Annotated in this window: 113 protein-coding genes and 10 tRNA genes (2 of these 123 cut by a window edge); 68 read left to right on the forward strand and 55 right to left on the reverse strand. The window is 33.2% G+C overall.

Annotated elements, in window-relative coordinates:
• The 26 genes from B3C18_RS10705 to B3C18_RS10830 all read left to right on the forward strand — a co-directional run.
• Nucleotides 1-601, forward strand: partial view of a suppressor of fused domain protein gene (locus tag B3C18_RS10705; protein ID WP_291146495.1) — the 3' portion only. It extends 47 nt beyond the left edge of the window; the window shows 601 of its 648 coding nt (coding positions 48-648); the start codon falls outside the window, past its left edge; its stop codon occupies nt 599-601.
• 110 nt (nt 602-711) lie between these two features.
• Nucleotides 712-1614 (forward strand): arginase family protein, encoded by a 903-nt coding sequence (locus B3C18_RS10710; protein ID WP_291146497.1) that lies wholly within the window; start codon nt 712-714, stop codon nt 1612-1614.
• 102 nt (nt 1615-1716) lie between these two features.
• Nucleotides 1717-2091, forward strand: coding sequence for a YdeI/OmpD-associated family protein (locus B3C18_RS10715; RefSeq protein ID WP_073484907.1), 375 nt, complete (start codon nt 1717-1719; stop codon nt 2089-2091).
• Nucleotides 2092-2274: 183 nt separating this feature from the next.
• Nucleotides 2275-2706 (forward strand): GNAT family N-acetyltransferase, encoded by a 432-nt coding sequence (locus tag B3C18_RS10720; protein ID WP_053471723.1) that lies wholly within the window; start codon nt 2275-2277, stop codon nt 2704-2706.
• Between the two features lie 11 nt (nt 2707-2717).
• Entirely contained in the window at nt 2718-3107 is a 390-nt protein-coding gene (locus tag B3C18_RS10725; protein ID WP_291146500.1) for a DUF1801 domain-containing protein, read from the forward strand.
• A 79-nt stretch (nt 3108-3186) separates the two neighbouring features.
• Nucleotides 3187-3600 carry a hypothetical protein gene (locus B3C18_RS10730; protein WP_291146502.1) on the forward strand — a complete coding sequence of 138 codons (414 nt, stop codon included), beginning with the start codon at nt 3187-3189 and terminating at the stop codon, nt 3598-3600.
• A 169-nt stretch (nt 3601-3769) separates the two neighbouring features.
• Complete coding sequence (locus B3C18_RS10735) at nt 3770-4309, forward strand: hypothetical protein (RefSeq protein ID WP_291146504.1); 540 nt, start codon at nt 3770-3772, stop codon at nt 4307-4309.
• Nucleotides 4310-4312: 3 nt separating this feature from the next.
• Nucleotides 4313-4519, forward strand: a complete 207-nt coding sequence (locus B3C18_RS10740) for a helix-turn-helix domain-containing protein (protein WP_053471727.1) — start codon at nt 4313-4315, stop codon at nt 4517-4519.
• A gap of 85 nt (nt 4520-4604) precedes the next feature.
• The gene (locus tag B3C18_RS10745) at nt 4605-5201 is read left to right on the forward strand and encodes an NAD(P)H-dependent oxidoreductase (protein ID WP_291146507.1); all 597 of its coding nucleotides are present in this window, start codon (nt 4605-4607) and stop codon (nt 5199-5201) included.
• 36 nt (nt 5202-5237) lie between these two features.
• On the forward strand, nt 5238-5576 hold the full coding sequence (locus tag B3C18_RS10750) for a nuclear transport factor 2 family protein (RefSeq protein ID WP_291146509.1): 339 nt from the start codon (nt 5238-5240) through the stop codon (nt 5574-5576).
• 36 nt (nt 5577-5612) lie between these two features.
• Nucleotides 5613-6464: a DUF4261 domain-containing protein gene (locus tag B3C18_RS10755; RefSeq protein WP_291146511.1), complete on the forward strand. Its 852-nt coding sequence runs from the start codon at nt 5613-5615 to the stop codon at nt 6462-6464.
• A gap of 98 nt (nt 6465-6562) precedes the next feature.
• Nucleotides 6563-7048, forward strand: a complete 486-nt coding sequence (locus tag B3C18_RS10760) for an SRPBCC family protein (protein ID WP_291146513.1) — start codon at nt 6563-6565, stop codon at nt 7046-7048.
• A gap of 305 nt (nt 7049-7353) precedes the next feature.
• Nucleotides 7354-8250, forward strand: coding sequence for an NAD(P)H-binding protein (locus tag B3C18_RS10765; RefSeq protein ID WP_291146515.1), 897 nt, complete (start codon nt 7354-7356; stop codon nt 8248-8250).
• Nucleotides 8251-8262: 12 nt separating this feature from the next.
• Complete coding sequence (locus B3C18_RS10770; protein ID WP_291146517.1) at nt 8263-9177, forward strand: helix-turn-helix domain-containing protein; 915 nt, start codon at nt 8263-8265, stop codon at nt 9175-9177.
• A gap of 58 nt (nt 9178-9235) precedes the next feature.
• Nucleotides 9236-9652 (forward strand): hypothetical protein, encoded by a 417-nt coding sequence (locus B3C18_RS10775; protein ID WP_291146519.1) that lies wholly within the window; start codon nt 9236-9238, stop codon nt 9650-9652.
• On the forward strand, nt 9652-10314 hold the full coding sequence (locus B3C18_RS10780; RefSeq protein WP_291146521.1) for a hypothetical protein: 663 nt from the start codon (nt 9652-9654) through the stop codon (nt 10312-10314). The genes B3C18_RS10775 and B3C18_RS10780 overlap by 1 nt, the downstream gene beginning before the upstream one ends.
• Before the next feature lie 7 nt (nt 10315-10321).
• Entirely contained in the window at nt 10322-10537 is a 216-nt protein-coding gene (locus tag B3C18_RS10785; RefSeq protein ID WP_291146523.1) for an ArsR family transcriptional regulator, read from the forward strand.
• Nucleotides 10538-10549: 12 nt separating this feature from the next.
• Entirely contained in the window at nt 10550-11230 is a 681-nt protein-coding gene (locus B3C18_RS10790; protein ID WP_291146525.1) for an aspartate/glutamate racemase family protein, read from the forward strand.
• A gap of 82 nt (nt 11231-11312) precedes the next feature.
• Nucleotides 11313-11681: a nuclear transport factor 2 family protein gene (locus B3C18_RS10795; protein WP_291146528.1), complete on the forward strand. Its 369-nt coding sequence runs from the start codon at nt 11313-11315 to the stop codon at nt 11679-11681.
• Nucleotides 11682-11770: 89 nt separating this feature from the next.
• Nucleotides 11771-12820 (forward strand): serine hydrolase domain-containing protein, encoded by a 1050-nt coding sequence (locus B3C18_RS10800; protein ID WP_291146530.1) that lies wholly within the window; start codon nt 11771-11773, stop codon nt 12818-12820.
• Nucleotides 12821-12826: 6 nt separating this feature from the next.
• Entirely contained in the window at nt 12827-13249 is a 423-nt protein-coding gene (locus B3C18_RS10805; RefSeq protein ID WP_291146532.1) for a DUF1801 domain-containing protein, read from the forward strand.
• Between the two features lie 2 nt (nt 13250-13251).
• Nucleotides 13252-14355, forward strand: coding sequence for an MBL fold metallo-hydrolase (locus tag B3C18_RS10810; protein ID WP_291146534.1), 1104 nt, complete (start codon nt 13252-13254; stop codon nt 14353-14355).
• Between the two features lie 167 nt (nt 14356-14522).
• Nucleotides 14523-15050: a GNAT family N-acetyltransferase gene (locus B3C18_RS10815; protein ID WP_291146536.1), complete on the forward strand. Its 528-nt coding sequence runs from the start codon at nt 14523-14525 to the stop codon at nt 15048-15050.
• A 24-nt stretch (nt 15051-15074) separates the two neighbouring features.
• Complete coding sequence (locus tag B3C18_RS10820) at nt 15075-16199, forward strand: lactonase family protein (protein WP_291146538.1); 1125 nt, start codon at nt 15075-15077, stop codon at nt 16197-16199.
• Between the two features lie 244 nt (nt 16200-16443).
• Nucleotides 16444-16971: a GNAT family N-acetyltransferase gene (locus B3C18_RS10825; protein WP_291146540.1), complete on the forward strand. Its 528-nt coding sequence runs from the start codon at nt 16444-16446 to the stop codon at nt 16969-16971.
• Nucleotides 16972-17037: 66 nt separating this feature from the next.
• Nucleotides 17038-17619, forward strand: a complete 582-nt coding sequence (locus B3C18_RS10830; RefSeq protein ID WP_291146542.1) for a TIGR00730 family Rossman fold protein — start codon at nt 17038-17040, stop codon at nt 17617-17619.
• Between the two features lie 17 nt (nt 17620-17636).
• Here the strand turns inward: B3C18_RS10830 and B3C18_RS10835 are convergent, their stop codons facing one another.
• Nucleotides 17637-18473: a helix-turn-helix domain-containing protein gene (locus B3C18_RS10835; RefSeq protein WP_291146544.1), complete on the reverse strand. Its 837-nt coding sequence runs from the start codon at nt 18471-18473 to the stop codon at nt 17637-17639.
• Between the two features lie 84 nt (nt 18474-18557).
• Here B3C18_RS10835 and B3C18_RS10840 point away from each other — a divergent pair, with 84 nt between their 5' ends.
• From B3C18_RS10840 to B3C18_RS10865, 6 genes are all read left to right on the forward strand, one after another.
• Nucleotides 18558-18950 carry a DoxX family membrane protein gene (locus tag B3C18_RS10840; RefSeq protein ID WP_291146546.1) on the forward strand — a complete coding sequence of 131 codons (393 nt, stop codon included), beginning with the start codon at nt 18558-18560 and terminating at the stop codon, nt 18948-18950.
• A 5-nt stretch (nt 18951-18955) separates the two neighbouring features.
• Nucleotides 18956-19906, forward strand: coding sequence for a polysaccharide deacetylase family protein (locus B3C18_RS10845; RefSeq protein WP_291146548.1), 951 nt, complete (start codon nt 18956-18958; stop codon nt 19904-19906).
• 166 nt (nt 19907-20072) lie between these two features.
• Nucleotides 20073-20750 (forward strand): porin family protein, encoded by a 678-nt coding sequence (locus B3C18_RS10850; RefSeq protein WP_291146550.1) that lies wholly within the window; start codon nt 20073-20075, stop codon nt 20748-20750.
• 107 nt (nt 20751-20857) lie between these two features.
• The gene (locus B3C18_RS10855; protein ID WP_291146552.1) at nt 20858-21325 is read left to right on the forward strand and encodes an SRPBCC family protein; all 468 of its coding nucleotides are present in this window, start codon (nt 20858-20860) and stop codon (nt 21323-21325) included.
• 87 nt (nt 21326-21412) lie between these two features.
• Complete coding sequence (locus B3C18_RS10860) at nt 21413-21781, forward strand: iron chaperone (RefSeq protein WP_073484868.1); 369 nt, start codon at nt 21413-21415, stop codon at nt 21779-21781.
• Nucleotides 21782-21786: 5 nt separating this feature from the next.
• A complete protein-coding gene (locus B3C18_RS10865; RefSeq protein ID WP_291146555.1) occupies nt 21787-22470 on the forward strand; it encodes a mutarotase in 684 nt (227 codons plus the stop codon).
• 92 nt (nt 22471-22562) lie between these two features.
• Here B3C18_RS10865 and B3C18_RS10870 read toward each other — a convergent pair whose 3' ends face one another.
• The 4 genes from B3C18_RS10870 to B3C18_RS10885 are packed head-to-tail and all read right to left on the reverse strand — an operon-like array spanning nt 22563 to nt 26469.
• Nucleotides 22563-22925 (reverse strand): VOC family protein, encoded by a 363-nt coding sequence (locus tag B3C18_RS10870; protein ID WP_291147007.1) that lies wholly within the window; start codon nt 22923-22925, stop codon nt 22563-22565.
• Nucleotides 22926-22943: 18 nt separating this feature from the next.
• Entirely contained in the window at nt 22944-23510 is a 567-nt protein-coding gene (locus tag B3C18_RS10875; RefSeq protein WP_291146557.1) for a hypothetical protein, read from the reverse strand.
• A 43-nt stretch (nt 23511-23553) separates the two neighbouring features.
• Entirely contained in the window at nt 23554-24297 is a 744-nt protein-coding gene (locus tag B3C18_RS10880; protein WP_291146559.1) for a DUF2625 domain-containing protein, read from the reverse strand.
• 24 nt (nt 24298-24321) lie between these two features.
• On the reverse strand, nt 24322-26469 hold the full coding sequence (locus B3C18_RS10885; RefSeq protein WP_291146561.1) for a cation:proton antiporter: 2148 nt from the start codon (nt 26467-26469) through the stop codon (nt 24322-24324).
• Between the two features lie 319 nt (nt 26470-26788).
• On the opposite strand from B3C18_RS10885, the gene B3C18_RS10890 reads away from it, so the two are divergent.
• The 8 genes from B3C18_RS10890 to ypfJ all read left to right on the forward strand — a co-directional run bounded on the left by B3C18_RS10890 (nt 26789) and on the right by ypfJ (nt 37725).
• Nucleotides 26789-28216, forward strand: coding sequence for an L-serine ammonia-lyase (locus B3C18_RS10890; RefSeq protein WP_291146563.1), 1428 nt, complete (start codon nt 26789-26791; stop codon nt 28214-28216).
• Between the two features lie 177 nt (nt 28217-28393).
• Entirely contained in the window at nt 28394-28534 is a 141-nt protein-coding gene (locus B3C18_RS10895) for a hypothetical protein (RefSeq protein WP_291146565.1), read from the forward strand.
• A 64-nt stretch (nt 28535-28598) separates the two neighbouring features.
• The gene (panB, locus tag B3C18_RS10900; RefSeq protein ID WP_073484859.1) at nt 28599-29417 is read left to right on the forward strand and encodes a 3-methyl-2-oxobutanoate hydroxymethyltransferase; all 819 of its coding nucleotides are present in this window, start codon (nt 28599-28601) and stop codon (nt 29415-29417) included.
• A 219-nt stretch (nt 29418-29636) separates the two neighbouring features.
• Entirely contained in the window at nt 29637-30326 is a 690-nt protein-coding gene (locus B3C18_RS10905) for an RluA family pseudouridine synthase (protein WP_291146568.1), read from the forward strand.
• Between the two features lie 76 nt (nt 30327-30402).
• Nucleotides 30403-31731: an aldehyde dehydrogenase gene (locus tag B3C18_RS10910; RefSeq protein ID WP_291146570.1), complete on the forward strand. Its 1329-nt coding sequence runs from the start codon at nt 30403-30405 to the stop codon at nt 31729-31731.
• Between the two features lie 116 nt (nt 31732-31847).
• On the forward strand, nt 31848-32642 hold the full coding sequence (locus B3C18_RS10915) for a hypothetical protein (RefSeq protein WP_291146572.1): 795 nt from the start codon (nt 31848-31850) through the stop codon (nt 32640-32642).
• Between the two features lie 92 nt (nt 32643-32734).
• Nucleotides 32735-36787 carry a PAS domain S-box protein gene (locus tag B3C18_RS10920; RefSeq protein WP_291146574.1) on the forward strand — a complete coding sequence of 1351 codons (4053 nt, stop codon included), beginning with the start codon at nt 32735-32737 and terminating at the stop codon, nt 36785-36787.
• A gap of 92 nt (nt 36788-36879) precedes the next feature.
• Nucleotides 36880-37725 carry a KPN_02809 family neutral zinc metallopeptidase gene (ypfJ, locus tag B3C18_RS10925; protein WP_291146576.1) on the forward strand — a complete coding sequence of 282 codons (846 nt, stop codon included), beginning with the start codon at nt 36880-36882 and terminating at the stop codon, nt 37723-37725.
• Between the two features lie 608 nt (nt 37726-38333).
• On the opposite strand, the gene B3C18_RS10930 is transcribed toward ypfJ, so the two are convergent.
• From B3C18_RS10930 to B3C18_RS10950, 5 genes are all read right to left on the reverse strand, one after another.
• A tRNA-His gene (locus tag B3C18_RS10930) sits at nt 38334-38407 on the reverse strand.
• A gap of 66 nt (nt 38408-38473) precedes the next feature.
• Entirely contained in the window at nt 38474-39190 is a 717-nt protein-coding gene (gene bshB1, locus B3C18_RS10935; protein WP_291146578.1) for a bacillithiol biosynthesis deacetylase BshB1, read from the reverse strand.
• 93 nt (nt 39191-39283) lie between these two features.
• Entirely contained in the window at nt 39284-40348 is a 1065-nt protein-coding gene (locus B3C18_RS10940; protein ID WP_291146580.1) for a chorismate-binding protein, read from the reverse strand.
• On the reverse strand, nt 40341-42398 hold the full coding sequence (locus B3C18_RS10945) for a M48 family metallopeptidase (protein WP_291146582.1): 2058 nt from the start codon (nt 42396-42398) through the stop codon (nt 40341-40343). Before B3C18_RS10945 ends, B3C18_RS10940 begins: the two co-directional genes overlap by 8 nt.
• Before the next feature lie 33 nt (nt 42399-42431).
• Nucleotides 42432-42860 (reverse strand): PaaI family thioesterase, encoded by a 429-nt coding sequence (locus B3C18_RS10950; RefSeq protein WP_073485269.1) that lies wholly within the window; start codon nt 42858-42860, stop codon nt 42432-42434.
• A 259-nt stretch (nt 42861-43119) separates the two neighbouring features.
• On the opposite strand from B3C18_RS10950, the gene B3C18_RS10955 reads away from it, so the two are divergent.
• The 4 genes from B3C18_RS10955 to purL all read left to right on the forward strand — a co-directional run bounded on the left by B3C18_RS10955 (nt 43120) and on the right by purL (nt 51519).
• A complete protein-coding gene (locus B3C18_RS10955; protein ID WP_291146584.1) occupies nt 43120-44628 on the forward strand; it encodes a hypothetical protein in 1509 nt (502 codons plus the stop codon).
• A gap of 131 nt (nt 44629-44759) precedes the next feature.
• Nucleotides 44760-45344, forward strand: coding sequence for an XAC2610-related protein (locus B3C18_RS10960; protein WP_291146586.1), 585 nt, complete (start codon nt 44760-44762; stop codon nt 45342-45344).
• Between the two features lie 182 nt (nt 45345-45526).
• Entirely contained in the window at nt 45527-47371 is a 1845-nt protein-coding gene (locus tag B3C18_RS10965) for an endonuclease (RefSeq protein WP_291146588.1), read from the forward strand.
• Nucleotides 47372-47865: 494 nt separating this feature from the next.
• Complete coding sequence (gene purL, locus B3C18_RS10970) at nt 47866-51519, forward strand: phosphoribosylformylglycinamidine synthase (RefSeq protein ID WP_291146590.1); 3654 nt, start codon at nt 47866-47868, stop codon at nt 51517-51519.
• 236 nt (nt 51520-51755) lie between these two features.
• On the opposite strand, the gene B3C18_RS10975 is transcribed toward purL, so the two are convergent.
• Nucleotides 51756-52040 carry a hypothetical protein gene (locus tag B3C18_RS10975; RefSeq protein WP_291146592.1) on the reverse strand — a complete coding sequence of 95 codons (285 nt, stop codon included), beginning with the start codon at nt 52038-52040 and terminating at the stop codon, nt 51756-51758.
• 247 nt (nt 52041-52287) lie between these two features.
• On the opposite strand from B3C18_RS10975, the gene B3C18_RS10980 reads away from it, so the two are divergent.
• A complete protein-coding gene (locus B3C18_RS10980) occupies nt 52288-52719 on the forward strand; it encodes a hypothetical protein (protein WP_291146594.1) in 432 nt (143 codons plus the stop codon).
• A gap of 178 nt (nt 52720-52897) precedes the next feature.
• On the forward strand, nt 52898-54676 hold the full coding sequence (locus B3C18_RS10985; RefSeq protein ID WP_291146596.1) for an AMP-dependent synthetase/ligase: 1779 nt from the start codon (nt 52898-52900) through the stop codon (nt 54674-54676).
• A gap of 69 nt (nt 54677-54745) precedes the next feature.
• On the opposite strand, the gene B3C18_RS10990 is transcribed toward B3C18_RS10985, so the two are convergent.
• The 18 genes from B3C18_RS10990 to B3C18_RS11075 form a co-directional block, all read right to left on the reverse strand.
• Entirely contained in the window at nt 54746-56548 is a 1803-nt protein-coding gene (locus B3C18_RS10990) for a hypothetical protein (RefSeq protein ID WP_291146598.1), read from the reverse strand.
• Nucleotides 56538-59069: a ribosomal protein L7/L12 gene (locus tag B3C18_RS10995; protein WP_291146600.1), complete on the reverse strand. Its 2532-nt coding sequence runs from the start codon at nt 59067-59069 to the stop codon at nt 56538-56540. Before B3C18_RS10995 ends, B3C18_RS10990 begins: the two co-directional genes overlap by 11 nt.
• Before the next feature lie 7 nt (nt 59070-59076).
• A complete protein-coding gene (locus tag B3C18_RS11000) occupies nt 59077-59775 on the reverse strand; it encodes a hypothetical protein (protein WP_291146602.1) in 699 nt (232 codons plus the stop codon).
• 1 nt (nt 59776) lies between these two features.
• The gene (locus B3C18_RS11005) at nt 59777-60907 is read right to left on the reverse strand and encodes an AAA family ATPase (RefSeq protein WP_291146604.1); all 1131 of its coding nucleotides are present in this window, start codon (nt 60905-60907) and stop codon (nt 59777-59779) included.
• A 34-nt stretch (nt 60908-60941) separates the two neighbouring features.
• Nucleotides 60942-61568, reverse strand: coding sequence for a hypothetical protein (locus B3C18_RS11010; protein ID WP_291146606.1), 627 nt, complete (start codon nt 61566-61568; stop codon nt 60942-60944).
• Between the two features lie 259 nt (nt 61569-61827).
• On the reverse strand, nt 61828-62373 hold the full coding sequence (locus B3C18_RS11015) for a 3'-5' exonuclease (protein WP_053471764.1): 546 nt from the start codon (nt 62371-62373) through the stop codon (nt 61828-61830).
• 20 nt (nt 62374-62393) lie between these two features.
• Complete coding sequence (locus B3C18_RS11020) at nt 62394-62960, reverse strand: metallophosphoesterase family protein (protein WP_291146609.1); 567 nt, start codon at nt 62958-62960, stop codon at nt 62394-62396.
• Nucleotides 62961-63014: 54 nt separating this feature from the next.
• Nucleotides 63015-64112, reverse strand: coding sequence for a slipin family protein (locus tag B3C18_RS11025; RefSeq protein WP_291146610.1), 1098 nt, complete (start codon nt 64110-64112; stop codon nt 63015-63017).
• An 867-nt stretch (nt 64113-64979) separates the two neighbouring features.
• Complete coding sequence (locus B3C18_RS11030; protein ID WP_291146612.1) at nt 64980-65765, reverse strand: hypothetical protein; 786 nt, start codon at nt 65763-65765, stop codon at nt 64980-64982.
• A 234-nt stretch (nt 65766-65999) separates the two neighbouring features.
• Nucleotides 66000-66569: a DUF5565 family protein gene (locus tag B3C18_RS11035; RefSeq protein WP_291146614.1), complete on the reverse strand. Its 570-nt coding sequence runs from the start codon at nt 66567-66569 to the stop codon at nt 66000-66002.
• A 99-nt stretch (nt 66570-66668) separates the two neighbouring features.
• Nucleotides 66669-66742: transfer RNA gene (locus tag B3C18_RS11040), tRNA-Leu, on the reverse strand.
• Between the two features lie 35 nt (nt 66743-66777).
• Nucleotides 66778-66861 (reverse strand) — tRNA-Tyr (locus tag B3C18_RS11045).
• A gap of 5 nt (nt 66862-66866) precedes the next feature.
• Nucleotides 66867-66938 (reverse strand) — tRNA-Pro (locus B3C18_RS11050).
• 211 nt (nt 66939-67149) lie between these two features.
• A tRNA-Asp gene (locus B3C18_RS11055) sits at nt 67150-67222 on the reverse strand.
• A 20-nt stretch (nt 67223-67242) separates the two neighbouring features.
• Nucleotides 67243-67316: transfer RNA gene (locus B3C18_RS11060), tRNA-Arg, on the reverse strand.
• 748 nt (nt 67317-68064) lie between these two features.
• Nucleotides 68065-68244 carry a hypothetical protein gene (locus B3C18_RS11065; protein ID WP_291146616.1) on the reverse strand — a complete coding sequence of 60 codons (180 nt, stop codon included), beginning with the start codon at nt 68242-68244 and terminating at the stop codon, nt 68065-68067.
• 26 nt (nt 68245-68270) lie between these two features.
• On the reverse strand, nt 68271-69530 hold the full coding sequence (locus B3C18_RS11070) for a hypothetical protein (protein ID WP_291146618.1): 1260 nt from the start codon (nt 69528-69530) through the stop codon (nt 68271-68273).
• 103 nt (nt 69531-69633) lie between these two features.
• The gene (locus B3C18_RS11075) at nt 69634-69885 is read right to left on the reverse strand and encodes a hypothetical protein (protein WP_291146619.1); all 252 of its coding nucleotides are present in this window, start codon (nt 69883-69885) and stop codon (nt 69634-69636) included.
• 209 nt (nt 69886-70094) lie between these two features.
• Between B3C18_RS11075 and B3C18_RS11080 the strand changes: the two genes are divergently transcribed.
• The 4 genes from B3C18_RS11080 (at nt 70095) to B3C18_RS11095 (ending at nt 73431) form a co-directional block, all read left to right on the forward strand.
• Nucleotides 70095-70724 carry a response regulator transcription factor gene (locus B3C18_RS11080; RefSeq protein WP_291146621.1) on the forward strand — a complete coding sequence of 210 codons (630 nt, stop codon included), beginning with the start codon at nt 70095-70097 and terminating at the stop codon, nt 70722-70724.
• A 5-nt stretch (nt 70725-70729) separates the two neighbouring features.
• On the forward strand, nt 70730-71500 hold the full coding sequence (locus tag B3C18_RS11085; protein ID WP_291146623.1) for a hypothetical protein: 771 nt from the start codon (nt 70730-70732) through the stop codon (nt 71498-71500).
• A 608-nt stretch (nt 71501-72108) separates the two neighbouring features.
• Nucleotides 72109-72879 (forward strand): sensor histidine kinase, encoded by a 771-nt coding sequence (locus B3C18_RS11090; RefSeq protein ID WP_291146625.1) that lies wholly within the window; start codon nt 72109-72111, stop codon nt 72877-72879.
• Nucleotides 72880-73026: 147 nt separating this feature from the next.
• Nucleotides 73027-73431 (forward strand): helix-turn-helix transcriptional regulator, encoded by a 405-nt coding sequence (locus B3C18_RS11095; RefSeq protein WP_291146627.1) that lies wholly within the window; start codon nt 73027-73029, stop codon nt 73429-73431.
• Between the two features lie 90 nt (nt 73432-73521).
• Here the strand turns inward: B3C18_RS11095 and B3C18_RS11100 are convergent, their stop codons facing one another.
• The 14 genes from B3C18_RS11100 to B3C18_RS11165 form a co-directional block, all read right to left on the reverse strand.
• On the reverse strand, nt 73522-75861 hold the full coding sequence (locus tag B3C18_RS11100) for a hypothetical protein (protein WP_291146629.1): 2340 nt from the start codon (nt 75859-75861) through the stop codon (nt 73522-73524).
• Nucleotides 75862-76011: 150 nt separating this feature from the next.
• Nucleotides 76012-76085 (reverse strand) — tRNA-Ser (locus B3C18_RS11105).
• A gap of 53 nt (nt 76086-76138) precedes the next feature.
• Nucleotides 76139-77278, reverse strand: a complete 1140-nt coding sequence (locus B3C18_RS11110) for a hypothetical protein (protein WP_291146631.1) — start codon at nt 77276-77278, stop codon at nt 76139-76141.
• Between the two features lie 187 nt (nt 77279-77465).
• Nucleotides 77466-77538: transfer RNA gene (locus B3C18_RS11115), tRNA-Ala, on the reverse strand.
• Between the two features lie 64 nt (nt 77539-77602).
• Nucleotides 77603-77676: transfer RNA gene (locus tag B3C18_RS11120), tRNA-Gly, on the reverse strand.
• A 2-nt stretch (nt 77677-77678) separates the two neighbouring features.
• Nucleotides 77679-77750 (reverse strand) — tRNA-OTHER (locus B3C18_RS11125).
• Between the two features lie 4 nt (nt 77751-77754).
• Nucleotides 77755-79125 carry an SDR family NAD(P)-dependent oxidoreductase gene (locus B3C18_RS11130; protein WP_291146633.1) on the reverse strand — a complete coding sequence of 457 codons (1371 nt, stop codon included), beginning with the start codon at nt 79123-79125 and terminating at the stop codon, nt 77755-77757.
• Between the two features lies 1 nt (nt 79126).
• Nucleotides 79127-79819 (reverse strand): hypothetical protein, encoded by a 693-nt coding sequence (locus B3C18_RS11135; protein WP_291146635.1) that lies wholly within the window; start codon nt 79817-79819, stop codon nt 79127-79129.
• A 2-nt stretch (nt 79820-79821) separates the two neighbouring features.
• Nucleotides 79822-80538 (reverse strand): DUF434 domain-containing protein, encoded by a 717-nt coding sequence (locus B3C18_RS11140; protein ID WP_291146637.1) that lies wholly within the window; start codon nt 80536-80538, stop codon nt 79822-79824.
• Between the two features lie 28 nt (nt 80539-80566).
• Nucleotides 80567-81367: a TatD family hydrolase gene (locus B3C18_RS11145; protein WP_291146639.1), complete on the reverse strand. Its 801-nt coding sequence runs from the start codon at nt 81365-81367 to the stop codon at nt 80567-80569.
• Between the two features lie 77 nt (nt 81368-81444).
• Nucleotides 81445-81780, reverse strand: a complete 336-nt coding sequence (locus tag B3C18_RS11150; protein WP_291146641.1) for a S24 family peptidase — start codon at nt 81778-81780, stop codon at nt 81445-81447.
• Between the two features lie 285 nt (nt 81781-82065).
• Entirely contained in the window at nt 82066-83487 is a 1422-nt protein-coding gene (locus B3C18_RS11155) for an RtcB family protein (RefSeq protein ID WP_291146644.1), read from the reverse strand.
• 62 nt (nt 83488-83549) lie between these two features.
• On the reverse strand, nt 83550-84089 hold the full coding sequence (locus B3C18_RS11160) for a hypothetical protein (RefSeq protein ID WP_291146646.1): 540 nt from the start codon (nt 84087-84089) through the stop codon (nt 83550-83552).
• A 752-nt stretch (nt 84090-84841) separates the two neighbouring features.
• Nucleotides 84842-86368 (reverse strand): TROVE domain-containing protein, encoded by a 1527-nt coding sequence (locus tag B3C18_RS11165; protein ID WP_291146648.1) that lies wholly within the window; start codon nt 86366-86368, stop codon nt 84842-84844.
• 122 nt (nt 86369-86490) lie between these two features.
• Here B3C18_RS11165 and B3C18_RS11170 point away from each other — a divergent pair, with 122 nt between their 5' ends.
• From B3C18_RS11170 to B3C18_RS11205, 8 genes are all read left to right on the forward strand, one after another.
• A complete protein-coding gene (locus tag B3C18_RS11170; RefSeq protein ID WP_291146650.1) occupies nt 86491-87105 on the forward strand; it encodes a hypothetical protein in 615 nt (204 codons plus the stop codon).
• Nucleotides 87106-87357: 252 nt separating this feature from the next.
• Nucleotides 87358-88395, forward strand: coding sequence for a helix-turn-helix transcriptional regulator (locus B3C18_RS11175; RefSeq protein WP_291146652.1), 1038 nt, complete (start codon nt 87358-87360; stop codon nt 88393-88395).
• Between the two features lie 221 nt (nt 88396-88616).
• The gene (locus B3C18_RS11180) at nt 88617-89102 is read left to right on the forward strand and encodes a MarR family winged helix-turn-helix transcriptional regulator (protein WP_291146654.1); all 486 of its coding nucleotides are present in this window, start codon (nt 88617-88619) and stop codon (nt 89100-89102) included.
• Between the two features lie 51 nt (nt 89103-89153).
• Complete coding sequence (locus B3C18_RS11185; RefSeq protein WP_291146656.1) at nt 89154-91544, forward strand: 3-hydroxyacyl-CoA dehydrogenase/enoyl-CoA hydratase family protein; 2391 nt, start codon at nt 89154-89156, stop codon at nt 91542-91544.
• A gap of 92 nt (nt 91545-91636) precedes the next feature.
• Complete coding sequence (locus B3C18_RS11190) at nt 91637-92818, forward strand: thiolase family protein (RefSeq protein WP_291146659.1); 1182 nt, start codon at nt 91637-91639, stop codon at nt 92816-92818.
• A 42-nt stretch (nt 92819-92860) separates the two neighbouring features.
• Nucleotides 92861-93211, forward strand: coding sequence for a four helix bundle protein (locus tag B3C18_RS11195; protein WP_291146661.1), 351 nt, complete (start codon nt 92861-92863; stop codon nt 93209-93211).
• Nucleotides 93212-93268: 57 nt separating this feature from the next.
• Nucleotides 93269-95074: an acyl-CoA dehydrogenase family protein gene (locus tag B3C18_RS11200; RefSeq protein WP_291146663.1), complete on the forward strand. Its 1806-nt coding sequence runs from the start codon at nt 93269-93271 to the stop codon at nt 95072-95074.
• A gap of 474 nt (nt 95075-95548) precedes the next feature.
• Nucleotides 95549-96643, forward strand: a complete 1095-nt coding sequence (locus B3C18_RS11205; protein WP_291146665.1) for a glycoside hydrolase family 18 protein — start codon at nt 95549-95551, stop codon at nt 96641-96643.
• A 71-nt stretch (nt 96644-96714) separates the two neighbouring features.
• Here the strand turns inward: B3C18_RS11205 and B3C18_RS11210 are convergent, their stop codons facing one another.
• The 4 genes from B3C18_RS11210 to B3C18_RS11225 form a co-directional block, all read right to left on the reverse strand.
• Nucleotides 96715-97200 (reverse strand): hypothetical protein, encoded by a 486-nt coding sequence (locus tag B3C18_RS11210; protein ID WP_291146668.1) that lies wholly within the window; start codon nt 97198-97200, stop codon nt 96715-96717.
• Between the two features lie 69 nt (nt 97201-97269).
• Nucleotides 97270-98166, reverse strand: a complete 897-nt coding sequence (locus tag B3C18_RS11215) for a transporter (RefSeq protein ID WP_291146670.1) — start codon at nt 98164-98166, stop codon at nt 97270-97272.
• A 54-nt stretch (nt 98167-98220) separates the two neighbouring features.
• Nucleotides 98221-98730 (reverse strand): DUF4251 domain-containing protein, encoded by a 510-nt coding sequence (locus B3C18_RS11220; RefSeq protein ID WP_291146672.1) that lies wholly within the window; start codon nt 98728-98730, stop codon nt 98221-98223.
• Between the two features lie 29 nt (nt 98731-98759).
• Nucleotides 98760-99188 carry an META domain-containing protein gene (locus tag B3C18_RS11225; protein WP_291146674.1) on the reverse strand — a complete coding sequence of 143 codons (429 nt, stop codon included), beginning with the start codon at nt 99186-99188 and terminating at the stop codon, nt 98760-98762.
• Nucleotides 99189-99402: 214 nt separating this feature from the next.
• Between B3C18_RS11225 and B3C18_RS11230 the strand changes: the two genes are divergently transcribed.
• Both B3C18_RS11230 and B3C18_RS11235 read left to right on the forward strand, forming a co-directional pair.
• Nucleotides 99403-99930, forward strand: a complete 528-nt coding sequence (locus B3C18_RS11230) for a superoxide dismutase family protein (protein WP_291146676.1) — start codon at nt 99403-99405, stop codon at nt 99928-99930.
• A 118-nt stretch (nt 99931-100048) separates the two neighbouring features.
• Nucleotides 100049-101251, forward strand: a complete 1203-nt coding sequence (locus B3C18_RS11235; protein ID WP_256635607.1) for an LETM1-related biofilm-associated protein — start codon at nt 100049-100051, stop codon at nt 101249-101251.
• A gap of 33 nt (nt 101252-101284) precedes the next feature.
• On the opposite strand, the gene can is transcribed toward B3C18_RS11235, so the two are convergent.
• The 4 genes from can to B3C18_RS11255 all read right to left on the reverse strand — a co-directional run bounded on the left by can (nt 101285) and on the right by B3C18_RS11255 (nt 104663).
• Nucleotides 101285-101923, reverse strand: a complete 639-nt coding sequence (can, locus tag B3C18_RS11240) for a carbonate dehydratase (protein WP_053471791.1) — start codon at nt 101921-101923, stop codon at nt 101285-101287.
• A gap of 121 nt (nt 101924-102044) precedes the next feature.
• The gene (locus B3C18_RS11245; RefSeq protein ID WP_291146679.1) at nt 102045-103691 is read right to left on the reverse strand and encodes a SulP family inorganic anion transporter; all 1647 of its coding nucleotides are present in this window, start codon (nt 103689-103691) and stop codon (nt 102045-102047) included.
• An 80-nt stretch (nt 103692-103771) separates the two neighbouring features.
• The gene (locus B3C18_RS11250; RefSeq protein WP_235992049.1) at nt 103772-104050 is read right to left on the reverse strand and encodes a hypothetical protein; all 279 of its coding nucleotides are present in this window, start codon (nt 104048-104050) and stop codon (nt 103772-103774) included.
• Nucleotides 104051-104183: 133 nt separating this feature from the next.
• Complete coding sequence (locus B3C18_RS11255; RefSeq protein WP_073484763.1) at nt 104184-104663, reverse strand: Dps family protein; 480 nt, start codon at nt 104661-104663, stop codon at nt 104184-104186.
• Nucleotides 104664-104773: 110 nt separating this feature from the next.
• Between B3C18_RS11255 and B3C18_RS11260 the strand changes: the two genes are divergently transcribed.
• Nucleotides 104774-105715 (forward strand): LysR substrate-binding domain-containing protein, encoded by a 942-nt coding sequence (locus B3C18_RS11260; protein WP_291146684.1) that lies wholly within the window; start codon nt 104774-104776, stop codon nt 105713-105715.
• A gap of 35 nt (nt 105716-105750) precedes the next feature.
• Here B3C18_RS11260 and B3C18_RS11265 read toward each other — a convergent pair whose 3' ends face one another.
• A complete protein-coding gene (locus tag B3C18_RS11265) occupies nt 105751-105948 on the reverse strand; it encodes a hypothetical protein (RefSeq protein WP_053471796.1) in 198 nt (65 codons plus the stop codon).
• 166 nt (nt 105949-106114) lie between these two features.
• A complete protein-coding gene (gene mnmD / locus B3C18_RS11270; RefSeq protein ID WP_291146687.1) occupies nt 106115-106780 on the reverse strand; it encodes a tRNA (5-methylaminomethyl-2-thiouridine)(34)-methyltransferase MnmD in 666 nt (221 codons plus the stop codon).
• A gap of 310 nt (nt 106781-107090) precedes the next feature.
• Between mnmD and B3C18_RS11275 the strand changes: the two genes are divergently transcribed.
• Nucleotides 107091-108161, forward strand: coding sequence for a branched-chain amino acid aminotransferase (locus B3C18_RS11275; RefSeq protein ID WP_291146689.1), 1071 nt, complete (start codon nt 107091-107093; stop codon nt 108159-108161).
• A gap of 237 nt (nt 108162-108398) precedes the next feature.
• On the opposite strand, the gene B3C18_RS11280 is transcribed toward B3C18_RS11275, so the two are convergent.
• Entirely contained in the window at nt 108399-108779 is a 381-nt protein-coding gene (locus B3C18_RS11280; protein ID WP_291146691.1) for a nucleoside triphosphate pyrophosphohydrolase family protein, read from the reverse strand.
• A gap of 343 nt (nt 108780-109122) precedes the next feature.
• Between B3C18_RS11280 and B3C18_RS11290 the strand changes: the two genes are divergently transcribed.
• The 4 genes from B3C18_RS11290 to B3C18_RS11305 all read left to right on the forward strand — a co-directional run bounded on the left by B3C18_RS11290 (nt 109123) and on the right by B3C18_RS11305 (nt 111879).
• Nucleotides 109123-110340: an SRPBCC family protein gene (locus B3C18_RS11290; RefSeq protein WP_291146694.1), complete on the forward strand. Its 1218-nt coding sequence runs from the start codon at nt 109123-109125 to the stop codon at nt 110338-110340.
• 75 nt (nt 110341-110415) lie between these two features.
• Entirely contained in the window at nt 110416-110958 is a 543-nt protein-coding gene (locus B3C18_RS11295) for an RNA polymerase sigma factor (RefSeq protein ID WP_291146696.1), read from the forward strand.
• Nucleotides 110959-110991: 33 nt separating this feature from the next.
• Entirely contained in the window at nt 110992-111405 is a 414-nt protein-coding gene (locus B3C18_RS11300; protein WP_291146698.1) for a hypothetical protein, read from the forward strand.
• A gap of 18 nt (nt 111406-111423) precedes the next feature.
• Nucleotides 111424-111879, forward strand: coding sequence for a sensor of ECF-type sigma factor (locus B3C18_RS11305; RefSeq protein WP_291146700.1), 456 nt, complete (start codon nt 111424-111426; stop codon nt 111877-111879).
• A gap of 73 nt (nt 111880-111952) precedes the next feature.
• On the opposite strand, the gene B3C18_RS11310 is transcribed toward B3C18_RS11305, so the two are convergent.
• Entirely contained in the window at nt 111953-113014 is a 1062-nt protein-coding gene (locus tag B3C18_RS11310; RefSeq protein WP_291146702.1) for a WD40/YVTN/BNR-like repeat-containing protein, read from the reverse strand.
• Nucleotides 113015-113251: 237 nt separating this feature from the next.
• Here B3C18_RS11310 and B3C18_RS11315 point away from each other — a divergent pair, with 237 nt between their 5' ends.
• Entirely contained in the window at nt 113252-114568 is a 1317-nt protein-coding gene (locus B3C18_RS11315; RefSeq protein WP_291146704.1) for a hypothetical protein, read from the forward strand.
• A 132-nt stretch (nt 114569-114700) separates the two neighbouring features.
• Nucleotides 114701-115343: the 5' end (the start) of a KUP/HAK/KT family potassium transporter gene (locus B3C18_RS11320; protein WP_291146706.1), read on the forward strand. 1337 nt of this gene lie beyond the right edge of the window; the window shows 643 of its 1980 coding nt (coding positions 1-643); the start codon lies at nt 114701-114703; the stop codon falls past the right edge of the window.

A 115343-nucleotide genomic window follows, 5' to 3' on the forward strand; every position in this document is an offset into this window, starting at 1 on the left:
AGGATGGCTTGAAATCGATAAAGAATTCGAACGTCTTTACCCAGATCAGGAACCCAAACATTTTGCTCCCGCCATAAGTTATATGCTTGGGGGAGAACATCCACTGGACGGCGTAAGCATTTACGAAAGCAAAAAACAAACAGATCATTTTCACTTTGTCACTTACGGATTTTCTGAATTGTATTATGACGAAAATAAAATCGAAGACGAATTTAGCAAATGGGGATTTGAACTCACTTTTAGACTTAAACCTTTTGCAGAAGACAACGGAAACCCAAGCTGGGTAATTGCCCTTTTACAAAACATTGCAAAATATGTTTTTGACAGCGGCAACTGGTTTGAAGAATTTCATTACATGCCCGCAAACGGTCCAATAAGACTAGATACCGAAACGGATATTACCGCTTTAGTAATCGTTGCCGATCCTGAAATTGAAAAGAAACAAACCCCGCACGGTGAACTTTCGTTTTTGCAAATAGTCGGAATAACTTCTGCCGAATACGAAGCCATAAAAGAAAACCCCGAAACAGTCGAAGAATTGGTCCATAAATTAAAAGAAAACAATCCGTTGTTAATTACAGATTTAACGAGAAAATCATAAAATATCAAAATCCGATTGGTGAAAACAAATCGGATTTTTTGATTTCCATCTGTTAAAAACAATTTACACCAGCATTAATTTTAATAACTTTATCCGTAAATAATAACGCTATGAAAGAAATATGCATTGTTGAATTCACTTCTAATTTAGGTCTAAAAGAACCGAAACCAGGAAAAGAACCAGGCGTAAATCGTTTGCCGGATTGGTTATGGAAACATAATCTGCATAAATCAATTAATCCCAAAAACATCATAAGAGTCGATCCTCCAAAATACTCCAATATAAAAGATCCCGAAACCAATATTCTCAACGCAGATTCATTAGTTACCTACGCCAGAGAACAAGCTTATTTAGTGAACAATTTATTGAGTGCCAATAAATTTCCGTTTATTTTGGGCGGTGATTGCAGTATTCTTTTAGGTCCTGCAATGGCTTTAAAACAAAAAGGAAATTACGGCTTATTTTATCTCGACGGTCATACCGATTTTATGGATGTTTCTCTGTCTGAAACGGGCGGTGTTGGCGGCATGGCAGCTTCGATTGTTACCGGAAACGGACATCAAAAATTAACCAATATTCTTAATTTATCACCTTATATAAAAGAAGAAAACCTTTGGTGTGTAGGCAATCGCGAATACGATGATGAATACGAAAATGAAATCAGAAAATCTTCGGCAACATATATAAGTCTTCAGGAATTGCGAAAACAAGGAATTGTTAATGCCGTAAAAGCATTTCTATCCGAAGTTGAAAACAAAAACTTAGATGGTTTTTGGCTTCATATCGATGTTGATGTTCTTAACGACGATATTATGCCGTGCGTAGACAGCAGAAAACCAGACGGTTTAACCTATGATGAATTTAATGAACTTACCTCCTATTTATTTGAAAGTAAAAAACTAAGCGGACTTGAAATTACAATTCTCGATCCGGATTTAGACGAAACAGGAAAATATACCAAAGATTTCGTAAACAATATCACGGTTACTTTCAACAAACATTTCAATACTTGATTTAAAAACATAAACATCAAATAATCAATATTTTAATATTATTTTTACTACTGACAAACCGTTGTCACAATGCCATTTTACCTTTACTAAAAAATAAGATTTATGGAAACAAAAGACGGAAAATTAGCAGTATATGCTGAAACCAGAGCAGACTGGCGCAAATGGCTGACAGAAAATAGTGTAAATGAAAAATCAGTCTGGCTGATTTTGTTTCATAAAAAAAGCCAGACCAAAAGCATAAATTTAATTGAAGCTACAGAAGAAGCACTTTGTTTTGGCTGGATCGACAGTTTGTGCAAAAAACGCGACGGCGAAAGTTATTATCTTACCTTTTCGCATCGCAACCCAAAAACCAGCAAATGGAGTAAACCTAACATAGAAAGAGCCGAACGCATGATTCAAGAAAACTTAATGACTGAACACGGACAAAAGTTAATTGACATCGCCAAAGAGCAAGGAAAGTGGATTACAGATTAATAGAATAATTTGGGCGTTTCCTACGGCCGGGCTGTACACTATATCTTTTATGGTGAACCCCACCATAAAAGGATGTCGCTTCCATCCCTAACGCAAATCCGGTTTCATAAGAACATTGTTTTTTAATTGATCATTTTAGACAAAAAAGATTATTTTTAAAACAAAATTCAACAACCCGATTTGATGAAAATAACAGAAATTACAAAAAGTGATTTTGAACCTTTAAAAATCCTATTTTTAAAAGAAAGACAAAGAACATTTTCGTGGCTTGATACATCAGAATTTAAATTAGACGATTTTGAAAAACATACGCAGGGAGAATATATTTTAGTGGCACATATTAATGAAATTCCGGTTGGTTTTATTTCGATTTGGATGCCAAATAGTTTCATTCACCATCTATATGTTGACCAAGAATATCAAGGCCAGAAAATTGGAACCGAATTATTGAAAGCAGCCATTCAAAAAACTAAATTTCCGCTCACTTTAAAATGCTTAGAAAACAACATCAAAGCCGTTGAATTTTATAACAAAACAGGATTTATTGAAAAAGAAAAAGGGCGTTCTGAAAACGGAACTTACATTTTATTTGAGCTTTCAAAAGATATTAATTAAAATTCAAAACCATGAATCAGGAAATCCAGGCATACAACGATTCTCAAAATGCTGAAGACAAAAAAATATGTGATATTTTAAGTGTTGAAATTAATGATTTCCTGCAAGAAGCCGAAAGCAAAATCTGGCATCGGCATCCGGTTTGGTTTTTAGACGGAAATCCTGTTGCAGGTTATAGCAAACTTAAAGATTCTGTCAGACTGCTTTTTTGGAGCGGACAATCTTTTGATGAAAGCGGACTTCAAAATGAAGGAAGCTTTAAAGCCGCCGAAGCGCGTTATACAAGCGCAGATCAAATCAATATTGACGATTTAAAAAGATGGCTCGATAAAGCCAGAAACATTCAATGGGATTATAAAAATATCGTGAAACGCAAAGGCGTTTTAATTCGCTTGAAATAATTTAAACTTTTAAAACACTTTAAAGCAACCATTTAACTTTTTTTTCATCTATAAATAAACTAACCTAAAATTTAAACCGATGAAAAAATACTTACTTCTTCTTATTTTAATTGCATTCTCTTCCTGTAATGATAATGATGATAATCGTTCTGACGAAAACCGCTTAGAAGGCAAATGGAGCTGGATTCGCACTTCTGGCGGATTTGGAGGCCCAACAAGTTCAGAAACATCAGATCAAAAAGTTGTAATTGAGATCTCAAATTCTACAATTAAAACGTATATAAACGGAAATCTGTCGCAGCAGCAGAAATTTTTTATAACAACAAAAAAATCTGTTTTTGGAGGAGACAGAAAAATGATCGTTATTGATAAAAGCGATTCTTTTACACAAGAATTTTATTTGGACAGATCATTTGAATTTCACAACAATAAACTCTATTTAATAGACGAATGTGTTGACTGCTCAACATCAGAATATGAACGCATTAAATAGTTATGAATTATGGGTTATGAATTAATTTATCATTGAAGTTTTAATTTATAATTCAAAACTCACAATTAAAAATTAATAATCAATAATTAACAATTAATATTTAATAAATTTTTATCGATAAACAATAAATTACTATATTTGTTGCATACTTATTTTAAATCAAAATATTATGTCAACAAGATCAACTTACATTTTAAAGCTCCTAAACGTAATGTCATGGATTGCTTTTATTGGGCTTTGTGTCAAAGCAGGAACACTTTTAGCCTCTTACGGGGTTAGTATGTTTATCAGCGAAGTTGGAGCAAAAAACCTGCAGTTAGGTTTAGATTTGTCTCCGTTAAAAGCGTACGACGTTGTCGATTACTCTATTATGGTTTTCTCTATTACGGTAATTACAATTTTAGAAGCTTTGGTATTTTATTCTGTAATTCAAATTTTCATGAAGATTAATTTTGTCAGTCCGTTTCATGAAACAATTGGAAAACTAATCCAGAAAATGAGCGGATTCTCCTTACTTGTTGGCATATTTAGCAACATAACCGTTAATTATTCTCAAAAATTTACTGCAATAGGAATCCAGCTTCCAAATCTTACTGAACATATCGGACTTGGAGATGCATTCTTATTTTTTGCCGGAATTTTATATTTTATCTCACAGCTTTTTGCAAAAGGAATCGAACTTCAAAAAGAAAGCGAATTAACCATATAAGTTATGCCAATTATAGTAAATTTAGACGTAATGATGGCTAAACGAAAAATGTCATTAAATGAACTTTCAGAAAAAGTTGATTTGACCTTATCTAATCTTTCCATATTAAAAACGGGCAAAGCAAAAGCCGTTCGTTTTAGCACACTCGAAGCAATCTGCAAAGTTCTGGAATGCCAGCCCGGAGATATTTTAGAGTTTGTCGAAGAATAAGGTATTAGAATATTATTCGTAATTTCGTATTAAAGAGAACTTTAGGTTCTCTTTTTTGATTCAATAACTTTCTAAAACCATCAAAATGAATATCTTAATCGTATACAGTCATCCGAGCAAAAAGTCCTATACATTTCAGGTTTTAGAACAATTAAAATCTGCTATAGCAAAACAAAACTGGAATTTTGAAGTTTCAGATTTATACGCTTCCAATTTTCAAAGCGATATGTCTGAAGAAGAATATGAAAGAGAAGGATTTGTAAAACTCAATCTTCCCATTCCTAAAGACGTTTTAGCAGAACAGCAAAAAATCGAAAAAGCCGATTGTATTATTTTTCTATATCCCGTTTGGTGGAGCGATTGCCCCGCAAAACTAAAAGGCTGGTTCGACCGCGTTTTTTCGGTTGGATATGCTTACGGACAAATCCACGATTTCCCGAAAATGAAAATAATTCCGTTTGGACTTGTAATCTGCACCGCCGGACATCCAAATACTTTTTTAACCGAAATTAAAATGGCGCAAAGTATGGAAACCATAATGCTCGAAGATCGTTTGGGAAAACGCTTTGAAAATAAAGAAATGCTGATTCTGGGCGGAACTTTAGAGTTGGAAAATGTTATGGAAAATCATTTTTTACAAATTCAAAAAGCCGTTGAAAAAATTAAAAGTTATATTGCCTAAAAAATAGAAACTCATATTATAAAACAATCCCAAATAATGACAATAGAAGAAATAATGGACATACAAATGTCTGCTTTTAACAATAGATCCATACAACAAATGATGCCTTTGTACAGTGATGATATTAAAGTTTATAATTTTCAGGATCTTACATTAGTAATAAACGGCAAAAAAGAATGCGAAGAAATGTTTGTCAACCTTTTTAAACAATCGCCAAATTTGAATGCCGAAATAATAAAATCCATCTTTTTTGATAATAAAGTAATACTCCACGAATATGTTTCTGGTCGAAATGGCGATGATACTAAAAAAGAGCAAGTTGTTATTTTTGAGATAACAAATCAAAAAATAAGCAGAATGGATATCATGAGATAATAAAGCATTTTTTAATTTTTTAAACTAACTAATAAAATGAAATTATTCAATTTTCTAAAAAGTAAACCCGCAAATACAAAAGAAGAAAGACTGGAAAATTATCCAGAAATGTTGAATTGCAAATTATTATTTATTGATCAACCAAAAGTAGATGCCGATAAAATTTTAGACGAATTAAAAAAACATTTTGATAATGTTGAAAATATCAGTCAGGATAAATCTTATATATTTCAATTTCCCGAATTTAAAATTGAACTTGAAGATGCAACACTTCCTGCTCAATGTTTAATTGCTGTTCCTGATGATAATAAATTTGATGTAGAAATTCCTGATGTTGCTTTTCAGCAAAACTGGCATTGGAGTGAGGCAAATGAAATTGTAGAAAAATGTAATTATGAAATCTTAATTACAGATTTTATGTCAAGAAATTTACCTCATAAGGAAAGAGTAAATCTATACATGACTTTTTTAACCGCAGTAACCAAAGTAACGCAGCCAAATGCAATTTATTCCTTTCATGGAGAAAAAATAGTAGATCCGGTTCAATTAATTGAAAATTGGGAAAGCGGGCAAAAACCAATTCTCGACGTACTTTGCAATATAAGATTATACAATATATCCGATTCTGAAAATAATGAATTGATAATGGACAGCGTTGGGCTTCACTCTTTTGGACTTCCGGATTTTCAAATTCAATTCTCAGGATTTGAAGCCAATGATATAGCAAATCTTCTTTGGAACTATGTGTATTATGTTTTCGAATATGGTGATATTATAGAAAACGGAAATACTTTAGAAGGAATTGAAAGCGGCTCGAAATGGAAATGCCAAAGAGAAATTTCAACACTTTCACCAGAAAGAGTCGTTATTAATGTTTTGCCTAGTTAATTTAACTTGTCCGAAATACACCTCACAATTGTCTTATTAAAACCTAACTTATTGATTTTTAAAGAATAAATTTGATATACAACTTAAAAACCATAAAAATGAGTGCATCAGATTTTACCACAGCAATATTAGTCAATCAATCTCCGGAGGAAGTTTTTAATGCCGTTACAAACGTGCGCGGATGGTGGTCAGAAGAAATTGAAGGAAATACAGCCAAACAAAATGATGAATTTAATTATCATTATGAAGATATTCACCGTTGCAAAATTAAATTGACAGAAGTAATTCCGAATCAAAAAATTGTCTGGCTGGTTGAAGAAAACTATTTCAAATTTACCGAAGACAAAACCGAATGGACAGGAACAAAACCAACTTTTGAAATCACAGAAAAAGACGGAAAAACAGAACTTCGTTTTACCCATTTTGGCTTAACTTCAGAATACGAATGCTTCGAAATCTGCCGTGATGCCTGGACAAACTACATTCAAAACAGTCTTAAAAAACTAATCGAAACTGGAAAAGGAGAACCAAACGCAACCGGAAAACCCCAAACCGAAAACGAAAAGAAATTATCTCAAAATTAAGGGATTTATTTGGCCCACGGATTTTACGGATGAAACGGTTTTTCGCTGGTTATTTTTATGCCACAGATTAAAAGGATTAAAATGATTTAAAAATATGCTGTAAAAATCTGTTTAACCCTTTTAATCTGTGGCAAAAAAAATTAAAACGATGTAAAAAAAGCAACCAGCGAAAACCCGTTTCATCCGTAAAACCCGTGGGCAAAAAAGCAAAACCTTAGCAACTTTTTCAGCTACAACAATAGTAGATTTGGCTACACTCCTCTTTTTGATGTTACGCAACTTTGTAACATCAAAATTTAGAACTTATGAAAATTATAATTACAGGTTCTCTAGGGAACATCAGCAAGCCTTTGGCAAAAGAATTAATTCAAAAAGGACATTCCGTTACCGTAATTGCCAGCAGTAACGAAAGAACACAAGAAATCGAAACCTTAGGCGCAAAAGCAGCCATTGGATCAGTAGAAGATGTAGATTTTTTGGCTCAAACATTTACAGGCGCAGACGCCATTTACTGCATGATTCCGCGTGCTAATTATTTTGATCCAAATTTAGATTTAGATGCTTTTACACGCAAAATTGGAAACGCTTATGCCCAAGCAATTAAACAATCTGGTGTAAAACGAGTTGTTTTCTTAAGCAGTATTGGCGCACATTTAAAAGAAAAATCAGGAATTATTCAGCGTTACAATGAAATCGAAGCCGTTTTAAATCAGCTTTCAGACGTTTCCATTACGTTTATGCGTCCAACTTCCTTTTATTACAATTTACTCTCTTACATTCCTGCGATTAAAAATCAGGGTTTTATTTCAACAAATTATGGTGCCGATGAATTAGTTCCGTGGGTTTCTCCAAATGATATTGCCGAAGCAATTGCCGAAGAGCTTACAACTCCGCTTGACGGAAAAAAAGTTCGTTATGTAGCAAGCGAAGAATTAAATGGCCACGAAACTGCTAAAATTTTGGGTTCAGCAATTGGAAAACCAGATTTAAAATGGCAGTTTATAAGCGATGAAGAAGTCCTAAACGGATTAATTTCGGTAGGAATGCAGCCAAAAATTGCAGCAGGTTTGGTCGAAATGTACGCTGCACTTTATAGCGGTTTATTGGGCGAAGATTATTATAAAAACAAACCGGCAGTTTTAGGAAAAACAAAGCTGGCAGAATATGCAAAAGAATTTGCAGCAATATATAATCAAAAATAGGTAATTTAGGCTATGGCAAATCAACAACCACATCGAATAAAAAGTATCAGCGAATTTCATGAGTTTAGAGATTTGCCAAAGCCTGAACATCCGCTTGTAAGCGTATATAATTTTGAAGATTTAAAATTTCTAAACGAACAAGAACCTAAAAGCCTTATTCTTGATTTTTACTCCATTGCATTAAAAAGAAATGCAAACGCCGTAATGCGATACGGACAGCAGGAATATGATTTTAAAGAAGGCGTTTTATTGTTTATTGCGCCCGGTCAGGTTTTTTCTATTGAAGGAAATTCAGAATTGAAACATACAGGATATTCCTTACTCGTTCATCCGGATTTTTTATGGAATACACCGCTTGCGCAAAAAATGAAGCAATACGAATATTTTGGATATTCGGTTTACGAAGCGCTCCATCTTTCTGATAAAGAAGAAAAAATGATTATCGATATCATGAAAAATATTCAGCAGGAATACCAATCTAATATTGATAAATTCAGTCAGGATGTTATTATAGCACAAATAGAACTGCTTCTAACCTATTCTGAACGTTTTTATAACCGTCAATTCATAACCCGAAAAATAAGTAATCATGAGATTCTGGCTCGTTTAGAAAAATTGCTGGAAGAACATTTTAATGATGATTCCTTATCAAAAAAAGGTTTGCCAACAGTTCAGTTTATTGCCGAAAATCTAAACGTTTCTCCCAATTATTTAAGCGGATTACTAAAACATCTTACCGGACAAAGTACACAGCAGCATATTCACGATAAACTAATCGAAAAAGCAAAAGAAAAACTTTCGACCACAAATTTATCTGTAAGCGAAATTGCCTATGAATTAGGCTTTGAACATCAGCAGTCTTTCAGCAAATTATTCAAAACAAAAACAAACGTTTCGCCTTTAGAATTCAGGCAGTCTTTCAATTAAAAAAAATCGGGCAAAAGACGCATAATTTTCCTATATTCGTAACAATAAAATCAAAATTATGAACCCCGTTTTAAGGAATACTTTGGCTGTTATTGCCGGAATTATTATTGGAAGTATTGTGAATATGAGTATTATTCTAATCAGTAACTCTATTATTCCACCGCCAGATGGAGTTGACAATACAACGATGGAAGGTTTGCAGAAAACCATGCATTTATTTGAAGTTCAGCATTTTATTTTTCCATTTCTGGCTCACGCAATCGGAACATTTGCAGGAGCAGTTACAACGGCTTTAATCGCTGTTAATCATAAAAAGAAATTGTCCTTAGTAATTGGAGCTTTCTTTTTACTGGGCGGAATTGTAAGCGTTTGTTCCCTGCCATCGCCAATGTGGTTTACATTTGTAGATTTGGTTTTTGCTTATATTCCAACTGCTTATTTGGCTTTGAGATTAGTTTGTAAAAAACAATCCTAATGCCTAATTTGGCTGCAAATTACCTTAAATACCACCGTTATTTTATGATCTCAAGATTACTTTTATTCTTTTCAATACTAACCATTAGTATTGGAAACGCTCAAATGAATCATTCATTAATAGTTTTAAAATCTGGAGATTCTTTAAATGGTTTCGGAAAATTAAAATTCGATAGTTTTAAATATAAAAATTACGCAGGAACTGATAAACGTGAAATTGATTTTTCGCAAATCAAACTCGTAAAAATTAAAAAATCGGATACTCTTACAGAAGTCTATAAATTTTTTCAAACTACAAACAGTGACAAATTTGTTGCTGTTTTAGAAGTAGTTTCAGGAAATAATGTAGAACTTTATTGTACTTATTCCAGTTATCCCGGAATGGGTACTGGAATGAATGTAGGAATGAGCGGCGGAGGAATAGGCATGGGAATAGGAATGTCAGTAGATAACACCGCAACCTATTATTTTGCTAAAAGACCTTCTGAAGAAAAACTGACAGCATTAGGCAATTACAATCCTTTGTCCTCTACTTTAAGGGAAAATGTCTTAAAATATTTTTCAGATTGTAAAGCAGTCACTGATAAAGTTGAAAATAAAGATTTTAGAATGAGAAGCGGCTTAGAACAAGTTGCGGCTTTTTATAATGAAAATTGTAATTAAGAATAAAATGAGCGAGAAACTACCCAAACAAAAACCGGCAAAAATGTGTTACGAACATATTGGCGGAAAACTGGGTCAACTGCTCGCTGTAACTTTTGCTGAAAAAGGATGGATCGCCAGGAAAAATCCCGCCGACAAACACTTTTATATTACCGATTTAGGTGAAAAAGAATTCACAAAATTAGGCATCGATATAACACAGATAAAACCTGAAGATTTATAATCTTATAAAACAATGAAAAAAATTGGTCTCGTAGGCGGTATCAGCTGGGTATCGACTATTGATTACTATAAACTAATCAACGAAGGCGTTAATAGAAAATTAGGCGGACTGCAGTTTGCGGAATGTCTCATTTACTCTGTAAACTTTGGCGATATCCAAGAAAAAACATGGCAAAATTCGTTTGATATTTTACTAAAGGCATGTTTAAGTTTGAAAAAAAGCGATGTTGAGGCTATAGTATTATGTGCTAATACCGCACATCTTTATGCAGATCAATTAGAGAAAGAAACCGGACTACCTCTAATACACATAGGAACCGAGACATCAAAAGCAATTACGCAAAAAAAACTTTCTACAGTGGGGCTTCTGGGAACTTCATTTACAATGGAAATGGATTTTTATAAAGACAAATTAAAAAGTTTTGGAATAAATGTTCTTGTTCCTGAAAATCAAGAAACTAGAGATTACATACAATACGTTTTGAAAGAAGAATTAGGTAGAGGAATTATAAATCCGGATTCAAAACAAAACTATATTAAAATCACAAACGAATTAATTATGCGCGGTGCCGAAGGCATTATTTTGGGCTGTACTGAAATTCCAATGCTTATCGATCAATCCCATTTTTCAGTTCCTGTATTTGATACCACAAAAATACATGCTGAAGCTATTGTTAATTTCATGCTGTCATAGAAATCAAGTAATATAATACGTTTTATTTGCTTTTTAAGAACGTAATTTTCATAACTTAGTTTGCTGTTTAATCCTCTAGATTATGACTAAGAAAGAAATCGTAGAAAACTTCTTAAAACTTGCTGCAAGCGGACATCCGCATGAAGCTTTTAGGCTTTATGTGGGCAAAAATTTCAAACATCATAACATTCATTTTAAAGGAGATGCCCAGACTTTGATGCTGGCAATGGAAGAATCGGCAAGAACAAATCCAAATAAAATTTTTAAAATCCATCATATAATCGCCGATCATGATTTGGTCGCTGTACATTCGCATTTAAAACAAAATTCAAGCGATTTAGGATTTGTTGTAGTTCATATTTTCAAATTCGAATCAGACAAAATTATCGAACTCTGGGATTTAGGACAGCCAATTCCGGGTGATATGGTTAATGAGAATGGGATGTTTTGAATTAATGGTGAATTGTTAATTATTAACTGAGTCGAAAACTGAAAACTGAGACTGAGACTGAAAACTAAAAAAAAATCGAGACTAAAAAAATGAACATTAAATACAAAATTCCTGCTTTATTACTTTTGACTTTTCTTTTGTCATACTGCAATTCTTCTGCACAAAAGAAAGATGATTATACCGCTAAAATTGACAGTTTGGTTGAACATACCACTTCTCCGGTTTTTAATGGTGTTGTTTTGATTTCTAAAAACGGGAAAACTTTATATTCAAAAGTAAAAGGTGTTGCTAATTTTGAAACTAAAAAACCTTTAACGATAAACTCTCAATTCGAGATCATGTCAAACAGCAAGCAGGTTGCTGCGGTTTTACTTTTATTGGAAGTTGATAAAGGAAAAGTCGATTTACAATCGCCAATTAAAAAATATCTTCCGGAATTAACGCAGCCTTGGGCAGATTCTGTTACGGTTCATCAGCTTTTAAATCATACACACGGAATTGTCGATTTGCAAAAACCTTTAGCTTTTAAACCCGGAACTCAATTTAGCTACGGAAATTTAAGTTTTAGTCTTGCTGGAAAAATTGTTGAATTTACTACCAAAAAAAGTTATACTGAAGTGGCGAATACTCTTTTTAAGAAACTAAAAATGAACAATACATTTTGCTATGCTAAAGATAAAACACAAAATATAGTTACAGGAAATATTAACTCCAATGGAAAGTTTGAAGCTGTAAAAACTACGCAAATTACACCGCAAAGTTTAGGCGCAGACGGAATTGTTTCTACCGTAAATGATTTATCAGTTTGGAATAATAATCTTCATAAAGGAAAAATCCTAAAACCAGAAACCTATCAATTAATGCTGAAATATAATATATTGGCACAACATAATTTCTTCGGAAAAGCAGATGAAGGCTATGGTTACGGAATTAAAATTATTGAGAAAGAAGCTGTAAAATATGTGGGGCATACAGGTTTAGGCGACGGGTTTTCTTCGGTAAATTTGTATTTTCCTGAAAGCGATGTCAGCTTAATTGTGTTAGAAAATCAAATGAACGAAAGCCGCGATTTGTTTTATATTTCTGAATTTAAAATCAAAAATATTCTACTGAAAAGCGATTTAGTACATCAAAAATAAAAGGCAATGGCAAAGAATAAAACCGCAGAAACAGAAAGCAGTGTTCTTGATTTTATAAATGCTGTAGATAGTGAAGCAAAAAGAAATGACGCTTTTGAACTGATAAAAATAATGAAATCAATCACGGGTTTTGAACCTAAAATGTGGGGACCAAGCATTATTGGTTTTGGAACTTATCATTACAAATATGCCACGGGACACGAAGGCGATGCGCCTCTTGCCGCTTTTTCTCCCAGAAAAGCAGCAACAACAGTTTATTTTTATTTACCCGAAGAAAAGAGAGAAGAACTTTTTTCAAACCTGGGAAAATATAAAGTATCAAAAGCCTGTATTTACATCAAGAAATTAGCTGATATCGAAATCGAAATCTTAAAAAAGATCCTTTCGCTTTCGATTGAAGAAGTCCAAAATTTATATCCCCAAAAATAAAAATGATCACATTCTTAATTCTATTATTAATAATAGTTCTTCTCGTTTACAACTTTTTACAACATCCAAAATTCGGAAAAAAGCCTTCCGGCGAAAGATTAGCTTTAATTGAAAAATCACCTCAATACAAAAACGGAAAATTCGAAAACCAAAACTTTACACCGGATCTTGCTGAAGGCGCGACTTATTTTAGCGTTTTAAGTGAATTTTTCTTCAAAAAAGTAGACCGAAAAATTCCAACAGATTTAATTCCGTCAATCAAAACCAATTTGCATGAAATTCCTCTCGATCAGGATGTTTTAGTTTGGTTTGGACATTCGTCTTATTATATTCAGCTTGAAGGAAAACGATTTTTAATCGATCCTGTTTTTAGCGGTAACGCCTCTCCTATTGCGGGCACTACAAAATCATTTAAAGGAACAGATATTTACACCGTTGATGATCTTCCCGAAATTGATTATTTGCTGCTTACACACGATCATTATGACCATTTAGATTATAAAACAATTCTTCAACTAAAACCAAAAACAAAAAAAGTAATCACAGCACTTGGCGTTGGTTCACATTTTGAGTTTTGGGGATTTCCAAAAGAAAATATTATCGAAAAAGACTGGCATGAAAAAATTGAATTAGACGAAAATCTAACACTTTATACAACGCCGTCAAGACATTTTTCAGGCAGAAGTTTTAAACGCTGCAATACACTTTGGACTTCTTTTGTTTTAGAAGCCAAAGACTTTAAAATGTATTTGGGTGGAGATAGCGGCTACGACCAACATTTTGCAGAAATTGGTGAGAAATTCGGCCCTTTTGATATTGCTTTAATCGATAACGGTCAATACAATAAAAGCTGGAAATACATTCATAATATGCCCGAAGATGTTATACAGGCGATTCAGGATCTAAAAGCAAAAAGAGCATTTCCGGTCCATTCGTCGAAGTTTTCTTTATCGCTGCATTCCTGGGATGAACCGTTAATTAAAGTAACCGAACTGAATGCAAATTCAGCAAATCCAGTTCCTTTAATTACACCAATGATTGGAGAATTAGTTGAACTGAAAAATGAAAATCAGGAATTTAAGCAATGGTGGAAAGGGGTGAAATAATTTTAGATTGCAGATTTTAGATTTTAGATTGAAAACTTGAAACCTGAAACACTCTTTTGTCACCCTGAGCGAAGTCGAAGGGCACGCAAAGGGGCTTCGACTTCGCTCAGCCTGACAAGACTGAAAACTGAGACTGAGACTGAAAACTGAAAACCGAGACTGAAAACATGAATACAAACTATATAATCCGAAACGCTTTCCCTTCAGAATTTGAGGAAATTGGGAAACTTTTAATTCGCGTTTATTCGCAATTAGAGGGTTTTCCAAAAGAAAACGAACAACCCAATTATTATAAAATGCTGGCTAATATTAGTGATTTTACCAATCATCAGGAAACGGAACTTTTAGTCGCTGTTGATGAAAACAATACTATTCTTGGAGCGGTTGTTTTCTTTAATGATATGCAGTATTATGGTTCTGGCGGAATTGCAACTCAGGAAAAAAACTCGGCCGGATTTCGATTATTGGGCGTTGACCATAATGCGCGCGGAAAAGGAATTGGTAAACTACTGACATTAGAATGCATCAAAAAAGCAACTGAAAACAAACAGAAACAACTTATTATTCATTCGACACTTGCCATGAAAACAGCTTGGGAAATGTATGAAAAACTAGGTTTTAAAAGATCTTTAGATTTAGATTTCATGCAGGGAGAACTCGCAGTATTTGGTTTTAGATTACCGCTTATTTCATAAAATTAACATTCAAAAAACAAAACCTTGAAACAAAAAATAAACTTCCTAACGATTCTATTTTTGATAACATTTAGTATGTTTTCTCAAAATACTTATGTGTTTTTAGGATCATACAATCGAGATAAAAGTGCAGAAGCAATTCAGGTTTATCAATTAGATACTTTAAACGGAAAACTATCCAAAATAGCCTCAGCAAAAGACATTATAAATCCTTCGTATTTGACCGTTTCACCAAACGGAAAATATGTTTACGCCTGCACGGATACCAAAACGCCAAATGCCGGAAGTATAAGCAGTTTTGAATTTAATCCCGAAAATAAAAGTCTTACTTTTTTAAACAGCCAGAGAAGCGGCGGCGAAAACCCAGTTTATGTTACGGTTCATAAAAGCGGAAAATGGATTGCAAATGCTAATTATACAGAAGGAAGTGTTTCGGTTTTCCCAATTCTGGAAAACGGAAAAATTGATTCTATCGCACAGAATTTTCAATATATAGATGGAAGTACGCACAAGGAAAGACAAACGAGATCTCACGTTCATTCGGCCGTATTTTCACCTCAATTCGATTATTTATTTTTACCCGATTTAGGCGCGGATAAAATTCGCAGTTATGCTTTTGATGAAAATAAAAAACAGCCTTTAACCGAAGCTCAAACTCCATTTACAAAAACTGATTTAGAAGCCGGGCCAAGACATTTTACTTTTCATCCGAATCAAAAATTTGGTTATTGTATTGAAGAAATGGCGGGACAGATAAGTGTTTATAGGTATGAAAATGGAACTCTAAATAAAATTCAACGTATTGCAACACATTCTGATAAAATAAAAGATGGTTTTGAAAGTTCTGATATTCATATTTCGCCAGATGGAAAATTTCTGTACGCCACAAACCGCGGGAAAGAAAATAACATTGCCATTTTTTCTATTGATGAAAATGGATTATTGAAAAACATTGGTTATCAATCGACTTTGGGAAAACATCCGAGAGTTTTTGCAATCGATGAAACCGGAAAATTCTTGGTTGCCACAAATGTAAATACCGGAAATATTATTGTTTTTAGAAGAAATCCTAAGACAGGATTATTGAAGAAAACAGGAAAAGAAATTAAAATGGAGAATGTTTCTTGTGTGCAGATTAGACGGATTTGATGGATTGATGGATTGATGGCACACGGATTTTACTGATTTAAACAGGGTTTACACGGTTTTTTGTCATTTCGACTGAAAGGAGAAATCGCACTCGAAAATCGACAAAGATTGGCGATTCTCGTTGCAGAATTACTTGTGCGATTTCTCGTTCCTCGAAATGACAAAAAAAAATCATTTTAATCCTTTTATCCCGATAGCTATCGGGAGTGGCAAAAAAAAATAAACAATAAAAAAACGCTATAAAATGACATTATCAAATTTCAACTTACAGCCCGATTTTTTAGAAGACGAAATTGTAAAATTAATTCCGCTTGAGGAAAATCATTTTGAAGAACTTTACAAAGTCGCTTCAGATCCTTTAATTTGGGAACAGCATCCTGCAAAAGACAGAAGTAACAGAGACGGTTTTAAAACTTTTTTTGATGCTGGATTAAATTCTAAAGGTGCTTTTTTAATTTTAGACAAACAAAGTAATGAAATTATGGGAACCACACGTTATTATGATTACAATCCAGAGAAATCAAGCGTTGCCATTGGTTATACTTTTCTTTCGAGAAAATACTGGGGCGGACCTTATAATAAATCAACAAAAAAACTGTTAATCGATTATGCCTTTCAATATGTAAATTCTATCTTTTTTCATATTGGTGCAGAAAATTTTCGATCTCAAAAAGCCGTTTTAAAACTTGGTGCAAAAAAAATAAATGTAGTGCTCACTACAATGAATGGCATCAATATATCACCACACTTTGAATATGAACTGAAAAAGTGATAGTTTGCAGTAACAGTTTATAAATATTTTAATTCATAATTTTTAATTTTAATTCATACTAACAACATGAAAAGAATAAGCGTTTTCTGCGGATCAAGTTTTGGTACCGACGAAATTTTTAGAGAACAAGCCGAATTATTAGGGAAAACTTTAGCCAAACAAAATATTGATTTAGTTTATGGCGGAGCAAATGTTGGTTTAATGGGCGCTGTTGCGGATGGTGCTTTGAGCGAAAACGGAACTGTAATTGGCGTTCTTCCTAATTTTTTAAGATCAAAAGAAATAGCACATTTAGGTTTAACCGAATTAATTTTGGTTGAAAACATGCATGAAAGAAAAATGAAAATGAATGATTTATGTGATGGCGTAATTGCACTTTCGGGTGGTTTTGGAACTTTAGAAGAACTTTTTGAAATGCTTACCTGGTCGCAGTTAGGCTTACATAAAAAACCAATCGCAATTTTAAACATCAATGGTTTTTATGATTCTTTAATCGCCTTATCCAAAACCATGGTCGAAAAAGGTTTTATGAAAGATGTATATCTGGAAATGCTTTTAGTAAGCGATAATATTGATGATTTATTACATCAAATGAAAAATTATACTGCTCCTACTGTTACAAAATGGATTAATAAAGATAAAGTTTAATTACTGTCTCATTTCAATTAAACTTTTTTAAACAGCTTTTTATAGTCACTTGGATTCATGCCTGTATGTTTTTTAAACAAGCGATTCAGGTGACTTGCATCGCTAAAACCAAATTCGTACACAATTTCGTTGATCTGCATATTGGTAAACTTTAATCGGGTTTCTATTAATTTTACTTTATAGGCCATTGTGTATTCCTGAATACTCTGCCCCGTTTTGGTTTTAAAATATTCGCTGATATAAGTTGACGAAACATTAAATGCCGCCGCCATATTCGACGCTTTTAATTGTTCCGGCTGATAAATATTCTGATGCACATAATTCAATAAATCCAAACTCGGAACCACATTCGTTTGGTTAAGGTTAAGAGGCGCAATAAGCGAAATGTTTCTGGCCGCAATTGTAATAATCGTATTTAAAATTTGCTTAATAACTTCCTGTTGCTGCGGAAAATTTGTACTTTCTTCTCTGATAAGTGCTTCAATCATCGCCCTGACCAAAGGTTTGTCTGTTACTGTTTTTAAAATACAGCCTGGCCTGTGGTTGTGATTGTGAAAAATAAATTCAAGTTTCTGAATCCAATCGTTGCTTTGTGTTTTAAGATAACTGTCATGAAACCGAATAAAGAAAAATTTTGTTTTCTCTATAACTTCAAAACTATGTGTATCTTGCGGAAAGATCAAAAAAAACTTATCGCTGCTGTAAGGCCATCGATGATCGTTTATAATTTGAGTTCCTTTTCCTTCGAGAACAAAAACCATTTCAAAAAAAGTATTTTTACGTTCTTTCGCTTCATATTCTAAAACTTCTAAAAACTGAAGTTCAAAAGGATGGTATAAATTTCTAATTTCCATCTTGCAAAAGTACAAATTATTCCAATGATTGTACAAATTTTAAAAAGCTGTTATCCGCAACTTTGTAGTATAAAATCACTTAATATGGAAACAACCTCTTTTTTATTATTACGTCTTGCAATCGCAATCAGCATGTTTGGCCACGGATTAGTTCGTCTACCAAAACTTACCACTTTCAGTAATTGGATGGTGGGCACTTTTGAAAATTCAATGCTGCCAAAAATCCTCGTAACACCATTCAGTTATATTTTACCAATAGCCGAATTTACCATTGGTCTTTTACTTTTATTAGGCTTATTTACCAAACCATCTTTAATTGCCGGAGCTGTTGTTATGCTTGTCTTATTATTTGGTACATCTCTAATAGAGAACTGGGAAGCCGTTCCGTCACAATTAATTCACATTGCTTTTTTTGCTCTGCTATTGCATTTTGCAGCTTATAATAGCTGGGCTATTGATACCTTAATTAAAAAATAAATAGTATGAGTTCAAGAAGAAATTTTATTAAACAAACCGGAATAATCGGAATGGTGGGAATGATAAATCCTATTGAAACTTTTTCAGAAGTTTCAAAAAATGCTCCTGTTTTCTCTCCGCAAAAAACAAAATGGGCAGACGGTTCAAGATTAGTGGTTTCGATTTCGATGCAGTTTGAAGCCGGAGGACAACCTCAAAATGCCGAAAGTCCATTTCCTCAAAATATACAAAAAGGCTTTATTGATCTTCCTGCCGCAACCTGGTATGAATACGGATATAAAGAAGGTGTTCCGCGTATGCTCGACAATTGGGATAAACTAGGTGTAAAAGTAACTTCTCACATGGTTGGAACCGCTGTTTTAAAAAATCCTGAGTTAGCCAAAGAAATTGTACAAAGAGGCCACGAAGCGGCTGCGCATGGAATGAGCTGGAGTACACAATACACAATGCCTTATGACGAGGAAAAAAAGTTCATAAAAGATGGTGTTGATGCCATAAAAAAAGTTACCGGTTTTACTCCGGTTGGCTACAATGCAAACTGGTTACGCCGAGGGCAAAATACACTTGAGATTCTGCAGGAATTGGGATTCAAATATCATATTGATGATCTTAGCCGCGATGAACCTTTTATCATTCAGGTAAAAAATAAAGATTTTGCAGTTGTTCCTTATACCATTAGATGCAATGATATTGTTTTAATTGAAGGGAAAAACTTTTCGGCAGATCAGTTTTTGCAGCAGGCAAAACTGGAATTTGACCAATTATATGCCGAAAGCGAAACACAACGCCGACAAATGTCAATTAGTTTTCATGATCGTATTGGCGGAACACCTCAAATGGTTAAAGCTACAAGCGATCTTATTAAATATATGCAGCAGCATCAAGGTGTGAGTTTTAAACGTAAAGACGAAATTGCTGAGATTGCGCTTCATGATAAAACTACAATTAGAGAATAATATATTTATTTTAGATTTTAGATTTTAGATTTAAATCTAACCGATCAAATCCATACAGGTAAAAACTTGTGTGGATTTTTTTCATTTTTAAATACTGAGCAATGAATTGATAGAAAAACTAAATCTTAATTACATATATTCGCCCTCAAAAAATTTAACCAAAAACATGAAAAAAATTACTTTTTTATTATTTGCCATTACTTTAATTACATTCAAAACAACTGCTCAGGATTCAAAAGTTAAATTTGGAGTGCAAGCCGGACTAACTTATTCAAAATTTAGAGGTTATGAATCTTTCACAGGTGAAAAACCTGGTTTTTCCTATTTATTTGGAGTTTCACTTCAATATAAATTAAATGAAAGCCTCTCTTTAAGAGCTGATTTAAGTTATGACAGAAAAACACAAGTTACTAAAGGATCAACAATAGATTGGTATTCTGAATCACCAGTAATCTCACCAGATGCGATTTATAATTTTAAAGGAACTACATACCTAAATTATATTACACTTCCCATAATGCTAAAATTCAATTTCACTCACAATAAGAGTTTTTATATAAATGGTGGACCTTATTTAGGCTATTTACTTAAATCCGGAATGAAGTATGAAACTTCCCGTCCACAAGACTCAGATGAAGATATTGAAGATACCAAATACAGAAAGTCAATAGATTTTGGAATTTCAGCAGGTTTTGGAAAAGAATTTAAGTTAAATGATAACCATTCTATTTATGTTGAATTACGAGAAAATTTAGGATTAACTGACATTGCTAAACCTGCGATGCCAACTGATGAATCTATGAAAACAAATTCTCTTAATTTAATTACTGGATTTACATTTTAATTCATTTTTATCATTTTCCTACAGCAATTTCATAAATTAGAGGTTTCAAGAAAAGAAGGAAGTTAAACTAACTTCTCACATTTAACTTATAACATCTAACGTTGAAAATGAAACCAGAAAACAACAAATTTGCAAAAGCCGAAATGCTGATTAGAAAACCTGTTTCAGAAGTTTTTCAGGCTTTTATTGATCCGGAAATTACCAGTAAATTTTGGTTTACAAAAGGTTCCGGAAGATTAGAAGAAAACCAAAAAACCGAATGGACTTGGGAAATGTATGGTTTTTCACTTTCGGTTAAAACATTGGTTTTACAGGAAAATAAAAAGATTGTTATTGAATGGGGAAATCCTGATGAAACGACTTTAGTTGAATGGATTTTTACACCGCTAAACGAAAATGAAACTTTCGTGAGCATTACAAACTCAGGTTTAAAAGGAGATTCAGATAAAATTATCGATCAGGTTCGCAATTCTACCGAAGGTTTTACGTTAGTTTTAGCCGGAGCAAAAGCATTTTTGGAACATCAATTACAGTTAAATTTAGTTTTGGACAGATTCCCAAAAGGGCTGGCATAGAAAAGTTTCATGTTTCAAGTTTCTTTAGTTTCAAGTTCTCTACAGCAACCTGAAACTTGAAACATGAAACAAAAAAAACTAAAAATCATGGATACAAAGAAACCCGAAAATATCGACGAATACATTGGCGCATTTCCCAATGATGTTCAGGAAATTTTAGAGAAAGTTAGAATGACGATTCAGAAAGCAGCGCCGGATGCAAAGGAAAAAATCAGCTATTCGATGCCGGCTTTTGACCAAAACGGAATCGTGGTTTATTTTGCGGCTTTTAAAAATCATATAGGATTGTATGCTTTACCTAGCGGACATGAAGCTTTTGCGGCAGAACTTTCTAAGTATAAATCTGGGAAAGGTTCGGTTCAGTTTCCTTTAAAAGAAAAAATGCCATATGATTTAATTACTAAAATTGTGAAATTTAGAGTAAAGCAAAATCTGGAGAAAGCGAAAAAGAAATAACCGAAATGAATTTAGCAGAACATTACAATCAACTTTATAAAACATCTTCTGAAACTATTTTAAGCGGAAATTACAGTTTAGATTCCAAAATAAATGATACTTCAGATTCCCGATTTGGTATTACACTTCTCCTCCGCCCCAGCGAAAAAATAAAAAGCAATATTCAGCTGTTTTTAAATGAATTAAAAGCCGTTGAACCTAATCAATATTATTATCCTAATTCTGATATTCATATTACGGTAATGTCGATTATTTCGTGTTATGAAGGTTTTAGTTTAGATAAAATTAATGTTGAAGATTATATCAAGATTATCGAGAAAAGTTTAGAAGATTTAGGCGAAATCAAAATTGAATTTCGCGGCGTTACAGCTTCAAATTCTGCTATTATGATTCAGGGATTTCCTTTTGATGAAACTTTGAATAATTTAAGAAATAAACTTCGGGAGAATTTTAGAAATTCAACTTTGGAACAAAGTATTGATAGTCGTTATTCAATTGCTACAGCGCATTCAACAGTAATGCGTTTTACAGAAAATCTTCAAAATCCTGAAAAATTAATTGAAGTTGTTGAGCAATTTCGAGATTATAATTTTGGAGATTTCACAGCCGATAAACTCGAATTAGTTTTTAATGATTGGTATCAGAGAGAAGAAAACACAATTCACTTAGAAGATTTTCTAACAAATTGAAATAGCCACGAATTACACTAATTTCCACGAATTTTTATTTTTAATTAGTGTAATTGCTTCGCCTGTTCGCTATCGCTCGGGTCGTGGCAAACTTATTTTTTAAATGTTCCGAAATGCCACAATACCCCAGACGGATCGTGCAGAAAACATTCACTTCCCCAGTCTAAATGGCGTGTTGGCGTTAGTTTTACGCCATATTTTTCAGTTAAATTTAAGGCTAAAAGTTCCTTATAATAACGATCAGTATCATCAACTTCAAGAAAAATCATCGTGTTTTCAATCCAGCTTTTATCATAATAATCTTGTAGATAAAAGGCAGTTTCTCCTGATTTAAAAACAGAAAAATTAGATTCTAAAACTACTTCTTCAAATCCTAAATCACGATAAAAACTTCTCGAAACGTCAAAGTCTTTTGCTCCAATAAATGGTCGAATTGATTTTATTTTGTGGTTCATCATTGCTTTATTTTAAATTCAAAAATCTATTTGATCCAATTGACAAAACCAATTGGAGTGACAATCACTAATTACACAACCACCTTGTTTATAAGTAATCTTTTCTTTTTCCTCTTTAGAAATTATTTTTCCATTTTTATCAGTTTCATTACCATTCTTGTCTTCATATGTAATTTTAGCAATTAGCCCGTATTTAATTGGAATTACATTATCATTTTTATGGCAAACTGGACATATATTGTCATTCTCTTTATTATATGGACAAACGGAACAATATGGAATTTCTAAATTTATAATCTCATTTTCTTTCAATGAATGTTTGTAAAATCTATTTAATGGATAAGTCCTTGGATTAAGATATATCCGCACTGGACCAGCTTCTAAGTTTTCAAAAACGAAATTTAAATCTTTATCAACTTTTACACTGTCAATTCTTTTACTTGTTTTAAGAATGATAAAAGTATTTTCAGAAACTTTTTTATAGTTTTCTACATCTTTTAAAATCAATTTACCATTTATTCTTCCACCTTGAGAAAAACAGAAAAATGATGTTAGAAGAAAACATAGAAATAGTTTTTCTTTCATTTAGTAATTAATTTTAAAAGAATAAAGCTAAACTTTAGAATATTTATTTATCAAACCCAAGCTGTTTACGTAAATCTAAATTCAAACTGTATTGTTCCTGAATTGGAATTATTTTTCGGGTATTTTTATTAATATCGTTTCCTTCAGCAGTCCATAAAAATGGATAAAAATTGAATACTTCGTCGCCTTTTAATTTAGAGACTTCTGTTCTCCAGTCCTTCCATCTGTTGCCTTCGTAAAACTTATCTAAATCATTGCTAAAACAAAAACCTAAAAATTCAGAATACGTAATATCTAGTGGTTCAAACTCCAGATTATCGGGAGAAAAATAATAAATTTTGCCTACATCTGTTCCTAATCCTCCTCCATTTAAAAAATAAAAACCGCCAATTGCATCATCTGCAATTAATAAAAAAGCAGGTGTTTCTCCAAATTCATTAAATGATTTTCCTTTATTCCAATCTGGCAGGGAACGATTAAATTTTAAACTTCCGGAACCCAAAATCCTAATCCAGCCATCATCAACTAAAATTCCGCCAGTATTAAAAATAACCGCTCCCATTGTCGAGCGGGTTGTAACCTGAGTTTTATACAAAGCATCTTTTGCTTTTACTGCATCAACAGGTAAAATCTCAACCTTATTTTTTGCTGTTTTAATCCAATCTTCTACAAGTGTCCAGCCCGGGTCTGCTTTATCAATAAGTTCTTCGGCTTTTTTCATTTTGTTTTGTGCAGTCGCTGCAAAAGTTAAAAATGTCAATACAATTAACGGAAACTTTGGTATCATTTAATGGCTTATAATTATTTAAATCTAACCCTTCTTCAAAATACTTCCTAAACCGCGTCCAATTTGTTCGATTGCTTCTAAACTTTTGGTTAACGGTGATGCGGTAAAATCTTCGTAGGCATCCATAGAACTGATTTTACGATCGTCTTGCGGATAAACCAGAATGATGTTATTATTGTTGAAGAATTTTTCAAATTTTTGAGGCAGTCTGTCAAAAATAGAATGATATGAAACAGAACCTTTTCGCGATAAATTGAAAACAATTAAATCCGTTTCACGAATCTCATCTGAAATCGATTCAAAATCATCCCATTCTATCACACTTTTAAAACCTAATTTGGCATTCAGTCGAAGATTATTTGCAATCTGCTGAATGGTTTGATGCGTTTTATATTCGGCATAAATTACAATCGGAATACTTAATTCTTGCGATAATCGGCAGATTTTCTGTAATAAAAGATGGAATCCAATTCCTCTTTCTGAAAACGGCGGACAAATAAACACCAATCTTTTATCTTCAATAAATGTTTTTTGAAATCTGCTAATAAACAAACTCTTGTCAACATTGTTTATGATCGAATCTACATTTTCCCCAAAAATTTTATCCAAGAAACCTGTTTTCTTTGGCCAGCCCACAATCACAATGTCTGACATTATTTCTTTAGAAGTTCTGGCAATTCCACTCGCCGGATTATGGTCGATTCTTGCAATTGTATTTATTTTCACTTCAGATGCTGAACCTTGAATTACAAACTTATCAACCGCTTTTCGGTATTTTAAAATGTTCTTTTCGGCTTGATCGTTATTTGGTACAATCGTTAAAAGCGTAATCGGATTTGATGATTTTTTATCTTTTATTAAAAGTGCAAAATCCAGCAAACTGGCTGCAGCCGAAGTTTTTGCCAGCGGAATTAAAATATGCTCGTCTAAAATTTGATCTTTATCTGCGTCTGTATGTGAAATTTCTTCTTCGCAAATGGCTATTTTCTTAGCTGCTTTTTCGGTTGCAAAAGAAGCCACAATACAAGTAATCAGAATTAAAATAATAGTTCCGTTTAAGATATTTTCATCCAGAATTTTTGCCTTAAAACCAACTAAAATTACAGCCAGAGTTGCGGCGGCATGCGCGCTGCTCAAACCAAAAATAAGCTGTCTTTCGGTTTTACTGTATTTAAAAACGACTTGCGTAAAAAAGGCTGCAATCCATTTTCCAAAAATAGCCACTACACTCAAAGTTCCGGCAACAATTAAAGCCGTTGGTCCGCTTAAAATTACGCTGATATCAACGAGCATTCCAACAGAAATCAGGAAAAACGGAATAAATAAGGAGTTCCCAATAAATTCAATTCTGTTCATTAAAGCCGACGATTGCGGAATTAAAGGATTTAAGGCTAAACCGGCAACGAACGCGCCAATAATAGGCTCTACTCCTGCTACTTCTGCCAAAAAGGCTGCAAAGAAAACGACAGAAAGAACAAAAATATAATGGGCGTGTTTTTCACTTTCCAGTTTTTTGAAAAACCATTTGGCAATTCTCGGAATCAATAAAAACATAATGGCAGAGAAAATCGCCAATGAAATACCTAATTTGATCCAAAAAGCCTGATTTAAACTTCCCTGACTACTTCCCATAATTACAGCCAGAATAATCAAAACGGCGGTATCTGTTAAAATAGTTCCTCCCACGGTAATAGCAACAGCCTGATTTTTTGCAATTCCGAGTTTACTCACAATTGGATAGGCTACCAAAGTATGTGTCGCAAACATACTAGCCGTTAAAAAACTGGCGTTGAAATCGTATTGCAGTAAATAAAAACAAACCGGAAAACCTATGGAAAGCGGCAGAATAAACGTGAAAAATCCGAACAATAAACTCTTGTTTCGATTGGCTTTAAACTCATTCATATCGAGTTCCAAACCCGCAATAAACATAATGTACAAAAGCCCGATTGTCGAAAATAAATCAACAGCAGAGTTTTTAGCCAAAATATTAAGTCCGTGCGGCCCAATGATAACTCCAGAAATAATCAAACCAATAATTCCCGGAATATTTATTTTTTTAAGTAAAATGGGTGACAGCAGAATAATGAAAAGTATTAAAGAGAAAATCAATACTGGGTTGCTGAGAGGTAGTTCAAATTCGTGTATAAAATGCTTGAAAAATTCTATCATAATATAATTTTATCTTTTTATGGTATTTTAAATTTTCGTAAAAAGACATTGGTAGAATTAAAACGAAATCATCTACAGTTTCGGTTAATTTTCAATTTTGGGTAATTAAAAGAAACAGCAGATTTTGATAGTTGCATCTCTACAAAAATACCGAAAAAAGGTGAACATTTTACGAAAACCCCATATTAAGGAATTAAATTTATTTCGTTGTCAAATTGATAAAATTTAATATTTTTTTTAACAAATACGCAAGATTAACATTCAAAATTAATCTATCATTGCATTATTCAATTATCTTTGTCTTAACAAAAATTGCACAATGGAAGAATGTATCTCTGTTTTTGATATGCTTAAAATTGGCGTTGGCCCTTCTAGCTCACATACTTTAGGTCCGTGGAGAGCCGCCGAACGTTTTTTAGAAGAGTTAAAAAATGATTCAATTTTAGATCAGGTTAAACGTGTAAAAGTCGATTTATACGGTTCTCTTTCCTTAACCGGAAAAGGCCACGCGACTGATTTATCTGTTATGCTTGGTTTAAGTGGTCAGGATCCTGAATATATTCCGGTTGAGAATATTGCCGGAATCATTAAAACTATTGAAGATACAAACGAAATCAATCTCGCAAATGAATATAAAATTCCGTTTTATTTTCTGCAGGATATTGTTTTCAATAAAGACTTTCTTCCTTTCCATGCCAATGGATTAAAATTCACGGCTTATAAAAATGACGATTCTGAATATGAATCTACTTTTTATTCTATTGGCGGCGGATTCGTGGTAAAAGAAGAGCGCGAAAATGCTAAAATCAAAGAAGTTATAAAATGTGCTTTTCCGTTTCCAATTCAAAATGCGGTTGAGCTTTTAAATTATACGGTTTCTGAAAACAAATCAATCTCTGAGATTGTTTACGAAAACGAAAAATCAATGCGTTCTGAGGAAGAAATTCATTCGGAGTTAATGCGCATTTGGAATACAATGTTAGAATGTATGTACATTGGCTGCCATACCGGAGGAATCCTTCCGGGCGGATTACACGTTCGCAGACGCGCTTTTGATATGCACCAAAATTTAATTGGTTTATCAAATTATAAAGATCCGCAATCTTGGCTGGAAGAAATCAGAAAAACGGAGGTGAAATTTCGTCAGATTTTAAAATGGGTAAGCTGTTTTGCATTGGCTGTAAATGAAGTAAATGCTTCGTTAGGAAGAGTTGTTACGGCGCCAACAAACGGAAGTGCGGGCGTTATTCCGGCAGTTTTAATGTATTATCTGGTTATTGAAAATCATGATGCCGGCGAAAAAGAAATCAAACAATTTTTGATGGTTGCCGGAGAAATTGGAAGTATCTTTAAAAAAGGTTCTACGATTTCTGCTGCTATGGGCGGTTGTCAGGCTGAGATTGGCGTTTCGTCATCAATGGCAGCGGCGGCTCTTTGCGAATTAATGGGCGGAACTCCTGCTCAGGTTTTAATGGCTGCAGAAATTGCAATGGAACATCATTTAGGTTTAACCTGCGACCCAATTGGTGGTTTGGTTCAGATTCCTTGTATCGAAAGAAATACTATGGGTGCTATAAAAGCCATAAACGCAGCAGAATTGGCTCTTGAAACCGATTCTAAAAATGCAAAAGTTCCGTTAGACAAAGTAATTAATACAATGTGGCAAACGGCAAAAGACATGAATTCTAAATACAAAGAAACCTCAGAAGGCGGACTTGCCATTGCGGTAAACATGGCGGATTGCTAAATATATTTTTTGCCACAGATTAAAAGGATTAAAATGATTTTTTCACGCAGATTCTGCAGATTTAAGCAGATTTTATTTAAAATTAAATCTGCTTATTTTTTTTAAAATCTACATAAAATAAAAATCTGTGAAAATCCTTTTAATCTGTGGCAAAAAAAATAAAAACAACTTAATTCAGTGTCCGAAAAAGCTTTCATTGAAAAATGTGGAACTTATATCGAAGCTTCGATAAAATCATCACATAAATATTCTATCATAATGAAAGACAATCAGTTTAGATTAGAATTTAAAGACGGAAAACTTTTTCTGTCGAAATAATCTTTTATTGCTGATTCTCAAGTTATAATTATTCAATACTTTTACATCTTCAAAAAAATATAAAATGTCAGTAGCAAAAAAAGATTATAAAAGAATCACAACAAAGTCATTAATTGAAATGAAAAGCAACGGAGAAAAAATCTCTATGCTTACCGCGTATGATTATACAATGGCTAAAATTGTTGATACCGCAGGAGTCGATGTTATTTTGGTGGGAGATTCGGCATCAAATGTTATGGCGGGTCACGAAACGACGCTGCCAATTACTTTAGATCAAATGATTTACCATGCTTCATCTGTAGTTCGTGCTGTAGAAAGAGGTTTGGTTGTGGTTGATTTACCTTTTGGAAGTTACCAGTCTGATCCTAAAGAAGCTTTGCGTTCTGCTATCAGAATTATGAAAGAAAGCGGCGGACATGCTGTAAAACTTGAAGGTGGAAAAGAAATTAAAGAATCTATCAAAAAAATATTAAACGCAGGAATTCCGGTTATGGGGCATTTAGGTTTAACGCCTCAGTCTATTTATAAATTCGGAACGTACAGCGTTCGTGCAAAAGAAGAAGAAGAAGCTGAAAAATTAATTGAAGATGCTAAAATGCTTGAAAAAATAGGCTGTTTTGGTGTTGTTCTTGAAAAAATCCCTGCTGATTTAGCCGAAAAAGTAGCTAAAAGTATTTCGATTCCGGTTATTGGAATTGGTGCCGGAGGCGGTGTTGACGGACAAGTTTTGGTTATTCACGATATGTTAGGAATGAACAATGAATTCAGCCCGCGTTTCTTACGTCGTTATTTAAATTTATACGAACTAATGACAAAAGCAATTGGTCAATATGCTGCCGATGTTAAGTCGAGTGATTTTCCTAATGCTGGGGAACAATATTAGTTTTTAAGGTTCTAAGTTGCTAAGATTCTGAGGTACTAAGCTTTTTTTGGTACAAAGGTTCAAAGTGACAAAGATTCAAAGGTTTAAAAAAACACAAAAATTTAATTGCCTCCAGCTTTAGCTGGAGGTTAATTTTTAAGCCTACTAAAAGGCTTTAGCCAAACTTTTCCAATCTACAATCAGAAATCTAAAATCTAAAATCAATTCCATACGTCTAATATGAAAATTCTTTCGGATAAAAATAATCTCCAAATCTTGCATGAAGACAATCACATCATTGTGGTTAACAAACGCGTTGGCGATATTGTACAAGGTGATAAAACGGGCGATAAACCTTTATCTGATGTAGTAAAAGAATACATAAAAGACAAATACAATAAACCGGGTGATGTTTTTTTGGGTGTGATTCATCGTTTAGATCGTCCTACAACCGGAATTGTGGTTTTTGCGAGAACCAGTAAAGCGTTAACACGAATGAACGAATTGTTCAGTAATCGTGAAACTAAAAAAACGTATTGGGCTGTTGTAAAAAATAAACCTATTGAAGCAACTGCTAAATTGATTCATTATTTAAAAAGAAACGAAAAAAACAATACTTCAAAAGCGCATTTAAAAGAAGTTCCGGACAGTAAACTAGCCAGTCTGGATTATAAAATAATAAAAGAACTTCAAAATTATACGGCTCTGGAAATCAATCTTCATACAGGGCGTCATCATCAAATTCGTGCGCAATTGTCGGCAATTGGTTCTCCAATAAAGGGCGATTTAAAATATGGAGCAGACAGAAGCAATCCTGATGGCGGAATTCATCTTCATGCCAGAAAACTGTTTTTTGTTCATCCTGTTTCAAAAGAAAACATTACAATCATTGCGCCAACTCCAGATGAAACGATTTGGAATGCCGTCTGATTTTTATGATTAAATTGTTAATTTTTTAAATTTTATCGATTAACTTGCATATCCTAAAAAACAAGCTGATCATAAAATGGAATTCAAAAACGACATTGGTTACAGAAAAGAAACGCTGAAAAAGTTATTATATAACATTCAAAAAAGCGAAGATTTAATTGTAAAAGCTTTGTACGATGATTTTAAAAAACCAGAATTCGAAGCTGTTGTAACGGAGACAAATTATGTTATTTCGGAATTAAAAGATACAATTAAAAACCTTAATTCCTGGGCAAAACCCAAACGTGTCTTCCCTTCTATTCTTAATTTTCCTTCTTCAGATTATATTTATAAAGAACCTTACGGAAATGTTCTCGTAATTGCTCCGTGGAATTATCCGTTTCAATTGGCTTTATGTCCTTTGATTTCTGCAGTCGCCGCCGGAAACAGAGTTGTTTTAAAACCATCAGAACTTACTCCGCATACTTCTTCAATTATTGCTAAAATTATTGAGAAAACATTTCATATCAGTCATGTAGAAGTTTTTGAAGGCGGTGTCGAGGTTTCAAATAAATTACTGGCGCAGCGCTGGGATTATATTTTCTTTACCGGAAGTGCTCCCGTTGGAAAAATCGTAGCAAAAGCCGCAGCCGAAAACTTAACTCCTGTAACTCTTGAACTGGGTGGAAAAAATCCCTGCGTTATTGATGAAACTGCCAATTTAAAACTGGCAGCAAAACGAATTGTGTGGGGAAAATTTATAAATGCGGGACAAACCTGCATTGCTCCGGATTATGTTTTGATTCAAAAAAATATGAAAGTCAATTTCATTACCTTTTTAATGGAAGAAATTGTAAAAGCATACGGTAAAAAAATAGACAAATCGCCAGATTTTGCTAGAATCGTAAATACTAAAAACTGGGTGCGTTTAGATCAAATGATTGAAAAAGAAAAGGTAATTTTCGGTGGAGAAACAAACGCTGACAAACTGTATATTTCTCCCACTTTAATTGAAGAACCAAGTCTGGACAGTGCTGTAATGAAGGAAGAAATCTTTGGTCCTATTTTACCCATTTTAATTTATGAAACCGAAGCTGAGATTCATAATGTGATCAGTAAGTACGAAAAACCTCTCGCTTTTTATATTTTCAGTGAAAATAAATCATTTGCTAAAAAATTAATTGCAAATTACTCTTTTGGAGGCGGTTGCATAAACGATACAGTCGTTCATTTTTCTAATAAAAGGCTTCCTTTTGGCGGTGTTGGACACAGCGGAATTGGCGCTTATCACGGAAAATTGAGCTTTGATATTTTTTCACATCATAAAGCAATAGTTAAAAAGGCAAACTGGCTGGATCTGCCAATGCGCTATGCTCCTTATAAAGACAAACTGGCTTCTATAAAACGAATTTTAGACTGGCTTTAAATTAGGGAAACAATTTCGTAATATTTGTAGATTTTTATTCGGAATTGATTTAAAATATTATATTTACGTCAACTAATTTATGACAACGAAGAATATAAAACAACTCTACTTTTAAAATGAAATCTACACTTGAACAAATTGAGGACATCAAAAAAGATGGCTATTCAATAGACTTTTCTACTGTTTTCACATACGCTTTTGAAAATTACAAAAAGATAGCTTTGTATTCAGGATTGATAATCCTTGTGTTTTCAATTCTTGCTTTTATAGTAATCATGGGATTAGCCACAGTAGTTTATGGTATACAAGCACTATCAGAAGATTTTATTAAAAACTTCGAAAATCAAAAACTAACCTACATCGAACAATTATTTTCAACAGTTGCTGTTGCAGTAGTAAGCGCCATATTTGCACCGCTTGGAGCCGGATTTCTTAAAATGGCAGACTGTGCAGATAAAGATGAAGAATTTAATGTTTCAACAATTTTTACCTATTATAAAGCACCGTACTTTTTTCAATTATTTTCTTTAGCATTTCTGTTAGCCATTGTAAGTACTGGAATTTCGTATGCTTTAGACAGTACCGGAATCATGTTTTTAGGCGGCGGAATATCAATAATGATTTCGTTTTTTACTTATTTTGCAATTCCTTTAGTGATTTTTGGAAATCTAAAAGCAATAGATGCCATTAAATCAAGTATTGTTATTGTAAGTAAAAATCCATTAATAATTTTCGCTCTGTTTGTCATAGGGTTTCTTGGCTCATTAGTGGGTCTTGTTGCCTGCTGCATCGGAGTAATTTTTACTGTTATATTCAATACATCAGTAACTTATGCTACTTATTATTCAATTTTTACCGAAGAAGAGCAAGCAGATTCTATTGATTCAATTGGAAAATCGGATTTTGAATAAAAACACAGTTCTAGTAAATTTCAAAGGGCTTAACCAACTCTATTATTAGAATTTAAATTGCTATTTACTAAACCAAACATATCCCAAAATCTATGGTAGAAAACTATAGTTTTTTCAATCTATTGGTTTCAGGTATTACCTGTTCTGGTAATACTCTGAAATCAATTATGACAAACTGGTATGTTTTCAATTCAGACATTATTTTTTATAATAATCCCAAATTTATAGTTCTCGGCTTTTCTTTGCTGGGCTTTTTGGGACTTTTGGTTTATCAATTTTTTCGCATCAAAGCAAAAATTGGAAATTTCATTGAAAAAAAGAAAGAAGCAGAAACCGCAGGAAGGGAATATCAGCTTTATATCTTATTTTTTGGAATTGCCGTTATTGTAATCGAAATCATAAATGAAATTTTTAAAATCAGGCCAAAAAGTTTACTGGTCGTAAACGTTTCAATTGGTTTTTCTGTTCTTATTGCTTATGTAATAACCGACAAAGTAAAATGGCTGAGAGATAAAATTCAGTATATTTTTATTTTTTGCTTCTTTATTTACATTAGTTACGTTTGTTACAACATTGTTTTTTTAGCAGAAGATGTTGTACCGATAATCGTTTTTTTAATCTCGTTTTTCTTCTCCTACAACATTTTAAAGCCAATTAGAGTTTACTGGTTTTTTGTAGCTCTCGTTTCTATATTTCTCTTTTCAACCGTTACATTTCAATTAATTCCTTTAAAATCTTCTATTTTATTAATTAATTTCTGCATCCTGATTTTCATTATTAATCAGGTAAAATATGCGGTTTTACAAAATAATCGGGACAATTTCAGGTTTGCAAACGAAATTGTACACAAAGGAAATTCACTCACAATTGCAACAGATCAAAAAGGTGAAATCTTGTTTTGCAGCGAAACCGTAACTTCAATTTTAGGTTATCAGCCCGAAGAAGTCATGGGACTTAATTTCTGGAAACTTACAAAAGGAGACGAATACAATAAAAGCATTTCTATAATTCATCACGAAGAAAATAAAATCTATACCCGAAAATTAAAGACAAAAAGCGGAGAATATAAATACATACAATGGAAAGATAAAAAATTCTCTGAGGATTTAATTATTAGTATTGGTCAGGATGTTACCGAGCAGATTATTGTTCAGGATCAATACAAAAACTTAATTCAAACGGCGACAGATATTATTTTTGAAGTTGATGCCGACGGCTATTTTACCTTTATAAATGAATTTGCGTATTCGCTTTTAGGTTATTCTGAAGATGAAATACTTCAAAAACATTATTCAAACTTCATTCATGAAAAATATTCTATGAGTGCGGTTGATTTTTATGAAAATTTTGAAAGTAACGGAAATAAATTCCCCATAATTGAACTTCCTATTTTAAAGAAAAACGGACAGGAATTATGGATTTCGCAAAAGATCATTATTCGCAAAAATGATTTAGACCAAACTATTGGTTTTGCAGGAATTGCGAGAGATATTACCGAAATTAAAAATGCCGAAAACGAGAAAAAAAGACGTCTCGAAAAAATCGAAGCTTACAATAATTCGACCAAAAAATTATCAACGACCGACTTTAGCACTTACAATAACTTAAATACGGTTATCGATTATATTATAAAGGAAGCTTCGACTGTAAGCCAGGCAAATCGCGTAAGTTTTTGGAAATATTCCAGAGATTTGATAACCTGCAAAAACCTATACAGCGTTGATAATCAAAATTTAAACGATAAAAATATTCTGAACAAAGAATCGTATCCAATCTATTTTGAAACCTTAAAAAACAAAGCGATTATAAATGCTCCTGACGTTTTTAATAAATTAGAAACATCTGAATTTGAAAAGCTTTATTTCACTAAAAACAAAATTAAATCAATGCTGGATGTTCCGATTTTTTTAAGCGGACAACTGGCTGGTGTTGTTTGTTTTGAAAGTACAGACGAACAAAGAGATTGGGACAATGAAGATATCAATTATGCCAGAACTATTTCTGATGTTGTTTCGCTGGCTATTTCCATGCAGATGCGTTTGGAAACAGAACGCCGATTAGAATTTAAAAGTCAGTTATTATCGGCACTTTCGCTTTGTACTGAGAAATTTTTGCTGAGTAAATCGACAGAACAAATGTTTCAGGAAACGTATGATTTGATTGGAAAAGCTTCAAAAGCAGATCATATGTTTTATTATGAAAGAGATTTTACCACCAATACTGTTATCCAAAAATACAAATGGTCACGAAAAGGAATTCCGCATCAAATCACGCCTTTGCGCCACATGACAGAAGAAAATTTACAAGAAATTTTTGATGCTGCAAAAAACAAACGAATTGTAAATACCTATACGCGAAAGCTTGAAGATAAATTTTTCAAACAATTACTCATCAATAATGAGATAAAATCAATTTTAATTCTGCCGTTGTATATCAACGATATTTTTACCGGATTTATTGGTTTTGATGATTGCAGCAAAGAGCGAAAATGGTCTGAAGAGGAAATTTATATTTTTCAGGTTTTGGCCAATAATATTTCATCTGCATTAGAAAGAAACCGAAACGAAAGTAAGATTATTGAAAGTGAGGAAAAATTCAAATTAATTGCCAACAATATTCCCGGAACCGTTTATTTATCAAAGTTTGATGCGTTTTCGACTAAGATTTTCCTAAACGACGAAATTCAAAACTTAACCGGATATTCTAAGGCGGAGTTTATCGAAAATAATCTTTCGTTTTTATCTCTTATTCATCATGAAGACCGCGATGAAGTTATTAATAATCAAATTGATAATCTTCAAAATGGAATTCCTTTGCATAATATTTACCGAATCAAAAGAAAAACAGGCGAATATATTTGGGTTGAAGAATTTGGTGATGTTATTAAAAAAGGCGACGAAATTGAATTTGTGGGTGGAATTTACTTTGATATTACCAATAAAAAAGAAACCGAAGACGCCATTAAAGCCAAACAATTGGCAGAAGCAGCCAATAAATCAAAATCTGATTTTCTGGCCAATATGTCGCATGAAATTAGAACGCCTTTAAACGGAATTATAGGTTTTACGCATTTATTGATGAAAACTGAATTAGAAGAAATTCAGGAAAAATACATGACCACCATTAATCAATCGGCACACTCGCTGTTGGAAATCATAAATGATATTCTTGATTTTTCTAAAATTGAAGCCGGAAAACTGGAGCTTTTTATTGATTTATATGATATTAAAAAAGTACTCGGTCAGGTTTTCGATTTAATTGTTTTTGAATCCAATCAAAAAAATCTGCAATTAGAACTCAATGTCGATCAGGATGTTCCTAAATATATTTGGACAGATATTGTTCGAATAAAACAAATCCTGATTAATCTGCTTTCGAATGCGGTAAAATTCACCAATGAAGGCTCTATAAAACTGAATGTTTCTGTTTTATCAAAAACAAAAAACAACTTTTCGACCATACGTTTTTCTGTAATTGATACGGGAATTGGGATTATGGAGAAAAATCAGAAGAAAATTTTTAAGGCTTTTTCGCAGGCAGATAGTTCTACAACGAGAAAATTTGGCGGAACAGGTTTAGGTTTAACCATATCCAATCAGCTTTTAGCTTTAATGGAAAGCCGATTACAACTGGAAAGTAAAATTGGTGAAGGAAGCAACTTCTTTTTCGATTTAAATTTAAAAACCAGCAATCAAAGCATCAACGAAAAATATAACACAGAATTAAAAAACTTACAGGCTCTTCCTGATGAAAATTATAATGAAGCAAACAGCAAAAACATACGTTTTTTAATTGTTGAGGACAATAAAGTTAACATGCTGCTTTTAAAAACAATTGTAAAAAACCTGTATCAGAATGCTTTTATTTTTGAATGTGAAAATGGTTATGAAGCCGTAAAACAATTTGAAAGCATTAACCCAACACTTGTTTTCATGGATATTCAAATGCCAATTATGAACGGTTATGAAACAACAAAAGCCATTCGAAATACAACTGCAGGCAAAGATATTCCGATCATTGCCGTAACTGCGGGCGCCGAAAAAGAAGAACGTAACAAATGTATTTCTGCCGGAATGGATGATTATATTTCAAAACCAATTATGAAAGGCACTGTGGAAGAAACTTTAGTAAAATGGCTAAAATAATTAAAACTAAATCGGCACAAATCATAAGTTATTCCCAAAAATTATATAAATTCGTACAAGAAAAAACATAAAAAGCTTAAATACAATTTACTATGAAATGGCAAGGCAGAAGACAAAGTGATAATGTAGAAGACCGAAGATCAATCTCTGGCGGAAAAATCGCTGTTGGAGGCGGAGTTATTGGTATCATTATTTTGCTGTTGAATGTTTTTGGCGGTGAAAACGCAAAACTTATTACACCTGTTTTAGAACAAATGCAAGGCGGACAAACGCAAACCGAAGCCGCTGCACCATTAAGCAAAGCAGATGAAGAAATGGGTGATTTCGTGAGAGTTATTTTAGCTGATAACGAAGATATTTGGGGGAAAATATTTGCCGAACACGGAATGACTTATAAAAATCCAAAATTGGTGCTTTTTAGAGGTTCTGTTCAAACTTCTTGTGGAGGCGCTTCATCAGCTTCAGGACCGTTTTATTGTCCGGCAGATCAAAAGGTTTACATGGATTTAGGTTTCTTTGAGGAACTTAAAACAAAATTTGGTGCTAAAGGCGGAGATTTTGCCATTGCTTATGTTATTGCCCATGAAATTGGACATCATATTCAGACCTTATTAGGAACTTCTGCAAAAATGCATCAGGATCAGGAAGGTAAAAGTCAGGCTGAAGCCAATAAACTTTCTGTAGCTCTGGAATTACAAGCCGATTTTTATGCGGGAGTCTGGGCACATTACAATCAGCAAAATTTAGATGAAGGTGATATAGAAGAAGCATTAAGTGCTGCAAACGCAGTTGGAGACGATGCAATTCAAAGCAAAATGCAAGGACAAATTGTTCCGGATTCCTTTACTCACGGAACATCAGAACAAAGAATGTACTGGTTTAAAAAAGGTTTTAAAACCGGAGATATTAAACAAGGAACTACCTTTGAGGAAATTTAAAAACACAATAAGCCAAATATAATAACCGCTAAAAGCATGATTTAACCGTCATGCTTTTTTTTTGTGTTATTTTAAACCATATAAGTTATGTAAGGTCATTTTAGATTGCTTTGTGGTTATTTTAATGTTTATAATTATTGTAGATCATATAAGGAAACATAGACAGCGGTTTTAACCGCTGGAACGCAACGTATATCACACCTCAATACAGCAACGAATATCACAATACGTACCCTGAACGTCCTCGCGGTTGAAACCGCGGGCTATATTTGAAATACAATAACATTTTAGATGAAATTTAGATAAGCTGCATCAAACATAGCCAGCGGTTTTAACCGCTGGAGCGTAATGTATATCACAAACGCAATATCTCACAACACATATTATATATAATACGCATTTCCTAAACGTCCTCGCGGTTGAAACCGCGGGCTATATTTGAAATATCATAAAATCTGAGACACAAGAATTATTAAGTCATTCTCTTTTTAAACTTTTTAGTTACAGCATTCAAACGTAAATCTAAAATGACCTTACATAACTTATATGGTTCAAAAACAAATAAGCACAAAAAAAGCCTTGAATTTCTTCAAGGCTTTAAATTTCTGGGTGGCTGACCGGGTTCGAACCGGCGACCCGCGGCACCACAAACCGCTACTCTAACCAACTGAGCTACAACCACCATTTTTGCTTAGCGAGTGCAAATATATAACAAAGGTTTACTTCTACAAAGAAAAAAATGAAAAATTTACATCAAATTTTCTAAGCTATTGACTGCCAAACATCTTTCAACAGTAAAACCTTCTGCAAAATCTTTTCCAACTAGTCTTCCTAAGTCTTGCGCACGATAATTCAAGCTCTCAAAGAAGTTTTTACTTGTAATTGGCGTAGCAGGTTCTTTTGAATTCGGATCGTAAAATTGTGTTTTATAAGCAGAAATCGCCTCAACCTTTTTGGCTTCAAAGCCAGTAATATCTACAACAAAATCAGGAGTAATATTTTTCCATTGAATATAATGGTACACTACTTTTGGTCTCCAGGCATCTTGTTTCTCTCCATCTATCGAAGTTTCAATTTTTAACAATCCAGATAAAAAGCAGGCATCAGAAACTAGTTTGCTTCCTTTTCCGTGATCAATATGGCGATCGTCAACTGCGTTGCACAATACTATTTCAGGTTTGTATTTTCGGATCATTTTAATAACTTCTAATTGATGTTTTTCATCATTCATAAAAAATCCATCGCGTAAGCCTAAATTCTCACGAACCAAAACGCCTAAAATCTTTGCTGCGGCTTTTGCCTCTTCATCTCTGGTTTCAGCAGTTCCGCGTGTTCCTAATTCGCCGCGCGTTAAATCTACAATACCCACTTTTTTCCCTAAGGAAACTTCTTTTAAAATTGTTCCGGCACAACCTAATTCTACATCATCCGGATGTGCGCCAAAGGCTAATATGTCTAATTTCATTTTTGTTTTTTTGTTTGTTTTGTTTCAGGTTTCACGTTTCAGGTTGCACACAGAACGTGAAACTTGAAACATGAAACCTGAAACTTTTTTAAGCTATTTTTTCAAAACTCTTTTCATCGTCATTGATTTATTGACGCTTTCCTCCCATTCTTTTTCGGGAATACTTTCTTTTGTAATGCCGCATCCCATATATAAAATCGCTGTTTTATCCTGAATCTGCATGCTGCGCAAATTTACGAATAAATCAGAACTTGTTTTAATGCCCGCAAAACTGCTGTTTAATTCACCCAGAAAACCAGTATAAAAAGTTCTGTCGTAGTTTTCATTTTCTATAATAAACGCTTTTGCTTTTTTCTTTGGCAGACCGCAGACTGCCGGCGTTGGATGAAGCGTATCAATAACTTCTTCTAGCGTTGAATTCTCGTTTAAAACTCCCGAAATGTCTGTTTTAATATGCCAGATTGATCCGGCTTTTAAACTATACGGCTCTGTGACTATAACTGAACTAGCAACTTCTAGCAAACGTTTTACAATAAAATCAGTAACATATTGCTGTTCGTCTTTTTCTTTTTGTTCCCAGCGAATTTCGGTTTCTAAATTTGCTTTTTGCGTTCCCGCCAAAGCTGTTGTTTCAAAAATATTTCCGTTGGCTTTTAGCAATTGTTCGGGCGTTGCTCCCATCCAAAGTCCAATTTTAGGATGAAAAAAACAATAACAAAAAGTCGCAGGATACAATTGAACCAAATGTTGGAAAGTCTGAACAAAATCAAATTCAGATAAATTTACTTTTTCGCTCCTTGATAAAACTACTTTTTTAAATTCTTCATTTTTAATTGCTTCAATTCCTTTTGAAACTAAATCTTCATATTGAATTTTTGCTTCCGCATCAAATTTTTGATCATCTATTTCTACAGTTTCAAATACAGTAATTTCCTTGTCAGCACTAATAATTTCCGATTCATTTTCGGGAATTAAAACGAGTTGTTTTTCATCAAAAGAAGCAAAAACAAATCCTTTTTCGCTGTAATCTGTAATTTTATATAAACTGTCATTTTGTTGCAAAAGCCCAAAAACACTTGAAGTATTAGGTTTAGAATAAATTACAAAAGGTAAATTTTGATTGTAATGTTGTTTTGTTTTTGAGAAAAAATTATTCATGATTTAATAGTTGAACTTGATAATCTAAAAGTTCTTTTTTTGTTTGAAAGAATGTTTTTGATATAACAATCTGATAATTATGAATCGATTCAGATAATATCTGCAATAGTTCTTCCATGTATTGATTTCCATTAAAATATACCCAATCTTCAGACAAATACTTATTAAAAGCAACTCTCATTTCAATTGTTATGGTTTTTCTATACGTATTATCTTCTAAGATCTTTTCAATTTGATTTTTAAATTTGTCTTCTTCATTTTTCAACAAAGTCATATTCTGCTTAATTACATCAACCGTACATGTTCTATAAATAAATTCAGAAGCATTCATCATTTTAATATAAAAATCGATCTTTTCATCATAGCTTTTATCTAGTTCAAAAAGGTCTTTGTAAAGTTTTTTGAATTCTTCCCGTTTATTTTGATTGTTTGCTAACGCTAAAAAGTGAAGATAGATTTGTTTATCATTTTGAATAATTTCATCTTTAGCTTTCTTTAAATCAACTTCCAGTTCATTTACTAACTCCTGTGCATTTTTAGCAGCAATTTTATGTCCGTCATACGAAAACGATTTTATTTTAAAATTGCCCTCTGCGATTTGCTTTAATGTATGAATATCATTTTGAAGCGAAATTGTACTGTAAACTAAATCTACTTCCGAATTGCTGAATAAATCTTTAAGTTCTTTTTTTGAAGATTCTTCTGCTGTATCTAAATCAAAAACTTCCGGATTTTTGCTGTCATAATACTTATTATAAATTTCATTAAATGAATTAGCAAAAAAATCATTCTTGAATTCATTAAAAAATTCTTCATTTTGATGAAAAACAACCACACTCGAATACGTAACCGAAGAAAACAGCTTATTTGTAAACTTACTTTGTAATTCAATTCCGTTTTGAAACAACCCAATCGCTAATGCCTTACTCTCATTTACAACATCCAGATTCAATTTTTCTAATTCCTTAATTCTGTCTTCAGTACTTGGATGCGTTCCCCATTTATTTTCGATAACCAGTTTAGATTTATTAAATCTGTTTAAAAAATCAGGAGTTAATTGCGGTAAATCATTTTCAACTTCTAAATTACTATTTGCTGCAATAAAATTCATTACAAACGACTGCTGTGAATATACATTTTCTGTAGCGATAGAATCTGGAATTTTCTTTCCATAATAATCTAATACGGTATTAAAAGAATGGTCTGCCAAATCTAATCTTAATAAAGAAGTAATCAATGGCTTAGATCCCGTTACACTGGCCGCAACAGCATCAGCATGAAATTCCATTTGTCTTGATAATGCATGATAGCTAATATTAACCACATTATAAACCTGTCTCAAAACCCATTGAATTCCGGTAACAATTTTAACGGCAAGTGCTGTAAAAAAAGCAAAATAACCATTAACGCTGCCCCAGCTTTGAGCAATAGAATTATAGGAATCATTATCATAAAGCATGTTATAGATAATTTGATTCACATTATAAACATAACTGCCTACTTTCATACTTTTTTGAGAGAAATGCCCAAATTCGTGCGCTAAAATTGCTTTAAGCTCTATCTCTGAAACAGAATTTACAAGTCCAACACCTATTTGCAGATTCTTTTTAATTGGCAGAAACATACTCCAAAAAGTAGAATCATAAAATACACAAGCATTTACATCAGAAGACAAATAAACTTTTTTAGGAAAATCGGTTTGGACTTTATTGACAATTTCATCAATAAAAGCAAATAACCTTGGTTCTTCTTCGCGGGTTATTTCAATTAAATGAGAACGGTCGACCTTATGTTTTACAAATATGAATTTAAAAAGAAAAATCAATACCAGTATTCCCATACACAATAATCCTGCTCCAATCATAATGGTTACAAACATGGGTTTAGCAGCTATAATTGCTATTCCGCCAACAGCAGCCAAAACTGTAATACCAATTCCGCAAAGAATTAAAAAGATATAAACTAGTAAAAAGAACAAAACAGAAAGAATCGCTTTTGTGGTCATCTTTTTGAAAGTAGAAGAAACCTGGGCCTGGTAATTTTGGGTCATTAAACTTTAAAGGTTAGATTATTAAGATATTTTTTAAATTTTCTTTTTGTCTAAAACAATATTTGTAAGCTTACAAAGCGAAATTAAATTCCCTGCTTCATCCGTAATTTTAATTTCCCAAAGATGAAGGCTTCTTCCTTTATGAATAATTCTGGCTGTACCAAAAACTACGCCTTCGCGAATGCTTTTTAAATGATTTGCAGAGATTTCGATTCCGCGGACTTCTTGTTCTTTTGGATTAATAAAAAAGTGCGAAGCAGCACTTCCAACACTTTCTGCCAAAGCTACAGAAGCTCCGCCATGAAGTAGTCCCATTGGTTGGTGAACACTTGGATTTACAGGCATTTTTGCAGTTAAAAAATCTTCTCCAGCGTCGATATATTCTATTTTTAGCGTTTCCATCAAAGTGTTTTTAGAAAACTCATTGCAGTACGCTATAATTTGTTCTTTTGTATAATTCATTAAAATAGACTTTAAAATCGTAAAATTAAAGAAAAGATGAGATACAAATTCGAAAATCCCATTCTAAAATTAAAATTCAACTTCAAACATGTAAGTTTTTTGCTATTTTTACAAAAACATTAATACTGATCTGTTGCTGAGAAGTTTTTTTCTTATGCCACAGATTTCACAGATTTTCACAGATTATTTTTTTTTATGCATTGCGCAGAAAATCATTTTAATCCTTTTAATCTGTGGCAAAAAAAATAAACATATTCAAATGCGTCAATACTTTGTACTCTTTATTTTCGGAATAATTCTAGCTTTTAGTTCTTGCCGAACTGATTTTGATACCGTTGCCAGTACCGGAGATTTAAAGTTTTCAAAAGACACCGTTTATTTAGATACTGTTTTTAAAAACATTGGTTCAAGCACGTATCAGCTTAAGGTTTATAATCGAAGTAAAAATGATATTTCGATTCCAGTTGTACAGCTTAAAAAAGGTTTAAATTCAAAATACCGAATGACGGTTGACGGAATGAGTGGCAACAACGGAAAGATTTTTAAAGATGTTACGCTTTTAGCAAAAGACAGTTTGTATATTTTTATAGAAACAACTGCAGATATTACAGATGCTAATCCTACTGATTTTTTATATACCGATGAAATTCAGTTTGACAGCGGTGCAAATCTTCAGGAAGTAGCTTTGGTAACTTTAATTCAGGATGCGGTATTTTTATTTCCAAAACAAAATGCCGACGGAACGAAAGAAAAAATCCAAATTGAAGGCAAAGATGTCGACGGATTTTATTTGGATGAAAATGATCCTGAAAACGGAAATGAATTGATTTTCACTAAACAAAAACCTTACGTTATTTATGGTTATGCAGGAGTTCCTGAAAATAAAACAGTAACTTTTCAAGCCGGAGCCAGAGTTCATTTTCACGCTAATTCTGGTTTATATGTTAGCGATAAAGCTACTCTTCAAATTAATGGAACTGCATCAACAACCGAGAAACTTGAAAACGAAGTTATTTTTGAAGGCGATCGTTTAGAATCTCTTTATTCTGATATTCCGGGACAATGGAAATCTGTTCTTTTTGCAAACGGAAGCACAAATCATTCGATCAATCATTTGACTTTAAAAAATGCAGTTGTTGGTTTAGATTTTAAAAATCCGTTAAATACAATTGAAATCAAAAACACACAGATTTACAATTGTGTCGAATACGGAATTTTAGCCCAAAATGCTCACATTAACGGTGAAAATATCGTAATCAATTATGCCGGAATTGCAGGTTTATCTTGTGTTTACGGCGGAAATTACAGCTTTACACATTGTACTTTTAACAACAACTGGCAAAGCAGTTCGCATTTTGCCGTTACCTTAAGTAATAGTTTAGCCGGAGCAACGCCGGAAACAAATCCGTTGACACAAGCCACTTTCAATAATTGTATCATTTATGGTTCCAGTACAAATGAGTTCAATTTACAGAAAAATACAAGCGCTGCTTTTGTTTATCAGTTAAATAACTGTCTATTGAAATTTGGAAGCACAACAAATCCTGATTATCAATTTAAAACAGATACCGAACATTACACCAATATTATTGTAAACGAAAATCCGAAGTTTTATAATGTTTCTAAAAATCAGCTGAATATTGATAAAACTTCTGCCGCTTTCGCGAAAGGGAATCCGGCGTATATAATTCCGTTAGACATTTTAGGAACTACAAGAACTTCTCCTCCAGATTTGGGTGCTTATCAAAGTAAAGATTTTCCTAAATAGACGTTTTGCCACGAAGGCACTAAGACGCGAAGGTTTTTTTACCATATAAGTGATATAAGAAATTTAAGTTCTGTGTGAATTTTGTTCGCAAAACTGCGAAATCTCAAAGTTTAAAAATGTAATGCCATTCAATGAAAAGAAGTCCTTTAGCCATTATTTTTCTTTTAAGCTGTATTTGTACGTTTGCACAGAATACACAAACAATTAAGTGTGATTCTATTTATAAAAACAAAGGAATTACAATAAAACTAAAGAATTTTGGCCCTGAAACAGATGGTTACGATGGTGAAAAAAATTCAATATTAACGATTAGTCAAAAAGTAAATAATAAATCTTCAATTCTAGTAAAAGACTCTATTTTTAGCCTTGTTCAAAAAATTGAATTCAAAGATTTTAACAATGATGGAATAAAAGATGTTTTGGTTCAAAACATTTCTGATGTCCGAAGTAATTGGACTTACAATCTATATCTCTACAATTCAAAAACAAATAATTTCAAGCGAGTAATTGGTTTTGACGAAATTAGAAACCCAAGATACAATGCTAAATATAACATTATTGAAAGCTACATTGTTTCTGGTAACGATTGGATATTTTTTTACGGAATTAAAAAAAATAAAGTCTTTGATTACGGAATTAAAGTAAAAGACGACCATGGCAAAAACTTTGATAAAGACTATAAAAAAGCAATTAAAAAAATTACTTCAAAAAAATAAAACTTCATGCCTTAGCTCCTTCATGGCAATAAAAACAGCACGTAAGAAAATATACCTCAAAATTAAACATCGCTTAACGTTTCGTATTCATAAAAGTAATAGATTTGCTACAATACTTATTTAAAATTCTAAAATTCAGAACTTTAAAAAGTATTACAACCAAACTTAAAACCCCTATTTTTATGAGAAAAAATTACTTTTTACTGTTATTGCTGTCTGTTACAATTGGCTTTGCCCAAATTCCTTCTGGTTATTACAACACCGCAACCGGAACGGGTTATACTTTAAAAACTCAATTGTACAACATTATTAAAGGTCATACTGATAATGGATATGCTGGTTTATATACCACGTACCAAACATCAGACGTTGATAATTTTTACGAAAATGACGGAACAGTATTAGACATGTATTCTGAAAATCCATCAGGAACAGATCCATACAATTACAGCACAGGAAGTACGCAGCGTTGTGGGAATTATTCTGCTGAAGGAGATTGCTACAACAGAGAACATATTATTCCACAATCGGTTTTTAATGAGCAGTCACCAATGGTTGCCGATGCACATTTTATAACTCCAACAGATGGAAAAGTAAACGGTATGCGTTCCAACTACCCGCACGGAACTGTAAGTTCTGCAACTTATACTTCTCAAAATGGAGGTAAATTAGGATCAAGTTCTGTTTCTGGATATTCAGGAACTGTTTTTGAACCTATCAATGCTTTTAAAGGAGATATTGCCAGAATGTATTTTTATTTTGCAACTCGCTACGAAAATACCGTTGCCGGATATTCTTATGCAATGTTTGACGGTTCAAGCAATAAAGTTTTTACAACCGCTTTCTTAAATCTGCTTTTGGCTTGGAATGCACAAGATCCTGTAAGCGCGAGAGAAATTGCAAGAAATAATGCAATTTATGCACGTCAAAATAATAGAAACCCATATATCGATCATCCGGAATATGTGAATCAAATTTGGGGCGGGACTCCTTCTGGAGATACTCAGGCGCCAACTACTCCAACAAGTTTGGCTTCGACTTCAAAAACAGCAACTTCAATTTCACTTTCGTGGACAGCTTCTACAGATAATGTTGCCGTAACTGGTTATGATGTTTATGCGAACAGCGCTTACAAAACCACTGTTTCGGGTACAACCGCAACTATTACAGGTTTAACCGCTTCTACAGCTTATTCTATTTATGTAAAAGCAAAAGATGCAGCCGGAAACGCTTCTGCGTCAAGCAATACCATTTCGATTACTACCAACAGCAGCGGAACAGGAACTGCAACCGATTTGCTTTTCTCTGAATACATTGAAGGTTCTGGAAATAACAAAGCTTTAGAAATTGCAAACAACACAGGAAGTTCTGTTAGTTTGTCTGCTTACACTATAAAAAAACAAACCAATGGTGCTGGTTCATGGAGTACAGGTTTAGCTTTAAGCGGAACTTTAACAACTGGAAGCAAATTTGTAATTGTAAACAGTTCTATCTCTTCAACTTGTTTTTCTCCAAGTTCAGCCAACATTTCAACAACGGCAACTGAATTGACTTTTAACGGAAATGACGCTGTAGGTTTATTTAAAAATGGAGTTTTAATTGATATCATTGGAACTTTTAATGGCGGAACTGCTAATTTTGCTGTAGATGTTACTTTAAGAAGAAAATCAACGGTAACTTCTCCAAGCTCGACATTCAATTTAAGTTCGCAATGGGATTCATATACACAAGATACTTGTAACAATTTGGCAAGCAAAATAGCGAAACCAATTGAGGAAGAAGTGGTTGAACTTTCAGATGAAATTGTTGTTTTCCCAAATCCTTCTGACGAAATTTTTAATATTGTTTTAGACAATTCAGATTCTCCTTATTCGATAGAAATCCTTTCGTTTTCAGGGCAAAAAGTTTTTGAAAAACAAAACGCAACAGATTCTGTAATCTCAGTAAGTCACCTTTCAAGCGGCATTTATATTGCTAAAATTACAAGAGATTCAAAAACTATAATTAAAAAGATAGTAATCAACTAAATATTTTTGTTCACTCAGATTTGGCGGATAAAGCAGATTAAAAATTTAATAAATATTGACACAGATTTATTGATAACTCTACCCAAAAAAATCTGCTCAATCTGCTGAATCTGCGTGAAACAAAAAAACTTTGCATATGAGAAGACGCACTGCTGTGCGCCTCTACAAATAATTGGACCTGCGGGAGATTAAATACACTCATTTTTGAGAGAAAACATTACACACAAGAAGACGCACTGCTGTGCGCCTCTACAAAACATTGACACCGATTTATTAATAACTCTACCAAAAAAAAATCTGCACAATCTGCTGAATCTGCGTGAAACAAAAAAACTTTGCGTCTTAGCGTCTTTGCGAGATTAAATACAAAATCCTTAAAATTCAATCCCTTTTCAAAGCAACTTCATTTTTTTTAAAAGAGTTTGTTATCAAATTTGTGCTTACTATTTATTTACACTAAATTTGCAGCTCAATACAACAAACTACACATCACAATGATCCATTTCTTTGAAAACCAAAGCAAAACTGTTTTTGCCGTACAAACGCAAAACGAAATTTCAGCTCAAGACATTTCAAAATTAAACTGGCTTTTTGCCGACTCGAACAAGATCGAAAAATCCGCACTGACGGGTTTTTTTGTTGGTCCCCGCGCCACTATGATCACACCTTGGAGTACAAATGCTGTAGAAATCACTCAAAATATGGGTGTTCCGGGCATTATCAGAATTGAAGAATTTCATCCGGCAACGGAAAATTTTGCTGATTTTGATCCGATGCTTTTCCAAAAATTCAATGAATTAGATCAGGAAATTTTCACTATCAACATTCAGCCAGAACCAATTCTGGAAATTGATGATATTGCGACTTACAACAAAGTTGAAGGTTTAGCTTTAAGCGAAGAAGAAGTAGACTACTTAAACAATCTTGCAACAAAACTAGGAAGAAAGTTAACTGATTCTGAAATTTTCGCTTTCTCTCAAGCCAATTCAGAACACTGTCGTCACAAGATTTTCAACGGAACTTTTGTAATTGACGGTGAAGAAAAAGAAACTTCTCTTTTCAAATTAATCAAAAAAACATCTCAGGAAAATCCTAACGATATAGTGTCTGCTTACAAAGACAACGTTGCTTTTGTAAAAGGACCAAAAGTGCAGCAATTTGCACCAAAATCGGCAGACAAACCTGATTTTTACGAAATAAAAGAATTCGATTCTGTTATCTCTTTAAAAGCAGAAACACACAATTTCCCAACAACAGTTGAGCCTTTCAACGGAGCTGCAACTGGTTCTGGAGGAGAAATTCGTGATCGTTTAGCAGGAGGTCAAGGTTCATTGCCATTAGCTGGAACTGCGGTTTATATGACTTCATATTCTCGTTTGAACAATGACAGAAAATGGGAAAACGCTCTTGAAGAAAGAAAATGGTTGTACCAAACACCAATGGATATTTTAATCAAAGCTTCAAACGGAGCTTCTGATTTCGGAAATAAATTTGGTCAGCCGTTAATTACAGGTTCAGTTTTAACTTTCGAACATTCAGAAAACGACCGTAAAATTGGTTACGATAAAGTAATCATGCAAGCGGGAGGAATTGGTTACGGAAAATTAGATCAATCCATTAAAAAGAAACCACAAGAAGGTGATAAAATCGTAATTCTTGGAGGAGAAAATTATAGAATCGGAATGGGTGGTGCTGCGGTCTCTTCTGCAGATACTGGAGCTTTCGGTTCAGGAATCGAATTAAATGCCATTCAGCGTTCAAATCCTGAAATGCAAAAACGTGCTGCTAACGCCATTCGTGGTTTGGTAGAAAGTGACAATAATCCAATTGTTTCTATTCATGATCACGGAGCTGGAGGACACTTAAACTGTCTTTCTGAATTGGTAGAAGAAACTGGAGGTTTAATCGATTTAGACAAATTACCGGTTGGAGATCCAACGCTTTCTGCAAAAGAAATTATTGGTAACGAATCTCAGGAAAGAATGGGATTGGTTATTGGTCAAAAAGATATTGATACATTACAAAGAATTGCCGACAGAGAGCGTTCGCCAATGTATCAGGTTGGAGATGTAACCGGAGATCACCGTTTTACATTCGAATCTAAATCAAATGGTTCAAAACCGATGGATTATGCTTTAGAAGATTTCTTCGGAAGTTCTCCAAAAACGGTTATGACGGATAAAACTATCGACAGAAAATATGCTGCTGTTGCTTACGACAAAGCAGATTTCGAAACCTATTTAAAAGATGTTTTACGTTTAGAGGCTGTTGCTTCAAAAGACTGGTTAACAAACAAAGTGGACCGTTGTGTTGGTGGAAAAGTAGCTAAACAACAAAACGCAGGACCATTGCAATTGCCTTTGAACAATGTTGGAGTTATGGCTCTGGATTATTTAGGAAAAGAAGGAATCGCAACTTCTATTGGGCACGCTCCTATCGCTGCTTTGATTGATCCTGTTGCAGGAAGTAGAAATGCTATTGCAGAATCATTATCAAACATTGTTTGGGCACCAATTAAAGATGGTTTAAAAGGAATTTCATTATCTGCAAACTGGATGTGGGCTTGTAAAAACGAAGGTGAAGACGCTCGTTTGTATGCTGCTGTTGAAGGTTGTTCAGAATTTGCAATCGAATTAGGAATCAACATTCCGACAGGAAAAGATTCACTTTCGATGAAGCAAAAATATCCAAATGATGAAGTAATTGCACCGGGAACGGTTATTATTTCGGCTGGAGGAAACTGTATAGATATTAGAAAAGTAGTGGAACCTGTTTTACAGAAAAACGGAGATTCTATTTATTATATCAATTTGTCTCAGGATGATTTCAAATTAGGAGGTTCCTCTTTTGCACAAATTAGAAACACAATTGGAAACGAAACGTCTACAATTAAAGACGCTTCTTTCTTCAAAAATGCCTTTAATACCATTCAGGAATTAATCGGCGAAAGCCAAATACTAGCTGGACACGATATAGGAAGCGGTGGTTTAATCACAACTTTATTAGAATTGTGTTTTGCTGATGTAAATCTTGGAGCTAAAATTGATTTCAGCGCTTTCGCGGAAAAAGATTTATTGAAAATCCTTTTCGCTGAAAACATCGGAATTGTTTTCCAGGCTAAATCTGACGCAGCTGTTGAAGCTAAATTGAAAGCAAACAATATAGAGTTCTTCAAATTAGGTACAGTTCAAAGCGTACCAAGTTTGGAATTTGGAATTTACAATTTGGATATTGCGAAGTACAGAGATATTTGGTTTGAAACTTCTTATTTATTAGATCAAAAACAATCTAAAAACGGAAGAGCTCAGGCACGTTTCGAAAACTATAAAAATCAGGTTTTACAATATACTTTCCCAGCGCACTTTACAGGAAAAAAACCAGTAATCGACGCTTCAAAACCAAGACCAAAAGCGGCTATTATTCGTGAAAAAGGAAGTAATTCTGAGCGTGAAATGGCAAATGCTATGTACTTAGCAGGTTTTGATGTAAAAGACGTTCACATGACCGATTTAATTTCTGGTCGTGAAACGCTTGAAGATATTCAGTTTATTGGTGCAGTTGGTGGATTCTCTAACTCAGATGTTTTAGGTTCTGCTAAAGGTTGGGCCGGAGCTTTCTTATATAACGAAAAAGCAAAAACAGCTTTGGATAATTTCTTTAAAAGAGAAGATACTTTATCTGTTGGAATCTGTAACGGATGTCAGTTGTTTATGGAATTGGAAGTTATTAATCCAGAGCATGAAGTTCACGGAAAAATGCTTCATAACGAAAGCCAGAAACACGAAAGTATCTTTACTTCTGTAACAGTTCAGGAAAATAACTCAGTTATGTTATCGACTTTGGCCGGAAGTACTTTAGGAGTTTGGGTTTCTCACGGAGAAGGAAAATTCAATTTACCTTATGCAGAAGACCAATACAACATTGTTTCTAAATATGCTTACGAAGGATATCCAGCAAACCCTAACGGTTCTGATTATAACACGGCAATGATGTGTGATAAAACAGGAAGACATTTGGTTATGATGCCTCATATTGAGCGTTCGACTTTCCAATGGAACTGGGCGCATTATCCAAAAGACAGAAATGACGAGGTTTCGCCTTGGCACGAAGCTTTTGTTAATGCCAGAAAATGGATTGAGAAAAACTAAGAAATATATTTTTATTAAAGCGCCCGAATTTTATCGGGCGTTTTTTTTGCCACAGATTAAAAAGATTAGCACAGATTTTTTCTGCATACAGAAATCATTTTAATCCTTTTAATCTGTGGCTATAAAAAAATAATTCTTGTAATTCGTGCGATTTTTATATAATCTTAAAATGCTTTTTTTAGTCTCTAAATAAAACAAAAATACCCCGACGCTATCCCTAAATCGAGGCATTTTTTTTAGTCTTTAAATGCTGATGCAATTCCGGTTATGATATTGGCCGCTCCGAATGCAAATAGCCCTGAGGCAATTGCATTTTGGCCTGCAAAAAATTGATTTTCTGCAATTGCATTACTAAAGAATAAGCCGCCGGCTGCTCCCGCAACCAGTCCGATTCCAATTAATACAATAGTCCACCACGGTTCCGGATCCGGGGGCGGCGGAGGGCTTCTCCAAAAGCGTTTCCACCAGCCTGGATATTTGGTACCGCACCAGCCCATTGCTAAATAGAAGGCAGTTTCCATAATTATTTTGGTTGATTAGTGCCTACTCTATATGCTTTTCGGCTTACGCAATTAATTTGGATAAAAATAGAATAAGCCTAATCTAAATTATCAAGGTAATCTACTGTTTTTAAAAGGGGAAAAACACGGTATTTTTTAGTTAAATCAAATTCTTCTGTTTTAATCAAAATTTAAGTTATATTCGCTACATAAAAATCTGCCACTGATTTTTATAAACGCCGAAAAACACTTTTAAACCTATATTGAAATGAAAGCCGCACATTTATTACTTATTACGTTATTTTTTGTTGCCTCAAAATCATACTCACAAGCTGAAGTAAACGTAATTACCCACAATTCAAAAGAGCGTTATATCACGACCACTATTGGCTTTCCTGTTCAGGGAACTTACGCTCCTATTGGTTTAAAACAGCCAGTTACCATTTTAAATCCTGATGGAACAGGTACTATTCAGGCCGAAGATTTAAGCAAGCAAAAGATCAATTGGGGAATTGAATGTAATGAAGATGGAACTCCTATTTTTAAAGAAGGTTTCAACAGTAAGTCGTACACATTTTGGTACAGACCAGTTGAAGGCAACGAATGGTTCTATTCTCAATTCTCAATTCATTTTGTTAAGAAAAAAATGTTCTTAATGGGAGAAAGAGTAAAAGAATACGAAGATTATAACGTACAATAGTCTTTTAAAACATCCTCGCAAATTAAATTTTTCTTGGTTTTTGGGAATATTCGCTGTAAAAAAGAAAACGTTTTCGTAAATTTTTAATAGTGTCTATAAATTTTCCCATAAAATTCCATAAAATAAAAAATCGTACCTTATTTTTATTTAATTTGCAGTAAAATTCAATATATTAAACATGGTTTCAATCACACGACTTTTTGATTTTCCCTATTATCAACAAGAAACTTATAACCTTCCGGTTGCCCTTGCAACTAAAAAAAATGGAGTCTGGGAAAAAACATCCAGCGCAGAATATATTGCAAAAGCTAATGCCGTTTCAAGAGCATTATTGCGTATGGGCGTTCAAAAAGACGATAAAATTGCCTTAATTACTTCAAATAACAGAACCGAATGGAATGTGATGGATATTGGTATTTTGCAGACTGGTGCGCAAAATGTCCCGATTTATCCAACTATTGCTGAGGAAGATTACGAATATATTTTAAACCATAGCGGGAGTATTTATTGCTTTGTTTCTGATGATGAAGTATATCAAAAAGTACAAGCGATTAGAGCTAACGTTCCAACTTTAAAAGAGGTTTATTCTTTTAATGAAATTCCGGGTTGCAAACACTGGTCTGATTTATTATTAGCCGGAGAAGACGAAAGCAACCAAAGTGAAGTTGAAGCCAGAAAAGACAGCATAAAAACGGATGATCTGGCTACTATTATTTATACTTCTGGAACAACGGGAAGACCAAAAGGCGTTATGCTTTCGCACAACAATATTGTTTCTAATGTTTTAGACAGTGCGCCAAGAATTCCGTTTGATCCGGGAAAAAGTTCAGCTTTGAGCTTCTTGCCAATCTGCCATATTTTTGAGAGAATGATATTATACATTTATCAATATTATGGTGTTTCGGTTTATTTTGGAGAATCGATTGATAAAATCAGTGATAACTTAAAAGAGGTTCGCCCGACCGTTATTACGGCTGTTCCGAGGCTTTTAGAGAAAGTTTACGATAAAATTTATGCAAAAGGAACTGAATTAACCGGCATCAAGAAAAAATTATTTTTCTGGGCAATTGATTTAGGTTTAAAATACGAACCATACGGAGCAAATGGCTTTTGGTATGAGTTTCAATTAAAAATTGCCCGCAAACTTATTTTCAGTAAATGGAAAGAAGGTTTGGGTGGAAATTTAGATTTAATGGTTTCTGGAAGTGCTGCTTTACAGCCGCGTTTAACAAGAGTTTTTGCTGCTGCAGAAATTCCGGTTATGGAAGGTTACGGTTTATCTGAAACTTCTCCGGTAATTGCGGTTAACGATCAAAGAAACAAAGGTTTTAAAATTGGAACTGTTGGAAAAGTAATTCGCAACGTTGAAGTTAAAATTGCACAAGACGGAGAAATTCTTTGTAAAGGTCCAAACGTAATGTTGGGTTATTTTAAAGATCCTGAAAAAACAGCCGAAGCTTTACAAGACGGATATTTCCATACGGGAGATATTGGAGAAATTGACAGCGAAGGTTTCTTAAAAATTACGGATCGTAAAAAAGAAATGTTTAAAACTTCTGGCGGTAAATATGTTGCACCTCAACTTATTGAAAATGCCATGAAACAATCTCGTTTTATTGAGCAGATTATGGTTGTTGGTGAAGGTGAAAAAATGCCGGCAGCTTTTATTCAGCCAAATTTTGAATTTGTAAAAGAATGGGCCAAAATCCATAAAATCGATGTAGGAGATTCTAATGCAGAAATTGCTTCAAATGCAGACGTTATTAAACGTATTGATGAAGAAGTGGAAGGCATCAACGAGAAATTTGGACATTGGGAAAAAATCAAACGTTTTGAGCTTACTCCAGATGTTTGGTCTATTGATGGCGGACAGCTTACTCCTACTCTAAAATTAAAACGTAAAATCATTAAAGAAATCTATAAAGATCTTTACGCTAAAATCTATAATCACAATTAATCAAAATAATTTAACCAAAGAAAAAGGCTGTCTTAATAAAGACAGCCTTTTTTAATGCAGTATGAAATTCTATTTCTTTTTAAGCTTATACTTCATTACATCTTTAATCATTGATTTATTCTTTGGATTAAAAGAAATTAATTCTGAAGCAATTTCTGGTTTTGTACTAATCTTATCGGCTACAATTTCGTAGGCAATATTTTTAGTGAGTTCTTCTAAATCCTGATGCTTTTTGAACTCCTGTTTCATAACCTGCAAAAACAACTCCGAATTTTCTGTTGTAACCTCAGCATCATAAATTGAGGTGATGGCTCCGGATAATTTCTTTGTCGATTTGATATTTGCAAAATAGTTGTTCAAACAATTGGCTGCATCTTTTTTATTTTTCCAACCTGTTAAAAGTACTTCTTGTGCTTCGTCTATATTCTTGATTTTATCCTTGTAAATAAACGATGCTTTTACGTATTGTCCATTTCCTTTATATTCCTCTATTACTCTGTTATAGTATTTATCAGCTTCTGTTTTGTCTTTTAAAATCGTGTACAAATCACCAACTTTTTCATGTTGGTTAAGTTCTCTGTACAATTCGATTGCCTGTTTATAAACATGTCCTTTTTCGTAACACTCAGCAGCTTTTGGCTTATTATTTAAATATTTTAAATGAATTGCTGCCGCTTCGCTATACAATTCTCCTTTTTCAAGAACCTCTGCTGCTTTATAACGATTTTTAAGCAGTTTCATATAAATATGTGCTGCTTTAGTATAATCTTTTCTGTCTTCAAATTCCTGAGCTAGTTTTTCATAACGGCTTTGTATGCGGGCAAACCTTTCAGAATCAATTAAAGCTGAACTTCCTGATCCTGATGATCTTTGCGGTTGTGAATAACTCACAGATGAACCTGAGGAACTACTGTCTTTTACCGCCATGACAATAATTAACACAAGTGCACCTAAGATCACAACTAAAGCCACAAAAGGGTTCATACCGGTATTACTACCGCTTAAAGAAGAACAACTTCTCATGTTAAGCAAAAACATCGATACAAACGCTAACGTCAAAATAATAATAAAAGGCCCACATCCAGAATCGCTGGATTCTTTTATGGTGTTTCCACTTCCTCTTGAAAAAGAATCACCACCCACAGAACCAGAGCCAATTCCTTCAAAAGAAAACCTTCCGTCATTACCTCCTCTTGCGGTTCCTAAAGTATCTAGCGGAATAGCCATTTTTAAAGCCAATTCTGGATTTTTATCAAAGAACTCCAAAAACTTATCCATTTCTTTTTGATTTCCATTCATCAATTTCTGCAAATCAAAAGGCAATTCTTTTATCGCATCTTCTTCTGAAAATGGATTTTCAATTGCTTCTAGAATCTTTTCAGTATCTGCTTCATAACGCATTGACGAAATAAACTGCGGAATATGAACTGTTTTTGAAGGTTGTATTATGTCAATATTTCTTAAAGCCGGAGCTTCGAGTAAATTGATCCATGAAACTTCTTCTTTTAATTCAACCAAACCAATTTCTGGATGCATGAAATGATAGTTCTCTGAAAACAGATTGTGCCACTCCTCTTTTGTTAACTGAGGAGTCACAATCGTATTTTCTGGAATAAACAATTTGTTTTCTATCAATTGACAGAAATTATTTTTTCCAACAGTATATATTTTAGTCGAACGCTGATCCAAAACCAATAAGCATCCGAATAATTCGTTTGCATTAACTCCCGGAACTGGAAAAGCTTTAACCGAATGGAGCGCTAATTCGATATTCTGGATTTCCTGGAGCCAGACTTTTGGCAATGCACTTTTTATAAAAATCCCTCCTTTCGGAAACGTATTTTTAGAATTTATTCTAAGTTTAAGTTCCATGCTGTTTTACATTTTGTATAAATGGCTCCAAATATTTTTCGAGAAACTCTTTTTCTTTTATACTTTCAAGAACTGAATCTGAAATAAAATAATCATTTCCTGAATATTCACTTTCTGTCGCCATAATGGTTCTTCCGTTTATTATGAAAGGAATATAAAATGTGGGTATTCCCTCTTTACTACTTTCAAATATTAGAATTCCGTCCTTATTAGTTACTTTACTGCCATCTTTAGACTCAAAAGACAAGGTTTGTATATAACAAACTGCTCCGTTACCTTCAATCATTTTCTTTAATGTTTCTGCCACTTGTCTTGTTACGTCATTTAAAATAACACCAAATTCTCCATCTACTATAGTTTTACTCTCAGCCAAAGATTTACCTGTCTGCAGCTTTATTGTTTTAACAAGATCCAAAACTGATGTACCTCTGTTTTTCAAAATAAGATTTACTTTTTCATCAAATCGTATCGCATTTTGTCTGGCCATTGTCGAATAATAACTTTTAGAAAACTCTAAATGCGCAAGATTAAAACCGTTAATTTCGATACTATTCTCCACAATAGATAAACCTTTTAGTCTTTTTATAGTGCTGTATTTAAATCTGCTTTGCATAAAACCATTTACGAAAGCAGTACGTGTTCCAATATAAGTTAAAAAGGCTTCTTTTATCAAATCTCTGCTTTTACGCACTAATTTTAAATCATCATCAACATGCCAATACAATATACCATCCGTTAAATAAAATTCCTTGTCAAATCCATATGGAGTAATTTTCAAGCCAGCGACTTCTTCATTAGAAACCGAATTGCTTTTTAATTCCTGTGTGTTGATATTAAACAAACTAATTTCAGGAACCAAATCACAGATATAACATAACAAGAATAGTTCTCCTTTAGCATTGGTTTTTATAGCCAGCTCTCCTTTGTCAAAAGGAAGATTTGAAGCAATCTTTTTGAATCCTTTATCGAAACTGTTGCTGACAAACAAGAATAAATTTCCATTTAAATAGATATAAAAGTCTTTATCATAATAAAAGATATTTTGATAACCTCTTTCTACCGGGTACAAAATTGGAAACTCATTTAATTCTGTATCGCTTACTCTGCGAGGCAAATTCTGCTTTTCTTTTTGCCATAATTCATCTAAAGGCATTATAATATGCTGGAGCATTTTTCGGCCTTTGTTCTGGTTTTTATACACTCTGATACCTTCCATCTCCATCTCAAAAACATACTTTATCTCTGTAAAATAATTACTTATGATGTTTTGCATTCGAGTGAGTTTCAAACTGTCTTCTGAAGAAAAAAGAAACACTTCCTGATTCTTACTGCTGATTTTATTTTGCAGAAAAAATGATTCAAGTCCGTCTGAACAATCCAGTTTACCACTAAGTTTACCCAGCGCATTAATTACGTCATGAATGTTTTCTAAAGATACTTCCTTAAAATCCTGATCAAGAATAAAAACTCTGCACGCGATATCAGTCTTCGGATGTCTTCCAATGGCAATCGCCGAAGCAAAGGACAAAATCTTAGGATTTCCCCAGTTTTTTAGCGAGCTGTCGATTAACAAAATGCGTTCAAACTTATCTGACTGCGGCGGTACTTCTCTTTGAATATAAAGGGCTTCATTGTTAGCAATTCTGGACATAAAAATGTCGTCATCATAAGCAAATTCAGAAATCACCAGTTTATCAAAATCACCTTTGTTTGTCAAATCCGAAACTCCGCCCAAAGGCTGTTCACTCGGATGATTATGGTGCAGCGGAATATTTAATCCTGACCACAATCGTTTGATAAGACTTCCTACTTCAAATGTCCTGTTATCTTCTATAAGCTGATCTACAAAACTCGCAGTATCAGAGGGATTTTTTTCTTCTAAAATTTCCTCTTTCAGCTTATCATTCAAATTTTCATGCGGAAGATTTTCCATAGCATACAAAATTGACTGAACTGTTGGAAATCTTGTTTTTAGTAAAGCCAGCGTTCTAAAATCTTTTATGAAATTGGCTTCATTAAAAGGATCTTTTACGCCTGCTCTTACTAAATGATGTCTGTGCTCTTTGTATTCATCCAGAATCTTTTTTGCTTTTTCAGATGAAATCCTGTTGTGACATCCATCAAAAATGGTCTGAAACATTTTCAGCCTGTTTTCGCCGCTTTTATATTCTTCTGGCAAAGCCGAAAGTTGTCGCAAAAAACCAATACTCGCACCTAATCGAAACGAATGTTCTACGGGAAAAGATTTGGTAATTTCTATGCTTTTTGCCCAACTATCAATCCTGTCGATAGCTTCTTGGCTATCATGATTGGTAGCCGTAATAGCTAATAAAAGAGTTCCGAATGGCGGGAAATTATTTTCCGAAAGAAATTCTAAAATTTCAAAGACAAATTTCTCATAACCGATAGTCTGTCCATTCGGAATTGTGATGGTTTCAAATACACTATCCGAAGAAAATATTTGATTATCCCATTCCCAAAAATAGTCTGTGAACGATTGAAAATATCTTTGAAATTCCATTTTTATTTCATGAAAAAGTTAAGCGAAATGAACTAATTGATAGTTCTTTAATATTATTTTTCGGAATTATAGAATAACTGTTATCCTTATTCCACAGTATTAGATTTTCCTGAAAAGGATTTAATTTTTCCTGCAAAGTCTTTATTAAAACATGCCATTCCAAATCATAGCCCGAAGGCATTAAAAAACCTTCTTTAAACCAATATGTATTACCTTTTAAAGGCAATAATGGAGTTCCGATAATTAATGCTTTATTATCAATAACAATCCATCGTAATGGTTCAAGTCGAAATTTTGGTGCCGATTCTATATAAGATTTCAATTCCTCATAATCTACCAGCAAAGCATAAGCTTCTTTAGCATCTTCTGAACGTTTTAAAGTTATTTGAAGCGTATCGCTGATACCAAAAAAGTTGTGATTGAACTTTGGTAATGAAACCGACAAAGCACGCAAAATTGGTGTCCACAACAATCCAGAAGGCAGTTTTTTAGAAGGAAGTTGTTTGCCCTTCTCAAACAGCAAATTTTCCTTCAACACGTATATTTTGATATACGGAATCTGCAGGATCTCGGCTGAATTTATCTGTTCAGCCGAGAAATCCTTAATCCAGATTGTATTTGTTTCAAAAGCGATTTTGAGGTTTTCCCAATGCCGGACTGATCCTAAAAAATCTTTATGTTCTTTATTAATTTCTAAAAAATACATTTTAAATAGTTTGTAGAATTTTCTGCCACAAAGATTCTATATGTTCCTGTATATATTTTTTCTGTTCTGAATCCTTAATCCAGTCACAACGCGTTTGAATGTATCTCAGTTTATCCTTTATTACATTTTGTTCTTCAAAAGAAAGCGAATCATCCTGCCATTTTTCGGTTAGATAATTTACTTCTTTCATCACACTTTCGGCATCTGGTGTTTTATTGTACAAAGCCTGCGGATGTGCTTCTGTCGAATTATCTTTTTCAATAATTTTATTAATAATCCCTTCCAGAATTTCAATCTGTTCTTCGTTGTCCCAGATATATTTTAAAACCCAGAAATCAGATACAATTGATTCTTTTCTGCCACACATTAAGGCACTTGCCGCAATAAGGTTTTGAAGTTTAACCGCACGTCGGTCAGATACTTTAATTCCCGTATTTCGAAGACTGTGAATAATATCTACATATTCGTTTCGAGTTGCAGTTAAATCTACCTGACGGCAGAGTTTTTGCAGTTCCTGAACTTCGGCTGCAGAAATTGTCGGCACTTCCTCAACAGCAGATCCTTCCAGTTTCCATCCCGCCAGCAATACCTGATGCAGCAAATCCGGCTCTACATAATCACATTTTATACGAATTAGGAAACGGTCAAGCAAAGCATTTAGCGATTCATCTTCGGGCATAAGGTTACTTGCACCAACAAACATTAATGCGGGCAATTTTTTAGTTTCCTTACCACGACGAAAGATTTTCTCGTTAAGTGCCATCAGCAAACTATTCAAAATAGCCGAGTTGGCATTAAAAATCTCATCAAGAAATACCATCGAAGCTTCTGGCATCATTCCGTCAGTATTGGTGATCAATTCCCCTTCTTTCAACTTTCGAATATCAAAAGGTCCAAAAATTTCGTTTGGTTCGGTAAATCTGGTCAATAGATATTCAAAATTTTTATCCCCTTCAATTCCTTTAGACAATGATCTTACAATAGCACTTTTTGCCGTTCCCGGAGGCCCAAGCAAAAAGGCATTTTCCCTTGCTAGTAATCCAATCCCAAGAAGGTCGATAATTTCATCTTTACCAACAAAAGTTTCTTTAATATGTTTTAAAACGGCATTTAATTTAGCTGTAGCATTCATTAGTTTACTTCTATTTTTTATTCGTTTACTTTTTTTAAAGTTGTGACCAAAATAGTTTTTGGTAATCGCCAAATCCTATTTCTAATTGTTTTTTTATAAAATCAGGCTGTGCCCATTTTATGGATTTTCTTTGAACAACCCTGTCAATATAAAGCTGCAGCAAACAATCATTTGCTTCGATTATTTCAAAACTTACATTTTCAATATCTAATTCAGAACCAATGGCTGAATAATGAAACTGGATTAAATGTTTTTCTAAAATTTCAATAATCAAATCTTCGGGGTCTAATCTTTTTATTTCGCCAACAATCTGCGGTAAAAACCGTAGACAAAGGTCAGCCGAAATAATTGCCGAAGCATCTTGTATTTCTGCATAATCCGGCAAAAGTATATTAAGGTCATCTCTTTTATGTTCCCTGTGCAATAACAATTGTGTGGCAAGATATACCGTTTTGGCAGCCCATAAAGCAGCTTCTGCATTAAAATCGGGTGCTGTTCCCGGATATTCTAAAATTTCCTTTTCGTATTCTGTTTCAAGAAACAAAACGGCTTCTGTTTCTTCTGTTTCAGAAATTGTGATGAGCTTATCATACAAAATAACCTGTTCAATGGTTCTGAGATGATAAATAGTATCTAAAAAGGGTGTTTTTATTTTATCCATATTTTTAAATTATGCCGTTTGCATCAAATTATTATTTTATCGAAATCCAGTATTGGCATACTCTATACCGACAAATATATTATTAAATACGAGCGTTTGTCAAAATATTATTCTCGCTTTTGCAATTGTTTTGAACACAAAGATTATGTGCACTTATTGTGTTAAAATAAAAAGAGAAACCACAGCTGCAAAAACACCTGCAGTTTCCTTCTGCAGCTATCAACTATCCTTTTGATAACTGCTCTTAACAAATTAAATTCTAATTTTTAAGGCACCAATGCAAAATCTTGGCGATGTTTTTAGCATCGTCAATTCCGCGGTGATGTGTTCCTTCTAGCGGAATATTCAGCATATGTAAAGCACCGTTCATTCCAGTCGACCTTTGCAGACCAAACTTTTCGGCAAAATGTTCTTTTACATTGATATGCTCATCTCCCATTGGGTATGAAATACCAAACGATTTACATTGTTTTTTAAGCATATTCAGGTCGTATTGACCGTAACTTGCCCACGTATATAAATCGGGATTATATTCGTCGATTAGCTCATTAATGGCATCTTCAAAACTCACACCGTTTTTATCCAGTAAATCCTGAGTTATGGTGGTTAATTCCGTACAAAACGGACTCACGTGCGAACGCTGCGGCTTTATCAAAATCCCCTTGTTCTTGGTAATCTGCCCGGTTTCTGAATCTAAAACGGCTAATCCGATTTCGATAATTTCATTTTGCTGACCCTGCGGGACCGCGCCCTGCCAACATGTGGCTTCTAAATCAATGATGATAATTTTATCTGTAGTTTTCATTTCTTTAATTTTTAAATATTTTATAATTCTCTATCTCCAAAAGGAGCTTTCCAATCTTTCTTCATAATGATTGCTTTTACTTCATCATAAGAAAGTGGTTCATAATTGTGGCAGTCTACGCCAACATCAAAAGAACGTGATGTTTCATCGTCAAACAAATGACCGTGTGAGTGGCCGTATAAGTGCCATGTTCCTCTAAATGAACTTCTCCACACTTTCATGGCGTAGTGAAACAAGATTATTTTCTGTCTTCCGTTTGGTGCATCTGCATCTTCAACGCTTAACTCGTAGTAATCTTTAATCCACTCAAATCGCTTTTTATAACTTAAAGCCGATTTATCGTGATTGCCTTGTACCAGAAAAATTGAACCGTTTAACTGGTCTAAAATTTCTTTTGTTCGTTCTGGTCTTGCCAGAGAAATATCACCTAAGTGATAAACAATATCCTTCGGACTTACCTTTTCATTCCATCGTTTAATGAGCTCCGAATCCATTTCTTCTACTGTAGCAAATGGACGCTCGCTAAACTTAATTATGTTTGTATGACCAAAATGATGGTCAGACGTAAAAAATATTTTTTGATTCATTTTAATTTTAATTTTTAAACTAAAACCACCAGCGTTCCCGTTGATGGTTTTTCATTATTTCACGAAGATTTCCTTCAATTGACCAATTACGTTTCCGCTTCCTGAAATTGTGATTTCTCCAATTTTATCGGCGATTTTTTCAACGTATCCCATCTCTTTCAATTTCCACAACATTTCGTTTTCTTCCATCAGCTTTGCTGTGTTCAATAAACTTCTTGTCGAAGCGGTTTCTTCTCTTCTCATAATACTGTTGGCCTGTGCTTTTTTCTCGGCAACCAAAACCTGATTCATGATCTCTTTCATATCTCCAGGCAGGATTACGTCACGAATTCCGGCATCAGAAATCGTTAAACCTAAATCTTCTATTTTAGTGGTTACTTCTGCTAAAATAGCTTCGGCAATGGTATCTTTTTTAGCCAATAATTCGTCTAAAGTTAATCCGCCGACAAAAGCTCTTAAAGCCAGCTGCATGGCAACATACAATTGTTTTTCAAAGTCTTTATTGTCAACTAAAGCTTTCATGATATTCACAACTTGGTATCTCACAAAAAAGTTGATTCTTAATCCTGCTTTATCTTTAGTCAATAATTCTTGTCCGGAAATTTCTACTTGTTGCTGTCTCATATCGATTGTTTTAACTTCGATTGTAATCGAGTTATTCCAAAAGTAATGTGTTCCAGATTTCAATTCTTTAACGAAAGTTCCGTTCACAAACAACAAAGCTTTGTCGTTGCTTGCTACAATAAATTTTCTAACAAAGTATTTCAATTGAGTATGTTCCAATAAGTTTACCGGAATATTCTCTGTAATTTCAATTTTAGAAAGATCTGCTTTTTTGAATTCGTTTTTCACAATTCCTTTCCAGAAAGGATGTCTTCCCGGAGTCAGCGTTCCTTTAAAGTTTCCGTTTACGAAATGCAAAACAATTTCGTTATCGGCAACCTCAACAACTTCAAGCATTGAAGCCAAAACTTCATTCTGCAATAAAATGTTCAATTCAAAAGGAGCGTGAAAAATGGCATTCATATCATAGATCATCACATTTTTGTCTCCAAAAACCCAGTGTGAACCTTCTTCTAATACTTTAATTAATTTTCTGTTTTCGAAAAGCAAACCCACTTGGTATGCTTCGATTTTAATTCTTTTTATCATGTTGTTTTTTGTTTCAAGTTTTTCTTGTTTCAAGTTTCAGGTTATGAAACACGTGAAAATCTTTGTTTATTTTTTGCCACAGATTTCTCAGATTAGAATGATTCTCTTTGTTCTATGTTCTATGTTCTATGTTCTATTCTCTATCCTCTTGCTTCTATATTCTATATTCTATATTCTATTCTCTATCTTCTTTAAATAAAAAAACCTCTTTGCCTTTCTCCTCCGAAAAAAACGGATGAAGAGTTTGTAATTTGTTTACCCGAATTGTTTTCGATTGTATTTTGTAGAAATGATCCCCAAATCATCTTAACAATCAAATCGAAAAGAAAACAAGTATTTCAAAAAACATTGCTTTTCGCACTGGCTTTATCATGAGTGTGAAATTTTAGATTCAAAAATCTTAATTTCACTGACAAAGACAAATCAGCTTTTTTTCATGGTCATCTTTTAAAGAGTGATGGTCTCTTTAACATAGATTTACAGTCTATTGTTGACTTACCGCTCGTCCAACTACCCCATCGGGAGTAGTGCAGGAATCGAACCTGCGTTAACTTCTATTGCTCTAACCAGACTGAGCTATCACATTGCTGCGAATGGGAGTCGAACCCATGACCCATAGATTTTGGTGGGATAGTTTTTTGGAAAACCATCCAAAACCTCCAAACCAAGCTGCATAGAAAAACATAATTCACTTTCGCGGAAAGTTCCCTACAATGGTGCTATACAGAAACACGCAACTGGACTTGTTTGATATTTTTAATCAAAGCCAAAACTTTGATGTATTTCATTTTATAAAAGAACTTGTTTTATTTTCTGAACAAATATTCAAATTGCACTGCGCAGTAATTTTGCGCAGTGCAAAAATTTTTAGTTAATCCACTCTATTACAGTCGATAAATAGACTTGTCTAACCTCTTCAAATCGGGTTATATTGGGAATATGATTAACTTCTAATAAATATTTAGAACCGTCTTTTGCAACGATGTAATCATTTCCTATCATATCCATCTGCAAAACATTCTTGATATAAAGCGTGTCTTCTAACAAATCCTGATCGACAGGCATGAAATTGGCATTATCAGGATGGATAGATTTTAACCAATCGTCACCTTCCAGTTTTATCTGCCAATAGGTATCGCCAATCATCATAATACGAACGGCGTCACCTTCAAAATAAGGTTCAATAGTTGCGGTAAATTCGCTTTCCCATTCTCCGGTAAAACGATGTTTGTTTTCACCGCAATGCCAGTTTCCCCATTTTGCAATCGTGTCTCCGGTTGTGTTGACAGAAGCGCCTGCACTTATAAATCCGCGTGGGGCACTGAATCTTGAAAGAGATAAAGCTTTTACCAGACAAGGAATTTTAAAACGGCAGTCCAGCATTGCTGAAGCCTTTGGATAACAATCGCCATTCCAGATCGCAAGACCCGAAATAAATTCAAAATCATTGTCGTAAATTCCGTAATAGACGACTTTATCTACAGGTAACATTCCAACTCCATTCGATTTTTCCATATACAAAACCTCATCCTTAACCACAATTTTAGGTATAGACTGATGCCAGATAATATGTCCTGAATACTGGGCTTTTATAATGTCATATTCTTCCTGTTCAATTCCAACAAGGGCTATTCGGTTGTATTTTTGTTTCATCGTTTTTAATTTTAAATGTTACTTGTTTTTTACCTGTTGAGCATAATTTTTTTAACACATAGTAACATAGATTTTCTGCCTCAAAAAAGGCGTTTCACTTGTTTAAATACACAGAGTTAGCTATGTGAGAGAAATATGTTTCTCTTTTGTATTCTTTACTCTTATTTTAAATCTATGTTTCTATGTGTTGAATATTTTTTCACGAATTACATTCAATAGGTTTGTTTTTACTTTTTAAACGGCTTCGAGTTTTAGGCGTTTGATTCCGAAATCTGTTTTTCTTAATTTGCACATTCTACCGTCTGAAATGTGGTGGAAAACAATTCCTTCAATATCATTTTCTGATAAGGTTTTTTCTAAATCATCGAAATCAAGACTTACAAAATCAAGAATTTCGCTACCGTGTTTTACCAGAGTATGTTTCTCAAAACTTTCAGGGTTACCTTGAACTTTTGGTCCGCATAACTCGTATGTTCCATCTGTTTTATCTTTTAAGCGGTCAAATGCTTCGAAGAAATGTTTGTCCTCAGATTTTGAACGATCGCATTTTAACCAGTGCGGGTGATGTCCTGTAATTAAATCTGCTTCCTGACACGGAATCGCATTCGCCGGAATCGTACGTCCTTTTTTGGCGTCGAATCTTTTGTATAATTCTCCGTTGATAATGGCCGAAGATGTACCGTCAAATTTTCTCGTTGCGATTGCTTCTCCGTTTAGTACCCATGCATTTTCTGCATTAATTTTATTTACTACTCTTGCTAAGTTATTTGGGTCTTTAGCAAACAATGTGCTTATCTTTTTCATTTTTTAATGTTTAAATTAAACTTCAAATTTTTCTGCCACCAAGGCACTAAGACACTAAGTTTGTTTTCTGTTTGCGTCTTTGTGCCTTTGTGGCTATAGTACAGGAAGAGAGACTCGAACTCTCAAAAAACTGATTCTAAGTCAGTCGCGTCTACCAATTGCGCCATTCCTGCTTTTAATTACCATCAGGGTTCCAACCTGAAATTTGTGGAAATAGTAGGATTCGAACCTACTCAGTCAAAAGACAACGGTTTTACAGACCGACCTAACTCTCCAACTTTAGCGTATTTCCATTTGTCTGGGAAGCAAGATTCGAACTTGCGACCTCCCGCGTCCAAGGCGGGTAAACAACCACCGTTATCTTCCCAGTTTTTTTTTATTTTGCCACGAAGACACTAAGGCGCAAAGGTTATTTTTCTTAGCGTTTTGGCGGCTTTGCGAGAAAATTGCTTGCCAGCTCTTTTTACAATACTTTGTCAATCTCTCGCAAAGTCGCAGAGTCGCAAAGTTTTTACTTTAAGTAAATCTGCTCTGCGTGAAACAAAAAACTTTGCGCCTTAGTGCCTTTGCGGCAAACTCGCGGCTCATACGGGAGTCGAACCCGTTTCTCCCGAGAGACAGTCGGGAAGGTTAGCCAGTAACCCCAATGAGCCAGTTCCTTCTAGAGAACGAGTGATTTTGGAAGGATTCGAACCTTCGACCATCTGCTTAGAAGGCAGACGCTCTATCCAGCTGAGCTACAAAATCATTAATTTTTGGGCATAAAAAAAGCACCCGGTTAAAGGTGCTTTATAAATTCAATATGATATAACTATCCTATTGCCTGTATTGATGCACCTGTGTTGTTAAACGTCCAAGATCGAATCTCGGGTCTAGCAGTTGTGTGTTATATGTGTTGTTATGTAAAGCCATTTTGTAAGTTGTATTATATTTTGAAATTGTTGTTGTTATTTGAATTTCTGTTTTCAGATTTTCTTCGGCAAAGATAAAGTCGAAAAAATCAATTATCCAAATCATTTTTAAAATTATTTTACTGACTGTCAATTAGTTACATTTAAAATTAAAACATAGAAATCCTTGTCCGCATACTGATGCAGATTCCTTTTTGTATCAAATGACTGTCTCTCATCAGATTACTTTTCAAGATTATATTTCGCTATTTAGATTATGCATTAAACATTTGGTCAATTATTTTTTTAATTATTTTTAGTTAAGGTTTATTTTTTATCATTTTACTTGTCATGTTGAGCGAAGTCGAAGTGCTTTTTAACCGAAATCGAAATGCCTTAAAACAAAAAAAGCGTCCCGAAATAAGGACGCTTTTATATTTTATGTTGAGTTGAACTCTAAAATTTACATTTCAATTTCATAAAAATACATGATACATCCTGATATTTTAGCCGGAAGATTTCCTGCTAAGTGATCAAAATATTGTCTTACTGAAAGTATCATCTGTATTTTTTGTTTTTTTATTACGGGTGCAAATGTAAGTTATTTAATATTCATGATGTTGATGTTTTAAAATTTTTCTTGTTCTCTCATATTGTGAAAAAACTAAAATCAGCAAATTGAGATTCTCATATTTAAGTTTTTTCTTTGGTAGCCCTCCGAATACTTTCTGACCACCCCAAAGTTTCACAGGAGCAAAAAAATCAATTTTAACACCTAAACCCATATTATATTATACATGTTATGTTCTTTTTATCTTACACGAATCAAATAGATTACTGTAATATTTCTAGGCCTAGTTTCAGATCCGCCCGTAGCTGATGTAGTGTAACTGGCAGGATCCCAAGCAAAATCTGATACAGATCCCCTACCGCTAACTTGCCTTGTAGCTGAAGCTTGATAACCGTGAGTATGACTTTTGAAAATGTCATCCTGGAAATCGCCAACTTTTGTGTTATCTGGGTTACTTTGATTACTCATTACAGGATTAGTATGCAAACCTTCATTTATATCCATAACATTTGCTCCGCGTAAGAATACTCCTCTTAGGTCTGGAGTCTTAGTTATAAAATTTCCATTTGGAACAGTTCTCCCATCGCATGGCAACCAAATTTGTTCAGAAGATGATAAGTTTCTTATTTGATTAATATTTAAAAATTGATCATAAGTTACTGTAGTTGATATAATTGTACCAATTGGTGCGTCAGGAAGTTTAGGCTTAACTCTATATATTACATTGATAGTGCCTATATCATCAGTGCCTTTAATTTTATACGTTACAGAGATTGAAAAATCAACGTCTAAAGTTGATTTTGATGAAAATAAAGCAGATACACTACCTCCCTTGTTATTGATTTTTTGTTTGATCCTGAAATTCTTTCCTGTTTCTTTTTCAATCACTTTGTCAACTTGAATACCTTTTATCTTAATATTTGCAAGGCTCAAATTAGTTAATGTAATATTATATTTACCATCTCTTATTTTCTCTATATCAAGAAAAATACTTTTTTCAGCATAATCTGCTGAAGTAAAACTACAAGATATCCTTTTACATTCTAACCACGCTTTTAGTTGGTCTTTCGAATCTGATTTAAATAAATAAGCAATATCATCTATAGATATAAGCCTAGTATTTGTCCATTCTACATATTTATTATTCCAATAGTTGTATTCTTTTGACTGATTTGAATTGTATCCGAATTTAATAGGTACAGATTGTACAACAGCACTAAGGCTCATGTCATTTTGAGCTTTGTTTTTCATCTCACTTCGTTGTTCTTCGTTTGACCGAAAGTATTGATACAACCAATCCCTTAAGTTACTTTGCTTATAATATGTCGTCTTTTCTTGTAATTCGGGATCCAATACTGCGTTGCAAGATTCACAATTATTTGATTCTTTCACTAATGCTGCTTTTTCATTTTGAATTGGTATTTCAAAACTTTTAAATTGACCGTAAGCTGAAATCTTTAATATTATCAATCCAGCTATAAACAATAGATTTTTTTTCATTTTATTTCAATTTTAGTTATTTACTTTAATTAGGTATAATATCACCAAAAGAAAGAGTGATCTCATCTTTCGGTTTCAAGTGCTACTTCTGGATCTTTTATTTTTATCCAACGTTTATATTCAAATCTGCCTTCATCGGATTTGCTATATCCGTTTTTAATGCATCATTTAATTTGCTCCCCATGCTGGATAAATCAACCTTTAAAGCAAGCGAAAAATTACTTTCATAGTTAGGTGATACTACATCTTCATGTAAGCGTTCTGTTTTTTTTGTTATCTCTTCATAATTTTTACAACTTATAAATGCAATTGCAACTACAAGTATTGGATAAAGGTTAAATAGGGCTGTTTTCATGATTTCTAATGTTTTTTAGTTAAACAGTTCAAATGTATCCTGAGAACAGCATATCAATCAATTACCCTTTTGGGTGATATTTTTTTTAAACATTCTTCTTTATTTTTTTGTAAGTTTATCCACGTTAAGCTTTATTTCAAAATATCACCCAAAAGGGTAATTGTGGTCAAAATATTTATTACCCAACTTTGTAATGAAAATGTAACAACATGAAAATAAGAGTTGCCATAGTAGAAGATGATAAACATTACAGTCAGGCGCTGAAGAACATCATCGAATTTCAGGAAAACATGGAATGTGCAGCTCAGTTTTTTAATGGTAAAAGCGCATTGCAAAAATTGGAAGATCTGGAACCAGACGTAGTTTTAATGGACATAAACCTGCAGGATTTATCAGGAATTGATATCGTTTCTAAATTGACAGAAACAATGCCGGGAACAAATTTTATAATGTGTACGAGTTTCGAAAACGACGAAAAAATCTTTTCGGCTTTGCGTGCGGGCGCAAGTGGCTATCTTGTAAAAGGTGATCCTCTCGATAAAATTATTCAGGCTATTCTCGAAGCTCATAACGGAGGCGCTCCTATGAGTTTTAGTATTGCAAAACGCGTTTTACAGCATTTTCAGGAATCGAAAGTACAGGTACAAAGTTTGGCCTTACTTACCGTAACCGAAAAAGAAGTTCTTGAACTGCTGGCACAAGGACTGCTCTACAAAGAAATTGCCGATAAAAAAAATGTCACCATCGACACTATAAAAAAACACATTGGCAATATCTACAGAAAACTACAAGTAAATAATAAAATTGAAGCTATCAATAAGTTTAACACCAAAAACTAAAAATCATGAAAGAAATTGACACTATTAAAGAAAAAGCAACCTCAACTTTTTCAGAAATTTATAACAATCTCTTATGGGAGTTATCTCAAAATTTTAAAGATAAGAGTCATAATTTTGAGCCAATATCTGAATTACTAAAAAAAAGCCTCCAGAATAATTTTAGAAAATCAATTTTAGCGGCAGATGAAAAAATTAATCAAACTTATTCCATGAATAAAAAAATCGTTGATTTTATAATGAGACATGACTTTACAATGCTTCATTTGGAATTAATAGAGTTCGATGCTGCTTTTAGAAATAGTTCATTACAAAATAGAAAAGCAAGATTAGAATTTGCTTGCTATTTTGACAATAAAAAAGATAAATATCTATTAATGGATGTACAAAACGAAATATTATTAACTGATCAAGCAACTGGAAATTTTAGGTTTACAAATCTCTTTAGTAGTAGTTTACAGCCAAAGTTAGATGATTATGTAAATGAAGATTACATTCAATTAGGGAGTAAAACTTCAAACACAAAAATTATCAGCATAAAGAAAAGCGATTTTACAAAATTATTGGAAGATTTAAATTTTTCATCTGAGAATGCAAAAATATTATTTTATCCAATTATAATAAAAGACAGAGATATTCCTCTTTATCGAATTATGGATAAAGATGTCGCTAAATATAAAGATCAGTTTAGTTTATTTATGATAGCTAAAGATTCAACTGGAAAAATTCAAGAAGTTGCACATGATACTTTCTGTTTAAATCCACCTGACAATTGCTAATTTATGTTTTTAGCTTATTTATATCTTTTAACAATAGCTACTTGTCTTGTCTTTTCTATTCAAAATAGATTGGCAAGACAAAGGCATTTTTGGTTCTATTTCAGTATAGTTCTTATTATCGAAACTACTAAAATTTTTCGTTGGGGAAATTTCTCATCAAAAATTTACGCTTATGGCTCTTTAGTTTATATTTTATACTTTTTATATTATTACTTAATAATAAAAATCAATAAATTTTTAATTAGCTCCTTAGTAGCAGCCTCAACTATATTATGTTTTTATTTTATAATAAACTCTAATAAAGACTATCCAATAGCTGTTGGTGTTTTAATGAGTTTAGTATACATTATATTGTCCTTAACATGGTTCATTAATCAAATAATACATACGGATTCTATTAAAATAGCCAACAAACAAGCCTTTTGGAATAGTTTTTCTTTATTAACATGGTCAACATTTTTCTTATTCAGATTGATTCCGATGTACTGGCTTAATCTCAATGATAATGCGTTTTTAGAAGATCTAAATTTTGGGTATCAAATAATTACTATAGCATCATATTTCATTTTTCTTAGAGGTTTATTTTGTAAATTTTAAAAAAGAAAGAAATGAACAATGATATAAAACTAACTTTTATTATTGCTATTATCATAATGCTGCTCTTTGTATGCTTCATTATTATGATGGTTTTTATTTACAACAAAAAACAACTGATTCAACAGCAGGAAAACCAAATAAAAGAAAGCGAATTCCAGAACCAATTACTGCAAAAAGAATTAGAACGCCAAAAAGCCATTGAGCTCGAAAGAGAACGTATTTCGCAAGATATGCACGATGATCTGGGTGCGGGAATTTCGGCTATAAAACTTCAGGCTGAGTTTTTAAAATATAAAATGCCACAGGAAAATTATTCTAAGGATTTAGAAGCGATTATCAATACTTCTGAAGATATGAATTTAGCCATGCGGGAAATTCTTTGGAGTTTAAATTCGCAAAATGATACTATTGACAATTTTATAGAGTATACGACTTTGTATATCAAACGTTTCCTGAGCAAAACCAATATCGAATCGCAATTCAATTCGAACATTCACGAACAAGAAACCAATTTAACGGTTAAAGCCAGACGGAATCTTTTTTTAGTCGTTAAAGTATACAAACACAGCAAGGCAAACGAGGTTTTTCTTGAATTTGACCAAAATGAAGATTCTTTCAGCATTACGATTACCGATAACGGAATTGGATTATCTGAAACCACACAAAAAGGAAACGGCATGAGTAATATGTCTTTAAGAATGGAAGCTATAAACGGAACTTTTAAAATTGTTCCTGCACAAAATGGTCTTCGGTTATTATTTGTATATCCATTACAGGATTAAGTTTAAAATAAAAATAAGTCTTGCTGAAAAGTGAGAAAAAAAAGTATATTTACAAGCGCAAAAAACAACCAAAATTGTTTTTTATCAAATTGATTTTGTATTTTACGGAAAGCTATTTTTCTCAAAAAAAATAAATATCTTTGAACTATGAGCACAGAAACCAGACCCAGAAATATTGGCCGAAATATCAGCCGAATAAGAGAGCTTCGCGGCATGAAACAAGGAGCACTTGCTGATGCTATTGGCACAAGCCAGCAGACTATTTCCAGCATTGAAACCAGCGAAACTGTTGAATTCGAAAAATTGGTACAAATTGCAAAAGCACTTGGCGTGACGGTAGAAGCTATTGAAAATTTTACAGAAGAATCTGTTTTTAATTTCTTTAATAATTTTTACGATAATAGTGCCAATAATGGTCAAGGAAATGGAAACACTAATCATAATGCTTGTACTTTCAATCCTCTTGATAAAGTTGTGGAGCTTTACGAACGTTTGGTTCAGGCTGAAAAAGATAAAGTTGAATATTTAGAGAAGTTGTTGAAAGAGAAATAAGGATTTTCTTTTTCTTTTATATAAAATTGGAAAAGCGCAACCTTTTTAAAAGTTTGCGCTTTTTTGGTTTTATAAACTCTAATTTTTGACTTATAATGCTTCTATTAAAAACATAATTAATTTTTCTTTACTAATTTCTGTATTCCAAATTCTCTCTTCATTCAAATAAAAAGAAAATAACTCTTCTTGAGAATGTTCAAAAAAAATCTTTCTAAAAGAGAAAATTGGATTATCAGATTCATAACTAAAATCTAGAGAAGTTGTATTTATTTTTAATCGTACATTAAACTCTTTATACCTGTCTTTTTCAAATTGCAGATTATATAAAACATCACATGATATAATATTATCTTCCAGTTTTAAATTATAAAATGAGATATTATAATGATAATATAATAATTCAGATAATTTTAAATTAACTTCAGATCTATCTTTTAAAAAACTCCATTTTTTATAACCGTCAAATACGTACTTTAATCTATTATTAGAATCATAAAGACATCTTATTTCTTCAGGTTCAAAAGAATTTTCTTGTTTTTTGAGTTTTAATTTAAAAATAAAAGGCTCATAAATTCTTGCTTCTGTATCAGGAATAAATGGAAAAATTGATTTAAAAAAAGAATTATTAGTTTTTTCCTGACTACTGAACAGTTCTTTTTCAAACTCATCTATTGTATATGTAGTTTGATTAGAATAGTAATTTAATACTTTATTAGAATCTTCAAAATTTACAATTACAGTATTGTGATCATAACCTAATTCACTTTTAAAATTATCATAAGAAATTTTTCTGGCATACTTTAAATCCATTTCATCATTTTTAAAAACAACTCGTGTAATTTCTCTACCAAAAAGATCCTGAACTAAAATTCCTTTATAATGTCCAATTTCTAATGTCTCAATTACAGTTTCAAAAATATCATACACGAAATATCCGTTTTGATGCTTTTTATTATGATAAACAATATAATTACTTGTATAATGAAATTCGAAATCTTCTAGTTTTTCCTGATCAGAACAATAATATTCTATAAAAGAGCAGGAATTATTTTTATAGGTTTTAATTTCTTTTGTAAGCTGGTTTATTTTTACTTCTTTCTGATATTCATATACTTTATTAATTTCAACTTCTGAAATAATTTGACCAAGATGGTTTTTATAAATAATTTCTATTTCTTCTTTTGAACTTTCTGGAATTTCCGAAAAAAAGGCTTTAAAAAAGGTATTTTCTGTTCTTTTAATATAGGTATCGAATTTTAGATTTGGCATTTCCCAAACTGTATCCTCCCACATAGAATCAGACCCAAAACCACAATCATCCCTATAAGATATTGCACCAGAATCATCATATTTAAAAATGCTCAATATCTGAGATTCATAATTATTTTTGTAACAATACTTTATTAAAGAATGGGTTCTAAATTCATTACTCAAGAGATAATTAACACTCAACAATTGATCTTGATAATTGTACACTTCATTTCTTTTTTCAATTACAATTCCTTTTTCATCATACTGAATAGCTTCCCAATATGTGCAATTATTTTTGATTATAGGTTTATGATAAAAACAATATTCTATTCCGTTTTGCATTACTGCTAAAAAGTCTTCGATATTTTCTTCGTTATAGAGATAATATGTTTTTGAGGTTACTTTCCCATATTCAATTTTTTCAAATAATCGTTTCTTTTTATTGATATATAAAGTCTTATAAAAGAAAATCTCCGTGAATATATTTTCAAATGCAATTTTGTTCTTGGAATAATAATCTAAATACTCAATAAATACTTCCGGAATATTATAATCAGAATTAGGAATTGCTGGATAAAATGACTTAAAAAAACTTTTATCTATTTCTAACTGGTATTTCTCTGAAAAATTATTTGCAAAGAAAAACTCCTGAAAATTCATTTCTATATCTTCATTTGAAAAATAAGCTGATTCAAAATCTCCATTTTCAAAATAGTTTACTCTAACAACAGAATCTCTTTCAATTTTTCTTTCTAAATGTGAATATCTTGCATCAGTTTTTTGAGTTTTTGAATAAGACGATTCTTGAAAGTTTTTTAAAGCTGGAAAAGATTCTACAACTAAATTTTCTTGTATATCTTTAATTACAATACTTTGTTTATTGAGAGTTCTAAAATCATAACTTTGAAACAAATAAACAGAAAAACCTAACTTATCAAATAATTTTTGATAAAAATTTCTATTTAGAAATTGATTATTTTCTAATAGTTTTTCTTCTATTGATTCGTTTTGTTGCAAATAATAAGTAATAAAATTATTTTGCCCGTTAGATGAGATATATTCAACTTTTATTAAATCATTATCATAATAATAGTTTTTAAAATAAGATTTTACATTTTTAAGTTCTTCTTCTGAAAGAACTTTTTCATTTCTAGATCCTTTATAAATAATTCTTTCCATTTGCACTAAAATACTATAATATCTATAAAAAGCAAAGCCTTTATTTCGTAAGATTAAGTTTACAATAAAGTTAAAGCCTTTAAACCAAGTACAAACACCTGATTTAAAAGCTAGCAAATAATTTTTATAATACTTTTTTATTTTAAAATTAAAGGTGTGCAAGGACTCGAACCCGCATCCTCCTGTTTAGCAAACAGACGCTCTTCCAGTTGAGCTAACACCTTTGTATGAATGCCAAGAAGTTTTTTAAGCTTTAAACCTTTAGCCCTAAAAAAAATCAATCATCTATTTCTTCTTCTTTGGGAGCGGTTTTATTGCGGGTTGCTATTTCCCAATTTTCTTTTTGATAGGGATTATCAATTTTGTCGAGCTGAACTAAAAAACGAAGTATATTTTTCTTTGGATCATTATTTTGTATTAAAACCCTAAAACCATATCCTTCTACAGATTCGATAAATTTGTCGGTTATTGGATTTTCCTGATAGTATTCGATCATAACATTAATTTCTTCAACAAACTGAGTATTGGCAGCTAAAAAGGTTAAGAGTTTTAAAGCTGTATTTTTTCTAAATTGAATGTCTTTTAACTTATTTCTATCGACTTTGTATTCGGTATCAAAAGTTAGTGATAAGTTATCGCAGCCTCCTAAATCGGCTAAAATAAGCGTATCATTCTTTTTATATACTTCTCCAATAGTTTCGCAGTAATTATGCCAATCGATGTCGCGAACACGTTTAGTAACTTCGGGTATATCATCAAAAATTGTTTTAGATTCTAACTTTGCCAGCTTACAATCAGACAAATAGGATTCTTCGTATAGGTTTCCGTTTTTATAAACAAACGACAAAGAAGCTGTTTTTAAATTGTCGTTTGAATAAGTCCTGAAATTTTGCGTGATCTTGACTTTAAATTTATCTCCGGCAAATTCTGCTTCATCAATTATATTATAAGAAAATGGAGCATAGCCTAAAATGGTATGCTTTTCTTTATAATTAATGGCATCTTTCATGATGTAATAAACGTAGCATTGGTTTGTATTTGCGTTTCCGCCCAACATTCCGGTTGAATCTACATTTAGTACATAATCGATAATTCCGTCGTTGTTAAAATCCTGTTCTTTTATAATATCATACGAAACAGAATAAGGATCTCCATCATTTGAAAAATGTACATCGTAAGGTGCTTTTTCTGTTTGCAGATTATCATACTTATCTTTTCCAATATCTTCTAACATGACTTTTTTCAGAAAATTACTTTGCGTTTCATTCAGGATTCTGCCTTCTATTTCAGGTTCAACTGCTGCAACTTCTTTTTTATGACTTGTTTTAAGCTTTTTGGGTTTCTTTTCTTCTTTACAAGAAAACATTACTAGTAATACTGCCGAAAATAGAATTAAGCTGCTTTTTTGAATGTTCATTATTTTAAACTTTTCTGATATTTATTTTATTCCTGATTGTTCCAAATGTAATTAAACATCGAAGTTTTGAACCAAGTAATTACACGTGTTTTTTTGTCTGCGTTTTTAAAATGCCACGAAGTCACAAAGCCACGAAGTTTTTTAAGTTTTGAACCTTTGTATCTCTGTACCTTTGAGCCTAAAAAAGTAAGGTGTACGGGATTCGAACCCGCAGCTTCTTGCTTGCATGACAAGCGTTCTTCCAGTTGAACTAACACCTCTTTGTATAAATGTCAAGAAAAAAGCTTTGAACCTTTGTATCTCTGTAACTTTGAAGCTTAAAAAAAAGGTGTGCCTGGACTCGAACCTGCATCCTTCCCCCGTGGTGAGGAATACTCTTCCAATTGAGCTAACACCTTAGTGGGACATTTGGGACTCGAACCCAAAACTTCTACGGTGGTTGTAATTGTTTTTCCAATTAAACTACTATCCCATTTTTACCATTGCGAAACTTTGTAGTTTTTCAACAAGACCCCAAATATACTTTTTCCTTCTATTCCCTGAACTATGGGATCTAAAATTCTGCTGGCTCCATCTACAGAATCTAAAGGCGGAATGTAACCCTCTTCAAATTGTTTTTTCCGTAAACTTTCCTTGGCACCGGTCGAAATCCAGCCGACATCAACGCTATTCATAAAAATAGAATCATCGGCAAATTCTTTGGCAGAAGTCAGCGTCATCATATTCAATGCTGCCTTTGTCATATTGGTATGCGGATGAAAAACCGTTTTATTGGTATAACTAAAAATTCCTTCAGATGAAGTTACGTTTATTATAAAACATTCCTGAAAAGCAGAGTTGAGAAACAAGGGTTTTAATTCTTTTATTAAAAAATAAGGTGCAATTTGGTTGATTAAATTGACCTCAACCAATTCATACATGCTGATTTCTTCTAAGGTCGAATTCCAGCTTGTTTTTTCGCGATTGTCTACAGGCTGTCCAAAACGTGTTAGCTTGAGTTCTGTTTTTTCATCAGAACCGTATTCTAGAGCTTTTACTTCCTTAACAACATTGGTTTGATTAGCAATAAGATTTCCGTTTGATTTAAAATCTAACAGCAGTTTATTTTCTTTGCTAATTAAAGGCACATAATATTCATCTGGATATTTTATAGTTTGCGCAGCATTGTTGATTAAAATATCTACGCTTTGAAATTTAGATTTATAAAACGAAACAAAATCGTTTATGGCGTTTAGATTTCTAAGGTCTAAGCCGTATACAATTAGGTTTTCTTTCCAAAGTTCAAAATCATTTTCCTGACGAAACTGTTCCAGAGCGAGTGCCGGAAAACGTGTTGTAAGCACAACATTGGCATTATTACGTAATAATTTTAAGGCTGTTGCAAATCCTACTTTTACCCTTCCGCCGGTTAAAATGACATTTCTTCCTTTTAAATCTATTTTTTGAAAACGCTTTTCATAATTTTCTGTTGCGCATTCCGGGCAAAGGCGTGTGTAAAAACTATGTGCAAATTTGTATGGTTGGTTGCAGCAATAACAGTTTTTAGGCAATTTTAATGCTGTAAACTGCTGCTCATCCGGATTTTCTTTTTCGGCAAATAATGTTTCTCCGCTTAATGCTTTTGCTGCTAATTCCGCATTTAAACTTGTGTTGAGATCTTCTTTTCTTTTTGAAGTATAACTGGCACTACGCAAGTTCTTTTTTGCGTTTTTATGAATCTTAGTAATCAAACCCGAAAACAAATCATTATCAGGATTATCAAGCGGAACTTCTTTTAATGTTTTCAGAACCTTGATACAAGTTTCCCATTCTTGATCACTAAAAGCATATTTTTTATTTTCTTCCATTTTATTCTTCTAAAAAATCTTCTAAAAATCCTATGAATTTTTTCCCATCGGCAGACCAGCGCATTCCTTGTCCGTTACTTAATCTGATTTCGTATACCAAATCGTGTTTGTAATGATAAAATATATTCCACCAAGTTTTATATCCAATCATGTGATGCAATAATTTTTCGACCATAAGCCGTTTTTGATTACGGTTTCCTTTTATTTCTCCCAAAATGCTTTCGCTGACATTTTTTCTGCCCACGTGTTTTTCCCAAGCTCTTTCAGCAACAGAAATTTCATCGTTAAAAGGCGCAAAACAACTTTCAAATAAATTTATTTTTGAAGGAGGAATTCCGGTTTCGTCACATTTGCTTGCCGAAGTTAATCTTTGTCCCAAAATAAGCAAAATAATATCAAAAGGCGTTTCTTGTAAAGCTTTAATAAGACTTGATTTTATTTCATTTGAATTACTTTCGAAATCCTCCAAAACTTTTTTGAAGTAAAACATTTTATCTTGTATCGAAACTATAATTTCCTCTTTAAAAAAAGGTTTTCTAGAAACTTCTGCATTTTGATTGTAAAAGAAGATAAGGTTGGCCGCAAAGAGATACAGATTTTCGTCGATTAAAAACAAATCATATTTTGTTTTCCATTCTTTATCGAGATAAGGAATTACTTCTTTTAATTTATTAAATAATGGAATGGGATTCATATTTATTCACTGTAAATGATCGTTTCGTGGACATTTAAATCTTCTAAAATATGTTTTATCAAATTAAAATTAGCCAAGCAATTATCTAAAATCCAGGCATCAGAAGTTATGGCGATTAAATTTCTTTCGGCAATTATTTTATCTGGGTTATTTACCAGTTCTACTGTCCAGTTATAGTTGTTTATTGAAGCTATTTCTTCAATTATTTGTTTTAGTTTACCACTATTTGAAACTGGTTTATCAAATAACCAATAGGCTTTTTTAATTTGTTGCTTTACAAAGAAATCAGCAATAATTTCGATTGCCTGTGAAGTCTGTTTTACTTTTTTGTAAGTTCCGTAAACACTTGACAAATCTCTAATAAAGCCATCTAATCCTTTAAAAACATATGCATTTGACAAAATACTTTCCAGCAGAATCAATGCATTAAATCCATCGATGATAATTTCCTTTCCTGCAAGATTTTGAATTTCAATTTCTTTAGATTTCCGATCTTCGATTTGGTTTTGAGAAGCACTCATTCCCCGAACAGCCTGCTGCTGCCGTGAATTAAGACGATACCGATTTCCAACCAAAGCTAATGTCGCTTTTTCTCCATAACCTCGGCTAAGAAAATAACGCATATCTGCAACGGCTTCTTTCAATTTTAACTGGATTTTTAAAGTCCCGAATAAAACATCGTCGCTAGCTTCTTTTCCTCTATTTTTTAGATTTGTCATTTTACTAAATTATAAAACATATTGCGTTTTAAATATTAAAAAAACTTTTAGCGTTCCTAGTTGTTTCCTCCGCCACTTTATCTAAAGTAATCCCTTTAAATTGTGCAATTGTTCCGGCAACAAAAGGCAGAAAAGCAGGTTCGCATCTTCGTTCGTGGTATTTTTTCAAAAGGCTGTTTGGAGTATTTTTTGGAAGCATAAATGGTGCATCGGTTTCGATCATCATTCGGTCAAGCGGAACGTATTGAATGACTTCTTTTAAATGACTGAAACGTTTGGTATCAGAAATCGCTCCCGTAAAACCAAGATAAAATCCGTTATCGAGATAGGTTTTGGCTTCTTGCAAAGTTCCCGTAAAACAATGCACAACGGCTTTTGGCAATTGCGGTAAATAGTCTTTGGTGATATTTATAAAACTATTGAAAGCGGCTCTTTCGTGCAAAAACAAAGGTTTCTGAACTTCGATCGCCAATTCCAATTGGGCTTTATAACATTCTTCCTGTTTGTTTCTGGGCGAAAAGTCACGATCAAAATCGAGTCCGCATTCGCCAACAGAAACGACTTGTTTCTGCTTTAATAAATTCCGCAGTTTCGAAATGCTTTTTTCATCAAAAATCTTCGCATCATGCGGGTGAATTCCAGCCGTCGAATATAATATTCCCGGATATTGTTTTGCGATTTCTAATGAAGCTTCGCTGTTTCGTACGCTTGTTCCCGTTAGGATCATTTGCGATACGTCGGCGTCGATTGCGTCTTGTACAACATCGTCTATGTCGTTTTGGAATTGTTTATTGGTTAGGTTGATTCCTATGTCTATGTATGTTTTCATTTTTTTTGTTTTTGCCACGAAGGCGCTAAGACACAAAGTTTTTTATTTTTAAGGTGATGAAAATTGGAATTTGGAATTTAATCTTTGTCCATTTTCATATAAATCACCTCATTTTTAAACTCGCCCTGAATTACTTTTCCGTAAATGATTTTTGTCCAGCCATTTTCAAATCCGTGATTATTGGCGATTAGGAAACCTTTGTTTGTGTCGGTTTTTATGATTTTATGGGCGTCGATGTATCTGCCTTTTACTTTGCAGAATACGATATCGCCTATTTGGTAATTTTCGCTTTTTATAAATGTTAAGAGACTTCCGCTTTTTAATATGGGTCGCATTGAGTCTCCAAGTGCTTTCATCTTTCCATTGCCGACTGTTTCTAATTCTGTTTTCAGTCGTTCGTATTTGTTATTCATGTTTTTATTTTTACCGCGAAGGTTTTTTTTGCCACGAAGGCTCTAAGACGCAAAGTTTCTTTTTGATCTTTGGTCTGTTTTTAATCTCGCAAAGACGCAGTCCCGATACCTATCGGGAGCAAAGTTTTTTTGCCACAGATTATAAAGATTAAAAGGATTATTAAAAAAATCTGCTGAATCTGCGTGAAAAAATTCTTTGCGAACTTTGCGTAAATCTTTGTGTCCTTTGCGGTTAAAATCATCACAAAGCGTTAGACGCACTGCTGTGCGTCTCTACACTGACCACTAGTCTTCGCGGCTTCCGTCATCCGCCATTCTTACTAATTTTGGGGTAAATTTGGCTACAACATCTACTAAATCTTGCTGTGCTTCCATTACCTGATTGATATCTTTATATGCCATAGGGGCTTCGTCAAGTCCTGCTCCAATAAGTGTAACGCCATGATCTTTCAGTATGGATTTCATCTCGGTTTGTGTGATGTTTTTTATGGCCTGCGTTCTGCTCATTTGCCTTCCTGCCCCGTGTGAAGCGGAATTTATAGCGTTCTCCTCGCCTTTTCCTCTCACCAAAAATCCAGGCGCGGTCATACTTCCCGGAATGATTCCCATAACGCCTTTTCCGGCTGGGGTTGCTCCTTTTCTATGTACGATTACTTCTTCGCCATTCCAGATTTCTTTCCATGCAAAATTATGGTGGTTTTCGACTTTGGCTAAAATTGTGGCGCCCAAAGTTTTTTCCATTTTATTATGGATAATTTCGTGACAAGCCGAAGCGTAATCTCCCGCAAGATTCATCGCAAGCCAATATTCTTGTCCCAATTGTGAATTCATATCCAAGTACGCTAAGTTTCTTGCCACTTCTGGAAGTTTACATTCGTCTTTGGCAATTTTAGTATAATGTCCGGCAATTGTTGCGCCCATTCCGCGTGAACCTGAATGCGTTAACAAAGCGACATATTTTCCTTTTGGAATATTCAAAACGGCATCGTCTTTTGCAAATTCCATGATTCCGAATTCAACAAAGTGATTTCCTCCGCCAGAAGATCCTAATTGTGACCAGGCTTTATCTTTTAAATTCTTCACAAACGGATTCATATTAAATGTATCGTTTTCTAAAACCGCGTGATCTGATTTATATTGACCGTGAAATCCGTGGCCCGCTCCAAAAATAGAATTGGCAATTAATTCTCTTTTGAATTTGGCTTCGTTTTCAAAGTAAAAATCTTCCGGAATATCATAAACTGACAATGCCATTCTACATCCAATATCAACGCCAACACCATACGGAATAATGGCATTTTTTGTGGCTAAAACTCCGCCAATTGGTAATCCGTAACCTTGGTGCGCGTCTGGCATTAAAGCTCCTGCAACTGTAACAGGAAGTTTCATGGCAACTTCCATTTGTTTTCTGGCTCCGTCTTCGATATGATCTAATCCGTAAGCTGAATACGCATTTGGGTTTTCATTTAAAGCGATGAAATCTTCTGGTTTTTCATTTGATTTTTCGATTAAAGCTACGGCTAGTTTGCTGAAGATTTTATCGTCGATATAGTTTTCTGGAGTTTCTAATACGTTTTTAAAGTTTGTGATCATTTGATCGCGGTTAAATCCGTTTCTTTTGCTGTTGATTTTTAACGCAATCCCGATTATTTTTCCTTCCGGGAATCCTAATTCTAATATATCTGTACCGTTTATTTGTGTGTTCATTTGTTTTTGTTTTTTTGATAGTACAAAGGTTGTTTTGTACTGCGCGGTTATTTTGCGTAGATTTAAAATCTTAAAAGTTGTTTCTTCAAATATTCTCGCAGATTATTTCCATACATAATAATATCAGCACCACAAGCAGATATAACAGGTGAAAGATATTTATCTTCAAATACCACAAGAACGCGATAACCAGTCATTGGAATATATCCTACTATTTTTGAAACATCAAAACCTGCTTGAGTAAGTACTAATTCTGCTTCAGATTTGTTTTCATTAATATCATCGATAATCCATCTCGATTTTTCATAATCTTCCGGATATTGATGAAAAACGTTTTTCCGTTCATACTCAATATCTGTTTTGTCTTCTGGATTAATTGAAATCCACTGTGCATCTATATTGGAAAAAATTAACAGCATCTCTCTGTATTCCCAAGGAAAATCAAATCCAAACAATATCTGCAATTTATCGATTTCTTTTCTGCTTATTCCTTTTAAAAATTTAGCATTTGGTTGTATCTGAAATCCCCAGACATCATCGCTAATTTCTATTTTCTTAAACCTTTTTTCAGCTTTATATTTGATATCTTTGATTGTCATCATAAAGTAAATATTTATTTTTTTACATTAAAATTAAAGAGGTAATGTTTAGGAATGATTTAATTTTCTTTGGAACGAAGGAACCATTTCCTGACGACACTCTTTTTTTAAGAGCAATATTGTATAAGTAATAATTTAGGACTCGAACCTAATAAATCAACCAACGAAGTAGCACTTTATACACGGCATCTTATTTTTTGAAAAAGTAATAATTGATGAGAGTATTTTGAACCCTATACGAAGTAGCTCTCACACACGACATTTTTCATTTTTTAAAAGAAGTAAAAAGCAATAAGAGAATTGGACGGGGCTTTGTCTGTGCCAGAGTCGAACTGGATAACCTTGCTGATTTTACAACTTCGTTATTCCTCCCCTAAATTGGAGACGAAGTATCTCTTATTTACGACATTCTTTTTATTTTATCGGGTTATGAGCGACAAGAGACTATTTTATGCGTGTTTCCACTTACACCATCAGATTATCTGAACAGGATTCGAACCTGTAACACAATTCCCTCGAAGTAACTCTTGTCTACGACACCAATGTTTTTTTTAAACAAGACAACATTCAAAAAGAAATTTCTGCTCTAACCAGCTGAGCTACATCTCTAGTTTTTAAAATAGAGCTGATGGGAATTGAACCCACGACACGAAGTAATTCTTTTTTACGGCACTTGTTTTTTATTTTCAATGAACTTTTCCTTTTACAAAGATTCAAATACTACTACGCAATTATTTTGCGCAGTAGATTCTTTTTTACAATTCTATTCGGTTAACGTAATTCAACGCACTGTTTTTATCTTCTAAAGCATTCAAAACATCAAATACTTTATCTGACCAGCCGGCTATTAAATATACATCGTTTTTTTCGATGTTTATTGGTGACTGACCGTACCCAGCTAAATCAAACAAATACAATTTTGCATTTGGTGCGATAGTTTTGTATCGGTTCCAGGAGTTTGCAAATGAGTCTTTTGTGTAAGTATTATTCCACATTTGAACATCTGTAAACAACATTACTTTATCTACAATTTCTTTTCGGTTTATTAAGTCTTCTACAACCAAATGACCGTTTGTAGCATAACCTACTTCACCTTCGCGTTTGTAATATTCGTTAACATTGGCCAATATGCTTCGTTTTGGCATATTGATTATTTTCCAGCGGTCACCAAACATACCGCTTACCACATTTTGGCAACGACTTTGCATTAACATACCTAACATCAAACCGATATCGTAAAGCATTACTTTACTTTTTGGTGAGATTGCTTTTTGCATTGAACCCGAAACGTCACAGGCAATTACAACCGATGTATTAACATCAAAACCTTTTATGTTTTGTGAACTCGCCATAACGGCATCTTCCAAAGCATCTAAAACCATTGAAGTGTATTTGAAATTCAAATCTTTCACTTCACGATACGCTGCTAAGAATCGGAATGGCAATTGTTTTGAGTTTGCGACCGCTTTTTCGTTAGAAAGGTAATCGCATACTTTCAACATATGAGAACCTGAAACATTCGCTTCTAAGATATTTCGTAAGTTACGTAACAAAGCCATGTAACCTATTTTACCGCTATCGATTAATTCCTCCCATTTTTGTTTGAATGCTTTTTGTTTTTCAATGTGGTTGTAAAATTTTACTTGACCTAATTGCGACAACTCTGTTTCCCATGTATATGGCGTTTGCAAAGTGTTGTTTACCAATTTATCAAAGATTAATTGCTGCGCTTCATCTTTTGCTTTTGGATGAACCAAAAACAAAGCATCTTTTAATTTTACAGCACCATCACGATTGTATTTTGCGAATTGGTATTCGTCAAATTTGTTGAACGAAACGGCTAAACCTTTTTGTATTTGTTTTGATAAACGGTTTAATTTTTTAACGCCATTTCGTTCGTTTGCCATTTGATAGTAAGCCAATAATTCTGTTATTTCGTCTGCACGTTGTATAACATGTGTGATCATTTTACTGATCAATGAATCGCCAGAATATATCTTGGCTAATTCTACTACCAAAACTAATGGTACAGAACGCATATGCATTTCGTTACGGGCATAAACAGCCAATTTTGCTACAAATATCGGATTGCTTTTTTTGATTAAGCTTTGTATTCTTTGTAAACGAGTTGTGTATTTTTCGTAAAATGAAGCGTTTAAGCTTGTTGTTACAACTGCTGCATACAATTCGTATTCTGATGTTAAAGAAAAAGCTGGTGCATTTTCGTGATTAACTATATTGTTTTTATTGTTTTTCTCTTTTGCTAAAAAATTGAATTTCATAATTTCTGGTTTTTAAAATTAGACAATGGTTATTGTTTTATTTCCTGAGCAAAGATTTCAGAACTACTGCGCAATTATTTTGCGTAGTGAAAAAAGAATTTTAAATTTGAGTAAAAAACAACATGAATTTAGAGAAAATCTATTCTGAATTACTTTTGAATATTGGCTTTTCAGCAAATGAAATTCAGAAAAACTGGAAGGATTTAGAAAAGGCATACTTAGCAAAATCAAGGCATTACCATAACTTGACTCATATTTCGGCAATGATTGAGAGTTTTGAAACCTATCGTGATAAACTTCAAAACCCTGATGAAATATTATTTTCTATTTTTTATCATGATTTTGTTTATTCGGCTTCTAAAAAAGATAACGAACTCAAAAGTGCCGAATATGCTTTGGCAATTTTACCTGAAAATGTCAACTTAAATAAGCAATTAGTTTTTGATACTATTTGTGCTACGCAGCAACATCAGCATAATAATATTGAGGATATTAACTGGCTAATTGATTTTGATTTGAAAATTCTTGCTCGAGATTGGGAAGAGTATAAAATCTATTTCGAACAAATCAGAAAAGAATATCGCATTTATCCTAATTTTCTATACAAACCTGGACGCGCAAAAGCGTTGAAACATTTTCTGGAAAACGAATTTATTTTTCAAACCGATGCGTTTCGGAATTTATATGAAGAGAAAGCGAGGATTAATATTGAAAAAGAGATTTTATTATTAACGTAAATGCGTGAGGGATGGGAACGGCATCCTTTTGTGGCGGGGTTCGCCACAAAAGATATAGTGGACAGCCCGACCCGGAGGGACACGCCCAAAAAATACAACGCGAAATTAATCTAGCAAAGTTGCAGAGTCGATAAGTTTTTGTTTCACGCAGATCATGCAGATTTAAGCAGATTTTTTAAATCATTTTAATCTTTTAATCTGTGGCTAAAAAAAACTTAGCTCCCTAGTAACTTTTTGACAAAACAACACAATATGTCACAAAACAAAAACGCCTTAATCCGGTACAAAACAATCGACAAATGTCTGCAGAATAAATACCGGCAATGGACTTTAGAAGATTTAATCGAATGTTGCTCTGAAGCTTTGTTTGAATATGAAGGCCGTGAAAATCCTATAAGCAAGCGAACTATTCAAATGGACATTCAATTAATGCGAAGTGAAAAGCTGGGTTACAATGCTCCAATTGTTGTTTACGATAAAAAGTTTTATAAATACGAAGACGAAGATTTCACGATAACCGATATTCCGCTGACGGAAACTGATATGAATGTTTTGACCGAAACGGTTTCGATGTTAAAACAATTTAAGGATTTCTCTCTATTTAATGATGTATCCGATATTTTGCAGCGTTTGGAAGATAAAATCTACGCCGAAAAGTCGCATACAAAACCTGTAATCTATTTAGATAAAAATGAGAATCTAAAAGGTTTGCATTATTTAGATGAAATTTATCAGGCAATTATAAAAAAGATGGTTCTGATTATTACCTATAAATCTTTTAAATCGAGAGAAGAAACTAAATTTCATTTTCATCCTTTTATATTAAAGGAATTCAACAACCGCTGGTTTTTAATCGGAAAGAAAAAAGCATCACAGCCAATTACAAATTTAGCTTTGGACAGAATAATTTCTATTGATTACGATTTTAATCTTCCTTATTTAGAAGAAGATTTTGATGCAGATAATTATTATAGGGATATAATTGGAGTTACAGTCAATTCAGGATTAAAAGCAAGAAGAATTGAATTGTGGGTCGATGCTTCGAATGCCCCGTACGTCCTCACAAAACCTTTGCATACTTCTCAGCGTGTGATTAAAGAAAATGAAGATGGAAGCATTATTGTGCATTTGTTTATAATACCGAATTATGAAATGGAAAGGCTCTTTCTGGGTTTTGGAAGCTGTGTTGAAATTTTAAGACCCGAAGGCCTCAGAAATCGTATAAAAAAGATTTTTCAGGATGCAATTTCAAGATACGAGCCTGAAAATTCTATTGAATTAAATTCATAATTTTTTGAAGAATGAAGAATTAAAGCCGATTTTAAAATTAAAAAAAGATTTTGACCATACAAAAAATGTTAAAATCCAAAAAAAGAATAGTATATTTCACTCTAAATAAACCACCAAACCACTCTAAATCAGTGGGATTTTTTAACTAACCAAAAAATTATTAAAAAATTATATGCATGCATAGTATTTTTTAATTATATTTGAAATCGATATAGTTACCTATGAAAGACAAAACAATAGATTATATTTTGAGAGCTACATGGCAGGCTGTTTCAAGAATGTATAATGAAGAGGCTGCAAAGTACGATGCTACCATGGCAACAGGATTTGCTCTTTTGAGTATGGACAAGGAAGAAGGAACTCCATCAACCGCTTTAGGCCCTAGAATGGGTATGGAAGCAACCAGCTTAACGAGAACACTTAAATCTATGGAAGAAAAAGGTTTAATTGTTCGCAAAAAGAACCCAAGTGACGGGCGAGGTGTTTTAATCTACCTGACCGACTTTGGAAAAGAAAAAAGAGATTTATCTAAAAATACAGTTCTGAAATTTAATGAAACGGTTAGAAAACATGTATCAGACGAAAAACTGAAACATTTTATCGAAGTTTCTGAAATCATAAATGAATTAATTCAGGATAAAAATATTTTCAATCACACGAACGCCAGCGATCTGGCGAAGCAAACAGAAAACTCAGAAAATGAATAATCTTTTTTAAGAGAAATTCAAATTCTACCCAAAAAAACAAATTTTACAAATATGAAACGCACAATTAAAAAAGTTGCTGTAATTGGATCCGGAATTATGGGTTCAGGTATAGCTTGTCATTTTGCTAACATTGGTGTTGAAGTTTTACTTCTGGACATCGTACCTCGCGAACTGACTGAAGCTGAAGCTAAAAAAGGATTAACACTTGAAAGTAAAGCCGTTCGCAACCGTGTGGTAAACGAACATTTGGCGAATTCATTAAAATCAAAACCCTCTCCTATCTACAGCCAAAAATTCGCAAACCGAATCACGACTGGAAATACGACAGATGATATGGCAAAAATTGCTAATGTTGAATGGATTATCGAGGTTGTTGTGGAGCGTTTAGACATTAAGAAATTAGTTTTTGAACAAATCGAGAAATTCCGTAAACCGGGAACTTTAGTTACTTCTAACACTTCTGGTATTCCAATTCACTTTATGAGTGAAGGAAGAAGCGAAGATTTTCAACAACACTTCTGCGGAACTCACTTTTTTAACCCTGCGCGTTACTTAAAATTATTTGAAATTATTCCTGGTCCAAAAACTTCAACTGAAGTGTTGGATTTCTTAAACGAATACGGATCTAAATTCTTAGGAAAAACTTCGGTTGTTGCTAAAGATACTCCGGCGTTTATTGGAAACAGAATTGGTATTTACGGAATCCAGAGTTTATTCCACTTGGTAAAAGAAATGGGATTAACAATTGAAGAAGTTGATAAATTGACAGGGCCAGTAATTGGTCGTCCAAAATCGGCTACTTTCCGTACAGTTGACGTTGTTGGTTTGGATACTTTGGTACACGTTGCCAATGGTATTTACGAAAACTGCCCGAACGACGAACAACACGAATTGTTCAAACTTCCTGATTTCATCAACAAAATGATGGAAAATAATTGGTTAGGAAGTAAAACCGGACAAGGTTTTTATAAAAAAGTAGATAAAGACATTCTTTCTTTAGACTTAGATACATTAGAATACCGCGCTGCAAAAAAAGCAAATTTTGCTACGCTTGAACTAACAAAAACTATCGATAAACCTATCAATCGTTTTAAAGTTCTAGTTAAAGGAACAGACAAAGCGGGAGAATTCTACCGTAAGAGTTTCGCTGGAATGTTTGCTTATGTATCAAACAGAGTTCCTGAAATCTCAGACGAATTATACAAAATTGACGATGCCATGAAAGCTGGTTTTGGATGGGAAAATGGCCCATTCGAAATCTGGGATGCAATTGGTGTTGCTAAAGGAATTGAAATCATGAAAGCAGAAGGTTTAGAGCCTGCTGTATGGGTTACTGAAATGCTGGCTTCTGGAAGCGAAAGTTTCTACTCTGTAAAAGAAGGAGCAACTTATTTCTATAACATTCCAACAAAATCACAAGTAAAAGTTCCTGGACAAGATTCATTTATTATTCTGAACAACATTCGCGAAAGCAAAAAAGTTTGGAGCAATAGTGGTGCAATCATTCAGGATTTAGGAGACGGAATTTTGAATTTAGAATTCCAATCTAAAATGAATACAATTGGTGGCGATGTACTTGCTGCTATCAACAAGGCAATTGACTTATCTGAAAAAGAATATCAAGGTTTAGTTATTGGTAACCAAGCAGCGAATTTCTCTGTTGGGGCTAATATCGGAATGATTTTCATGATGGCGGTTGAGCAGGAATACGACGAATTGAACATGGCAATTAAATTGTTCCAAGATACAATGATGCGCGTTCGTTACTCTTCTATTCCAGTTGTAGTTGCGCCTCACGGAATGACTTTTGGTGGTGGATGCGAAATGAGTTTGCATGCTGATAAAGTGGTTGCTGCTGCTGAAACTTACATGGGATTAGTTGAATTTGGTGTTGGTGTACTTCCTGGTGGAGGTGGATCTAAAGAAATGGCTTTGAGAGCTTCAGATTTATTCCGCAAAAACGATGTGGAATTGAACGTTCTTCAAGAGTATTTCTTAACAATCGCAATGGCTAAAGTTTCGACTTCTGGTTATGAAGCTTTTGACACTGGACTTCTTCAACATGGAAAAGATGTTATCGTAGTAAACAAAGATCGTCAGATCGCTGAAGCTAAAAAACATGCATTGTTAATGGCTGAAGCGGGTTATACACAACCAATAAGAAGAACGGATGTGAAAGTATTAGGAAAACAAGCTCTTGGAATGTTCTTAGTTGGAACGGACCAAATGGAAGCTGGAAAATACATTTCTGAGCACGACAAGAAAATTGCTAACAAACTGGCTTACGTAATGGCTGGTGGTGATTTATCTGAAGCTACTTTAGTATCTGAACAATATTTATTAGATATCGAACGTGAAGCTTTCTTGAGTTTATGTACAGAAAGAAAAACTCTAGAGCGTATTCAATATATGTTAACTAAAGGAAAACCACTTAGAAATTAGAAAATAGAACAAAGAGAATAGAATATAGATTTAAGACTTAATAAAGTCTATTTTCTATACTCTATCTTCTATACTCTTAAAAACAAAAACAAATGAAAACAGCATATATAGTAAAAGCATATAGAACAGCAGTTGGAAAAGCTCCAAAAGGTGTTTTTAGATTTAAAAGACCTGATGAATTAGCTGCAGAAACCATTCAGTTTATGATGGACGAACTGCCTGATTTTGACAAAAAACGCATCGATGACGTTATGGTAGGAAATGCCATGCCGGAAGCAGAACAAGGTCTAAATGTTGGGCGTTTAATCTCTTTAATGGGATTAAAAGTAGAAGACGTTCCTGGTGTAACTGTAAACCGTTACTGCGCATCTGGACTGGAAACTATCGGAATGGCGACGGCTAAAATCCAATCAGGAATGGCAGATTGTATCATCGCTGGTGGTGCAGAAAGTATGAGTTTTATTCCGATGGGAGGTTACAAACCAACTCCAGATTATAAAGTTGCCGCTGCAGGTCACGAAGATTACTATTGGGGAATGGGTTTAACTGCTGAAGCGGTTGCCAACCAATACAAAATCTCTAGAGAAGATCAGGATGAGTTTGCTTACAACTCTCACATGAAAGCGTTAAAAGCACAGGCTGAAGGAAAATTTGATAAACAAATCGTTCCAATTACTGTTGAGCAGACTTTCATTAATGAAAATGGTAAAAAAGAAACTAAATCATACGTTGTAAAACAAGACGAAGGTCCAAGAGCTGGGACTTCTGTTGCTGCTTTAGCGGGTTTAAAACCTGTTTTTGCTGCTGACGGAAGTGTAACTGCTGGTAACTCTTCTCAAATGAGTGACGGTGCTGCTTTTGTTTTAATTATGAGCGAAGAAATGGTTAAAGAATTAAATCTTGAACCAATCGCCAGATTAGTAAACTTTGCTTCTTCTGGTGTTGAGCCAAGAATCATGGGTATTGGTCCTGTAAAAGCAATTCCGAAAGCTTTGAAACAAGCGGGATTAACTTTAAACGATATCGAATTAATTGAATTAAACGAGGCTTTTGCTTCACAAGCTTTAGCAGTAACTCGCGAATTAAATATAGATCCAGAAATCGTAAACGTAAACGGTGGAGCTATCTCTTTAGGACACCCTCTAGGTTGTACAGGAGCTAAACTTTCTGTTCAATTATTCGACGAAATGAAGCGCAGAGGAAACAAATACGGAATCGTTTCGATGTGTGTAGGAACTGGACAAGGTTCTGCTGGGATTTACGAGGTATTGTAAAGAAGAAAATAGAATATAGAGAATAGAATATAGATTTTTAGAATGCGACATAATTATAAGAACTTGAAGATTTGGCAGATTGGAATCTCAATTGCTAATGAAATTTCAGATTTATTAGTAGAGTTTCCAAAACATGAAAGATATGATTTAAGTTCTCAAATAAGCAGATGTTCTGTTTCAATGCCTAGTAATATTGCTGAAGGTTCTTCAAGAACTGATAAATCTTTCAGTCATTTTTTAGACATTTCTCTAGGTTCTTCATTTGAACTAATCACGCAATTAATAATTGCTACGCATAGAAAGTATATAAACGAAAAACAATTTAACCAATTAGAAATTAAAATAGAAGAATTTCAAAGAATGACAATGGGCTTCCAAAACGGACTAAAATAAGTTCAGTCAAAAGTCTATTCCTATATTCTATTTTCTTTTCTCTCAAAAAAAATAAAAATGGCAGATACAATCGAAAAAAACGTAACCCGTGGTGGTCAGTTTTTAGTTAAAGAAACAAAGAGCGAAGATATCTTTACACCAGAAGATTTCTCTGAAGAGCAGTTAATGATGCGTGACTCTGTAAAAGAGTTCGTTGATAAAGAATTATGGGCGCATAAAGATCGTTTTGAGAAAAAAGATTACGCTTATACAGAATCATCTATGCGTAAAGCTGGTGAACTTGGACTTCTTGGAGTTGCAGTTCCGGAAGAATACGGTGGATTAGGAATGGGATTTGTTTCGACAATGTTGGTTTGTGACTATATTTCTGGAGCAACAGGTTCGTTTTCAACTGCTTTTGGTGCACATACAGGAATTGGAACTATGCCAATTACACTTTATGGTACTGAAGAACAAAAGAAAAAATACGTTCCGAAATTAGCTTCTGGAGAATGGTTTGGAGCTTATTGCTTAACTGAACCAGGCGCAGGATCTGATGCTAACTCAGGAAAAACAAAAGCGGTTTTATCTGAAGACGGAACTCATTATTTAATTACAGGTCAAAAAATGTGGATTTCGAATGCAGGTTTCTGCAGCGTTTTCATCGTTTTTGCTCGTATTGGTGATGATAAAAATATTACAGGTTTCATCGTAGAAAACGATCCTTCAAACGGAATTTCTATGAATGAAGAAGAACATAAATTAGGAATCCGTGCTTCTTCTACTCGTCAGGTTTTCTTCAACGATACAAAAGTTCCAGTTGAAAACATGTTATCTGAAAGAGGAAACGGTTTCAAAATTGCTATGAATGCTTTAAATGTTGGTCGTATTAAATTGGCAGCTGCTTGTCTTGATGCTCAAAGAAGAGTAACTTCTGGAGCAGTAAAATATGCTAACGAAAGAATTCAGTTCAATACTTCTATTTCATCTTTTGGAGCTATTCGTTCTAAATTAGCTGAAATGGCGACTAGCGCTTACGCTGGAGAAAGTGCTTCTTACCGTGCTGCAAAAGACATCGAAGACAGAATCGCTGCTCGTGAAGCAGAAGGAACAAGTCATCAGGAAGCAGAATTGAAAGGTGTTGAAGAATATGCTATCGAGTGTTCTATCTTGAAAGTAGCCGTTTCTGAAGACGTTCAAAATTGTGCTGATGAAGGAATTCAGGTTTTTGGTGGAATGGGATTCTCTGAAGACACTCCAATGGAGAGTGCCTGGAGAGATGCTCGTATCGCTAGAATTTATGAAGGAACAAACGAAATCAACAGAATGCTTTCTGTAGGTATGTTGATCAAAAAAGCAATGAAAGGTCACGTTGATTTACTTGGACCAGCAATGAAAGTTCAGGAAGAATTAATGGGAATTCCATCTTTTGATACTCCGGATTTCTCTGAATTATTTGCAGAAGAAAAAGTAATCGTGGCTAACTTGAAAAAAGTTTTCTTAATGGTTGCCGGAAGTGCTGTTCAAAAATATGGTCCGGATTTAGATTCTCACCAACAATTATTGATGGCGGCTGCTGATATCTTGATCGAAATCTACATGGCTGAAAGTACAATTCTTAGAACTGAGAAATTAGCTAAAAGAGAAGGTGAAGATAAAGTAAAAGAGCAAATCGCTATGGCAAAATTATACTTGTACAAAGCGGTAGATATCGTAAACTTAAGAGGAAAAGAAGGAATTGCTTCTTTCTCTGAAGGTGACGAACAACGTATGATGTTAATGGGATTAAAACGTTTTACAAAATACACCAACTTGCCAAATGTTGTGGCATTAAGAGAAACAATTGCCTCTAAATTAGTAGCAGAAAATTCATACTGCTTCTAATTCAAAAATAGTTTTTAGCTTTTAATTTGTTTAAACCCGCACAAGTCCGAAACTGTGCGGGTTTATTTTTTTTATTTTTTTTGAACCATATAAGTTTTTTGTAGAGACGCACAGCAGTGCGTCTACGTTACGTTAGAAGCACAGCAGTGCGTCTAACTATGTTTTTTTTTGTTTTGCTACAGATTACAGGATTTTCACAGATTTTTTTAATCATTTTAATCCTGTAATCTGTGGCATTTTTTGTAGAGGCGCACAGCAGTGCGTCTAACATGACGTAGACGCACTGCTGTGCGCCTCTACGGAATATTGGAACGAATAAAATTAAATCCACTCTAAAATGAACTTATATCACTTATATGGTTTCAGCCAATTTCACAAATCTTTATTAAAATTGAGGTTATGTTACAGGATTGATAGCAAAATTTAAATTCTAATGTTTTATATTTAGCGTTTTAAATCTTCAAAAAACATAAAATGAAACAAATTAGCCTAATTGCCCTTTTATTTATCTGCCTTATATCCACAAACATTTTTGCGCAGAAGAATAAGAAATTAGATATCATCGCTTATTATACTGGTGATTCTAAACTAATTGACGAGTATGAAGTCAATAAACTAGATCAAATTATCTTTAGTTTTTGTCATTTAAAAGATGGAAAACTGAGTGTAGATTCTCCTAAAGATTCTATTACCATAAAACATTTGGTTTCTCTAAAAGCTAAAAATCCACAATTAAAAATCGTTTTATCTCTTGGCGGATGGGGTGGCTGCGAACCATGTTCTGATGCATTTTCAACTGCTGATGGGCGTTTGAAATTCGCAAAATCAGTAAAAGAAGTAAGCGATTACTTTAAAGTTGACGGTTTAGATTTAGACTGGGAATATCCAGCAATAGAAGGACTTCCAGGGCATTTATACCAAGCTGTTGACAAACCAAATTTTACCGAATTGCTTAAAATTCTCCGTTCAACTTTAGGTAAAAAATACGAGTTGAGTTTTGCTGCCGGAGGTTTTCAAAAATATCTTGATGAATCGATTGATTGGAAAGCTGTATCTCCATTAGTAAACCGTATTAATATTATGAGTTACGATTTAGTGAATGGATATTCTAAAATTACGGGACATCACACGCCATTATACAGCACAAATCCAAAAGAAGAATCTACAGACAGAGCGGTTGAGTTTTTATTGAAAGCTGGAGTTCCTGCTGAAAAATTAGTAATTGGAGGTGCATTTTATACCAGACAATGGAAAAATGTAGAAAATATCAACAACGGATTGTATCAGGCAGGAGAGCATTTTCAAGGTGCTGACTTTAAAAACTATGCTACAACTTATACAGAAGCTAACGGCTGGAAATATTTCTGGGATGATAAAGCAAAAGCTCCATACTGGTATAATGAAGGCACAAAAACTTTTGCAACTTCAGACGATATTAAATCTATTAAAGCAAAAACAGAATATGTAAAGTCTAAAAAATTAGGCGGAATCATGTTTTGGGAATTGACTTTAGACAGTTTCCGTGACGGAATGGTTAATGCGATTTATGAAGTTAAAACAACTAAATAAATTTCATTAAAACAAATAAAAAACGGCATTTATTTTTTAAGTAACTGCCGTTTTATTTTATAAAGATGTTTTTATTGGATTTTGGATTTGTCTAATTCTCCAATAAACGGAATCGATTCTAAAATTTCTGCTCTAATTATTGTCTGCAAATAAACTTCTAACTGAATAAATTTGGCGGCATTTATTGCTCCAACTGCTTTCTTTACCTGTCCGTATGTTTTAGAGTATAGTTTTTCATAAGCCAGATGATTTTTTAAAGTTCCTTTTGCTAATTCATCTGCCTTTGCATCTGTAAGCGTTGCATAGTTTTGTGCATAATCATTTATTAATTGAAATTTTGCCTGCCCGAGATTTTTTCGCTCTGTTTCATAATTATCATACACTTTTGTAAAAGCTGCAGATTGAGCATCTGATAAATTCATATACTGCTTTACTAAATCGGCTTTAGATTTTCCGTAAACACTTTGTAAAACATCAACATCTTCTTTAAATGAAGATTGTGCATAAGATGAAAACATGGCAATTGCCATAATAAAAATAAGACTTAATTTTTTCATAGTATTGATTTTTAAATTTGTTTCTAAATAATTATGCATTCTATAATATTCTAATTGTAAACACTTTAATTAAAAGAACGAGTATTGATAAGCCAGAGATAAAGCATAATAATTCAACCCATTGTTGGTATAAGCACCAATATGATATTGAAACTTAACAGACTGTCCTTTTGCAACTGGTGCTGAAAATGTTCCTCCTACCCGCCAGTTATCAATTTCACTATCATCAGAAACTCCATCAGTTATCGTCTTTCCGCCAAAAAACCAATTGGTATTAAAACCAATCCACATATGATTTTTAAAATAATAACTTGCGTGTGCCTGTAAACTATAAGTAGGTTTCTGCTCTAACTTCTTTCCTAAAAAATCATTATTATCTGTATAAAACCAAATTCCTCCATAAGCTTCTGCATAAACATGTGCAAAACGCTTTGATACTCCAATTTCCGGTTTAAAAGCCCAACGGTTCGTTCCAATATTTACTTGTTTATCATCATAATATTTTCCCGTTGGAACTGAAGTAACTAAGCTGACTCCCAAAATAGTTTTCTGTTCAAAGTCTTTAAATTCAGATTTATCAAGTGCGGGAGAACCAAGAAGGTTAATTCCAAAACGTATTTTCATATCAGCAAAACCAGTTCGTGAACCAGTTAACACATCTCCATTTGTTCGGGTTTGTGAACCATCCATAAAAGTATAAGGAACAGAAACCTGAACACGAGCCAGTTTATTTGACAGCCCAAAAGTTCTAATATAATTTACTGCTGCATTATGGCTATGAAGCGTAAAATCAGTAATTGGTAAAGATGGATCTGTTAACACATTTCCGTTTGTAAAAACATATCCTATCGCGACAACATTAAGATTTTTAGCGACATTGGCATATACTCTGGGTTCGAGATCCTGACTAAACATCTCTAAGCTAAATAAAAAAACTAACGGTAAAAGATGATAAAATTTAGGCATATATTTAAGTATGTATTACACAAATCTATTAAACCCTTCTTTTTATATTTTTATCTATTCGGTTCTTGGTGCGCTTATTTCTCCATCATAGGAAATTGGACCTCTATTATTACTGGTGACAGAAAGTGTAGCTCCTCCATCAAAAAAAATAGTAAATATTAAATCATAAACATCGTCTTTGCCTTTTACAGTGGCTCTTACACTATAATTTTTAGACTTCTTCCCTATTTTAATATTTTCCGGTTTTCCTTCAAATTTAATTCCGCCGTCACTTCCGTAACCCACATTATATCCGCGGCCAAAAAAAGGAAGATCGCAGGTTGTTTTTTCAGCATTAAACTTCAAAAAATAAGTATTGTAATCTAAAATAATAAGCCGTCCGCCTTGTGGTGTTACTTTTTGGGCTTCAAAAACAAAATTTTTAGAATCGATTAAAGCTTCGGTATCTTTTTGCTTTTGTAATTCTTTTTCGGCTTTTAGTTCTTTTTTGCTTTTTTGCTGTGCAAATACAGAAAAATTCAAAAAGCCAAACAATACTAATAAAAGGAATAATTTAGTTTTCATCTCACATCATTTTAAGTAAAACAAGTCGTTTACTTTTTCGTAAATCTCATCATTGCAATATCTCCTGAAATTAAATTCAGCGTTTTTCCATCATCCGTAATATCATACGATGTAATTTTTTGAAGCGTACTCATATACGTTTGTTCGCCTTGCTGTCCGTCAACACACATCATCTTAGTAACTGCCATTGGCTGCGTAAAGTCAATTTTATTGCCGTTTACAACCAATTTTCCTGTGTAGGAATTACAACTATTGCTTCCAGAAACCTGATTATCTTTTGTATTGAAGGTAATAGTCGGTTTTTTATTCGGATACAAACCCTCAAAAGTAATTCGTGGTCCGGTAATATAATTGAGTTCCCAGGTTCCGTCGAGTTTTGCGGCCGAATCTGTTTTTTGACACTTACAGGAAAATAAAAACGAAGTAATAAAAACGAGGATAAAAATCTTTTTCATCATAACATTAAGTATTAAATATGAACGAATTAGAAAAATTTAGTTTCAGAAAATTTTCGTTAAAACTATTACGAATTTAAACAATATTTTTCGTTTTTGCGCTCAATCGATCTTAAATTACGACCTATAGTTTGACTTTTTTTTAACTTTTAGAGTCAAATTATTCCGTTATTTTATGTTAAATTTACTTAATCTTTAATTTAAAATGCCCATATATATGAAAAAACTGATCGTATCATTCGCTATAATTACAGCTTTATTCATTGGCTGTAAGACCAATACAAAATCAAATGATGCCAAAACTTTGACTGTAGCATTAGAACCAAAAAGCGGTAGTAACGTAAGCGGAACTGCTACTTTTACGGAGAAAGATGGCAAAGTAACTTTTACTGCAAAAGTTTCTGGTTTACAGCCTGGAGTTCACGCAATACATATTCACGAAAAAGCAGATTGTACTGCTGCCGACGGAAGTTCTGCCGGCGGACACTGGAACCCGACTTTTAAAAAACACGGAAAATGGGGAGTTGGAGAATATCATAAAGGTGATATTGGAAACTTTACCGCTGATGAAAAAGGTAACGGAACTATAACCTTAACTACTGACGAATGGTGCGTAGGCTGCGGCGATGCGACTAAAGATGTGTTAGGAAAAGGTTTAATTGTACATCAGGGAACAGATGATTTTACAACTCAGCCAACCGGAAATGCCGGAGGAAGAGTTGCCTGTGCCGGAATAATTAAGTAGTAAAAAATAATAAAACACTAATAACCACTATATTTCACAAAAATGTAGTGGTTATTTTATTTTTAATTCACTCTAAAACAAGAAAAAGATATAGCTTTGCAGCTATAAATTCAATTCAATGATTAACCCATCAGCACACGGCTGGATCGATAAGTTTTTTAGTGAGCAGAAGTTTTCAGAGGCAATTCCTTTTGAAACTACAGATTCCTTTTACTATAAAGTTAGAGAAACCGGTTTTATCTACGGTCATATCATTGCAATTGATTCTCAAATTCCAATTCCGATAAAAGGCTGGTTTAAAACCGAAATCTCTAAAATTGCCTTATTAAACACCCTTTATCATGTTTTTTGTTTGGAAAAAAGAAATTCTGAACCAAATAACTTTATTACCGAAGTTTTAAAATTCTACAAACAAATGAATCCGGAAGGGTTTAATTTGTTTAAGATTCTACTTCCAAAAGACACTCCTTCTCATTCATTAGAAAGCATAATTGATGAAAGAGTGCAGACCAATGACAGTATCATCAGCAAAAATTTTTCGCATTTAGTAACGAATGCGCTTTTGTTTATTGATGTTTTGGCTTTTAGACAATATTTAGAACATGGAGAAATTCCTGAAAAATATCTAAAAAGAATTGAAGAAACGGTTCTTGGAATCGTAGGCTTAGCTTTAAAAACAAAAACGATCAAATCGCAGCACGACGATTTGCTAATTAAACTTTTTGAGGCTTCAATCCGTTATTCTAAATTTTCGAAAGTTACTGTAGATACTTTAGACACCTTACAATTAGATTATTTCAAAAATACTTTAGAGCATTATTATTTAATCGATATGGCCGGAATGGCTTTGTGGAGTGATGGCGTTGTCGAAAATGAAGAATCGTATTTCTTGTATTCTCTAGGTTCAATGATGGGTGTTGCTGATGATTTTGTAAAAGCAAGCATCGACACCACGCATGATTTTATTACGACTCATAAAAAGAAAATTCCGTATTTTAATTACTCAAATCCAGTTAAGCATTTCTACGATCAGATGACGCACAGCGTTGTAAAACTGATTATAAGAAACAAAAACAGGTTAATTAAGGAAATTGTTCAGAGTAAAGAATTAATGGTTCTATTAGCTTATTCTACAACAAGGGATTTAGATGCGAAGGAAAAGAAAAAAGTAAAAAAACAGCTTTTAGATATTTGTAAAACGATTCCGTCCTTAACGATATTTCTACTTCCGGGCGGAAGTTTATTACTGCCGATTTTAATTAAGTTTATTCCAACGATGTTACCATCTGCATTCAATGAAAATCTAGACGAAAACGAATAAAAAAAATCGCCCTTTTGAGGCGATTTTTTATTTTTATAGATTACTCAGCTGGTAAACATCATCAAGTTCATCATTCGAAGAAATGGTCACATTTAAATCGGTTACAAAACCAGAATTCAATCCGTAAACCCATCCGTGAAGCATTAAATCCTGACCGTTTTTCCAAGCCGATTGTACAATTGATGTTTTAGCTAAATTGTAAACTTGCTCTTTAGCATTGATTTCTACAAAAGCATTAAAACGTTCTGTTTCATCTTCAATAGAATTCAAATATTTATCATGTAAACGGTATTCATCTTTAATGTGACGAATCCAGTTATCGATAATTCCAACAGATAAATTACCCATAGCCGCTTTTACACCACCACATCCGTAATGTCCGCAAACAATTACGTGTTTTACTTTTAAAACATTTACTGCATAATCCAGTACGCTTAACATATTCATATCTGAGTGAACAACCATGTTAGCAATGTTTCTGTGTACAAACACTTCACCTGGTTTTGCCCCAATAATTTCATTTGCAGGAACACGGCTGTCAGAACATCCAATCCATAATAATGGCGGCGATTGTCCTTTAGCTAAATCAGCAAAGTAATTAGGATCTTTTGCTAATGAATCTTCTACCCATTTTTTATTGTTCTCTAATATTTGTTCATAGAACTTTCTCATCTTTCTTAGGTTTTTTCTTAGTATTATCAATGCTTAAGCATATCAAAAAGACTTTTTTGTAAAGTTATTTAAATTTTGATACTTCTCAAACCTGATTAATATCTTTATTTATATAATTTGTTTAAAATTTTTCCTTTTGTTCTTTCTTAACCAATGCTCGTTTTGCAACATCATAATAATGTTCAATCGAAACGTGATTGTTGTTATCAGGAGTGTTTTCTAATTCGTATGCCTCTTTAAAACCTTTTAGTTTTACTTTGATGTTTTCATCAATGGCACGGGTTTCTTTAAACTCTCGAATTAAATCTAATACATCATGCGCAATGTATTCTGTATCGTGCGCATTAATAATTACTTTACAGTTTTCCGGAATTTCACTCAACGTTTGTTTGATCGCGGCTTTATTTAAAAAAGAAACTTCCTGCGCTAAATCGATATGAATGACATCGCCGTCTTCATATTCTTCTTTTTTGAAGATGTAAGCTCTTTTTAAGTTTCCTCTCAAAACAAAAATGATACTAATAATAATTCCTAAAGCAACTCCCTTAAGCAAGTCTGTCGCAACGACAAAGACCAAAGTTGCGATAAAAGGGACAAACTGGTATTTACCCTTTTCCCAGAAATGCATGAAGGTTGCTGGTTTTGCTAATTTATATCCAACCAAGATTAAAACCGTAGCTAAAGTTGCCAAAGGAATTTTATTTAAAATTGCCGGAATCGACAATACACTTATTAATAAAAGTACACCATGAATAATTGATGACATTTTAGATTTTGCACCTGCGTTATTATTTGCAGAAGATCTTACCACAACAGATGTCATTGGTAATCCGCCCAAAAGTGAACTTGCAATATTACCAATACCTTGCGCTCTAAGTTCAACATTGGTATCAGTATAACGTTTTTGAACGTCCATTCTGTCTGAAGCCTCAATACACAAAAGTGTTTCGATTGAAGCTACAACGGCAATTGTAACAGCTACAATCCAAACCTGCGGATTTGAAACCGCTGCAAAATTTGGTGTAATTATAATGGATTTAAAATCATCAAAAGACTTTGGAACCGGCAAAGAAACCAAATGTTCTTTTGCAATTGCCAATGAGCTTCCTGTTGATATAAAAAATTCGTTTAATACTACGCCCAAGATAACAGCTACAAGCGCACCCGGAACTAATTTTAATCTCTTTAAAAATGGAACTCTATCCCACGAAATTAATATTACAAGTGAAATTGCCGAAATTACAACAGCTCCTAATTGAATATGGTTTAAGACATCAAAAAGAAATGAAAATGAATTACTTCCGTCGTTTTGAATAAAAGCCTGATCGCCTTCAAAATCAGCATCGTAACCAAATGCGTGCGGAATTTGTTTCAGAATAATGATAATTCCGATACCTGCAAGCATTCCTTCAATTACGTTTGTTGGAAAATAGTTTGATATACTTCCCGCTTTTAAAAATCCTAATGCCAATTGAATTAGTCCTGCAATAAATACAGACAATAAAAACACATCAAAGGCACCAAAATCAGTAATAGCAGTTAAAATAATTGCTGTTAAACCAGCCGCAGGGCCAGAAACGCTAATATGTGACTGGCTTAAATAACCTACCACAATACCACCAATAACACCTGCAATAATTCCAGAAAATAACGGCGCTCCAGAAGCCATTGCAATACCTAAACACAATGGAAGAGCCACCAAGAAAACCACTAAACCTGAAGCGAAGTCAGACTTAAGGTTGGCAAAAAGATTGATTTTTTTTGTCATAATACAATACTAAAAATTGATACATTAGAACCATGCCGCATTTGCTGTAAATACAGTTGTTCTTAAAATAATCGGAAGTATTATGCCAAGTTGGGTGGTGGAGCAAATATGCTCGGAGAAATATTATCTAGTTTTACGATGTTTTCAGAAACGATCGTTTTCTTTTGAATGTAAACAGGAAGCGGTGCTTCATGTTCTAAAATTACAGGATGCACTACAGATTTTAGTTCTTTATGCACTTCCTCTTCAGAAAAATTAAAAGACACGCAAGAACTTCCTTTCTTAATCGCCTGAACAATTGTCGGGGTCGATAAGAAGGCAATAAATATGAATAATAATATGCGTGCTAGTATTTTCATCGGAGCAAAAATAGCGTTAAACAAATAAAATCAAAGCGACAAGCCAAAAATTTTATACAATTTTAACAAAAACATAAAAGCAGAATAATCAAACTAGACTATTCTGCTTTTTAATACATTCATAAACAATAAATTATAGCGATTCGTCCAGCCATGCATTCATCATCCAAATTGTTTTTTCCTGCTCTGCTATGAAGTCACTCATCATTGAATTTGTACCTTCATCATTAATTTCTCCAGATTTATTCAGGATTTCTCTTTCAATTTTTAACAAATCAGATAATGAATTTACAATTAACTGAACTGCTTTTTCATCGTTTGAGATATTTTTTCCAACTGTTAATTTATTGTTGTTGATATAATCTTCAAAAGTATGTAATGGAGTTCCGCCAATTGTCAAAACTCTTTCTGCAATCATATCTATTTTTAATTGTGAATCTGTATATAATTCTTCAAATTTTACATGCAAATCAAAGAAACGTTTTCCACGAATGTTCCAGTGAATTCCTCTTAAATTTTGATAGTATACCTGAAAATTTGATAATAAAACATTTAATTCTTTCACTAACAATTCTGACTCTTTTACAGGTAATCCTAAAATATTTGTTTTCATAATCTTCATTTTTTATAACTAAGTTTACTACAAATTTAAATTATCTTCATTAAAAAAATTATAAAAAAAAATTATATTTACTTATTTTTGTATCAAAAATTACTATCAAAATGACGATAACTCAATTACAATATGTGTTAGCAGTTGCAGAGCATAAAAACTTTACGCTTGCAGCCGAAAAATGTTTCGTGACACAACCCACATTAAGTATGCAGATTCAAAAAATTGAAGAAGAACTTAATATTTTAATTTTTGACAGAAGTAAAAAACCTATTCAGCTTACAGATATTGGTCAAAAGATTGTAAATCAGGCAAAAAATATTGTAAACGAAGCAGATCGTATTAAAGATATTGTCGAACAGCAAAAAGGTTTTATTGGCGGCGAATTTCGTTTAGGAATTATCCCAACGATTATGCCAACGCTTTTACCTATGTTTTTGAATAATTTCATTAAGAAATATCCAAAGGTTAAGCTTTTAATCGAAGAGCTTAATACAGATGAAATTATTGTAAAGCTAAAAAATGGTCATCTTGATGCGGCAATTGCCGCAACCCCGCTTGAAGATGAAAAAATAAAAGAAATCGTTTTATACTTTGAGCCGTTTGTAGCTTACATTCCGGAGCATCATCACAGTTTTCAAAAAGAAGAAATCGAAGTGGCTGATTTAAACATTAATGAAATCCTGCTTTTACAAGACGGACATTGTTTTAGAGACGGGATTTTAAATTTATGTAAAAACGGTACTGATGTCGAGCAAAATAATTTCCAGATTCAAAGCGGAAGTTTTGAAACTTTAATAAAATTAGCCGACGAAGGTTTGGGTACAACGTTACTTCCGTACTTGCACACCTTAGACTTAAAAGAATCCGACAAACTGAAACTACGAAACTTTAAGGAACCAAAACCTGCCCGAGAGGTAAGTTTGATTTACCCAAAGAGTGAATTAAAAATGCAAATCATTGACGCTTTAAGGTCTACAATTGCCGGCGTTGTAAAAGGCGCAATTGTTTTTCAGAACGTTCAAATCATTAGTCCGCTGCAAAAAAAGTAAGCATAAAAAAAGGAGCCAATTTGGCTCCTTTTCTTTTATACTTTAATCAGTAGTAGACTTTGTTTTAATTCTGGTTTTTCAATAATGAAATTTAATAACCATTCTTGCAATTGTTCCATTTCGTATGGTAACAGTGTTTTGATAGCTTTTTCTAACTCTCTGCAGAAAAGTACCGGGTCGAAACTTACTCTCTCAAGTATTGATTTCGTGTAATCAAACATCATTTTTGACATAATAAAATAAGATTTTTGGGGGTTATCTATATTTTTAAACTCGCACCAAATGTAAACATTAATCACATATAAAGTTTCTTTTTAACTTATTTTTTTAAAAACTTTATCAACGAATACGTTTTCTTAGTACAGATAAATCAATATAGAACCATTCTAAACAACTAAATTACACCTTTTTAAAGGCTCTAAACATTTCTCGTTTTCCAGGCGGGCCTGCTAATTTTTCGACTGTAAATCCAACAGAAATCATGCTTCTTTTAACAACTCCGCGGGCTGCATAAGTTACAAGGACTCCATTAGGCTTTAAACTATTGTACATTTTCTGAAAAATTTCAGTACTCCAAAGCTCCGGCTGCACGCGATATCCGAAGGCATCAAAGTAAATCAAATCAAAAATTTCAAAATCGTTTATTTCATCAAAAAATTGTTTCCTTTTAGTTAACGAGAATTTGCTGCTAATTTCGTTTTTCTCATTCCATTCTGTTTTATGCATTTTCTCGAAAATGTTCTCAAATTCCAATGCCTCAAGTTCGGCAACATAATTCATTCCTAGAACTTCTTCGGCATTTACAGGATAAGCTTCTACTCCAACATAATCAATTTGCTGCTGCTTATGTTCTGATTCTAAAAAAGTTATAAAAGCATTCAAACCCGTTCCAAAACCAATTTCAAGAATTGAAACCGGATTATTCTCAAATAAGGACAAACCATTCATTATAAATACATGTTTTGCTTCTTGTATGGCACCGTGTTTTGAATGGTAACTTTCATTCCATTCTTCTAAATGAATTGTGGTTGAACCATCTAGCGTTTTAATTATTTCTCTTTTCACAATTTTCGAATTTTGCAATGGATAATTATAGTTCTGTAACCCATTTTCCAAGTCAAATTTACTTAAAACAAATGCGTAAAGCCTTAAAAAATGATAGTTTTTTCATAAATTCCTTATAAAACTCCGCAAAAATTTTAGGTTTATTATAAGATAAATAAATCTCAGTTAAACACAGGAATTAATGCAGTTTTACCAAGTAAATTATATATTTTTCCGTAATTTTGCATTTGAGAAAACCTATTCTTCATCAGATCATTACGTTATATTTTCATCTGTTAAGAATACCAATTAGATAAAACTTTACATAATTATGAGTACAACTCAAACAAGCAAAATTGAAATCAGAAAAGCTACTTCGTCTAAGATAAGTTCTGTAGACTTTGAAAACTTAAGCTTTGGTGCTGTATTTACAGACCATTTATTTGAATGTGATTACAAAAACGGACAGTGGCAGACTCCGGTCATTAAGCCTTATGCACCGATTTTAATGGATCCTTCTTCAAAAGTCTTTCATTATGGACAAGCGATTTTTGAAGGAATGAAAGCTTATAAAGATGAAAATAATGATGTTTGGTTGTTTAGACCTGATGAAAACTACAAGCGTTTCAACAATTCTGCTGTACGTATGGCTATGCCTGAAGTTCCGGAAGATGTATTCTTGGAAGGTTTAAATGAATTATTAAAAATCGATCAGGAATGGATTCAAAGAGGAAACGGTGCAAGTATGTACATTCGTCCTTTTATGATTGCTACTGGTCCTGGGGTTATTGCAAATCCATCTGACGAATATAAATTCATGATTTTACTTTCTCCTGCAAAATCTTATTATGGCGGCGAAGTAAAAGTAATTATTGCTGAACATTACAGTAGAGCTGCAAATGGTGGAATTGGTGCTGCAAAAGCTGCCGGAAACTATGCTGCACAGTTTTACCCAACTAACTTAGCAAACAAAGAAGGTTTCCAACAAGTTATCTGGACTGATGATGCAACGCATACAAAACTGGAAGAAGCGGGAACAATGAACGTTTTCTTCAGAATCAACGATACTTTATTAACTGCTCCAACAAGCGAAAGAATTTTAGATGGTATTACCAGAAAAAGCTTAATTGCAATGGCTGAAAAAGAAGGATTAAATGTTGAAGTTCGTCCGGTAATTGTTTCTGAATTAGTTGAAGCTGCTAAAAACGGATCTTTAAAAGAAATTTTTGGAGCTGGAACTGCCGCAGTTATCAGTGTAATTAAAGGTTTCTCATATAAAGATGAATATTTTGAATTAGCTCCAATTGAGAATTCATATGCTTCATTCTTAAAAGAAAAATTAACAAGTCTTCAAAACAAACTTTCTGAAGATACTTATGGATGGACAGTTAAAGTTCAATAATCCAATATCAGAATAAAAACAAAACCCGACAGCATTCGTTGTCGGGTTTTTTATTATATATCTGTAATTTATATTAAACACATAGAAACATAGATTTAATGTGTTTAATAAAGAATACAAAAAGAAACATGTTTCTCACACATAGCTATGTGCATTAATGCAAGTGAAACGTCTTTTTTATAAGCACCAAAAACTATGTCTCTATGTGTTTAAAACATTTGCACACAGAATTTCTCTTTATAGTAACTTAGAAAAATCAGGTTTAAAGTAATTTGGACCTTTCATTACTTTTCCGTCTTCACGATAAATTGGTTTTCCATCTTCACCAAGCTTACTCATATTACTGCGTTGGATTTCATCAAAAACAGCTTCAATTTTATCCTGCAGACCGTGTTCAATAATAGTTCCGCATAAAATATACATCATATCTCCAAGAGCATCAGCAATTTCGACTAAGTCATTATTTTGTACCGCTTCAAGATATTCTTCATTTTCTTCTTTCATTAAATTATAACGAAGCAGTTTTTTAGTTTCTCCCAAATCAGCAATTGGAATCTGGCTGTGACCTATTTTAAAAGCAGTATGAAATTCAGTAACTGCGTCTAGTTGTTTTTTCATGTTTTTATTCTATTAAATGAGTCGGCAAATTAGCAACAAATCGTATACAATTCTCTAAATTTGTCAAAAATTATTTTTAAGTATGTTTAGTCAAGGACAATTAATATTCGGACTCTGTTTTTTTATTGCATTTGTAATCGTAATGATTTTCGCTTACCGCAAAGATCTTGCACTTCACAAAGTTTTTTACAAAGGAAATTATAAAGTATTACTTGTATTTCTTCTTTTTATTGCCCTTTTATTTGTCATCAAAATCTTTTTAAAGAGATAATACAATCTATTATTTTTAGTTATTAGTTTAGACTCCCAAGAAAATTTATAACTTTACGAAAAACCTGCACCAATGAAGATTCTAAAATATTTATTTCTTTTACTTTTATTAAGTTTAGTTGCTCTTACCGTTTTTGTTGCTACCCAAAAAGGGATTTTTTCTGTTGAAAGAAGCAAAGTAATCAATTCTCCAAAAGCAACTGTATATAATTATGTAAATGACTTTAGAAACTACGAAGATTTTGAATCTTGGGCAGTTGAAGATCCGTCTTTTAAATTTACTTTCCCAAATAAAACTTCCGGAAACGGAGGTTCTTTTTCCTGGTCTAGCGAAGAAGAAGCCGGAAATGCCATTACACTAAAAACAAAAGATGGTGAAAGTATTGTACAAAAAATGAAATACGACGGCACCGAAGCTGATGTAACATGGACTTTTAAAGATACGCTTGCAGGAAAAACAAAAGTGACCTGGAAAGCAAAAGGAACAATGAGCTTTTTGTTTAAAATATATGCGGCATTAAATGGCGGTTCAGATAAAGTTATTGGAACTATTTACGAAAAAAGTCTTGTAAACATTGACAAAAACCTGGATTACGAAACCAAAACTTACGCTGTAAAAGTAGATGGAGTGGTTAAAAAAACCGAAACTCCGTATATCAAGCAGACATTTACAAGCGAAATTGCTAAGATTAATAAAAATGCCAGAATTGTAATTCCGAAACTGATTCATTTTAGCGAAACCAATGATTTAAGCGCAAACGGAAAACCTTTTATTATTTATCACACTTATGATACTGCAAAAGGATTAGCAAAAATCTCCATTTGTTTACCAATTAATAAAGAGATTTCGATTAGTCCGGGAAGTGATATTTTATCAGGAAAATTAAATGGTTTTGACGCTGTTAAAACCACTTTAAAAGGAGATTACACGCATACAAATGAAGCAATTGCAAAAACAACAGCTTATATCAACAATCAAAAAATTATACCTGAATTAGGATGGTCACATCTTGAAATTCTGTCTGTAAGCAAATTAGATACAAAAAGCCCTTCTAAATTAGTTACAGAAATTTATTTCCCAATTAAACCAAAAGTAGTTCCCGCTTCTGTTACAACACCTGTTTACACTTATGGAACCGACACTGGAATTGAAGTTGACGCTGAAACTGGAACGCCAACAACACCAAAACCAGCAGCGCAAAAACCTGCAGTTCAAAAACCAGTTACACCAAAACCTGCAGCACCCGCAACAACAACTCCTGCAAAAACAGAAGAAGACTCTGAATTTTAATTTTTTTAAGGTTGGATTAAACCTTTTGCTTAAAATTCATTCTAATTTAATATAAGGATTGATAAATCAAGAAGTTTGACCGACGAAAAGGAATTTATACAACAATTATTAGATCCTAAAACGCAAAACACAGCGTTTCAAAAACTTATATCTGATTATCAAAGACCGCTGTATTCTCATATTCGAAATATTGTTTTGAATCATGATGATGCAGATGATGTTTTGCAGAATACTTTCGTAAAGGTATTTCAGTACTTAAAAAACTTTAAAGGAGAAAGTAAACTCTTTTCATGGATGTATCGAATTGCGACAAACGAAGCTTTGACTTTTTTAAATCAGAAAGCAAAATTAAAAGGTATAACTTCTGAAGATTTACAAAATAAAACGATCGACAATCTAAAATCAGATGTTTATTTTGATGGAGATGAAATCCAGATCAAACTTCAAAAAGCAATCGTTACACTGCCAGAAAAGCAGCAGCTGGTTTTTAAGATGAAATATTTTCAAGAATTAAAATACGAAGAAATAGCAGAAATTCTTGGCACATCCGTTGGTGCATTAAAAGCATCATATCATCATGCGGTGAAAAAAATTGAATTATATGTTACAACAAATTAAACCTTTTATAGCAAATCTTATCTTACAGACATTATGAAAGAATTAAAATTAGAAAACGAACCGAAAGTAAAATCAGGATTTAAAACTCCGGATCATTATTTTGATACCCTTTCGGCAAAAGTTTTAGAAGAGATTAATGAAAGAGAAGTAAAAGTAATTCCTCTTTATAAACGCAAAAAAGTTATTTCGATAGCGGCGGCTGCGGCAGTTTTTGTTGCCTTTTTGATTCCAACTGCAAATCACTATTATAAAGCATCAAAAGAGCTTGACGAAGCAACATTAGAAACGTATTTGACTTATCAATCAAACTTAAATCAATACGATTTAATTAAAGAGTTAGACACTAAAGACATTGACAAATTAAATAAGAATGTTGCATTAGAAGAAGAAACACTGGAGGATATTTTAGCAACAAATCCTAATATTGAAAATTTAATTTCTGAATAAAAACAAAATTATACAAATATGAAAATCAAAAATATATTAGCATTACTTCTGTTTTTAGTTACTTTTTCATTTTATGCTCAAAATGATAAAACAGATGAAAAACGTGAAAAAATTAAAGCTTTTAAAGTTTCGTTTTTAACTACAGAACTTGAGCTTACGCCAACAGAAGCAGAGAAATTTTGGCCCATTTACAATGCGTACGATGACAAACAATTTGAATTGCGTCATGATAAAATGAAAACGTATCTGAATAAATTAGACGACGATAACATCAATTCAATTTCAGAAAAAGAAGCCACTACATTGTTATCTCAAATTGAATGTACGGATAAAGAATTGTATCTTTTACGTGAAAAGTTTATGACAAACCTAAAAAAGATATTGCCGGCAAAAAAAATATTAAAGCTTAAAAAATCTGAAGATGATTTTAACCGAAAATTATTAAAACAATATCGGGATAAAGCAGGAAAGTAAATTCCTTTAAGACACAACAGTGATAAGAACCCTATATAATAATACTTACTTTATTATTTAGGGTTCTTATTTTTTATTTAAAGTTTAGCCGAACTACTTTATTGTATCCGGCTGCAATTGCAGTATTTCTGTTAACGAAACGAATGGTGAAAAGTTTAGAATCTGTAGACAATTGTGTCCAGTTTTCGCCTCCATTTTGAGAATATTGAATTCCTTCAGAACCAACACAAATAATCTCTTTGCCATTTCCACCCGGAACATATTGTATGCAAGAAGCATATCCAAAGCCCAAATCCTGACCAATTAATTCCCAAGTTTTCCCACCATCTTTTGTATAAGCTTTATTACCTGATTTTTTGTTTGGAAGATCATAATCTCCTCCTGCAATAAAACCATGTTTTGCATCATAAAAATCGGCTGTATAAATACCCGTCATAGCTTTTCCCTGAACAATAGGAGTTTCTACAACTTTCCATGTTTTTGCTTTATCTGGAGAATAAAAAACACGAGCCTTTTTTCCGCCAGAAACCAGCCACGTATCGTCTCCTTTAACAACTATATTCGTATTACTTGCGGCAAAAGCTGCTTCGCCGGTTGCATTTGTAGGTAGTTTATCAGACAATAATTTTGTCCACGTTTCTCCTCCGTCACGAGTTACAATTACAGAAAAAGTATCTTCTGTAGGATCTCCAATTGCAATTCCTTCTTTATCATTCCAAAACTGCATACTGTCGTAAAAAACCTTTGCATTAACTTCTTTATAAACTAACTTAACTTTATGGTCTTTTTTAGAAACCGAATAAAGCAAAGCCGGATTAGAAACACTTAATAAAAAGATGTTTTTTGAGTTTTGTGCAATACTTCTAAACTCTAATTTTAACGTATCACGGTAGATATGTTCTTCAAATTTTTCTTTCTTATCTAAATCGTAATAGCCAAAACGTGAGTTATCTCCTCCATACCAAACTTTATCTTTATCAATTAAGATCGCTCGTATACTAATTTTATCCTGAAATAATGTATCGATTTTAACTGATATAAAACCACTGCTAAAAGCTTTTTTATTGCTGATATTAAGCGTTCTAAAAGACATTAATAAAATAAAAACACCAAAAAATAAAATTAGTTTTTTCATAAAAATTAAGATTTGTTCAATGCTAAAATACAATTATTTCTAACATCTCAAATATGTTTTGTTTATTTTCAGAAAATAATAATTTCCCATATTTTTTGTTCAATCAAAATTCAATTACAATTCAACAAAAACATAACAAACTACAAACGTGATATTTACAAACCAAAAGTATCAAATTTAATTTGTGGCACAGTAATTGGATATCTCCTATCACAAATAATTTAATATGATTTAGTCATGAAAACGAAATTACTTTTAATAGCGGTTGTAGCATTAGTTTTTGGTTCATGTGGTGCACAAAACCAAACTACTGTTTACGCAAAAAACTCAGATATAAGTGATAATTTAGATTTAAGAGCAGTTGCCTCTATGTTTGGTGAATCTGCTAATCTTCAGGATTTTGAAAGAAGATTAAATGATCCAAAATACCAAATATCAAACCTTGATTTAAATGGCGACGACGAGGTTGATTATTTACGTGTAATTGAATCTGTAGAAGACAGAACTCACGTTGTAATTATTCAGGCCGTTTTAGATCGCGATGTTTATCAGGATGTTGCTACAATTGATGTTGAAAGAGACAATTACAATAAAGTAAGCGTACAGGTTGTAGGTAATACTTATTTATATGGTGACAACTATATTTATGAGCCGGTTTATAGTGTAGCTCCGGTAATTTATACTTCATTTTGGATTACTAATTACAGACCATACTACTCTACTTGGTATTGGGGTTACTACCCAACTTATTACTCAGCATGGAGACCTTACCCAGTGTACAGATACAGAAACAATGTAAATGTATGTATCAATGTTCACAACAATTACAATTATGTAAACACAAGAAGAAGTTACAGAGCTCCGGTTCTTTATGAATCAAGACGTACTTACGGTTACGAAAGAATGAGACCAAACAATAGCTTTGCTCAAAGACATTCTAATGTAAGCAACAGATATGATTTAGATCAAAGAAGAGTTGCAAGCAGAGAAGCTAACAGATCTCAAAACACTTATAACTCTGACAGATCAAATTCAGGAAGACCAACTTCTACCGAAAATAGAAACACAAACAGAGATTACAGCAATAGCAACAGAAATAATTCTGACAGAAGTTACAACAATACTAATCGTGCAACAACTAACAGAGATAATAATGCTGGTAATGCAAATACTCCTGTAAGAACAGATAATACTCCGAGAACAGAGACAAGAGATTATAACAGAAATAATTCAACTGCAACTGTTCCAAGAGGAAACTCAGAAAACAGAAATTATTCTAATAGAACATCTTCACAAACAAATGAAGCACCTAGTAGAAGTTATTCTGAAAACAGAGCAAGCAGACCAGCTCAAACTCAATCTGCTCCTGTTCAAAGAACTGAAGCTCCGAGAAGCTACGAAAACAGATCAAGTTCTCAAAGCAGTTCAAACGCTTCAAGACCTCAAAGTGCTCCACAACGTTCCGAATCACCAAGAGTAAGTCAGGAATCAAGAGGCAGCCAACCTCAAAGAGAAAGCGGTTCAAGCTCTAGAGGCGGCGGTAGAAGAGGTTAAGAATATATCAATTTATAGTAAAAATTAAAAGCACAATTTGGGGATTGTGCTTTTTTTTATCTTTTTAATTATAATAGCTGCTAATTTGTTTTAAAACAGTAAATTTGCAACCGTCTTTTATTAAAAATATACATGAGCGCATCGCATAAAAACTTACATAGTAAGTTGTCTATAGGGGGTTTATTGATAACATTGGGAATTATTTATGGAGACATTGGGACGTCTCCTTTGTATGTAATGAAAGCCATTCTTGGCGATCATACCATAAATGCAGATATTGTATTAGGAGGTATTTCCTGTGTTTTCTGGACTCTTACTTTGCAAACTACAATAAAGTACGTTCTTATTACCCTAAGTGCCGATAATCATGGTGAAGGTGGTATTTTCGCATTATATGCATTAGTCAAAAAAACAAAAATTCAGTGGCTCATTGTGCCCGCCATTATTGGAGGAAGTGCCTTGCTTGCTGATGGTATTATAACGCCTCCCATCTCAATTTCATCTGCAGTTGAAGGTATTAGGGCATTCTACCCTACAATGGAAACCAAGACCATTATTACTATTGTAATTAGTATTCTTTTTGTCCTATTTACTATACAGCAGTTTGGAACTAAGTTAGTTGGTAAGTTTTTCGCACCAATGATGTTGATTTGGTTTGCCATGCTTGGAACTTTGGGTATTATACAAATTATTCACTTCCCGGAAGTAATTAAAGCTATAAATCCTTATTACGCTTATCATTTACTTTCAGTTCATCCTGATGGATTTTTTGTTC

The sequence above is a fragment of the Flavobacterium sp. UBA7680 genome, from assembly GCF_002482975.1.
Lineage (GTDB): Bacteria > Bacteroidota > Bacteroidia > Flavobacteriales > Flavobacteriaceae > Flavobacterium.

Coding starts and splice junctions, on each gene's coding strand:
- B3C18_RS10710 (WP_291146497.1), top strand. CDS start 712: ATGAAAGAAATATGCATTGTTGAATTCACTTCTAATTTAGGTCTAAAA.
- B3C18_RS10715 (WP_073484907.1), top strand. CDS start 1,717: ATGGAAACAAAAGACGGAAAATTAGCAGTATATGCTGAAACCAGAGCA.
- B3C18_RS10720 (WP_053471723.1), top strand. CDS start 2,275: ATGAAAATAACAGAAATTACAAAAAGTGATTTTGAACCTTTAAAAATC.
- B3C18_RS10725 (WP_291146500.1), top strand. CDS start 2,718: ATGAATCAGGAAATCCAGGCATACAACGATTCTCAAAATGCTGAAGAC.
- B3C18_RS10730 (WP_291146502.1), top strand. CDS start 3,187: ATGAAAAAATACTTACTTCTTCTTATTTTAATTGCATTCTCTTCCTGT.
- B3C18_RS10735 (WP_291146504.1), top strand. CDS start 3,770: ATGTCAACAAGATCAACTTACATTTTAAAGCTCCTAAACGTAATGTCA.
- B3C18_RS10740 (WP_053471727.1), top strand. CDS start 4,313: ATGCCAATTATAGTAAATTTAGACGTAATGATGGCTAAACGAAAAATG.
- B3C18_RS10745 (WP_291146507.1), top strand. CDS start 4,605: ATGAATATCTTAATCGTATACAGTCATCCGAGCAAAAAGTCCTATACA.
- B3C18_RS10750 (WP_291146509.1), top strand. CDS start 5,238: ATGACAATAGAAGAAATAATGGACATACAAATGTCTGCTTTTAACAAT.
- B3C18_RS10755 (WP_291146511.1), top strand. CDS start 5,613: ATGAAATTATTCAATTTTCTAAAAAGTAAACCCGCAAATACAAAAGAA.
- B3C18_RS10760 (WP_291146513.1), top strand. CDS start 6,563: ATGAGTGCATCAGATTTTACCACAGCAATATTAGTCAATCAATCTCCG.
- B3C18_RS10765 (WP_291146515.1), top strand. CDS start 7,354: ATGAAAATTATAATTACAGGTTCTCTAGGGAACATCAGCAAGCCTTTG.
- B3C18_RS10770 (WP_291146517.1), top strand. CDS start 8,263: ATGGCAAATCAACAACCACATCGAATAAAAAGTATCAGCGAATTTCAT.
- B3C18_RS10775 (WP_291146519.1), top strand. CDS start 9,236: ATGAACCCCGTTTTAAGGAATACTTTGGCTGTTATTGCCGGAATTATT.
- B3C18_RS10780 (WP_291146521.1), top strand. CDS start 9,652: ATGCCTAATTTGGCTGCAAATTACCTTAAATACCACCGTTATTTTATG.
- B3C18_RS10785 (WP_291146523.1), top strand. CDS start 10,322: ATGAGCGAGAAACTACCCAAACAAAAACCGGCAAAAATGTGTTACGAA.
- B3C18_RS10790 (WP_291146525.1), top strand. CDS start 10,550: ATGAAAAAAATTGGTCTCGTAGGCGGTATCAGCTGGGTATCGACTATT.
- B3C18_RS10795 (WP_291146528.1), top strand. CDS start 11,313: ATGACTAAGAAAGAAATCGTAGAAAACTTCTTAAAACTTGCTGCAAGC.
- B3C18_RS10800 (WP_291146530.1), top strand. CDS start 11,771: ATGAACATTAAATACAAAATTCCTGCTTTATTACTTTTGACTTTTCTT.
- B3C18_RS10805 (WP_291146532.1), top strand. CDS start 12,827: ATGGCAAAGAATAAAACCGCAGAAACAGAAAGCAGTGTTCTTGATTTT.
- B3C18_RS10810 (WP_291146534.1), top strand. CDS start 13,252: ATGATCACATTCTTAATTCTATTATTAATAATAGTTCTTCTCGTTTAC.
- B3C18_RS10815 (WP_291146536.1), top strand. CDS start 14,523: ATGAATACAAACTATATAATCCGAAACGCTTTCCCTTCAGAATTTGAG.
- B3C18_RS10825 (WP_291146540.1), top strand. CDS start 16,444: ATGACATTATCAAATTTCAACTTACAGCCCGATTTTTTAGAAGACGAA.
- B3C18_RS10830 (WP_291146542.1), top strand. CDS start 17,038: ATGAAAAGAATAAGCGTTTTCTGCGGATCAAGTTTTGGTACCGACGAA.
- B3C18_RS10835 (WP_291146544.1), bottom strand. CDS start 18,473: ATGGAAATTAGAAATTTATACCATCCTTTTGAACTTCAGTTTTTAGAA.
- B3C18_RS10840 (WP_291146546.1), top strand. CDS start 18,558: ATGGAAACAACCTCTTTTTTATTATTACGTCTTGCAATCGCAATCAGC.
- B3C18_RS10845 (WP_291146548.1), top strand. CDS start 18,956: ATGAGTTCAAGAAGAAATTTTATTAAACAAACCGGAATAATCGGAATG.
- B3C18_RS10850 (WP_291146550.1), top strand. CDS start 20,073: ATGAAAAAAATTACTTTTTTATTATTTGCCATTACTTTAATTACATTC.
- B3C18_RS10855 (WP_291146552.1), top strand. CDS start 20,858: ATGAAACCAGAAAACAACAAATTTGCAAAAGCCGAAATGCTGATTAGA.
- B3C18_RS10860 (WP_073484868.1), top strand. CDS start 21,413: ATGGATACAAAGAAACCCGAAAATATCGACGAATACATTGGCGCATTT.
- B3C18_RS10865 (WP_291146555.1), top strand. CDS start 21,787: ATGAATTTAGCAGAACATTACAATCAACTTTATAAAACATCTTCTGAA.
- B3C18_RS10870 (WP_291147007.1), bottom strand. CDS start 22,925: ATGAACCACAAAATAAAATCAATTCGACCATTTATTGGAGCAAAAGAC.
- B3C18_RS10875 (WP_291146557.1), bottom strand. CDS start 23,510: ATGAAAGAAAAACTATTTCTATGTTTTCTTCTAACATCATTTTTCTGT.
- B3C18_RS10880 (WP_291146559.1), bottom strand. CDS start 24,297: ATGATACCAAAGTTTCCGTTAATTGTATTGACATTTTTAACTTTTGCA.
- B3C18_RS10885 (WP_291146561.1), bottom strand. CDS start 26,469: ATGATAGAATTTTTCAAGCATTTTATACACGAATTTGAACTACCTCTC.
- B3C18_RS10890 (WP_291146563.1), top strand. CDS start 26,789: ATGGAAGAATGTATCTCTGTTTTTGATATGCTTAAAATTGGCGTTGGC.
- panB (WP_073484859.1), top strand. CDS start 28,599: ATGTCAGTAGCAAAAAAAGATTATAAAAGAATCACAACAAAGTCATTA.
- B3C18_RS10905 (WP_291146568.1), top strand. CDS start 29,637: ATGAAAATTCTTTCGGATAAAAATAATCTCCAAATCTTGCATGAAGAC.
- B3C18_RS10910 (WP_291146570.1), top strand. CDS start 30,403: ATGGAATTCAAAAACGACATTGGTTACAGAAAAGAAACGCTGAAAAAG.
- B3C18_RS10915 (WP_291146572.1), top strand. CDS start 31,848: ATGAAATCTACACTTGAACAAATTGAGGACATCAAAAAAGATGGCTAT.
- B3C18_RS10920 (WP_291146574.1), top strand. CDS start 32,735: ATGGTAGAAAACTATAGTTTTTTCAATCTATTGGTTTCAGGTATTACC.
- ypfJ (WP_291146576.1), top strand. CDS start 36,880: ATGAAATGGCAAGGCAGAAGACAAAGTGATAATGTAGAAGACCGAAGA.
- bshB1 (WP_291146578.1), bottom strand. CDS start 39,190: ATGAAATTAGACATATTAGCCTTTGGCGCACATCCGGATGATGTAGAA.
- B3C18_RS10940 (WP_291146580.1), bottom strand. CDS start 40,348: ATGAATAATTTTTTCTCAAAAACAAAACAACATTACAATCAAAATTTA.
- B3C18_RS10945 (WP_291146582.1), bottom strand. CDS start 42,398: ATGACCCAAAATTACCAGGCCCAGGTTTCTTCTACTTTCAAAAAGATG.
- B3C18_RS10950 (WP_073485269.1), bottom strand. CDS start 42,860: ATGAATTATACAAAAGAACAAATTATAGCGTACTGCAATGAGTTTTCT.
- B3C18_RS10955 (WP_291146584.1), top strand. CDS start 43,120: ATGCGTCAATACTTTGTACTCTTTATTTTCGGAATAATTCTAGCTTTT.
- B3C18_RS10960 (WP_291146586.1), top strand. CDS start 44,760: ATGAAAAGAAGTCCTTTAGCCATTATTTTTCTTTTAAGCTGTATTTGT.
- B3C18_RS10965 (WP_291146588.1), top strand. CDS start 45,527: ATGAGAAAAAATTACTTTTTACTGTTATTGCTGTCTGTTACAATTGGC.
- purL (WP_291146590.1), top strand. CDS start 47,866: ATGATCCATTTCTTTGAAAACCAAAGCAAAACTGTTTTTGCCGTACAA.
- B3C18_RS10975 (WP_291146592.1), bottom strand. CDS start 52,040: ATGGAAACTGCCTTCTATTTAGCAATGGGCTGGTGCGGTACCAAATAT.
- B3C18_RS10980 (WP_291146594.1), top strand. CDS start 52,288: ATGAAAGCCGCACATTTATTACTTATTACGTTATTTTTTGTTGCCTCA.
- B3C18_RS10985 (WP_291146596.1), top strand. CDS start 52,898: ATGGTTTCAATCACACGACTTTTTGATTTTCCCTATTATCAACAAGAA.
- B3C18_RS10990 (WP_291146598.1), bottom strand. CDS start 56,548: ATGGAACTTAAACTTAGAATAAATTCTAAAAATACGTTTCCGAAAGGA.
- B3C18_RS10995 (WP_291146600.1), bottom strand. CDS start 59,069: ATGGAATTTCAAAGATATTTTCAATCGTTCACAGACTATTTTTGGGAA.
- B3C18_RS11000 (WP_291146602.1), bottom strand. CDS start 59,775: ATGTATTTTTTAGAAATTAATAAAGAACATAAAGATTTTTTAGGATCA.
- B3C18_RS11005 (WP_291146604.1), bottom strand. CDS start 60,907: ATGAATGCTACAGCTAAATTAAATGCCGTTTTAAAACATATTAAAGAA.
- B3C18_RS11010 (WP_291146606.1), bottom strand. CDS start 61,568: ATGGATAAAATAAAAACACCCTTTTTAGATACTATTTATCATCTCAGA.
- B3C18_RS11015 (WP_053471764.1), bottom strand. CDS start 62,373: ATGAAAACTACAGATAAAATTATCATCATTGATTTAGAAGCCACATGT.
- B3C18_RS11020 (WP_291146609.1), bottom strand. CDS start 62,960: ATGAATCAAAAAATATTTTTTACGTCTGACCATCATTTTGGTCATACA.
- B3C18_RS11025 (WP_291146610.1), bottom strand. CDS start 64,112: ATGATAAAAAGAATTAAAATCGAAGCATACCAAGTGGGTTTGCTTTTC.
- B3C18_RS11030 (WP_291146612.1), bottom strand. CDS start 65,765: ATGAAACAAAAATACAACCGAATAGCCCTTGTTGGAATTGAACAGGAA.
- B3C18_RS11035 (WP_291146614.1), bottom strand. CDS start 66,569: ATGAAAAAGATAAGCACATTGTTTGCTAAAGACCCAAATAACTTAGCA.
- B3C18_RS11065 (WP_291146616.1), bottom strand. CDS start 68,244: ATGGGTTTAGGTGTTAAAATTGATTTTTTTGCTCCTGTGAAACTTTGG.
- B3C18_RS11070 (WP_291146618.1), bottom strand. CDS start 69,530: ATGAAAAAAAATCTATTGTTTATAGCTGGATTGATAATATTAAAGATT.
- B3C18_RS11075 (WP_291146619.1), bottom strand. CDS start 69,885: ATGAAAACAGCCCTATTTAACCTTTATCCAATACTTGTAGTTGCAATT.
- B3C18_RS11080 (WP_291146621.1), top strand. CDS start 70,095: ATGAAAATAAGAGTTGCCATAGTAGAAGATGATAAACATTACAGTCAG.
- B3C18_RS11085 (WP_291146623.1), top strand. CDS start 70,730: ATGAAAGAAATTGACACTATTAAAGAAAAAGCAACCTCAACTTTTTCA.
- B3C18_RS11090 (WP_291146625.1), top strand. CDS start 72,109: ATGAACAATGATATAAAACTAACTTTTATTATTGCTATTATCATAATG.
- B3C18_RS11095 (WP_291146627.1), top strand. CDS start 73,027: ATGAGCACAGAAACCAGACCCAGAAATATTGGCCGAAATATCAGCCGA.
- B3C18_RS11100 (WP_291146629.1), bottom strand. CDS start 75,861: ATGGAAAGAATTATTTATAAAGGATCTAGAAATGAAAAAGTTCTTTCA.
- B3C18_RS11110 (WP_291146631.1), bottom strand. CDS start 77,278: ATGAACATTCAAAAAAGCAGCTTAATTCTATTTTCGGCAGTATTACTA.
- B3C18_RS11130 (WP_291146633.1), bottom strand. CDS start 79,125: ATGGAAGAAAATAAAAAATATGCTTTTAGTGATCAAGAATGGGAAACT.
- B3C18_RS11135 (WP_291146635.1), bottom strand. CDS start 79,819: ATGAATCCCATTCCATTATTTAATAAATTAAAAGAAGTAATTCCTTAT.
- B3C18_RS11140 (WP_291146637.1), bottom strand. CDS start 80,538: ATGACAAATCTAAAAAATAGAGGAAAAGAAGCTAGCGACGATGTTTTA.
- B3C18_RS11145 (WP_291146639.1), bottom strand. CDS start 81,367: ATGAAAACATACATAGACATAGGAATCAACCTAACCAATAAACAATTC.
- B3C18_RS11150 (WP_291146641.1), bottom strand. CDS start 81,780: ATGAATAACAAATACGAACGACTGAAAACAGAATTAGAAACAGTCGGC.
- B3C18_RS11155 (WP_291146644.1), bottom strand. CDS start 83,487: ATGAACACACAAATAAACGGTACAGATATATTAGAATTAGGATTCCCG.
- B3C18_RS11160 (WP_291146646.1), bottom strand. CDS start 84,089: ATGATGACAATCAAAGATATCAAATATAAAGCTGAAAAAAGGTTTAAG.
- B3C18_RS11165 (WP_291146648.1), bottom strand. CDS start 86,368: ATGAAATTCAATTTTTTAGCAAAAGAGAAAAACAATAAAAACAATATA.
- B3C18_RS11170 (WP_291146650.1), top strand. CDS start 86,491: ATGAATTTAGAGAAAATCTATTCTGAATTACTTTTGAATATTGGCTTT.
- B3C18_RS11175 (WP_291146652.1), top strand. CDS start 87,358: ATGTCACAAAACAAAAACGCCTTAATCCGGTACAAAACAATCGACAAA.
- B3C18_RS11180 (WP_291146654.1), top strand. CDS start 88,617: ATGAAAGACAAAACAATAGATTATATTTTGAGAGCTACATGGCAGGCT.
- B3C18_RS11185 (WP_291146656.1), top strand. CDS start 89,154: ATGAAACGCACAATTAAAAAAGTTGCTGTAATTGGATCCGGAATTATG.
- B3C18_RS11190 (WP_291146659.1), top strand. CDS start 91,637: ATGAAAACAGCATATATAGTAAAAGCATATAGAACAGCAGTTGGAAAA.
- B3C18_RS11195 (WP_291146661.1), top strand. CDS start 92,861: ATGCGACATAATTATAAGAACTTGAAGATTTGGCAGATTGGAATCTCA.
- B3C18_RS11200 (WP_291146663.1), top strand. CDS start 93,269: ATGGCAGATACAATCGAAAAAAACGTAACCCGTGGTGGTCAGTTTTTA.
- B3C18_RS11205 (WP_291146665.1), top strand. CDS start 95,549: ATGAAACAAATTAGCCTAATTGCCCTTTTATTTATCTGCCTTATATCC.
- B3C18_RS11210 (WP_291146668.1), bottom strand. CDS start 97,200: ATGAAAAAATTAAGTCTTATTTTTATTATGGCAATTGCCATGTTTTCA.
- B3C18_RS11215 (WP_291146670.1), bottom strand. CDS start 98,166: ATGCCTAAATTTTATCATCTTTTACCGTTAGTTTTTTTATTTAGCTTA.
- B3C18_RS11220 (WP_291146672.1), bottom strand. CDS start 98,730: ATGAAAACTAAATTATTCCTTTTATTAGTATTGTTTGGCTTTTTGAAT.
- B3C18_RS11225 (WP_291146674.1), bottom strand. CDS start 99,188: ATGATGAAAAAGATTTTTATCCTCGTTTTTATTACTTCGTTTTTATTT.
- B3C18_RS11230 (WP_291146676.1), top strand. CDS start 99,403: ATGAAAAAACTGATCGTATCATTCGCTATAATTACAGCTTTATTCATT.
- B3C18_RS11235 (WP_256635607.1), top strand. CDS start 100,049: ATGATTAACCCATCAGCACACGGCTGGATCGATAAGTTTTTTAGTGAG.
- can (WP_053471791.1), bottom strand. CDS start 101,923: ATGAGAAAGTTCTATGAACAAATATTAGAGAACAATAAAAAATGGGTA.
- B3C18_RS11245 (WP_291146679.1), bottom strand. CDS start 103,691: ATGACAAAAAAAATCAATCTTTTTGCCAACCTTAAGTCTGACTTCGCT.
- B3C18_RS11250 (WP_235992049.1), bottom strand. CDS start 104,050: ATGAAAATACTAGCACGCATATTATTATTCATATTTATTGCCTTCTTA.
- B3C18_RS11255 (WP_073484763.1), bottom strand. CDS start 104,663: ATGAAAACAAATATTTTAGGATTACCTGTAAAAGAGTCAGAATTGTTA.
- B3C18_RS11260 (WP_291146684.1), top strand. CDS start 104,774: ATGACGATAACTCAATTACAATATGTGTTAGCAGTTGCAGAGCATAAA.
- B3C18_RS11265 (WP_053471796.1), bottom strand. CDS start 105,948: ATGTCAAAAATGATGTTTGATTACACGAAATCAATACTTGAGAGAGTA.
- B3C18_RS11275 (WP_291146689.1), top strand. CDS start 107,091: ATGAGTACAACTCAAACAAGCAAAATTGAAATCAGAAAAGCTACTTCG.
- B3C18_RS11280 (WP_291146691.1), bottom strand. CDS start 108,779: ATGAAAAAACAACTAGACGCAGTTACTGAATTTCATACTGCTTTTAAA.
- B3C18_RS11290 (WP_291146694.1), top strand. CDS start 109,123: ATGAAGATTCTAAAATATTTATTTCTTTTACTTTTATTAAGTTTAGTT.
- B3C18_RS11300 (WP_291146698.1), top strand. CDS start 110,992: ATGAAAGAATTAAAATTAGAAAACGAACCGAAAGTAAAATCAGGATTT.
- B3C18_RS11305 (WP_291146700.1), top strand. CDS start 111,424: ATGAAAATCAAAAATATATTAGCATTACTTCTGTTTTTAGTTACTTTT.
- B3C18_RS11310 (WP_291146702.1), bottom strand. CDS start 113,014: ATGAAAAAACTAATTTTATTTTTTGGTGTTTTTATTTTATTAATGTCT.
- B3C18_RS11315 (WP_291146704.1), top strand. CDS start 113,252: ATGAAAACGAAATTACTTTTAATAGCGGTTGTAGCATTAGTTTTTGGT.